97 protein-coding genes (2 of these 97 cut by a window edge) are annotated in these 115,343 nt (G+C 37.2%); 47 read left to right on the top strand and 50 right to left on the bottom strand.

Annotated elements, in window-relative coordinates; genetic code table 11:
* Both CZ809_RS09985 and CZ809_RS09980 read right to left on the bottom strand, forming a co-directional pair.
* On the bottom strand, positions 1 to 926 hold the beginning of the coding sequence (locus tag CZ809_RS09985) for an ATP-binding protein (protein WP_080157442.1). Its footprint begins 1,171 nt before the window's first position; 926 of the gene's 2,097 nt are visible here — the first part of the coding sequence; its start codon is at positions 924 to 926; the stop codon falls past the left edge of the window.
* Positions 927 to 931: 5 nt separating this feature from the next.
* The gene (locus CZ809_RS09980; RefSeq protein ID WP_080157441.1) at positions 932 to 2,095 is read right to left on the bottom strand and encodes an FIST signal transduction protein; all 1,164 of its coding nucleotides are present in this window, start codon (positions 2,093 to 2,095) and stop codon (positions 932 to 934) included.
* A gap of 150 nt (positions 2,096 to 2,245) precedes the next feature.
* On the opposite strand from CZ809_RS09980, the gene CZ809_RS09975 reads away from it, so the two are divergent.
* A complete protein-coding gene (locus CZ809_RS09975; protein ID WP_080157439.1) occupies positions 2,246 to 2,983 on the top strand; it encodes an SDR family oxidoreductase in 738 nt (245 codons plus the stop codon).
* Positions 2,984 to 3,046: 63 nt separating this feature from the next.
* On the opposite strand, the gene CZ809_RS09970 is transcribed toward CZ809_RS09975, so the two are convergent.
* Entirely contained in the window at positions 3,047 to 3,490 is a 444-nt protein-coding gene (locus CZ809_RS09970; RefSeq protein ID WP_080157438.1) for a hypothetical protein, read from the bottom strand.
* 153 nt (positions 3,491 to 3,643) lie between these two features.
* Here CZ809_RS09970 and CZ809_RS09965 point away from each other — a divergent pair, with 153 nt between their 5' ends.
* The 5 genes from CZ809_RS09965 (at position 3,644) to uspE (ending at position 8,968) form a co-directional block, all read left to right on the top strand.
* Entirely contained in the window at positions 3,644 to 6,034 is a 2,391-nt protein-coding gene (locus CZ809_RS09965) for a heavy metal translocating P-type ATPase (RefSeq protein WP_080157770.1), read from the top strand.
* A complete protein-coding gene (ccoS, locus tag CZ809_RS09960; RefSeq protein WP_080157437.1) occupies positions 6,035 to 6,253 on the top strand; it encodes a cbb3-type cytochrome oxidase assembly protein CcoS in 219 nt (72 codons plus the stop codon).
* The gene (locus CZ809_RS09955) at positions 6,240 to 6,917 is read left to right on the top strand and encodes a sulfite exporter TauE/SafE family protein (RefSeq protein ID WP_080157435.1); all 678 of its coding nucleotides are present in this window, start codon (positions 6,240 to 6,242) and stop codon (positions 6,915 to 6,917) included. The genes ccoS and CZ809_RS09955 overlap by 14 nt, the downstream gene beginning before the upstream one ends.
* 74 nt (positions 6,918 to 6,991) lie before the next feature.
* A complete protein-coding gene (gene fnr / locus CZ809_RS09950) occupies positions 6,992 to 7,747 on the top strand; it encodes a fumarate/nitrate reduction transcriptional regulator Fnr (RefSeq protein WP_080157434.1) in 756 nt (251 codons plus the stop codon).
* A gap of 273 nt (positions 7,748 to 8,020) precedes the next feature.
* Complete coding sequence (uspE, locus tag CZ809_RS09945) at positions 8,021 to 8,968, top strand: universal stress protein UspE (RefSeq protein WP_080157432.1); 948 nt, start codon at positions 8,021 to 8,023, stop codon at positions 8,966 to 8,968.
* A gap of 53 nt (positions 8,969 to 9,021) precedes the next feature.
* Here the strand turns inward: uspE and CZ809_RS09940 are convergent, their stop codons facing one another.
* The 3 genes from CZ809_RS09940 to CZ809_RS09930 all read right to left on the bottom strand — a co-directional run bounded on the left by CZ809_RS09940 (position 9,022) and on the right by CZ809_RS09930 (position 11,643).
* The gene (locus tag CZ809_RS09940; protein WP_080157431.1) at positions 9,022 to 9,330 is read right to left on the bottom strand and encodes a hypothetical protein; all 309 of its coding nucleotides are present in this window, start codon (positions 9,328 to 9,330) and stop codon (positions 9,022 to 9,024) included.
* Between the two features lie 78 nt (positions 9,331 to 9,408).
* Positions 9,409 to 10,302 (bottom strand): tRNA 2-thiocytidine(32) synthetase TtcA, encoded by an 894-nt coding sequence (ttcA, locus tag CZ809_RS09935; protein WP_080157429.1) that lies wholly within the window; start codon positions 10,300 to 10,302, stop codon positions 9,409 to 9,411.
* Between the two features lie 162 nt (positions 10,303 to 10,464).
* The gene (locus CZ809_RS09930) at positions 10,465 to 11,643 is read right to left on the bottom strand and encodes a D-alanyl-D-alanine carboxypeptidase family protein (protein WP_080157427.1); all 1,179 of its coding nucleotides are present in this window, start codon (positions 11,641 to 11,643) and stop codon (positions 10,465 to 10,467) included.
* A gap of 344 nt (positions 11,644 to 11,987) precedes the next feature.
* Here CZ809_RS09930 and CZ809_RS09925 point away from each other — a divergent pair, with 344 nt between their 5' ends.
* Positions 11,988 to 13,472, top strand: coding sequence for a carboxypeptidase M32 (locus tag CZ809_RS09925; protein WP_080157425.1), 1,485 nt, complete (start codon positions 11,988 to 11,990; stop codon positions 13,470 to 13,472).
* 157 nt (positions 13,473 to 13,629) lie between these two features.
* Entirely contained in the window at positions 13,630 to 13,872 is a 243-nt protein-coding gene (locus CZ809_RS09920) for a hypothetical protein (protein ID WP_080157423.1), read from the top strand.
* A gap of 90 nt (positions 13,873 to 13,962) precedes the next feature.
* Here the strand turns inward: CZ809_RS09920 and pepT are convergent, their stop codons facing one another.
* The gene (pepT, locus tag CZ809_RS09915; protein WP_080157421.1) at positions 13,963 to 15,192 is read right to left on the bottom strand and encodes a peptidase T; all 1,230 of its coding nucleotides are present in this window, start codon (positions 15,190 to 15,192) and stop codon (positions 13,963 to 13,965) included.
* Between the two features lie 309 nt (positions 15,193 to 15,501).
* Complete coding sequence (locus CZ809_RS09910; protein WP_080157769.1) at positions 15,502 to 16,329, bottom strand: DUF2189 domain-containing protein; 828 nt, start codon at positions 16,327 to 16,329, stop codon at positions 15,502 to 15,504.
* Positions 16,330 to 16,773: 444 nt separating this feature from the next.
* On the opposite strand from CZ809_RS09910, the gene potA reads away from it, so the two are divergent.
* The 4 genes from potA to potD all read left to right on the top strand — a co-directional run bounded on the left by potA (position 16,774) and on the right by potD (position 20,998).
* Entirely contained in the window at positions 16,774 to 17,892 is a 1,119-nt protein-coding gene (gene potA / locus CZ809_RS09905; protein WP_080157419.1) for a spermidine/putrescine ABC transporter ATP-binding protein PotA, read from the top strand.
* Positions 17,876 to 18,733 carry a spermidine/putrescine ABC transporter permease PotB gene (potB, locus tag CZ809_RS09900; RefSeq protein ID WP_080157417.1) on the top strand — a complete coding sequence of 286 codons (858 nt, stop codon included), beginning with the start codon at positions 17,876 to 17,878 and terminating at the stop codon, positions 18,731 to 18,733. The genes potA and potB overlap by 17 nt, the downstream gene beginning before the upstream one ends.
* Positions 18,733 to 19,500, top strand: coding sequence for a spermidine/putrescine ABC transporter permease PotC (potC, locus tag CZ809_RS09895; RefSeq protein WP_080157415.1), 768 nt, complete (start codon positions 18,733 to 18,735; stop codon positions 19,498 to 19,500). Before potB ends, potC begins: the two co-directional genes overlap by 1 nt.
* 445 nt (positions 19,501 to 19,945) lie before the next feature.
* On the top strand, positions 19,946 to 20,998 hold the full coding sequence (potD, locus tag CZ809_RS09890; protein ID WP_080157413.1) for a spermidine/putrescine ABC transporter substrate-binding protein PotD: 1,053 nt from the start codon (positions 19,946 to 19,948) through the stop codon (positions 20,996 to 20,998).
* A gap of 88 nt (positions 20,999 to 21,086) precedes the next feature.
* Here the strand turns inward: potD and CZ809_RS09885 are convergent, their stop codons facing one another.
* The 10 genes from CZ809_RS09885 to CZ809_RS09840 form a co-directional block, all read right to left on the bottom strand.
* Positions 21,087 to 21,329: a hypothetical protein gene (locus CZ809_RS09885; RefSeq protein WP_080157411.1), complete on the bottom strand. Its 243-nt coding sequence runs from the start codon at positions 21,327 to 21,329 to the stop codon at positions 21,087 to 21,089.
* A gap of 174 nt (positions 21,330 to 21,503) precedes the next feature.
* Positions 21,504 to 22,256, bottom strand: coding sequence for a Sir2 family NAD+-dependent deacetylase (gene cobB / locus CZ809_RS09880; RefSeq protein WP_255418359.1), 753 nt, complete (start codon positions 22,254 to 22,256; stop codon positions 21,504 to 21,506).
* A 158-nt stretch (positions 22,257 to 22,414) separates the two neighbouring features.
* Positions 22,415 to 23,425, bottom strand: a complete 1,011-nt coding sequence (locus CZ809_RS09875) for a formate dehydrogenase subunit gamma (RefSeq protein ID WP_369925084.1) — start codon at positions 23,423 to 23,425, stop codon at positions 22,415 to 22,417.
* Between the two features lie 169 nt (positions 23,426 to 23,594).
* Complete coding sequence (gene fdh3B / locus CZ809_RS09870) at positions 23,595 to 24,212, bottom strand: formate dehydrogenase FDH3 subunit beta (RefSeq protein WP_045030423.1); 618 nt, start codon at positions 24,210 to 24,212, stop codon at positions 23,595 to 23,597.
* Between the two features lie 11 nt (positions 24,213 to 24,223).
* Positions 24,224 to 27,082: a formate dehydrogenase subunit alpha gene (locus tag CZ809_RS09865; RefSeq protein WP_080157408.1), complete on the bottom strand. Its 2,859-nt coding sequence runs from the start codon at positions 27,080 to 27,082 to the stop codon at positions 24,224 to 24,226.
* Between the two features lie 12 nt (positions 27,083 to 27,094).
* Positions 27,095 to 27,292 (bottom strand): twin-arginine translocation signal domain-containing protein, encoded by a 198-nt coding sequence (locus CZ809_RS09860; RefSeq protein ID WP_080157406.1) that lies wholly within the window; start codon positions 27,290 to 27,292, stop codon positions 27,095 to 27,097.
* 67 nt (positions 27,293 to 27,359) lie between these two features.
* The gene (locus tag CZ809_RS09855) at positions 27,360 to 27,977 is read right to left on the bottom strand and encodes a TorD/DmsD family molecular chaperone (protein ID WP_080157404.1); all 618 of its coding nucleotides are present in this window, start codon (positions 27,975 to 27,977) and stop codon (positions 27,360 to 27,362) included.
* Between the two features lie 9 nt (positions 27,978 to 27,986).
* Positions 27,987 to 29,696: a 4Fe-4S binding protein gene (locus CZ809_RS09850; RefSeq protein ID WP_080157402.1), complete on the bottom strand. Its 1,710-nt coding sequence runs from the start codon at positions 29,694 to 29,696 to the stop codon at positions 27,987 to 27,989.
* Positions 29,697 to 29,990: 294 nt separating this feature from the next.
* Positions 29,991 to 30,716: a DUF3306 domain-containing protein gene (locus CZ809_RS09845; protein WP_159447946.1), complete on the bottom strand. Its 726-nt coding sequence runs from the start codon at positions 30,714 to 30,716 to the stop codon at positions 29,991 to 29,993.
* Positions 30,706 to 31,197, bottom strand: a complete 492-nt coding sequence (locus tag CZ809_RS09840; RefSeq protein WP_080157398.1) for a DUF3305 domain-containing protein — start codon at positions 31,195 to 31,197, stop codon at positions 30,706 to 30,708. The genes CZ809_RS09845 and CZ809_RS09840 overlap by 11 nt, the downstream gene beginning before the upstream one ends.
* Positions 31,198 to 31,460: 263 nt before the next feature.
* On the opposite strand from CZ809_RS09840, the gene fdhD reads away from it, so the two are divergent.
* From fdhD to CZ809_RS21025, 4 genes are all read left to right on the top strand, one after another.
* On the top strand, positions 31,461 to 32,306 hold the full coding sequence (gene fdhD, locus CZ809_RS09835; RefSeq protein ID WP_080157397.1) for a formate dehydrogenase accessory sulfurtransferase FdhD: 846 nt from the start codon (positions 31,461 to 31,463) through the stop codon (positions 32,304 to 32,306).
* Positions 32,306 to 33,217 (top strand): substrate-binding domain-containing protein, encoded by a 912-nt coding sequence (locus CZ809_RS09830; RefSeq protein WP_080157396.1) that lies wholly within the window; start codon positions 32,306 to 32,308, stop codon positions 33,215 to 33,217. The genes fdhD and CZ809_RS09830 overlap by 1 nt, the downstream gene beginning before the upstream one ends.
* A gap of 424 nt (positions 33,218 to 33,641) precedes the next feature.
* Complete coding sequence (gene pbpG / locus CZ809_RS09825; RefSeq protein WP_080157395.1) at positions 33,642 to 34,541, top strand: D-alanyl-D-alanine endopeptidase; 900 nt, start codon at positions 33,642 to 33,644, stop codon at positions 34,539 to 34,541.
* A gap of 290 nt (positions 34,542 to 34,831) precedes the next feature.
* The gene (locus CZ809_RS21025; protein ID WP_158258918.1) at positions 34,832 to 36,466 is read left to right on the top strand and encodes a C45 family autoproteolytic acyltransferase/hydrolase; all 1,635 of its coding nucleotides are present in this window, start codon (positions 34,832 to 34,834) and stop codon (positions 36,464 to 36,466) included.
* A 377-nt stretch (positions 36,467 to 36,843) separates the two neighbouring features.
* On the opposite strand, the gene CZ809_RS09815 is transcribed toward CZ809_RS21025, so the two are convergent.
* Both CZ809_RS09815 and CZ809_RS09810 read right to left on the bottom strand, forming a co-directional pair.
* Complete coding sequence (locus tag CZ809_RS09815) at positions 36,844 to 38,886, bottom strand: sensor histidine kinase (RefSeq protein WP_080157393.1); 2,043 nt, start codon at positions 38,884 to 38,886, stop codon at positions 36,844 to 36,846.
* Between the two features lie 10 nt (positions 38,887 to 38,896).
* Positions 38,897 to 40,357, bottom strand: a complete 1,461-nt coding sequence (locus CZ809_RS09810; protein WP_080157392.1) for a sigma-54-dependent transcriptional regulator — start codon at positions 40,355 to 40,357, stop codon at positions 38,897 to 38,899.
* A 362-nt stretch (positions 40,358 to 40,719) separates the two neighbouring features.
* Between CZ809_RS09810 and CZ809_RS09805 the strand changes: the two genes are divergently transcribed.
* The 6 genes from CZ809_RS09805 to CZ809_RS09780 all read left to right on the top strand — a co-directional run bounded on the left by CZ809_RS09805 (position 40,720) and on the right by CZ809_RS09780 (position 46,321).
* Positions 40,720 to 41,493 carry an ABC transporter substrate-binding protein gene (locus CZ809_RS09805; protein WP_235865915.1) on the top strand — a complete coding sequence of 258 codons (774 nt, stop codon included), beginning with the start codon at positions 40,720 to 40,722 and terminating at the stop codon, positions 41,491 to 41,493.
* A gap of 162 nt (positions 41,494 to 41,655) precedes the next feature.
* Positions 41,656 to 42,357: an ABC transporter permease gene (locus CZ809_RS09800; protein ID WP_080157390.1), complete on the top strand. Its 702-nt coding sequence runs from the start codon at positions 41,656 to 41,658 to the stop codon at positions 42,355 to 42,357.
* 13 nt (positions 42,358 to 42,370) lie between these two features.
* Positions 42,371 to 43,084 (top strand): energy-coupling factor ABC transporter ATP-binding protein, encoded by a 714-nt coding sequence (locus tag CZ809_RS09795; RefSeq protein ID WP_080157389.1) that lies wholly within the window; start codon positions 42,371 to 42,373, stop codon positions 43,082 to 43,084.
* The gene (gene mobA / locus CZ809_RS09790; RefSeq protein ID WP_045039561.1) at positions 43,071 to 43,664 is read left to right on the top strand and encodes a molybdenum cofactor guanylyltransferase MobA; all 594 of its coding nucleotides are present in this window, start codon (positions 43,071 to 43,073) and stop codon (positions 43,662 to 43,664) included. The genes CZ809_RS09795 and mobA overlap by 14 nt, the downstream gene beginning before the upstream one ends.
* Entirely contained in the window at positions 43,651 to 45,429 is a 1,779-nt protein-coding gene (locus CZ809_RS09785; RefSeq protein ID WP_080157387.1) for a bifunctional molybdopterin-guanine dinucleotide biosynthesis adaptor protein MobB/molybdopterin molybdotransferase MoeA, read from the top strand. Before mobA ends, CZ809_RS09785 begins: the two co-directional genes overlap by 14 nt.
* A 175-nt stretch (positions 45,430 to 45,604) precedes the next feature.
* Entirely contained in the window at positions 45,605 to 46,321 is a 717-nt protein-coding gene (locus tag CZ809_RS09780) for a DUF3581 domain-containing protein (RefSeq protein ID WP_080157385.1), read from the top strand.
* A gap of 95 nt (positions 46,322 to 46,416) precedes the next feature.
* Here the strand turns inward: CZ809_RS09780 and CZ809_RS09775 are convergent, their stop codons facing one another.
* From CZ809_RS09775 to nagE, 3 genes are all read right to left on the bottom strand, one after another.
* On the bottom strand, positions 46,417 to 47,760 hold the full coding sequence (locus CZ809_RS09775; RefSeq protein ID WP_080157383.1) for a sensor histidine kinase: 1,344 nt from the start codon (positions 47,758 to 47,760) through the stop codon (positions 46,417 to 46,419).
* On the bottom strand, positions 47,741 to 48,421 hold the full coding sequence (locus tag CZ809_RS09770) for a winged helix-turn-helix domain-containing protein (RefSeq protein ID WP_080157382.1): 681 nt from the start codon (positions 48,419 to 48,421) through the stop codon (positions 47,741 to 47,743). The genes CZ809_RS09775 and CZ809_RS09770 overlap by 20 nt, the downstream gene beginning before the upstream one ends.
* A gap of 184 nt (positions 48,422 to 48,605) precedes the next feature.
* A complete protein-coding gene (nagE, locus tag CZ809_RS09765) occupies positions 48,606 to 49,988 on the bottom strand; it encodes an N-acetylglucosamine-specific PTS transporter subunit IIBC (RefSeq protein ID WP_080157380.1) in 1,383 nt (460 codons plus the stop codon).
* 452 nt (positions 49,989 to 50,440) lie between these two features.
* Between nagE and CZ809_RS09760 the strand changes: the two genes are divergently transcribed.
* On the top strand, positions 50,441 to 51,163 hold the full coding sequence (locus tag CZ809_RS09760; RefSeq protein WP_080157379.1) for a phosphatase PAP2 family protein: 723 nt from the start codon (positions 50,441 to 50,443) through the stop codon (positions 51,161 to 51,163).
* 77 nt (positions 51,164 to 51,240) lie between these two features.
* Here CZ809_RS09760 and CZ809_RS09755 read toward each other — a convergent pair whose 3' ends face one another.
* Positions 51,241 to 51,603 carry a transcriptional regulator gene (locus CZ809_RS09755; protein WP_080157378.1) on the bottom strand — a complete coding sequence of 121 codons (363 nt, stop codon included), beginning with the start codon at positions 51,601 to 51,603 and terminating at the stop codon, positions 51,241 to 51,243.
* Positions 51,604 to 52,278: 675 nt separating this feature from the next.
* Between CZ809_RS09755 and CZ809_RS09750 the strand changes: the two genes are divergently transcribed.
* Positions 52,279 to 52,740 (top strand): DUF411 domain-containing protein, encoded by a 462-nt coding sequence (locus tag CZ809_RS09750; RefSeq protein WP_080157377.1) that lies wholly within the window; start codon positions 52,279 to 52,281, stop codon positions 52,738 to 52,740.
* A gap of 116 nt (positions 52,741 to 52,856) precedes the next feature.
* Here the strand turns inward: CZ809_RS09750 and CZ809_RS09745 are convergent, their stop codons facing one another.
* The gene (locus tag CZ809_RS09745; protein ID WP_080157376.1) at positions 52,857 to 53,816 is read right to left on the bottom strand and encodes a hypothetical protein; all 960 of its coding nucleotides are present in this window, start codon (positions 53,814 to 53,816) and stop codon (positions 52,857 to 52,859) included.
* 65 nt (positions 53,817 to 53,881) lie between these two features.
* A complete protein-coding gene (locus CZ809_RS09740) occupies positions 53,882 to 54,310 on the bottom strand; it encodes a MarR family winged helix-turn-helix transcriptional regulator (protein WP_080157375.1) in 429 nt (142 codons plus the stop codon).
* A gap of 107 nt (positions 54,311 to 54,417) precedes the next feature.
* Here CZ809_RS09740 and CZ809_RS09735 point away from each other — a divergent pair, with 107 nt between their 5' ends.
* Together CZ809_RS09735 and CZ809_RS09730 are read left to right on the top strand one after the other, a co-directional pair.
* On the top strand, positions 54,418 to 54,720 hold the full coding sequence (locus CZ809_RS09735; protein WP_080157373.1) for a DUF3861 domain-containing protein: 303 nt from the start codon (positions 54,418 to 54,420) through the stop codon (positions 54,718 to 54,720).
* Between the two features lie 182 nt (positions 54,721 to 54,902).
* A complete protein-coding gene (locus tag CZ809_RS09730; RefSeq protein WP_080157371.1) occupies positions 54,903 to 55,283 on the top strand; it encodes a DUF4156 domain-containing protein in 381 nt (126 codons plus the stop codon).
* Positions 55,284 to 55,369: 86 nt separating this feature from the next.
* On the opposite strand, the gene yghU is transcribed toward CZ809_RS09730, so the two are convergent.
* The 11 genes from yghU to CZ809_RS09675 form a co-directional block, all read right to left on the bottom strand.
* Positions 55,370 to 56,227, bottom strand: coding sequence for a glutathione-dependent disulfide-bond oxidoreductase (yghU, locus tag CZ809_RS09725; RefSeq protein WP_080157370.1), 858 nt, complete (start codon positions 56,225 to 56,227; stop codon positions 55,370 to 55,372).
* Between the two features lie 50 nt (positions 56,228 to 56,277).
* Positions 56,278 to 56,952, bottom strand: a complete 675-nt coding sequence (locus CZ809_RS09720; protein WP_080157368.1) for a haloacid dehalogenase type II — start codon at positions 56,950 to 56,952, stop codon at positions 56,278 to 56,280.
* Between the two features lie 727 nt (positions 56,953 to 57,679).
* A complete protein-coding gene (locus tag CZ809_RS09715; RefSeq protein ID WP_080157366.1) occupies positions 57,680 to 60,301 on the bottom strand; it encodes a phage tail-collar fiber domain-containing protein in 2,622 nt (873 codons plus the stop codon).
* A 490-nt stretch (positions 60,302 to 60,791) separates the two neighbouring features.
* A complete protein-coding gene (locus tag CZ809_RS09710; RefSeq protein WP_080157364.1) occupies positions 60,792 to 61,862 on the bottom strand; it encodes a glycosyltransferase in 1,071 nt (356 codons plus the stop codon).
* A 1-nt stretch (position 61,863) separates the two neighbouring features.
* Positions 61,864 to 62,973 (bottom strand): glycosyltransferase, encoded by a 1,110-nt coding sequence (locus CZ809_RS09705; protein ID WP_080157362.1) that lies wholly within the window; start codon positions 62,971 to 62,973, stop codon positions 61,864 to 61,866.
* The gene (locus CZ809_RS09700) at positions 62,963 to 64,051 is read right to left on the bottom strand and encodes a glycosyltransferase family 4 protein (RefSeq protein WP_080157361.1); all 1,089 of its coding nucleotides are present in this window, start codon (positions 64,049 to 64,051) and stop codon (positions 62,963 to 62,965) included. Before CZ809_RS09700 ends, CZ809_RS09705 begins: the two co-directional genes overlap by 11 nt.
* Positions 64,051 to 64,854, bottom strand: a complete 804-nt coding sequence (locus tag CZ809_RS09695; protein WP_080157359.1) for a glycosyltransferase family 2 protein — start codon at positions 64,852 to 64,854, stop codon at positions 64,051 to 64,053. The genes CZ809_RS09700 and CZ809_RS09695 overlap by 1 nt, the downstream gene beginning before the upstream one ends.
* A 1-nt stretch (position 64,855) precedes the next feature.
* Positions 64,856 to 65,959: an EpsG family protein gene (locus tag CZ809_RS09690; RefSeq protein WP_159447945.1), complete on the bottom strand. Its 1,104-nt coding sequence runs from the start codon at positions 65,957 to 65,959 to the stop codon at positions 64,856 to 64,858.
* Positions 65,960 to 65,989: 30 nt separating this feature from the next.
* On the bottom strand, positions 65,990 to 68,116 hold the full coding sequence (locus tag CZ809_RS09685) for a polysaccharide biosynthesis tyrosine autokinase (RefSeq protein ID WP_159447944.1): 2,127 nt from the start codon (positions 68,114 to 68,116) through the stop codon (positions 65,990 to 65,992).
* Between the two features lie 284 nt (positions 68,117 to 68,400).
* On the bottom strand, positions 68,401 to 69,333 hold the full coding sequence (locus CZ809_RS09680) for a glycosyltransferase family 2 protein (RefSeq protein WP_159447943.1): 933 nt from the start codon (positions 69,331 to 69,333) through the stop codon (positions 68,401 to 68,403).
* Positions 69,326 to 70,573 carry an oligosaccharide flippase family protein gene (locus CZ809_RS09675; protein ID WP_080157351.1) on the bottom strand — a complete coding sequence of 416 codons (1,248 nt, stop codon included), beginning with the start codon at positions 70,571 to 70,573 and terminating at the stop codon, positions 69,326 to 69,328. The genes CZ809_RS09680 and CZ809_RS09675 overlap by 8 nt, the downstream gene beginning before the upstream one ends.
* A gap of 622 nt (positions 70,574 to 71,195) precedes the next feature.
* Between CZ809_RS09675 and CZ809_RS09670 the strand changes: the two genes are divergently transcribed.
* The 3 genes from CZ809_RS09670 to CZ809_RS09660 all read left to right on the top strand — a co-directional run bounded on the left by CZ809_RS09670 (position 71,196) and on the right by CZ809_RS09660 (position 75,353).
* Positions 71,196 to 71,894, top strand: coding sequence for a DUF2786 domain-containing protein (locus CZ809_RS09670; protein ID WP_080157350.1), 699 nt, complete (start codon positions 71,196 to 71,198; stop codon positions 71,892 to 71,894).
* A 296-nt stretch (positions 71,895 to 72,190) separates the two neighbouring features.
* Positions 72,191 to 73,495: an inosine/guanosine kinase gene (locus CZ809_RS09665; protein ID WP_080157348.1), complete on the top strand. Its 1,305-nt coding sequence runs from the start codon at positions 72,191 to 72,193 to the stop codon at positions 73,493 to 73,495.
* 424 nt (positions 73,496 to 73,919) lie between these two features.
* Positions 73,920 to 75,353, top strand: a complete 1,434-nt coding sequence (locus tag CZ809_RS09660) for an amino acid permease (RefSeq protein WP_080157346.1) — start codon at positions 73,920 to 73,922, stop codon at positions 75,351 to 75,353.
* 93 nt (positions 75,354 to 75,446) lie between these two features.
* Here CZ809_RS09660 and hrpA read toward each other — a convergent pair whose 3' ends face one another.
* Positions 75,447 to 79,361, bottom strand: coding sequence for an ATP-dependent RNA helicase HrpA (hrpA, locus tag CZ809_RS09655; protein ID WP_080157344.1), 3,915 nt, complete (start codon positions 79,359 to 79,361; stop codon positions 75,447 to 75,449).
* Positions 79,362 to 79,589: 228 nt separating this feature from the next.
* Positions 79,590 to 80,981: an MATE family efflux transporter gene (locus tag CZ809_RS09650; protein ID WP_080157342.1), complete on the bottom strand. Its 1,392-nt coding sequence runs from the start codon at positions 80,979 to 80,981 to the stop codon at positions 79,590 to 79,592.
* A 125-nt stretch (positions 80,982 to 81,106) separates the two neighbouring features.
* On the opposite strand from CZ809_RS09650, the gene CZ809_RS09645 reads away from it, so the two are divergent.
* The 3 genes from CZ809_RS09645 to CZ809_RS09635 all read left to right on the top strand — a co-directional run bounded on the left by CZ809_RS09645 (position 81,107) and on the right by CZ809_RS09635 (position 83,625).
* On the top strand, positions 81,107 to 81,967 hold the full coding sequence (locus CZ809_RS09645; RefSeq protein WP_080157340.1) for an AraC family transcriptional regulator: 861 nt from the start codon (positions 81,107 to 81,109) through the stop codon (positions 81,965 to 81,967).
* Positions 81,968 to 82,090: 123 nt separating this feature from the next.
* On the top strand, positions 82,091 to 83,065 hold the full coding sequence (locus tag CZ809_RS09640) for a zinc transporter ZntB (protein WP_080157338.1): 975 nt from the start codon (positions 82,091 to 82,093) through the stop codon (positions 83,063 to 83,065).
* A 104-nt stretch (positions 83,066 to 83,169) separates the two neighbouring features.
* The gene (locus CZ809_RS09635; RefSeq protein WP_080157335.1) at positions 83,170 to 83,625 is read left to right on the top strand and encodes a tellurite resistance TerB family protein; all 456 of its coding nucleotides are present in this window, start codon (positions 83,170 to 83,172) and stop codon (positions 83,623 to 83,625) included.
* A gap of 110 nt (positions 83,626 to 83,735) precedes the next feature.
* On the opposite strand, the gene CZ809_RS09630 is transcribed toward CZ809_RS09635, so the two are convergent.
* Positions 83,736 to 86,135 (bottom strand): helicase-related protein, encoded by a 2,400-nt coding sequence (locus CZ809_RS09630; RefSeq protein WP_080157333.1) that lies wholly within the window; start codon positions 86,133 to 86,135, stop codon positions 83,736 to 83,738.
* Positions 86,136 to 86,333: 198 nt separating this feature from the next.
* On the opposite strand from CZ809_RS09630, the gene CZ809_RS09625 reads away from it, so the two are divergent.
* From CZ809_RS09625 to CZ809_RS09610, 4 genes are all read left to right on the top strand, one after another.
* Positions 86,334 to 87,230, top strand: a complete 897-nt coding sequence (locus CZ809_RS09625) for a 1,4-dihydroxy-2-naphthoyl-CoA synthase (RefSeq protein ID WP_060998009.1) — start codon at positions 86,334 to 86,336, stop codon at positions 87,228 to 87,230.
* Between the two features lie 291 nt (positions 87,231 to 87,521).
* Complete coding sequence (locus CZ809_RS09620; protein ID WP_080157331.1) at positions 87,522 to 89,210, top strand: NAD-dependent malic enzyme; 1,689 nt, start codon at positions 87,522 to 87,524, stop codon at positions 89,208 to 89,210.
* Between the two features lie 199 nt (positions 89,211 to 89,409).
* The gene (locus CZ809_RS09615) at positions 89,410 to 90,180 is read left to right on the top strand and encodes a SanA/YdcF family protein (protein WP_080157329.1); all 771 of its coding nucleotides are present in this window, start codon (positions 89,410 to 89,412) and stop codon (positions 90,178 to 90,180) included.
* A gap of 496 nt (positions 90,181 to 90,676) precedes the next feature.
* Complete coding sequence (locus CZ809_RS09610; RefSeq protein WP_080157327.1) at positions 90,677 to 92,047, top strand: SLC13 family permease; 1,371 nt, start codon at positions 90,677 to 90,679, stop codon at positions 92,045 to 92,047.
* A gap of 75 nt (positions 92,048 to 92,122) precedes the next feature.
* Here the strand turns inward: CZ809_RS09610 and CZ809_RS09605 are convergent, their stop codons facing one another.
* The gene (locus CZ809_RS09605; protein WP_080157325.1) at positions 92,123 to 92,521 is read right to left on the bottom strand and encodes a hypothetical protein; all 399 of its coding nucleotides are present in this window, start codon (positions 92,519 to 92,521) and stop codon (positions 92,123 to 92,125) included.
* Positions 92,522 to 93,525: 1,004 nt separating this feature from the next.
* Between CZ809_RS09605 and CZ809_RS09600 the strand changes: the two genes are divergently transcribed.
* Complete coding sequence (locus CZ809_RS09600) at positions 93,526 to 94,479, top strand: TerC family protein (protein WP_080157323.1); 954 nt, start codon at positions 93,526 to 93,528, stop codon at positions 94,477 to 94,479.
* 98 nt (positions 94,480 to 94,577) lie between these two features.
* On the opposite strand, the gene CZ809_RS09595 is transcribed toward CZ809_RS09600, so the two are convergent.
* Together CZ809_RS09595 and CZ809_RS09590 are read right to left on the bottom strand one after the other, a co-directional pair.
* Entirely contained in the window at positions 94,578 to 95,309 is a 732-nt protein-coding gene (locus CZ809_RS09595; RefSeq protein ID WP_080157322.1) for an HAD family hydrolase, read from the bottom strand.
* 148 nt (positions 95,310 to 95,457) lie between these two features.
* Positions 95,458 to 97,239 carry a L,D-transpeptidase family protein gene (locus tag CZ809_RS09590; protein WP_080157320.1) on the bottom strand — a complete coding sequence of 594 codons (1,782 nt, stop codon included), beginning with the start codon at positions 97,237 to 97,239 and terminating at the stop codon, positions 95,458 to 95,460.
* A 645-nt stretch (positions 97,240 to 97,884) separates the two neighbouring features.
* Between CZ809_RS09590 and CZ809_RS09585 the strand changes: the two genes are divergently transcribed.
* Complete coding sequence (locus CZ809_RS09585; RefSeq protein WP_080157318.1) at positions 97,885 to 99,417, top strand: YjjI family glycine radical enzyme; 1,533 nt, start codon at positions 97,885 to 97,887, stop codon at positions 99,415 to 99,417.
* 16 nt (positions 99,418 to 99,433) lie between these two features.
* Positions 99,434 to 100,306, top strand: coding sequence for a YjjW family glycine radical enzyme activase (locus CZ809_RS09580; protein WP_080157317.1), 873 nt, complete (start codon positions 99,434 to 99,436; stop codon positions 100,304 to 100,306).
* On the opposite strand, the gene CZ809_RS09575 is transcribed toward CZ809_RS09580, so the two are convergent.
* Positions 100,297 to 101,232: a LysR family transcriptional regulator gene (locus CZ809_RS09575; protein WP_080157316.1), complete on the bottom strand. Its 936-nt coding sequence runs from the start codon at positions 101,230 to 101,232 to the stop codon at positions 100,297 to 100,299. The genes CZ809_RS09580 and CZ809_RS09575 overlap by 10 nt on opposite strands.
* An 88-nt stretch (positions 101,233 to 101,320) precedes the next feature.
* On the bottom strand, positions 101,321 to 101,974 hold the full coding sequence (gene folE, locus CZ809_RS09570; protein ID WP_080157315.1) for a GTP cyclohydrolase I FolE: 654 nt from the start codon (positions 101,972 to 101,974) through the stop codon (positions 101,321 to 101,323).
* 310 nt (positions 101,975 to 102,284) lie between these two features.
* Here folE and moeA point away from each other — a divergent pair, with 310 nt between their 5' ends.
* The 3 genes from moeA to CZ809_RS09555 are packed head-to-tail and all read left to right on the top strand — an operon-like array spanning position 102,285 to position 104,597.
* Positions 102,285 to 103,517 carry a molybdopterin molybdotransferase MoeA gene (gene moeA, locus CZ809_RS09565; RefSeq protein WP_080157314.1) on the top strand — a complete coding sequence of 411 codons (1,233 nt, stop codon included), beginning with the start codon at positions 102,285 to 102,287 and terminating at the stop codon, positions 103,515 to 103,517.
* Positions 103,518 to 103,564: 47 nt separating this feature from the next.
* The gene (gene moeB / locus CZ809_RS09560) at positions 103,565 to 104,332 is read left to right on the top strand and encodes a molybdopterin-synthase adenylyltransferase MoeB (protein WP_080157313.1); all 768 of its coding nucleotides are present in this window, start codon (positions 103,565 to 103,567) and stop codon (positions 104,330 to 104,332) included.
* Positions 104,333 to 104,357: 25 nt separating this feature from the next.
* Positions 104,358 to 104,597 (top strand): glutaredoxin family protein, encoded by a 240-nt coding sequence (locus CZ809_RS09555; RefSeq protein WP_369925039.1) that lies wholly within the window; start codon positions 104,358 to 104,360, stop codon positions 104,595 to 104,597.
* Between the two features lie 99 nt (positions 104,598 to 104,696).
* Here the strand turns inward: CZ809_RS09555 and CZ809_RS09550 are convergent, their stop codons facing one another.
* Complete coding sequence (locus CZ809_RS09550; RefSeq protein WP_080157312.1) at positions 104,697 to 105,539, bottom strand: CvfB family protein; 843 nt, start codon at positions 105,537 to 105,539, stop codon at positions 104,697 to 104,699.
* 326 nt (positions 105,540 to 105,865) lie between these two features.
* Between CZ809_RS09550 and CZ809_RS09545 the strand changes: the two genes are divergently transcribed.
* On the top strand, positions 105,866 to 107,260 hold the full coding sequence (locus CZ809_RS09545; RefSeq protein ID WP_080157311.1) for a hypothetical protein: 1,395 nt from the start codon (positions 105,866 to 105,868) through the stop codon (positions 107,258 to 107,260).
* A gap of 59 nt (positions 107,261 to 107,319) precedes the next feature.
* On the opposite strand, the gene cfa is transcribed toward CZ809_RS09545, so the two are convergent.
* Entirely contained in the window at positions 107,320 to 108,462 is a 1,143-nt protein-coding gene (gene cfa, locus CZ809_RS09540; protein ID WP_080157309.1) for a cyclopropane fatty acyl phospholipid synthase, read from the bottom strand.
* A 380-nt stretch (positions 108,463 to 108,842) separates the two neighbouring features.
* On the opposite strand from cfa, the gene CZ809_RS09535 reads away from it, so the two are divergent.
* Positions 108,843 to 110,309 carry a protein adenylyltransferase SelO gene (locus CZ809_RS09535; protein ID WP_080157308.1) on the top strand — a complete coding sequence of 489 codons (1,467 nt, stop codon included), beginning with the start codon at positions 108,843 to 108,845 and terminating at the stop codon, positions 110,307 to 110,309.
* Between the two features lie 110 nt (positions 110,310 to 110,419).
* Here CZ809_RS09535 and gpmA read toward each other — a convergent pair whose 3' ends face one another.
* Both gpmA and metC read right to left on the bottom strand, forming a co-directional pair.
* Entirely contained in the window at positions 110,420 to 111,112 is a 693-nt protein-coding gene (gene gpmA, locus CZ809_RS09530) for a 2,3-diphosphoglycerate-dependent phosphoglycerate mutase (RefSeq protein WP_080157306.1), read from the bottom strand.
* 511 nt (positions 111,113 to 111,623) lie between these two features.
* Positions 111,624 to 112,811: a cystathionine beta-lyase gene (gene metC / locus CZ809_RS09525; RefSeq protein ID WP_080157305.1), complete on the bottom strand. Its 1,188-nt coding sequence runs from the start codon at positions 112,809 to 112,811 to the stop codon at positions 111,624 to 111,626.
* A 166-nt stretch (positions 112,812 to 112,977) separates the two neighbouring features.
* Here metC and CZ809_RS09520 point away from each other — a divergent pair, with 166 nt between their 5' ends.
* The 3 genes from CZ809_RS09520 (at position 112,978) to CZ809_RS09510 (ending at position 115,193) form a co-directional block, all read left to right on the top strand.
* A complete protein-coding gene (locus CZ809_RS09520) occupies positions 112,978 to 113,463 on the top strand; it encodes a hypothetical protein (protein WP_080157303.1) in 486 nt (161 codons plus the stop codon).
* A gap of 68 nt (positions 113,464 to 113,531) precedes the next feature.
* Positions 113,532 to 113,780, top strand: coding sequence for a hypothetical protein (locus tag CZ809_RS09515; RefSeq protein ID WP_080157766.1), 249 nt, complete (start codon positions 113,532 to 113,534; stop codon positions 113,778 to 113,780).
* 249 nt (positions 113,781 to 114,029) lie between these two features.
* Positions 114,030 to 115,193, top strand: a complete 1,164-nt coding sequence (locus CZ809_RS09510) for a lysozyme inhibitor LprI family protein (RefSeq protein WP_080157302.1) — start codon at positions 114,030 to 114,032, stop codon at positions 115,191 to 115,193.
* 90 nt (positions 115,194 to 115,283) lie between these two features.
* Here CZ809_RS09510 and CZ809_RS09505 read toward each other — a convergent pair whose 3' ends face one another.
* Positions 115,284 to 115,343: the end of a DUF3332 domain-containing protein gene (locus CZ809_RS09505; protein WP_080157300.1), read on the bottom strand. Its footprint extends 483 nt past the window's final position; only the last 60 of its 543 coding nucleotides appear in the window; its start codon lies off the right edge, out of view; the stop codon is at positions 115,284 to 115,286.

The raw sequence follows: 115,343 nt of genomic DNA, 5'->3' as shown, positions 1-115,343 counted from the left end.
TTCCTTACAGTAATATTCTTTACCGTACCACGATAGCCCAGTAATACACCATGCTTACTATAGTAAGGTGTTCCACTAAAACTTAGCCATTGTTCTTTTTCATCAATAAATAATTGCCATTCAAGATCTTCAAACGATTTATTTTGCTGTAATTGTGTACGAAATTTTTGCTTGAAATCTTCATGGTCACCAAAAAAATCTAATATATTATCTTTATCTATTAAATGGTTAGCAATTTGAGGGGCCGAAATATAGCTAAATTTATAGTCTGTATCAATTTCCCAGAACCAATCACCAACAGTACGTGCAAAATCTTTAAATCGTTGCTGACTATGAATTAATTCTTGAGTCCTGGCGGTCACTAATGACTGTAATCGTTCACGGTAATCAATATCTATAATCGCTCGTTCAAGTAATGGTCTGAATCTATTAAGAACCCGACGACAACTTGATGTGAAATGCCCTTTTTCACAGCTCATAAGAATGATCATCGCATCGCCTGAGCTGATTTTTACGCCAGTGATTAAACTAGAATGACAAATATTTAATAAATCAGGACTTTTATTTTTAAATTCTTCAATGTCTTTAGGTGAATATAAAGCAATACATTCTCCGTTTATGCAGCGATTAAAGGTGCTGCTTACTTGCCAATGACTTAAATCAAGGGCCGTTACTGTACTCATTAATACTTGTAAATCAGATGCTTCGTCGTCACGCGTTAAAACTATTGCATTATCAAAGGCAATGAACTTTCTTAATACTTCTAATAAGCTATTAAATACTTGTCGTTTATTATTGGCGCCAGCCATTGCAGAAACACCTTCTAGAATAGCCGCATTCTCTATTCGTAATTGTGTTTCTCGTTCTTGGGTACGCTGAAGATCTAATAATGTTTCTTGTAGTTTTTCTGAATCACTACTAATCATAATTATTAGTCCCTATGAAAAACAACAGCTGAAATCATTAAATTGCCATGAGCATTCTCACCCGTAACAAATTGTCCTTGCTCTCCAAAAGTAAATGGACAAACAAAAGGTTTATTATGCATGGCTATATTTACATAAACAGCAACTTCTTTCATACGTTGTTGAACTTTAAGCATACACCCAGCACAATATATCGTTAGACCGCCAATAGGATTTAATTTAATACCATTAGTTGCCGTAATTACTCGTCCAGCTCGCGTTATTAAGCGCGCATCTGTACCCGTCATAAAATATAAACGCTCGCCTTCAATAATTGAGGCAAACATTTTCAATCCATTCGTTTGTGTGACCATCAAAGGATGCGCTAATTTAAAATACGGTAAATCATGAATAGTTCCGACTAAACGACCAAGAGGGTTTAAACTGCTTTCGTTTATAATACTGCTGTTCGCTTCAAATTTTTGTTGGATCCATTTTTGGTAAACATCAGCTGCAGGTTGATGATCTAATTCAATAACGTCACGACCACGTACTTTTGTTGCAATCGCAGAATACTCTGTTGCGGCATAACCGGAGTGGAAAGAAAAACTTATTTCACAATTAGGATAAAATACTGCAATACCTATACCTTGTTGTGTTTGTTGTTCTTGATTAAATATCTGCCACTTACCTTCTACATTATTATCTGCCGCACTACCACCTATGATTGCAATGTTTTTTCCGACAACATCTTCTATGCCTCGAATAACCTCTTCTTCATTACCCGGTGTTGCATGAAGTAATATTAATGCCGGAGCTTCACCAATACGTCCACTATTATTAATTGCTTTGAGTATTGCCTGTCGCGCTATATTAAATATAGAACTATTAGAGGAAACAATAGATGTTCCATAAGTACCAACGATGTCATTAATAGCCCAAAGTGCGATACCTTGTCCTTTTATATATCCCTCTTCTGTCATAAAACCCTGACAAGATGAACATGCAAGAAAAGGAGTATTTGGGTAATGTTCAGTCAACGTTGCTTGTAAAATATTGCAATCGTAATCTTCTGAAAAATACAGCAATAATAATGATGGTGGTGCTATTTTCTCATCTAATTTATTGATAGCTTCAACAATTGCGTCGTGAGAATTATTTAGCAAAGAAAAACTTGTTGCAATATCCATAGCCATATCTTTTTAATTTTCCCCTATCATAATCATTTTTCTGAATACGATCAGTAAGCAAATCATTTTTAATTGTTATTTTTTATCTTATTATTAAGAATTAACCCGTTATCTCCTATCATAGTACAGTTAATCGACGCATGGAGTGTTATGTCACATTCAATTACTCAAAATGTTATCTTGGTTACAGGTGGTGCAAAAGGTATTGGTAAAGGTATTTGCCAATATTTATCCAATAAAAATAATATCGTCATTGCTATCGATATTGATATTGATGCTGGTCATCAACTTGTTGCCGATAATCCTAAAATACGTTTTTGGCCTGCGGATGTAACTAATAAAAATGACCTCACAACAATTATTAATGAGATCACATTACAATTTGGTCAACTCAATGGCCTTGTTAATAATGCCGCGATTGCCAATCCTTATAACACACCATTAGATTTATTACCCATTGATGAATGGCAGCGTATTATTGATGTTAACTTAACAGCGCCGTTAATGGTCACGCAACAATGTTTATCTTTATTAAAGGCCTCACATGGAAGTGTTGTTAATATTGCTTCAACACGGGCATTACAATCAGAGGCGAATACCGAGGCTTATAGTGCAACTAAAGGAGGCATTGTTTCTTTAACGCATGCATTAGCGGTAAGTTTAGGTCCAGAAATAAAAGTAAATTGTGTTTCACCTGGTTGGATAAATGCTACAAACGACATCCTAAGCCAATCAGATCATCAACAACATATTAGTGGGCGTGTTGGAAATACTGATGATATTGCTGAGGTAATAGAGCTTTTAATTTGTACTCAATCGGGATTTATTACAGGGCAAAATTTCGTTATTGATGGCGGAATGACAAAGAAAATGATTTATACAGAGTAAAAAATTGTGACAATACTTTTACTCTGTATAAGGTATTCGGCGCAAAATAGCGTCGAATTGCATTTATTTAATGACAGTAAATTGTGATGAATAAATATCGTTATTAACTTTAAGATCAATAGCCCATGTCATCTTATCGTGGGTACAATTAGGAACAGTAAACTTACCAAGCCAACCATCCTTTTGTTGCGTAAATTCAATCGGCAATATACCCATATTCATAGTAATACCGCTAACAGTTGCGCTTGGAGCTACATCAATATTACTAATATGCAGTTCAAGTGGTGTATCTGCTTGTGGTTCTTTTGATAATAATGTGACCGTAGCCTGCTTATTATTAATAGTAAATACACAGTTTCCAGCATTCAAATTACAGGTGGTTATCTGCGCTTGATTCGGTGTTTTTGGTTGGTATGTTACTGTTCTCCAAACAAAAGCAGAGATTAAAATAATCATTAAAACAATAATTTGAATTAATCGTCCTCGTGTTAATTTTTGTGCTGCCATGTCTATTTATTCCTTAGTTACTATTCTGATATGTTCTGAAACTAAAATACTTTATACGTGATATTAAGTGCTAACCTTATAAGGAGCTAATTTTTTTCCTATTTAATTACATGGGTATAGCAATAAATGACCTCAACAAGTATAACACCACCCATGATTCAAGGTTGTTATCATTGTGGTGAACCAATACCTGATAAATGTGAATTTAGCGTTGAAGTTCTCGGCGAATCTCGCCATTTATGCTGTGCTGGGTGTAAAGCGGTTGCAACAATGATCGTTGAAAATGATTTAACTAATTATTATGAATATCGAACCCAACCCGCTCAAAAAACTGACTTAATTCCTAATCATTTAAAGACATTATTACTTTATGATCATCAAGATATTCAAGATGATTTTGTGAGTGAAAATGCACAACACCATAAAGAAATTTTGCTTTCTGTCGATGGTGTTTCCTGTGCTGCATGTGCATGGTTAATCGAAAAACAACTATATAAACAAAGCGGTGTTATTACGGTTGAAGTTAATATTACAACTCATCGTGCTTTATTAGTGTGGGACGACTCATTGATAAAGTTAAGCCAATTACTCACGATTATGCATCAACTCGGTTATAAAGCAGCACCGTTTGAAGTTGATAAGCAAGAACAACAATACCAACAAACGATGCGTCATTATCTTTATAAATTAGGCGTAGCAGGCATTGCAACGATGCAAGTAATGATGTTGGCCATTGCACTCTACTTTGACGTTTTCGATAAGCATGAGAATAGTTTTAGGCACTATTTACGTTGGATAAGTCTGTTTATTACAACACCGGTATTATTATATTCAGCATTACCTTTCTACCTTAATGCATGGCGTAATATTAAAGGGTTCACATTAGGGATGGATGTCCCCGTTTCCATTGCCTTACTCTGTGCTTATAGTGCGAGTATATATGCCACAATTACCGATCAAGGTGAAGTGTATTTTGAATCAATTTCGATGTTCACTTTTTTCCTACTTCTTGGTCGCTTTTTAGAAATGCGAGCACGGCGTCATGCAACAGCCATCAGTGCTAACCTATTAAAGCTTATTCCAACAATGGCCACTCTCGCATCTGGTGAACAAGTAGCTGCTAAAACATTAAAAGAAAGTGACGTTGTCACAGTGCTGCCTGGGGAATATTTACCAGCTGATGGCGTTATCATTCAAGGCTCAACGACTATCGATGAATCAATGCTGACGGGAGAATCAATCGCGGTTAAACGATCTAAAAATGCCCATGTTTTTGCAGGAACGCTAAATGGCAATGGCAATATAACCATAAAAGTAACACATAACCGTAAAGATACCTTTATCTCTAGTATCATACGATTACAAGATCATGCTTTATATTCTAAGCCCAAAATTGCAGTAATGGCTGACAATGTTGCTCGTTATTTTGTGGCCGTTATTCTCGTTGTTGCTTTAATGACATGGCTATACTGGCAAGTTTATCGCCCACAAGATGCATTATGGATAACATTGGCAGTGTTAGTTGCAACTTGTCCTTGCGCACTGTCACTTGCAACACCAACGGCTTTAACTTGTTCAACATCAAGTCTTGGTCGATTAGGGTTATTGGTTCGACGTGGTCACGTTCTTGAAACTCTGTGCAAAGTGAACCATGTCATTGTCGATAAGACAGGCACTCTAACCGAGGGCAATATTCAATTAGTTACAACAACCGTTTTTGGTCAATATTCCACATCTGATGTGCTTACTTATGCTGCTGAATTAGAACGTTATGCTAATCACCCATTAACTAAACCTTTTCTTCCTTATCAAGCACAAATGCCTCTTTTTAACAGTGTTGAAAATATTGTCGGTTATGGTTTGAGCGGCATAATTAATAACCAACAATGGCGCATTGGTAAGTATGAATTTGTACGACATCATCAACCCTATTTAGGTCATCCTACTGATATTGAATACTCTGATGCCTATTCAATATGGCTTTCGTGCGAAAACCATATCGTTGCGGCATTTAAGCTTGAAGATCCACTTCGACAAGATAGTAAGCAACTGATTGATAGCTTCAAGCAACAAGGAATAAAAGTGACAATGTTAACAGGAGATAATTCTATTCATGCCCAACGTGTTGCTAAACAAGTAAATATTGATAATTTACATGCCAATATGACCCCGATGAGTAAATTGAATTTTTTAAAGAAAATACCCGCAACGGATGTTTCATTGATGATTGGTGATGGTATTAATGACGCCCCTATTTTAGCAGGATCTCACCTGTCTATCGCCCTTAGTAGTGGGACTGATATTGCTAAATCATCAGCAGATATGGTGCTATTGGGCAATAATTTATTATCTATTATAACTGCGCGTCAATTAGCTTTACGTACTCGTAATATTATTCGAGAAAATTTAGCGTGGGCATTAGGCTATAATTTAATTATTCTTCCATTGGCTGTCGCTGGGCTTGTTGCACCTTATATTGCTGTTATAGGTATGTCCGCAAGTTCGATTATTGTTGTATCAAATTCTTTAAGGTTATTAAGATAAATGGCAATTCTTTACATATTAATACCTATAGTGCTCATTTTTATTTGCCTTACAATCATGGTTTTTTTATGGGCTGTACACAATAATCAATTTGAGGATTTAGAGCGCCAAGGGCACAATATTTTGTTTGATGACGATGTCGAAAAGCCTCAACATTGTCCTAAAACATCAATAAAAAACACTACTACAATATCTGATTCTAGTAATGACCGAACTTAACTTTGTTGCTGCATTACTCATAGGTTTAACTGGAGCTGGTCATTGTATTAGTATGTGTGGCGGTATTGCTGCGGCGGTAACCATCGGGATGCCAAACAAGCCCCAGCACCATTGGATATATTTACTTTATTACAACCTTGGTCGTATCAGTTCTTACATGATCGCTGGCTTGATTGTTAGTCAGGTCGTGGTTGAAGTTACTGCCTTAAGTGGGTTAACTAATATATTGATTTCACTGCGAATATTAGCTTCTATCATGATGATTATATTGGGGTTGTATATTGGTAAATGGTGGTCAGGTTTGACGCATATTGAGCGTATAGGACATGTTATTTGGCGTTTCATTTTACCGCTAACAAAACACTTTCTACCATTAACATCACCGCTAAAAGCGATCCCTTTTGGTTTCCTTTGGGGATGGTTGCCTTGCGGATTAGTGTACTCAACATTAACGTGGGCGGCAGTCTCTGGTAGTGCTATTGATGGTATGATTATTATGCTTGCTTTTGGCTTAGGTACTTTACCTGCAATGCTTGCTCTTGGATCTATTGCTGACAAATTCAAATCATTATTGAACAACAGTTATTTCAAACGTATAAATGGATTATTTATCATCATTTACGGTATTCATACTGGTTACATTGCAATCAATCAAATATGGTAAGGTTTTTAACACTCGTAATATTGCTTCATAATATGTTAAAATATTGACCTACATCAAATTGGTTAGATAGGCATATGATTTCAGACAAATTTACCACAAAACGTATCCAATCAGGTGGATGTGCTATTCACTGTCAAGATTGCAGTATTAGCCAGCTATGTATTCCATTCACGTTGAATGAATCAGAGTTAGATCAACTGGATCAAATAATCGAACGTAAAAAGCCAATCCAGAAAGGTCAAGAGCTCTTTAAAGCGGGTGATGAGCTGAAATCATTATATGCCATTCGTTCTGGTACTATCAAAAGTTATACTATTACAGAGCAAGGTGATGAGCAGATCACAGCATTCCATTTAGCGGGTGACTTGGTTGGATTTGATGCCATTAATGAAATGCAGCACCCTAGCTTTGCGCAATCACTTGAAACATCAATGGTCTGTGAAATACCGTTTGAAATTCTTGATGATTTGGCCGGTAAAATGCCAAAACTTCGCCAACAAATCATGCGCTTGATGAGCAGTGAAATTAAAGGCGATCAAGAAATGATTTTATTGCTGTCTAAGAAAAATGCGGAAGAGCGTTTAGCTGCATTTCTTTACAACTTATCACTGCGTTTTTCTCAACGAGGCTTCTCTCCTCGTGAATTTCGTTTAACAATGACACGTGGTGACATTGGTAATTACCTTGGCTTAACGGTTGAAACAATTAGTCGTTTATTGGGACGTTTCCAAAAGTCTGAAATGTTAAGTGTTAAAGGTAAATACATTACAATCTTAGATCATGATGAACTAGCCAAGCTTGCTGGTGTGAGTAAGAATAACAATTTATAACCTTATAATACCCTATCTAATCTATTTATAAGCAGGTGCTATTTTAGTGCCTGTTTTTATATCTATCACTACTACATATAACTGTTCATTTATCCCATTTTTGCATTTTATTGCTCAAACTACTCCCCATTTTGGTGAGTTTAGAGTACAGTAAATATTATGTTAATTTTTTAATCACTTGATTTGAAAGTGTATCTGATAAATATAACGGTAAATGTGTTTCTTTGTTCTTGCTTATTCAGAAAAAAGATTCTGCCGTAGGGAGACATTATTATGCAAAAATATAAAAACATACTTGTTGTCGCTGATCCTGAACGTGAGCAACAACCAGCAATATCTCGTGCTATTCATTTAGCGAAGACTTGTGATGATGTGAAAATTATTGTTTTCCTTGCTATTTATGATTTTTCGTATGAAATGACATCAATGCTTTCTTCTGACGAACGTGACGCAATGCGTCGTGGTGTCGTTATGCAGCGCGAAGAATGGCTAAAAGAAATCATACAGCCACACGCTGAGCTTGGTCTTAACATTGAGATTAAAGTCGTATGGCATAACCGTCCTTACGAGTCCATTATTGCCGATGTGTTCAGTCAAGATATTGATTTATTAATAAAAGCCACACACGAACATGCAAAATTAGGATCAGTTATCTTTACACCAACAGACTGGCATCTATTACGTAAATGCCCTGTTCCTGTTTTATTAGTAAAAGGTGAAAACTGGCCAGCAAATGGTAACGTTCTTGCTTGTGTTAATTTATCTGCTGAAGATGAAACTCATGACGATCTTAACGATAAGATTGTAAAAGAAGCTATCGCCTTCTCATCAATCACACATGCAAACGTGAACTTGGTTAACGCCTACCCTGCAACGCCTGTCAATATCACGATTGAACTACCAGAGTTTGATCCAGCATCATACACAGATGCAGTACGTGGTCACCACTTAATGACAATGAAAGCATTACGTCAAAAGTATGCCATAGATGAAGAACAAACCTATGTAGTTGAAGGTTTAGCTGAGGATGTTATTCCACAAATTGCCGATGAGATTAAAGCAGAGCTTGTTATTCTTGGTACGACTGGACGCACTGGTTTATCTGCGGTCTTTATTGGTAATACGGCAGAAAATACAATTGATAGTCTAAATTGTGATTTATTGGCTTTAAAACCGGATGGTTATATTAGTCCATTAGCACCTAATTCTATCGACGAATAAATGTTTCGTTTGATATACATATACCAATAAACGCCTCAACAGAGGCGTTTATATTATTTAGGTTCGGCTTCTTTTTCATTGGCAAGCCATTTAGCAAACTTCGTTAAATACCATTCATTTTCTTGTTTCGAACAGTAAGCTCGACTCAATTTACGGTGTTTCCACTCCGCAGCGATTGACACACGCGTTTGATTTGTCGCTCGTTTACCTAGATATGTTTCACAAAGCTGACTGTTAGACATTTGTCGTGCATAGCTATTAACACTGCTTCCCTGTATACCCATCTGCTGCGCTTGATGTGAACTACATCCCACAATTACACAACACAGACCAGTAAGCATAATTAGTCGTGGTTTTATCATTCTTCATATCCTATAAAGCAAAACAGCATCGGCTCAATAAAGAACCCGATGCTGTTTTGTGACTAATTGTGATTATATTTAAACGTTAGTAACATCAATAAACATACTTTCATCGATGTTAGTTGATGATACTTTTGCTTCAGTGAAAGCATACTCAGCCCTCTCACCTTCACGATCTAATGGTAAATTAACAAAATCAAACAAGTTCTTATCTGCTAATTGGCTTGGGCTGATATTTTGAATTGATTTAAAAATCGCATCGACACGACCTGGGGTCTTTTTATCCCAATCAATCAACATTGCTTTAATGCTTTGACGTTGTAGGTTCTCTTGTGAGCCACAAAGGTTACAAGGAATGATCGGGAACTGCTTATATTCAGCGTATTTGATCAGGTCTTTTTCACGGCAGTATGTCAATGGACGAATAACAACATTTCGGCCATCATCAGAGCGTAATTTAGGTGGCATCGCTTTTAGACGTGAACCATGGAACATATTTAAGAATAATGTTTCTACGATATCATCTAAATGGTGACCTAGTGCAATTTTAGTCGCACCAATTGTTTCAGCAAAAGAATACAGCGTACCACGGCGTAAACGAGAGCATAAGCCACAGGTCGTCTTACCTTCTTCAACTTTTTCCTTAACAACAGAATAAGTATCTTTATCAACAATGTAGTAAGGAATATTTAGGCTTTGGAAATACTCTGGCAAAATGTGCTCAGGAAAGCCTGGTTGCTTTTGATCAAGGTTAACCGCGACAACGTCAAACTTAATTGGCGCTGCTTTTTGTAAATTAAGCAGAATATCCAGCATCGCAAATGAATCTTTGCCACCACTAATACATGCCATTACCACATCACCTTCTTCGATCATGTTGTAATCAATAATGGCGTTACCCATATTGCGGCGAAGACGTTTTTGCAGTTTATTATATTCAAGTGTTTCTTTACGGTTATCTGTCTGATTCATTACTACTTCTCGAACTACCGACAACATCGATAGTAGAATTGCGGGATAAGAATTTATAGGGCATGAATTATACGTATTTTATTGTTGACTGGAAATAGCTATCCACAATAAAAAAGCCCAGCACATAATGGCTGAGCTTGTTTAATCAAAATGATTGAAGGATTACTTAAAAAATCCCATTACAAACTTTTTCACTTGGTCAATTAAACGACTAAAGAAACTGCCTTCATCAACCGCTTCTAAAGCCACAAGTGGTTGTGTGCCGACTTGTTTATCATTTACAGAGTAAATAATCTCACCCACTTGTTGCCCTTTCGCAATTGGAGCCTCAAGTTCACTGTTTAACTCAACACTAGCAGTTAACTTTTTTGTATCGTTACGTGACAATGTCACATAACTTGTTTTATCAACACCTAGCTTCACTTGATCTTTATTACCAAACCATACATGTTCAGTAATGATCTCATCACCCGCTTTATGAGGCGTTACTGTTTCAAAAAAGCGGAAGCCATAGTTCAAGAGTTGTTTACTTTCAATCTCACGCGTTTTAGTACTTTTAGTTCCCATAACAACCGCAATTAAACGCATGTCACCTTCAGTGGCTGAACTGGTTAAACTATAACCTGCACCACTGGTGTAACCGGTCTTCATACCATCAACGTTCATACTTGGATCATAAAGCAAGCCATTACGGTTACGTTGGGTAATATTGTTATAGGTGAATGATTTCTCACTATACAGTGGGTAAATACTTGGTAAATCACGGATAAGCGCCTGGCCTAACAAGGCAATATCATAAGGTGTGGTATATAAATCGTCATTGTCTAAACCATGTGGGTTAGCAAAATTAGAGTTATTCATTCCTAATTTTTTTGCCCATGAGTTCATTAAACTTACAAATGATTGCTCAGATCCCGCTACGTGTTCTGCAATTGCCACACTTGCATCATTACCTGATTGAATAATCAAGCCACGAAAGAGATCCATTAGTGGAACTTCGCTACCCACTTCAATAAACATTTTGGATGAATCAGGAAAATTTTTCGCCCAAGCATTACGGCTAATAACAACAAGATCTTTCTCATTGATATTACCTTGCTTCATTTCTTGACCGGCAACATAGCTTGTCATTAATTTCGTCAAGCTCGCTGGGTTTAACTTTTCGTTTGCATCCTTCTCTACTAAGACCTTACCTGTATTGTAATCCATCAATACATAGCCTTTGGCACTTAATGTTGGTGCATCAGGTACGACTGTTGGCATTGCAGCAAACGCTGAAGATGATAAAGAGTAAAGCGCAGTAGCACCGACAAGAGACAAAAAACGAGTAGTCTTTTCCATGTTAGGCAAAATTCCTTTAAAAAACGATAAAATCAATCTACATAGCTATTAAGGACTTGCAGAAACCTAATAGGTATTGAGATTGGCTGCCAGTATATCGAAAAAATATAATAAAACAGGTCTTGGTAACATTGTCTTACGAATTCCTATCACTGATTACATTTATAACGTTAATTGCTTTAAATATAAATCATTACGAGCAATTAACTACTGCTTATTTGATTTTAAATTAATAAATACTGCTGTGTTCGCATTTTTATTACTGCACTAACAGAGAATCTCTATTAAATAGTTATAGGTTAGGTTAAATTTATTCTATTGCTGTTTATCAATTAGGAACAAGTATGAATAATTACAATAAATTAGAACGTCATGCTAAAAAGCTATCTCGACTTGGGCATCTTAGTGCTATTTGTGGTTGGGATCAGGCTGCAATGATGCCTAATGGTGGTGCACAAGCGCGTTCAGAAGCAATGGCTGAGCTTGCTGTTATGTCACATGAATTGGCCACCGCTCCTTATTTAGAAAATTGGTTTGCAGAAGCAGAAAAAGAACATCTTACCGCAGAACAACGTGTCAGCCTTGCTGCCCTTAAACGTCATTGGATGATGCATAATATTTTACCCGCCGATCTTGTCGAACAGCAATCACTTGCCGGTTCTCAATGCGAACATGCTTGGCGTTCACAACGTACAGAAAACGATTGGGATGGCTTTAAAGCTAACTTAAAGCCTGTGGTTGAATTAGCTCGCCAAGAAGCCGCTATTCGCTCACAAGCAACAGGCTTAAGCCGTTATGATGCTTTACTGGATATTTATGAGCCAGGAATGACATCTGCAGTACTCGACGGTATTTTTGCTGAAGTAAAATCATGGTTACCTCAACTAATTCAACAAGTCGAAGCTAAACAGGTAACAGAAGAAATATTACCGCTAACGACTCCATTTGCTATCGATAAACAACAAGCACTAAGCCTTGATGCAATGGCTTTACTGGAATTTGATTTTGACCACGGACGACTAGATATCAGTACTCACCCATTTTGTGGTGGCGTACCAACGGATGTTCGTATTACAACCCGCTATGATGAAAATGATTTCACTTCTGCATTGATGGGGGTCATTCATGAAACCGGCCATGCACGTTATGAGCAAGGCTTACCACAACAATGGCGTGATCTTCCTGTCGGTGAAGCACGTTCAATGGGCATTCATGAATCACAAAGTTTATTTTGTGAAATGCAATTAGCGCGTAGTCCTGCATTTAGCAGTTTATTAGCGCCAATGGTGCAAAAATCATTTAATTCAACAACAGCATCATTATCGGCTGAGAACCTTCGTTTGATTAATACACGCGTTAAACCAGGATTTATTCGCGTTGATGCAGATGAAGTGACTTACCCTGCACATGTTATCTTACGTTATGAAATTGAACGTGACTTAATTGAAGGTAAAATTGAAGTGGATGATATTCCAACGATTTGGGACCAAAAAATGACCCAATATCTTGGTATTTCAACGCAAGGTAACTTCACTAATGGTTGTATGCAAGATATTCATTGGACTGACGGTAGTTTTGGCTATTTTCCAAGTTATACCCTAGGTGCAATGTACGCAGCACAATTTATGGCGACCATTAATAAAGAAATGGATGTTGAACAGCTTGTCACTCAACGCAATCTAACGCCAATATTTGAGTGGTTGCATGACAATATTTGGAGCAAAGGATCAACATTATCAACCGATGAACTGGTGGAACAAGCAACTGGCGAAACACTTAACCCAGAGCATTTTAGAAAACATTTAGTGCAACGTTACTTAAATAATTAGTGATTGTTTTTTATGAACGACAAACAATGAAAACAGTAATTATTTTATTTAGTTGTAGTATTTATCAAAATAATCTCGATTAGATCACGGTTTAATCAGTATTGTTTTTTATACTCATTAACAATAAAAATAACAATTACCCTTTAAGGATTTAAGAATGACTTATAAAGCAGCAGATCTCAATTACCATGGCGAAAATTGTGGTGTGCATAACTGGATCACAGATGGCGGCCAATCATTCTACTGGCATCCTGATTGGTTACACATTGCGGAAGATGAAACAGGCCTTCACAGTCGACATGAAATTGAAGTTGAAAAAGGTGGAGAAATCACTAAAGGTCATGCTATTCATGCGATTTTGAAGCGTTTAAATGAAATGTTAAGCAACGATCACGCTTAAATTACACACTAGAAATTATTAATGTTTCATAAAAAAGCCACTATAAGTATTGATGATAGTGGCTTTTCTTTTATCTGTTAATTAGCAGAATTAAGCGTATCGATTCGCTGTATTCTCAGCAACTTTCACAATAACTTTAACTGCAAGTTCCATACCTTCAACAGTGATAAATTCATGAATACCGTGGAAATTATAACCGCCAGTAAAGATATTAGGACAAGGTAAACCCATAAATGATAGTCGAGCACCATCAGTGCCACCACGAATAGGTTTTATTTCCGGCTTAACATCACAATCAAGCATCGCTTGCTGAGCAATATCAATGATATGTGGGAAAGGTTCCACCATTTCACGCATATTATAGTAAGAGTCCGTTAAGATCAGTTCTACTCGGCCCTGTGTCAACTTGCTGTTCAGCTCGTCTACTTTTTGTTGTATGAAGGCTTTACGCTTCTCTTGACCATCACGATCAAAATCACGAATGATATAACCCAATTCAGTACGAGCAACAGATGCTTCCATTGATTTAAGGTGGTAAAAACCTTGATAGCCATCAGTGCATTCTGGCGTTTCATCAGCAGGCATCATTAATTGAAATTGTGCTGCAATGTTCATGGAATTAACCATTTTATTTTTTGCAGTGCCTGGATGAACGTTGACACCATGACAAATAACATCTGCAGAAGTTGCATTGAAATTTTCATATTCCAACTCACCAATTGGGCCACCATCGATAGTATAAGCCCACTGTGCACCAAACTTTTCAACATCAAATAAGTTTGCGCCACGACCGATTTCTTCATCCGGTGTAAAACCAATACAAATATCGCCATGCTTAATTTTAGGATTGGCAATAAGATAAGCGATAGCTGTCATGATCTCAGCAACCCCCGCCTTATTATCAGCACCAAGCAGCGTTGTACCATCTGTCGTAATTATATTGTGACCGTGTAACTTATTAAGATCTGGGTATTGAAATGGAGAAAGGATTTCATCCCCTATTCCTAATGCAATATCGCCACCACGGTAGCTCTCAACAAGCTGTGGGCGAACATTTTTACCTGAAGCATCAGGTGCGGTATCCATATGAGCAATAAAACCAATTGCAGGAATATCACCTTCCATATTTGCAGGTAATCGTGCGGTAAGGTAGCCATTGTTATCTAGAGCAACGTCACTAAGCCCTAACTCAACCATTTCTGATTGAAGAGCCTCAGCAAATACACGTTGCCCAGCTGTACTAGGGCAAGAGGAAACTGCATCGTTAGATTGAGTGTCAAAACTTACATATCGTAAAAAACGTTCTATTAACTTATCCATAAAGTCGCCTTTCTTGCTTGAGCTGACAGCTTATACTGCCCTTATCTATTATTGGCTACATTATGATTATATAGAAAACAAATGACATTGAGATACATCATCATTAAGGCTTTTTTTTTGTAAAATGAGTCTCCATTTTTAAATGAATATTTAATTAAACAGCATGATTTATTTGAAATTAAGTATTATTGATGAATTTAAAAGGTGCGTTAGTTTTAATAACAAACATATAAAGTTATAGTGCGTTAGGTTGTAGATCTAAAAAAAAGCTCCTATATAAAGGAGCTCTTTGTACCTATCTTAATAGTATTACGCATTAAATGTGTCATTGTTAAGCGGCTCACTGACATTATCATCAGATTTTGGCTTATTACTATCATTTGGATTAGATACAGAAGTGACCTGTAGAGTAATACCAAACATATTACGATAGATAATTGCTTTTACATTAAAGAAAAATGGTAATGTCCAAATTAATCCAATACCTGCCGTCGCAATAGACATGAAAAAGAAGATCATTACGATTAAGTAAATTGCAGTCATTGGCATTACTTTACGCACTGTCGCCATGAAGGAATATTGAATGGCTTTAATCGGTGTAATGCGCTTCTCACACACAAGCAAGATAGCCATGCTTAGCGCCATTGTTAAAAACAACCCAACTAAAGGGAAAATGCTGCTACCAATCCCCTGAATAGAAGAAATTAATAACATTGTAATAATCGATACGAGTGTAAACGAAAATCCTTTAACGATTTGACTTGGTTTTGTTGGCAGCCCTACTGAATGATTAAGCGCCATTAAGCTAACCCCAGCATATAATGGAGCAATCAAAACATCAGACCAAAAGTTGGCCATAAAGCCTGCTTTTAGAATATCTGCGGTAAACCCCTTCCCAGTTATAAAAGCGTCAAAAAACACATTAGGATTACCTAACTGAACTTTTAAACTTAATAGCAATAATGCGATTTGTGCAATAAATAAACAAATAACAGCAGGCAAAAACTTAGTGAAATTCTTTGCTGTAATTTTGAACGCTTCTTGAAGAACGGCAATCGGTTGTAGATCAACATCACCCTTCATTGCTTTTTCAATTGAACCGCCAACGTGAAAACTTTTTTTAGTTGTCTCTTTCATACTCATATCATCATTATTTGGGTACTTGTATTGTACGTCACTCATCATGGTACAAAAACACTATTCACGTAAAAATTTATTTCAAAACCATGTTACCGCCTGAAAAACAGACAATAAATTACTTGCAAGGCGATATCTACCGCTTTTTTATACTTTGTTACACATGTCACCAACGATAATTGAACGTAAGTAAAAGAATTTTGAGCTTAAAAATAAAACATTTTGATTATCACTTTAATCGTAATTTATTTTTTCAGTATTATTTATAATAGCGACCATATTGCAACGGATCGACGTGCTATCATTAAAGTAAGCAGCGTCTAATCTATAAATTTAGTGAGAAAATGCTTTAAATTGAAAGACTACAGGTCTATTATGCGCCCCTAATTTTAGCCAAAATATTGGGGCTTAACCAATCAGTCCCAAGGTGGAGATAACGTAGAATTGAACGTTGCAAAAACATCTAAGAAACCTGTAATTCAGCTGAAGGGTCTTAGCAAAAGCTTTGACGGTAAGCAAATCATTACAGGTTTGGACCTAGACGTAAACGATGGTGAATTTTTAACCATTTTAGGTCCATCAGGCTGTGGCAAAACCACAGTGCTTCGTCTTATTGCTGGCTTTGAAACTGCCGATAACGGTCAGATTACTATTGCCAATAAAGATGTTACTGACATTCCAGCTGAACAGCGTCTCGTTAATACGGTGTTTCAGAGTTATGCACTGTTTCCACATATGACAGTGTTTGAGAACGTCGCGTTTGGTTTACGCATGCAAAAAGTGCCATCGAGTGAAATTGAACCTCGAGTTATGGAAGCATTGCGTATGGTGCAACTTGATAAGTTTGCCCCTCGTAAACCACATCAATTGTCCGGTGGCCAGCAACAACGTGTTGCTATTGCCCGTGCAGTTGTTAATAAACCAAAAGTTCTTTTGCTTGATGAATCACTTTCTGCACTTGATTACAAATTACGTAAACAGATGCAGCTTGAACTGAAGCAGCTTCAGCGGAAACTTGGTATTACTTTTATTTTCGTTACTCACGATCAAGAAGAAGCACTATCAATGTCTGACCGAATTATCGTTATGCGCGATGGTTGTGTTGAACAAGATGGTAGCCCTCGTGAAATTTACGAAGAACCGACGAACCTCTTTGTTGCTCACTTTATCGGCGAGATCAATGTATTTGATGCCATCGTTAAAGAACGTTTAGACAGTAAACGTATCATGGCAGATGTTGAAGGTCGTCACTCTTTAATCCACTGTGAGCTTGATGTTGCTGTTGGCGACAAAGTGAAAGTGCTATTACGCCCAGAAGATATCCGTATTGAAGAGATTCATAACGGTGAACAAGCGACGGGTATTTTAGGTAAGGTTAAAGAGCGTACTTATAAAGGTATGACGCTTGATTCTGTGGTACAGCTAGATTCAGGAAAATCGGTAATGGTTAGTGAATTCTTCAACGAAGATGATCCTGACGTAGACCACTCTCTTGATCAAAAAGTTGCCATTACTTGGGTTGAAAGTTGGGAAGTGGTGCTAGCAGATGAGCAAGAAGTTTAATCTCCAAAACATCATCATAACGATTGTTGTAAGTTGGTTACTGCTATTTGTATTTGTACCAAACCTTATGATTATCGGCACGAGTTTTTTAACCCGTGATGATGCAAACTTGATCAAAATGGTGTTCACGCTAGATAACTATGAACGTCTTTTCGATCCAATGTATGCAAAAGTACTTCTGCATTCATTTAATATGGCAATTACAGCAACGCTATTGTGTTTGTTGATTGGCTACCCTTTTGCGTATGCTATAGCTAAAATGCCTGAAAGATGGCGACCATTTATGTTATTTATGGTCATTGTTCCCTTTTGGACTAACTCGTTAATCCGTACATATGGCTTAAAGCTGATGCTCGGTACGCGTGGTATTCTGAATAATGCGTTAATGTACTTAGATATTATTGATAAGCCCATTCGTATTATGTACACCGAGTACGCAGTAATGATCGGCTTAGTTTATATACTATTGCCGTTTATGGTATTGCCTTTGTACTCCGCGATTGAAAAGCTTGATAATAACTATATTGAAGCGGCTCGTGATTTAGGTGCGAATAAAGTTCAAACATTTATTAAAGTCATTTTTCCATTAACAATGCCTGGTATTATCGCCGGTTGTTTATTGGTACTACTTCCAGCATTAGGCATGTTCTATGTGTCTGATTTACTTGGTGGTGCTAAAAACTTGTTAATTGGTAACGTGATTAAGAGTCAGGTACTCAACGCTCGTGACTGGCCATTTGGCTCTGCAACCAGTATTGCACTGACGTTAGCAATGGCAATTATGTTATATGCCTACTATCGAGCAGGAAAATTACTGAATAAAAAAGTGGAGCTTGAATAATGGGTCGTTTTTTTAAATTCAGCTTTATGTCGGTGGTATACACTTTTTTGTATGCTCCGATTGTCATTCTGATTATTAACTCATTTAATGCTAGTAAGTTTGGTATGAAATGGGGCGGATTTACCACTAAATGGTATGAAGATCTGCTTAATAACGATAGCTTAATGCAAGCTGCCGGACACTCAATTACGATTGCAGTTATTTCAGCAACGGCTGCATCGTTAATTGGTAGCTTAACAGCTGTTGCCCTATTTCGTTATAACTTCAAAGGTAAGAAATTTGTATCAGGTATGCTATTTTTAGTCATGATGTCACCTGATATTGTAATGGCAATTTCGTTACTAGCTTTGTTCCTCTTAATTGGCGCAAATCTTGGTTTCTTAACGTTATTACTATCACATATTACTTTTTGTCTACCGTTTGTTGTAGTGACTGTTTACAGTCGTTTAAAAGGCTTTGATGTAAAAATGCTTGAAGCAGCACGTGACTTAGGTGCGAGTGAGTGGGTAATCCTAAAACAAATTATCCTACCGCTAGCTAAGCCTGCTGTCGCTGCTGGTTGGTTATTAAGCTTTACATTGTCACTTGATGACGTAATTGTGAGCTCTTTTGTTACAGGACCTAGTTATGAAATTTTACCTTTAAAGATTTACTCGATGGTTAAAGTCGGTATTTCACCAGAGGTTAATGCATTAGCAACTATCATGCTGATCATTTCATTGTTCCTTGTAATTTGTTCACAATTACTTGCAAGAGAAAAGAAATAACATCACCGCTTTTAGCGATATTAAATGGCTAACTTATTTAAGTTAGCCATTTTTTTATCCCCGCTTTTATCGCATTATATAAACTTTTAATGTTCGTCAGCACCTCAGCCCCCTTCAATCGCACTTATTACACAACTAACCTCACATAACTATTCGAGTTCTGTTTTTAGTTTTAATTGGTCATAACATTAATTTGTATAACAATATTATCTAAACGTTAACTACCTGTTATTAATCAATACTCTGTAAATAAATATCTTATCAATGTGTTCATATTTGTGATGGCGGTATGATTTTATCTGCTATACTAGCTACGTTTACCAATTCATATTTGTTTTAAAAGCACACTCTTTTTAAGTGCTTATAAACGACATAAAATTAGGAGAGGCGGTTAAAGCCGCTAGAGAACACTCTCGATATCCTGTTTAGTTAGGAGCTAACAACGATGAAAAAATGGTCTTTAATGATGGCCGGTACAGTTTGTGCGATGTCAATGTATTCAAACATTGCCACTGCTGCAGATTCAGATAGTAATGAATTATACTTTTACAACTGGTCTGAATACATTCCAAATGATGTATTAGAACAGTTCACAAAAGAAACCGGTATTAAAGTAATTTATTCGACTTATGAGTCGAATGAGACCATGTACGCTAAATTAAAAACTTATGATAAAGGCTACGATTTAATCGTTCCTTCAACTTACTACGTTTCTAAAATGAGTAAGGAAGGCATGCTTAAGAAGATCGATAAATCAAAAATTCCTAATTTTGCAGGTATCGATAAAAACTATTTAGATAAGCCTTTTGATCCTAACAATGATTACTCTATCCCTTACATTTGGGGTGCGACAGGTATCGGTGTAAATACTGATGTCATCGATAAATCAAAAATCACTAGCTGGGCTGATTTATGGGATCCTAAATGGCAGGGTCAGCTAATGATGATGGATGATGCACGTGAAGTGTTCCACATTGCATTACGTAAACTAGGCTACTCTGCTAATACTCAAGATCCTAAGCAAATTAAAGCTGCTTATGAAGAGCTTAAAAAACTGATGCCTAACGTATTAGTATTTAACTCTGACTTCCCTGCTAACCCTTATATGGCGGGTGAAACATCACTAGGTATGTTGTGGAATGGTTCTGCATACATGGCGCGTAAAGAAGGCGCTCCTATTGATATCGTATGGCCAAAAGAAGGTGCAATCTTCTGGATGGACAGCCTAGCAATTCCTGTTAATGCAAAGCACGTTGATAATGCATACAAGATGATCAACTTCTTACTTCGCCCTGATATTGCAGCTAAAATTGCACTACAAATTGGTTACCCAACACCCGTTGCAGCAGCGAAGAAATTATTGCCTGCTGATTTCGTTAACGATCCAAGCATCTACCCACCACAATCAGTGATGGATGCGGGTGAATGGCAGAACAGCGTTGGCCCTGCAAGTGAACTATACGAAGAGTATTACCAAAAGCTAAAAGCTGGTGAGTAATAATTATCGTTAGAAAATAAAAAAACCGAGCTTTAAAGCTCGGTTTTTTTATACACAAGATAAGTGCTCTATTTAATGATAATAAATATTACAATTTAACCATCAGAATACTCACCTCTTTACTAATAGGATTAACTTCAAACTGATCACTTATTTTAAGCGACTCAACTTGAGGAAATCCCCATGCTTCATAATTCACAACGTTCCCATCAGTGCTAATATTAATAGGATCACCGCTTAATACACGACCACTCCATGAAATTGATGTAGCAAATGTCATTGAACTAAAAATTGATAATATTACCAACAATAAATATTGTTTCTGTTTCATATGCAAGCAATGCTATGGTTATTGAATCATTACGTTAACTATAGTATTAGCATTTTACATATTGAATATTTAAATATGCCAATAGGTATTTTATTGCTTCTTATCAAAAACACCTTATATCCCATATAGAATTATTCTCTTTTTATATAGAATAAATAGCATACCATTTAAGCTCTACTTAACCGCCTTGATAATATCGTCTACGAATTTAGGTACTAGCTCAGATGCTTTACCATAATGTTTTTCTTCAAATTCATTGCCAACATTACTCGGCTCTAAATTAAGCTCTACTGTATGAGCGCCTTGCAATGCAGCCTCATGGACAAAACCAGCTGCCGGATAAACATTCCCGGAGGTGCCGATAGCAATGAACAAATCAGCCTTCACAATCGCGTCATGGATTTTATCCATACCAATTGGCATTTCTCCAAACCATACAATATCAGGTCGTAGAGCGGCTGGAATTTGGCAACAATGACAATGATCACTTGTATGCAGATCGCCTTGCCATTCCACTGTTTGACCTGACTCACAACAACGTGCTTTTAATAGCTCACCATGCATATGGATCACATTATGACTACCTGCCCGCTCATGAAGATTATCGATATTTTGTGTCACAATCATTACTGTGCCGTCTAATTCAGCTTCTAGCTTTGCTAATGCATAATGAGCAGCATTAGGAGCAACAGATCCATTCTCTATCTGCGCTCGACGAGCATTATAAAACGCTTGTACTAACTCTGGATCGCGCTGATAGCCTTCAGGAGTCGCAACATCTTCAACTCGATGTTCTTCCCACAATCCATCTGCTGCACGAAAGGTACGTATCCCTGATTCAGCAGAGATACCCGCCCCCGTTAATACGACAATATTTTTGTAAGGAAATAACATAGCAACATCCCTATGGTGATAATAATGGTTAATCTTTATATTATATTTATACCACTGATTTTATATGGATTAACGGTGTTTTTTATTAGACGTTAGTCTGAGAGTTCATGTATTGCCACGAATCTTAAATTATGCTCATAAAAAAAGCCGATACAGTTGACTGTATCGGCCTTCATTTTGATGCTTAATCGTTAACTATCTAGCGATGGTTTTGATTTTCCTGCATCCTGTTTTTCTGGTTCATAACCCGGTTGGTTTTCAGGTAAATCTTTTACTTCATCAAACCACAAATTATGGTGCTCACGTGCCCATGTTTCATCAACATCGCCAGTCACCATGCCATCTAAACCCGCTTCCATGCCAAATAAACCAATATAAATATGGAATATAAAACCACAGATCAAAATCAGTGCCGATAACATATGCAGTAAATTTGATAGCTCCATATCACGACGGGTTTGATCAAAAATAGGGAAATCTAACACAAAACCACTGGCCGCAATCGAGAAACCAAATACGATCAATAGCCAAAAGATAACTTTCTCACCACCGTTAGAGAAACCCGCTGATGGATGTGATCCTTTATGTTTACCCACCATGCCGCCCATCTTTTTAAACCACTCAAGATCGACTTTGTTAAAGGTACTTTTACGCCACCATTTAACCAAGACAGCAAGTAATAGGATCGCAAAAATAGGTCCCATGTAGTTATGGTATTGCTTAGCAGCAAGAATAACCCATCCCCAAATTTCAGTAGGCACAATAGGCTTAATAAAATGTTTACCATAAACTAACGTTAAGCCACTGAATCCTAATGTAAGGAAAGTGAATGCCATGCTCCAGTGCAATGCACGATCAATACGGCTCCAGCGTTTGATTTTACGGCCCGTTTTAGGCTTACTTAGCTTTAGTGGTCCAATAACCACATAAGCTAGCGTTACCATCACCAGACTACCAAAAATCGCTAAAGCACCTAATGGTGACATCCACTTTTCTTTAAGGATATACCACGTTTGTCCTGGCACACTGATTAAAACATCATGCTCAGGCCAACCAGATGTGGTGTAACCTTTCTCGCCATCTTTTACCATGCGCCAGTAATCAGCCCCAGCAAAGCCGATCACTTCTTTTTTAACTACGGCTTCACCAGCGGTTGTTGTATCACTATCACTTGCCATCGTGGATACTGAAAACACCATCATTAAAGCGGTAACTATGATAGTTAACCAGCGTTGAATTCGCTTAGTCATTAAAGCTCCTATCCACTTTAAAAAGTAGATTAATTGGCACACCTATCACAACGGTGTGCCTAACTATTACACGCGTCGATAAATGGACTTAACATTCCTCATTAAATCCATTTAAATATGATTAAGCTTTACGTACTTTACTTGCGTCGTAAGCTAAATCATCAGTGCTTGCCCAACCCGCATCTTTTGCACCACGAGCCACAACACGCTTACTGAAAATTTCAGAGATTTTTTCAGCATCACCAGCAAGTAATGATTTAGTCGAACACATTGAAGCACACATTGGTAACTTACCTTCTGCAATGCGGTTTGCACCATAAAGCAAACGTTCTTTTTCAGAACCAGGTTCAGTATTTGGACCACCAGAACAATAAGTGCACTTATCCATTTTGCCACGCTCAGCAAAAGCATCTTGCTTAGGAAATTGTGGCGCACCAAATGGACAAGCAAATAAGCAATAACCACAGCCGATACATAAATCTTTATCGTGCTGCACAATGCCGTCTTCTGTTTGGCTAAAGCAATCAGCAGGACATACCGCCATACAAGGCGCATCACTACAGTGCATACAAGCAACAGAGATTGATGTCTCTCCCGGAAGACCGTCGTTTAAGGTTACAACACGACGACGTTGAATACCCCAACCAACCGCTTCTGAGTTGGCATTTTTACAAGCTGTTACACAACCATTGCACTCAATACAACGCTTAGAGTCACAAAGAAATTTCATACGTGCCATCAGGTGACTCCTTACGCTTTAGTGATTTTACACAAAGTAACTTTGGTTTCTTGCATTTGGGTAACAGGATCATAACCATACGTTGTTGCCGTATTAGCCGCTTCACCTGAAACATAAGGCGCACAACCTTCAGGGTAATGCTCACGTAGACTCACACCCTCAAATTCACCACCAAAGTGGAACGGTAAGAAAGCCAGACCTTCACGAACACGTGGTGTTACCATCGCCTTCACTTTAATTCGGCCTTTTTCTGCACCTTCAACCCACACCATCTCACCATCTTTAATACCACTATCGTTGGCATCTTTGAGGTTGATTTCAACAAACATTTCTTTTTGAAGCTCAGCAAGCCACGGGTTTGAACGTGTTTCTTCACCACCACCTTCATATTCAACAAGGCGGCCAGACGTTAGAATAATTGGGTATTCTTTAGATACATCTTTCTCTTGAATAGACTTATAAAGTGTTGGCAAACGGAACATCGCTTTGCTGTCGTCCCATGTTTGGTACTCAGGTAATAAGTCACGACGCGGTGTATACAATGGCTCACGGTGAATAGGTACTGCATCAGGGAAGGTCCATACAACAGTACGGGCTTTCGCGTTACCAAATGGAATACAACCGTGTTTAATCGCAACACGCTGAATACCACCAGACAGGTCTGTCTTCCAGTTTTTACCTTCAACTGCCACTTTTTCAGTAGCAGTTAGATCATCCCACCATCCCAGTTGCTTTAGCATCTTCGCGGTAAATTCTGGATAACCATCTTCAAGCTCACAGCCTAATGAATAACTATCATCCGCCAACAAGCTCACACCATTACGCTCAACACCGAAACGGGCACGGAAATTACCACCACCTTCTGCGACTGTTTTCGAGGTATCATAAAGAATGTGTGTGCCTGGGTGCTTCATTTCTGGCGTCCCCCAACATGGCCACGGTAAACCATAGGTTTCACCATTAGCTGGTCCGCCAACCGCTTCAAGCGTCGTAAAATCAAACGTACCCCAGTTTTTCTGATGCTCTTTCAAACGCTCAGGGCTTTGACCTGTATAACCAATTGTCCACATACCCTTGTTGTATTCACGAGTAATGTCTTCAATGTTTGGCTTATTATTCTCAACCTTAATGTGTTTGAATAATTGATCAGAGAAACCCAAACGCTTAGTCAATAAGTACATGATTTCATGATCGGGTTTAGCATCAAACAACGGTTCAATTACCTGATCACGCCACTGAATCGAACGGTTAGTTGCCGTTACTGAACCGTAAGTTTCAAACTGCGTAGTTGCAGGGAAAAGATAAACGTTATCTGTACGGCCATTCATTACTGCAGCAACGCCCGGGTATGGATCGACGATCACCATCATATCCAGCTTGCCCATCGCAGTTTTCATTTCAGGACCACGCGTCTGTGAGTTAACAGCATGACCCCAATAGAACATCGCACGAATATTATCGCGTTGTTCAATATTATCTTTGTTTTCTAAAACACCATCGATCCAACGAGAAACAGGAATACCTGCGCTGTTCATTGGCTTTTTACCGTTATAGGTATTTTGATCAAAACGGCCTTGTAGCCATGAGTAATCAATGTCCCATACTTCAGCCCAATGCTTCCAAGCACCTTCAGATAAACCGTAATAGCCCGGTAAGTTATCAGATAACACGCCAAAGTCAGTTGCACCCTGAACGTTATCATGGCCACGGAAAATGTTTGCGCCACCACCTGATTTACCCATGTTGCCAAGGGCTAATTCAAGAATACAGTAAGCACGAGTGTTGTTATTACCTGTTGTATGTTGAGTACCACCCATACACCAAACAACACAGCCAGGACGGTTTTCAGACAGCATTTTTGCCGTTTGATAAACTTGATCTTCAGGCACACCCGTTACGCGTTCAACTTCTTTCGGGTTCCACTTCGCCACTTGTTCACGCACTTCTTCCATGCCATAAACACGTTGACGAATAAATTCTTTATCTTCCCAGCCATTATTGAAGATGTGATATAGCACACCCCAAACAAAAGCAACGTCAGTACCAGGGCGTAAAGAAACATAGTGATCAGCTTTTGCCGCTGTACGTGTACGACGTGGATCAACCACCACAATCTTACAACTGTTAGTTTCTTTAGCGATCAGAATATGCTGCATTGCTACTGGATGAGCTTCGGCTGGGTTAGAACCAATAAACAGAATCGACTTACAGTTATGCATGTCGTTCAGTGAGTTGGTCATTGCGCCGTAGCCCCATGTATTTGCAACACCTGCAACCGTGGTTGAGTGACAAATACGTGCTTGGTGATCGACGTTATTTGATCCCCATAACGACACCATTTTACGGAACAAATACGCTTGTTCGTTGTTGTGTTTCGCTGAACCTAAAAAGTAAACTGAATCAGGGCCAGATTCTTGACGAATTTTAAGTACCTGCTGGCTAACTTCATCTAATGCTTGCTCCCAGCTTAGTTTTTTCCATTTACCATTAACCAGCTTCATTGGGTATTTTACGCGTTTAGCACCATGGCCATGTTCACGTAATGCCGCCCCTTTTGCACAATGTCCACCAGCGTTAAAAGGATGATCGAAAGCGGGTTCCTGATGGGTCCAGACACCATCTTGCGTTTCAGCATAAATGCCACAACCTACAGAACAGTGAGAACAAATGGTACGTTTAACCACTTTAGGTGCGTTGTAATCGGCTTCTGGGAAAGCTTCCGCCTTGCGCATAAAACCAGGCGCAAAAAGGCTTGCCCCAGCAACACCACCAGCGGCAGCAAGAGAAGAATTACGAATAAAAGAACGACGAGAAATACCTAGTTGGTTTTCATCTTTGCTCACTTTATCGGAACGTTTAGTCAGTTTCATTTCAGGCTCCGCTTATAGGGTATTGTAGTAATCACGAATATGTTGGGTTTCGTGATACCCTTTTTTTGTTTTAGGATCTTTCTTTTCAGTGTCGGTTGTTGAAGCGTGAACGGCAGTTGTCGTTCCTGCTACTACAGCACCAGCCGCTACAGTTAAACCAATGTTTTTTAACAATTGGCGACGGCTATCATTTGTTTTTTGCTCACTCATTGCGTTTGCTCCTCTATCGACATTTTTATGAACAAATGTCGATTTTTTATTATCGCGAGTATCTTTTTTACTGGGACTCTAAAAAACGGGTCTTTTCTATTGTCAAAAATTGCCAAGCTAATTCACCGACAGCGGTATAAAACACAGCACTCTTAGCCGCTTTTAAATCGGTACAAAACTTTTCACACCATTGTGCAAGATGACGATTAAAAAACGTCTGTTGAAGGTGTTCATCGCCACCTTCCACCAGCATAGCCATAACCTCTAGCAATGCAGATATATGATCTTCTGGTTCAATCACAGATTGAGCACGTTCAAAACCCATTTGTTTTAAGTCTTGACGTAAATAAGCCAGAGGCATTTCCATTAAAGAACCGGTTAAATACCATGAACCAAATGGAACAACTTCCCCACGGCCAATACCAATAAATACATCTTGATATTCTTCTTCAGCACTCAATAATGTTGTTTTCTGAGCCGCTAGTTTTAGTAAAGGCCAAGCTGAAGCCATGGTCTGACGTTGAAATGTTTGTGCCGTATCAACATCAAGATTTGCAAGAAATTCAAGCACAGATTGTTCAGGGGCTTGACGACATAGATGTGCCAACATGTTATAAATTTCAATACGTAGCAAATCATCTTGATCAGTAAGATTTGTGTGAGCATTCATAGCTGCGTTTTCCATATAATGACCTTATACCCTTGTCTGACTTTGTGGATCTTGTTCCATCTTTTCAAAAATATCGCGAACACGGCAATCTTCACACATAGATAAACGACGAATCGCTTCTCCTTGAAAATGTGAATGACGTTGAAGTTTTTCGGTCAACATTTTCACCATAGATGCTGGGGCAAAAGGCTTTCCACAACTAATACAACATGCAGCAGGTTCTTCATGAATCAGAGCATCGGCTTTACGCGCTTGCCAATCCCAATTAAAACCGGCTTCAAGTGTTATAACTTTCTCAGGACATGCGGTTTCACACATTCCACATTGAATACAATCTTGTTCTACAAATAATAATCCAGGGCGATCACCAATGGCATGTAAGGCACGGGTTGGACAAACAGCAACACAACTCATACATAACGTACAATCATCTGTCTTACATGTTACAGAACCATAAGGGGCATTAGCCGCTACAGCCGAATGGGTAGGTTGCGCTGGACTTGTCTGATTAAGTGCTTCCAAAACAGTAAATAGCTTTTCACGCTTAGTGCCTGTTAGTGCAGTTTCAATCGGAGTAATAAGTGCAGCTTCATAAGCTTCAAAATTCGCACTATCAGCAAAATCAAATAAACAAATACGATCAGCGTCATAACCCAATTCAGTTAAGAAATTTTGAGCAATCGCTAATTCATTAGTCAGAACAGCATCAATCGTTGCAGGGATATATTGTGTATTTGTTGCCAATAGAACTTGATGCGCACCATAAGCTAAGGCACTAAACCAAGTATCAATACCAACCGTCGCCAGTTCTTCTAATGCAATCGTAATAACAGAACTAGGTAATGTCGCCAGTGCCTTTGTTACAGCAGCGGTATCACGATCACCATAAAGAAGCAGTGTTGGAGATTGACCACCTTCTTGCTTATAACGTGCTAAAACACTATGAACAAAATTTTGAGTGATTTGAGGATCTGGCAATGCATAACTGATAGCTTCCGTTGGACATGCCGTGGCACATGTTCCTACCCCCTGACAAAGGTAAGGATCAATCGCAATAGCGATACCATCAGAACTTAATGCTCCCGCAGGACATGCATCAATACAACGATCACAGCCTTTTACACTTCGTGATGAATGTGCACAAAGATCATGATTTAGACGAAAGTATTTAGGCTTATCAAAAGTACCAATCATGGCTGGCAGTTCATCCACCAGCGTCGCTAGTTTTTCAGCAACACGTTTTTCCGATGCTTGAGATGCAGAAGCTTGACCAACGGCATAATAACCCGCAGCTGGAATTTCAACATTCATAACCCCAGTTGCTGTCATATCAAGCACAATATCAAAGCATTGACGTCCAATAGCTATTTTGGCTAAGTTCGTTTCAAGTGCATTAATATCAAGAGCTGTCGCGTCATGTCCTATACGACAATGAACATCAAATGCGCCAAGGTATCCTTTTACCGTAATAGCTTGACTGTAATACAAGGTATGTGATGTTTTGGTATCGCATGTATTTGCATCTGTCGCCAATAACGTCACACTGTTTAGTGCTACAAATTGATCGGCAACCTGAAGTAATTGTTCAGCGTCACCAATAATCAATAAATTACCACGACTTTCATACGTCACTGTTGGCGGAATAAGATTGGCAAGTTCTACTGTTCCTGTAATGGCCGTTGCACGAGCGACGCCATTAATATCAGTAAATGCATTTAATGTACTTTTTAACATTGTTATTCCTGTTTGCTCACTACCGCTAATCAGTATCGTTAGAAAATAATGACTTTTCTTCTACTCTCTATAGAGCAATAACCGATCCAACTTTTCACGGAATAAAATGACTTAAAAGGAACTAAAATCATAACGACGATATTGCGTAATTAACTAATGAGACATTTTGTCTTACTTGTAGCGAACTAACGCGCCAAATTGTCTCTCTTTACGATTTTATTGATCTTCCCTTTTTGTCCCAGTCTGTTTTTATGATTAGTATTAATAATTCTCAAACGTTTTTATTTTTTTACGTTAGGATTTCTGTTCATTACTTTCATTGTCACAATTAAGAATCGGTGTTAACGATAAATCAGCCGTAGGGAAAGCCTCTTCATCGGTATGTGTTGTATCTAGGTGATTAACTAATCCATCCTCCTCGTCATCCTTACTGGCTATGGCTATATGATTAACTGACAAATCAGCTGTTGTTACATCAACAGTCGTAGAATCAACCGTATTAAGATCAGACGTTGATGTTAATGCTGTTATTCCCTCATCTTTGAGAGCTTCCGTTGCCGTCTCCGTAACCGTATTTATCCACCCCCGCATTTGTGATGCAATTTCTGGTGCTAAACCTTGCATATTGCTGAAGTCTTCAGTGCTATCATCCATATCACTGATATAGTTAAATTCTTCAGAATGAAATAATTTTCGTAATGCCGCCTTTTTCACTGACTTAGTCACTTGTTGCTGCATAAATGACGCAACACCTGAGTCATAAGTTACTTTATCAGCGTCATCAATCGTCAATGTAATGACAGGCTCTTCAGCTATAACATTTGGTGACGTTGCTGAGGGAACAATTGATGTTTGTTCATGATCACTGGTCTTTGTTACTTCTTCTTCGGTTGTATCTATAGCATTAAGAGTCAGTGACTCATCAACCGTTTCAGTTATCGTTTCCGAAATAGCACGTTCCGTATTATCAACAGGAGTTAACTTACGGCTTGACCAACGCTGAAAGAAATTAGTTGCCACTTGAACGTCCTTTTTTCTTATCGCCGCCACGTTTACGTTTAAATTCAAACAATTCCCCATGACGACCTAAAAAGGCTTCCATCCATGCTTGAATTGCTAATGGAACATCAATATGTAAAACCACATAATCACCATCCATATAACGAGCCGCTACACCTTGCGCTGCGGTAACTAAAACAGGTTTTAATTGCTCATTCTCTTCAGCACAAATAAAGAATAAATGCGGACTCTGTGAATTTAAGTTAAATCGATATTCCATCCGTTCATCACGAAAAAGTTCTAGAGGCATCATGTAGTTACCAGCCCCTATATCAGCAATTGTCATATCAACGGCGAGATCTTCTTCATACAAACAAATGTCTTCAATCGTCCATGCATAAGTTGTCCAACGACCCACTTGGCGTTCTTCTGCTTGTAAGCGAAAATTAATTGGCCAAACATGTTCATTTTTCTTTAATTCAAGTTCTGCTTGTTTTGGCACATTCACTCCTACTGGCGGGTTCTATTTCGCCTTTATCTTGTTATTTAATCACTTTTTACGTTAAGCGATATTTCACTTAATAAGCAGACATAAGCAAATATTAGACCAATAACAAGAAACCACATTAAAAGTGCGCATTTTTATCGATCTCAGCCTATTAACGATAGATTGATGAATGTTAGTAATATTGGAACAATCTTTGCTTAATTTAGGTTTCAGTATCCATAATTAAATACACCACAATTATTATGCAGGGATCTCAAATGGCGACATTGCCTAAAATTATAAAAACCAAAGCGACAGTGCAGCAGACGATGTCGGTAGAAATTATTGATGAATATGGTGATCCACAAACAAAAGAGATCGCCTGCGAGCATCCATTAACGGTGTACCTTAATTGGGTTGAAGTAGTAACACTGATGACCTTAGGTGAGCGCCCATCCGCATTAGTATTAGGCTATTTAAAAAACCAAGGCTTTATTAATGACCTTAGCGCTATTGAATCAGTAATGATCGATTGGGAAACCAATGCCGCGGTTGTTATAACTCATGAAAATACTGAAAACTTAGCGCAGCAATTAGAAAAGAAAACCGTCACCTCTGGCTGTGGGCAAGGCACGATGTATGGCAATGTAATGAAAAAGCTTGAAGGTATAACCCTGCCACAACCGCAAATTAAACAATCGCTGCTATATGGTTTACTTGAAGCATTGACTCATCATAATGAAACCTACAAAGCCGCAGGTGCTGTTCATGGTTGTGCCGTCTGTAAAGGCACTGATATTTTATCGTTTGTAGAAGATGTTGGCCGACATAACGCAGTAGATACCCTTGCCGGTGAAATGTGGCTGCAACAACAAACAGGTGAAGATAAGATTTTCTACACCACAGGTCGCTTAACCTCTGAAATGGTCATTAAAGTCGCGCAAATGGGCATTCCTGTACTGTTGTCTCGTTCTGGAGCGACACAAATGGGTTACGATCTTGCTAAGAAACTTGGTATTACTATGATTGCTCGCGCTAAAGGGCTGCGTTTTCAAATCTATAACGGTAGCGACAATATAGAACTTGATGTTAAAGGCCACGAGAGTAAAGGTACCCAAGCATAATGGCTGATTTCCCTGAATTTATGAATGCCAAATTAGTAGCCGAATATCTCGACCTTAATGAAAAGAAGGTTTATGCCTTAGCCAATGACGGCCTATTGCCTGCAACAAAAGTAACGGGTAAATGGCTTTTTCCTAAGGCAATGCTGGATAAATGGTTATTAGAATCTTGCCATAATGGCGTATTAACCGACCGATTATTGATTGCTGGCTCTGATGATCCATTACTGCAATGTGTGGTCGGTAAAATGGCGAACCAGTTAGGCAGCACGGCCCTTGTCGGTTATACCTCAACAGGCACACGTCAAGGATTGGCGATGTTAAGCAAAGGTCATGTTGATATCTGTGCTATCCATTGGGGTAATGTAGAAGAAGCCAGTTTGCGACATCCGGCCTTATTACAACAATATCCAGGGCATAAAAACTGGGTCTTAGTCCATGCCTTTGAGCGTAAACAAGGCTTAGTCGTAAGCCCAGATCTAGCGGATGCCGTTAATAGCCGTTCAATTCAACTGCATGAATTACTATCACCTCGTTGGCGTTGGGCTTTACGTCAGCAAGGCGCTGGAAGTATGCGAGCATTAGAGGAATGGATCCATGGTCATGGGTATAACATGACCATGCTTAATCAAGTTGATTGTTGTAATAGTGAACGAGAGTTAGCTTCAGCCATTGCTAGAGAGCAAGCAGATATTGGTTGTGCAAGCCAAAGTACCGCTGGTGAATTTGGGTTAGGCTTTATTCCACTATGCACCGAAGCATTTGAGCTGGTGATCCCTAAAAATATTTACTTCCGTACCCTACAACAACAATTATTACAGTCATTAACCAAGAGTGACATTCAGGCTCATGGCGATCAACTAGGCGGTTATAATTTTATTCGCACGGGCCAACAAGTGTGGAGTGCTAACTAATCTAAGCATTACCAAGTAAGGTCATCAACGGGTGACCTTGCCTTTATCTTAATGATTGCATTAATAACAGCATATCAAGAGGCGTCACGCACAAAAAGTCATCTAATTATCATGTAAACCAATAACCATCAGTAAAAATGCACTCATAACCAACACGTTCGTTCATCACACGTGTTCTTGAAAGAATCCTTGCCACCCACAATTATCATTAAAAGTAATTAAATGCGATAAAACCACCTTCACAATGAATATATCGAACAATTATTTTATTGAATGTTGTTTCATTAGCAACTTATGTTTAACTGCTGCTTTTATAATCTATTATAAATAGGATTTACACAAACATGACTTGCTTAACCACAATTGAAAAGATGACAATATCAGGATAATTATTCCCCTCTTAAATGGGATCCAAGGAGCCATTGTGCGCAACGCTTTAATTTTATTTTTTACACTTGCAAGTGTCAGCTTTTCTTCTTTCGCAAGTATCAACACCAGTAAACTCAAACCAAGTAATCTTCAGACTGCTTCTGTGAGTAATTATGTTATCGATCTAAGCTCAGGGAAAACGCTTTATCGCAAAAATTCCAATGTCGTGATGCCTATCGCGTCATTAACAAAGCTAATGACCGCGATGGTGACATTAGACGCTAAGTTACCGCTTAACCAAAAAATTACGTTCACTAAAACGGATAAAGAGCATATGTACAATACATATTCTCGCGTTCGTATTGGTTCACAATTAAGCCGTGGCGAGACAATGCACATTGCATTAATGTCATCTGAAAACTTAGCTGCTGCTGCACTTGCGGCTAACTACCCAGGTGGTTACAACGCGTTTATTCGTGCTATGAATGCTAAAGCTAAAGCACTCGGTATGACGAATACTCACTTTGTTGATAGTTCAGGTCTTAACCCTAAAAACCGTTCAACAGCATCAGACGTTGCTAAGATGGTACGGGCTGCTTACAAGTATTCTGCCATTCGTAACTACAGCACTAATGGTGCAGTTCACACCGCTTACTTTACTAACCCTCGTTATAAATTAGGTTACACCAATACCAATGCGCTTGTACGTGGTAAAAAGTGGACCGTTAACCTAAGCAAAACAGGCTTTCTTGATGAAGCTGGTCGTTGTTTAGCGATGGTAACAACGATTGATGGTAAGAAGATCCTAATGGTGATGCTTGATTCACAAGGCAAAATGACACCAATTGGTGATGCTGGCCGTATAAAGCAATGGCTACAAACAGGTAAGAGCACATCAATTACTGCTGATGCTAAATACTACCAGCAGCAAAAATTGAAACAATTAACCAAATAATTATTGTTAGTTGATAACGTAAGAAGCCAGCATTTGAGATGCTGGCTTTTTTTATACACCACATTTAGCAATTTAACATCTCACTTTAGTCACTATTAGTAACCAAATCATTTGGTTATCATTAAAAATTAACCTCCTATTTTTGTATTTTTAACCGATAAGAATCACCTAAAAAATGGCAGCTTACGTTTACATTTTATAAAACATTGACTATCGTTTACTCTCTTGTTGAACAATAAAAAAGGCGGATGATAGCTCTGTTCATTCAATATTCATCAAAGCCGTTAATTATGAAAATGCATTCGAAACACTCTCTCGGAAAAAAGACAATTCTTGCATGTATTATCTCACTTGCATCTGTTAGCTATGCCAACGCATCAGCTTCTGAAACACAACATTTAACTCAATACCCACCCAAACTATTACTTGAACAAATTACAGCACCTGTGACTGGGGCGTTATACCAAACTAAATTAACAGAGCAACAACAGAAAATTGTTGATCAAGCTAAATTAGTGAAAAAAAATGGCTGGTGGCATGTTGGTATTAAAGGCAACGCTTTTGATCGTGGTTTCCAATATGGTTATCTTATCGCGCCTGATTTTAAATTAGCGTGGAAAGACAGTTGGAGCATGACCTACCTAACAACAGGTGTGCCTTATAGTGCATGGCAAAAAGCCGCATTAGAACAAACTAAAGGGAAGATTCCCGTAGAACTTCGTCAAGAAATGGAAGGTATTGCTAAAGGCTTAAATGCTGCAGGTTTGCATGTCACTCTTGCTGACATTATTACATGGAACGACATGATTGAGCTTACAGGTTACTGGTGGCCTTCAGTGGGGATGCATAATTATACCAAGTGGGTTGATCCTGGTTTAATTAATACATCCGCATTCCCTGCCCCGTATACTAAAGCTGAAATGAACACCAATAATGTTGAACTAAGTAAAAACAGTGCCAACATTGAAGGTGCTAAAGGTAATTGCAGTGCCTTTATCGCAACAGGCACTGCGACAAATAATAAAGGTATTGTCATTGGTCACGAAACCTTTAATGATTTCTGGTCTGGTCAATTTTCTAACGTCATTTTAGATATTACACCAGATAAAGGTTACAAAATGGCCTTCCAAACAACACCTGGTATGATTGAATCTGGTACCGACTTCTGGGAAACAGGCGCAGGTCTTGCCGTTGTAGAAACCACATTAGCCAACGTGATGGATTGGAAAGCCGGTGGCACTCCTGAATTTATTCGAGTTCGTGAAGCAAGTCAGTATGCTAATAACATTGATAGTTGGATCAAGCTTGAAGAAAAAGGCAACAATGGTGGTTATGCTAATACATGGCTCATCGGTGATATTAATAACAACCATATTGCTAAGTTTGGTCAAGGTCGTGTTTATCAATACTTCAATGAATTAAAATCAGGCTACTTCACTGGCGAAAACGTCTCTGTTGATCCACGTTTACGCTATATTGAAGGTTCTGATGTTGACTACAACGATATTCGTCAACAAGAAGGTGCTCGTCGTTTACGTTGGATCCAACTGATGCATAAATACAACGGTAAAATTAATGTGGCAACAGGTCAGAAAATGCTCGGTGATACTTATGATGTCTACCTAAATAAAATGGATGCATCATCACGTAATATTTGTGCTGAGTATGATAAAGATTCACAACCGTATGTCTCTGATCCAGCAGCAGTATGGAACGTACCCTTTACACCAGCAGGCTCTGTTGATGGTAAAGTTGCCAACAGCAATGATATTAAAAACTTAACCATCAATGCGCGTTTTGGTCGTGCGAATGGCGCACCCTTTGATGCAAAAGCCTTTATTAAAGCCCACCAGCAATGGGGATGGCAATCAGGTTATTTATTAAGTCGCCCATCTGAACCATGGACAGAGATGAAATTTATCTAATTAATAGAACCTCATATCGCGGTCATTAGTCACCTTTTTGATTCAATATGACCGCGATTATTGTTTTAATTCTCATTTTATCGAAAAAATTAAACATTAAAACAATATGATACAAACATATAAGCTATGCTTTAAAGGGTCTTCAAGCAAAAGGAGCATCTATGCCGCATACCGAAATGATTATCCCTTCCTCATTCGGACTTATTAGCCGAATATCTCTTACCGCATCACTGTTTCTTGTCGTTGGTTTATCCATTATGTAACGATGGCTTATATTACAATCAGCTAAAAACACAACGCGACAAAAAAGCCCCTTGGAACTGCAATGAACAAGCAGTTACCAAGGGGCTTTTTGTTATTCATAAATCTGGTTTTTGTTACGCTGTCACATGAAGATCCAGTTCACTGGGCGATTCTTTCTTATGTTTAAGATATACAGTAAATGTGGAACCTTGACCTTCTACAGAATCAACCGTTATTTCTCCACCGACATTAGCCACAATACTCTGACTGACCGATAAACCTAATCCCGTCCCCGAACGACGAGTAGTGAAAAAAGGATCAAAAATACGTTTCATATTTAGTGCTGAAATACCGCAGCCATGATCGGTAATAATCACCATCGCTCCACGCACCTCACCTTGTTCATCAATCCAATCATCGGTAGCTATCTTTAATAATCCTTTATCATCCATCGCATGGATACCATTCATCTGTAAATTAACTAACACTTGCAATAATTGATGACGATTGACTTCAACACTGCATTTAGCTTCAAGGTTAACCTCAAATTGAACATCCATCTTTTTAGTACCTGAGCGTACAAGTGTTAAGCTTTCTTCTACAATCAAATTTAAGTGATGCCATGTCACTTCATCTTGCACACCACCTTGACGGCTGTATTGCAATAAACTGCGAGTGATATTACGAATACGATCAATTTGAAGGTGAATGGCAGCCAGCTCTTCTTGAACATCTGCCGTATTATCACCAAGTTCTAGCTGAATTAATTCAATATTACCCAAAATAACTGCCGTCGGATTATTAATTTCATGCGCAATACCTGCGGTTAACTCACCCAATGCGGCTAATTTTTCTGTTGCCACCAGTTTAGATCGTGCTTGATGCAATAATTGAATGTGGCGCTCTAGCTCTTCTGTTTTCTGATGTAAACTCTGAGTACGCTGTTCGACTTTATCTTCGAGTTCTATCGCGGTCAGTTTAATGAGTCCGTTACGTTGCTCTAATTGATCTAACATAGAATCAAATTGTTTACCTAATATTTGTAATTCATGCCCTTCTGATAGATCTAACTTTCCCACCCGCCGCTTTAATCCCATTTGTACCGCTTTAGCAACCTGATAGATTTTTTCAATCGGTAAAAACAAATCACGCGAACCACGATACACAATGACACTGGTAAATATCAGTACCAATAAGATACTCACACTCATTTCAATAATGTTGGTTAAATGACGATAGATGAGAGGCCATTGTAAATAACCCGTATAGAGCATGCCAACGACTTTACCGTCATTTGCATGTAACGGCTCATAAGCAGAAACATACCAACTATCATATACAAAGGCACGATCAACAAACGTTTGTCCTTGTTGTAAGACATGTTGTTTAACGTCTTCAGAAACACGCGTTCCCACGGCTCGACCAATAAGGTTGGCACTGTCTAATGGTACATTAGTACTAATCCGCACATCCCCCATGAATAAGGTAACAGTGCCAAGGCTACCATTTGGCAAAGTGCCTTCGGCATAAACCAAATCACGAATACGATCCACCAGCGAGGTGCTATTGTTTAATAAGATACCGCCATCTAAAATCCACTTAAGATCGCCTTGTTGATTAAAAATAGGCACCAAGCTACGGCTAATCAGACCTTTTTGCTCAATCGTGCCTTCTGTAAGTAAGGGTAATTGCGCTTTGGCTGGCAAATTGGGATTTAAATCATAAAGTTCAGCACTGTCTAATACTTGAAAAAACGTTTGTTCTTTACCTGATAGTAACAACGTCTGCTCTTGGCTTGAAAAGCGATTCAATTTACTCACAGGATGCAACACCACAAAATCTAATTGATAATGTTTATTTTGCTGACGAACCCAATCGAGTAGTGTTACTTCATTAAAACGTAATCGACGTTGAAAGTCGTAAGAGTTAGCAAAGGCTTGTAGTTCCATTCGCTGCTCTTTTTTAAGCAATACCATACTATGGTGCGCAACGGCTAAATCGGCTCTTACATTCATTAATGCATTTTGCCAAGTGTAGGTTATCGTCCAGTAAAAAGTAATGGCAATTAAGGTCAATAATGTCAGAAAAATAGGCACAGAAGTCAGCACTAATAACCGATAGCGCACCATGGTCTGAAATCGTCGTAACCACATCAAAACAAATGCTTTTGCTTTCATAGTATTAATTTCATTGTAATTCTTCTGTCCATTCTTTGTATTTGCGCTCTAATGTTTTTCTTGCCACACCGAGTTGGCGAGCTGCTGCTGATTTATTACCGTCACTGGCATCAACAACTTGCATAATATGTGCTTTTTCAACTTCTTTTAATGTCCATGTAACGGGATAACAATATTGATCTTCTCCGTCCTCATGGCATTGACAGGGTCGTTGAGGATGAGCGCTATTAAGTTCAAGCTCTTCTCCCGTCACCCCTTGCTCATTTGTAATAGCAACAGGTAATGCATCACCTTGTAATTCACGCCAATAATCAGCTGGCGGCTTACCCAATAAAATACACCGTTCCATCATATTTCGAAGTTCACGAATATTGCCGGGCCATGAATAGGCTTGCATTGCTAAAATATCTTCATGAGTCCAACTGATGGCTTTCATACCCAAGTCTTTTGATAGCTGTAGCGTAAAATGATGGGTTAATGACGGAATATCTTCCACGCGTTCACGTAATGATGGCAAATCAATAGTTAAAACATTTAATCGATAATATAAATCTCGACGAAAACGGCCTTCTTCTACCTCAAGTTTCAAATTACGGTTTGTTGCAGCAACGATACGAACATCAATTTGAATTTCTCGCTCAGATCCAACAGGACGAATGGCTTTTTGCTCTAGTGCGCGTAGCAATGATGACTGCATTGCTAATGGCATTTCACCGATTTCATCTAGAAACAATGTGCCATTATTAGCGACACGAAACAGACCTTCGCGGCTTTTCTTTGCGCCAGTAAATGCACCGGAGACATGACCAAACAGCTCACTCTCTAAAAGTTCAGGCGCAATAGCGCCACAGTTAATAGGTACAAAAGGTCCAGTACGCTTACTTAACTGGTGTAATGCGCGAGCGACCAATTCTTTACCCGTCCCCGACTCACCTTCGACTAAAACCGCAGCAATCGATGGTGCAACTTGGGCAATCAGTTTTTTCATTTGTTGTGTAGCAGGCGCATCACCAATGATATTGACGGGATAACTACGCTCAACGTCACGTTGCAATGCGAAATTTTGGCGTTCCACTAATCGACGTTCAATACAACGATTAACCGACTGCATCATTTGATCAAGATTGAAGGGTTTTAGAATAAAGTCAGACGCACCAGCACGTAGGGCTTGAATTGCCATTTCTAAATCAGCATAACCGGTCATAAAAATCACATCACTACGACGGGTTGTCGGATCAAACGCTTCATGCCATTCAATACCAGAACGGCCGGGTAAGTTAATATCAACAATTAACAAATCAAAATGGCAGCGTTTACGAATTTCTTCAGCTTCTTCAATACTTCCTGCGGTATCTACTTGAGCAAATTTTTTACTTAACGCTTTCTTTAAAATCGTGCGCATTCCTGGTTCATCATCAACCACTAATACAGAAACTGCGGTCCAAGATGAAGACAAACTAAAATCAGACATAGATACCGAGACATTTTAACCAAACCAAAATTTGCGACATTTTGTCTCACTATGAATCATTAAGTCAAAATTGTTTTATCATTCGGTATAATTTCGGTTACCTTTAACCTATTTTAAGTAATATATGATACCAAAATCACATAACCAGTCCTTTTTATCAACATTAAAAAGATGGCACTTTATTTGCTTATAGCTGACCTACGCAATTTATTTCGATGATCTGGGTCATTTTGGCGCATATCTCGTTAGCAAAGTTTCGTGACTTACTATCTCAACATTTTTTAATGCAACCCAATCGATCAGGAACGTTGATGAACTTATTAAAAACAACTTTAGTTATTCTTGGCTGCGCATCGGCAACGATGGCTTATGCGACCACAGAAACAGCAATGAATAAGACTGTGCGCCTAGCAACGACCACCAGCACTTATCATTCTGGGTTGCTAGATTATTTACTGCCTGTATTTACTAAAGACACTGGTTATACCGTCGAAGTGTTAGCTGCTGGCACAGGAAAAGCATTACGCATGGGTGAACACGGTGATGTTGATTTAGTCATGACGCATGCACCACAATCAGAAGCACAGTTTGTTGAAAAAGGCTTTGGTGTATTACCACGTAAATTAATGTACAACGATTTTGTTTTAGTTGGGCCCAAAAGTGATCCAGCTGAAATTAAAGGTGATAAAAATGTTGCTGATGCACTAAAAGCGATTGCCACTGATAACGCCACCTTTATTTCTCGTGGTGATGATTCAGGTACAAACAAAAAAGAGCTGAACATTTGGGCTCAAACAAAAATGGAGCCTAACTTTGGTGGCTATAAAGCAGTCGGTCAAGGTATGGGGCCAACGCTAAACATGGCATCAGAATTACAAGCCTACACCTTAACAGATCGTGGCACATGGCTAGCGTATGAAACCAAACTTGATCTTGAAATCATGGTTGAAGGTGATAAACGCCTCTTTAACCCTTACCAAGTGATTTTAATCAACCCTAGCCGCTACCCTGATCTTAACTACCAAGGTGCGAAAACATTCAGTGATTGGCTAGTTAATCCTAAAGCACAAAAACTGATCAATAACTACCAGCGTCATGGTAAGCAATTATTCGTTGCAGATGCACAAACGCAATAAAAGATAACATTCTAATTTAATGTGACATTTCGCTGATGGTTGTTTATTTAGCTCATTAACTATAATGAGCTCACAGTTATAACATAACGTTTTAGACTTACTGTTAATAACGTGAATGATAGCTCCATCGGCGTATTTTTTTAGGTTAAAAGAAACACTACCATGAATATTTGGCAGACAACGCAACAAGCGACCCAACTTCTTTTTAGCGGCGATAGCGCACTTTGGGGCATTGTGGGCGTGTCATTTTCTGTGTCTCTTTTTGCCATTGCCTTAGTGATTATTCCCTCACTATTGATTGCATTTGCTTTAGCTTACGGTAAATTCCCTGGCCGCTGGTTAACCCTTTCGTTAATGAACACACTACAATCAGTGCCAACGGTAGTGATTGGTTTACTGCTTTACATGTTGCTCTCTCGTGCTGGCCCTTTAGGTGACTGGCAAATGCTGTTTACTCAAAAAGCGATGATTTTAGGTCAAGTGCTGATTTGTTTTCCATTACTTATTTCGATGATGCATGCCGCATTTCAAAACAGTGATCGACGTGCATGGGAAACAGCACTCACTTTGGGCGCTAGCTATCCTCGTGCTTTACTCAGCTTAATGTGGGAAAGTCGATTTCCATTACTTGCCGCTATTATTGCTTCTTTTAGCCGCGTTATCACTGAAGTTGGTTGTTCGATGATGGTGGGTGGCAATATTTTAAATTCCACTCGAAATATTCCAACTGCCATTGCACTTGAAAGCTCAAAAGGTGCATTTGCTCAAGGGGTCGCACTAGGAATGGTGTTACTTATTTTAGCCTTAGGTCTAAACTTTATTTTATCTATCGCGCGTGGCAAAGCCCATTTGCGAACTAACTAAGCGAGGTCTTCTTATGATTCATGCTTCTATTCAGGCACTCGACCTCTCTGTTCGTTTTAAAAGCCGATTGCTGTTTCACATTCCTCAACTAAATTTAGCCCCCAAAGATGCCATTTATTTAACCGGCGATAATGGTGTCGGTAAAACAACCTTATTGAAAGTTTTAGCTGGCCTACAAAAACCTACAACAGGCAGCGTTAATATTCATCAGCATACTTTTTTTAAACGTCTCTTTAGCGGATGCTATGAAGGGAGTATTATCTACTTACACCAAACACCGTATATGTTTGATGCAACAGTATTTAACAATGTATGCTATGGACTAAGGTTTGCGATTAAAGATCGCCAAAAACGTAGAAATGAAGCCATTAATGCACTACGCATGGTCGGCCTTGAAACCTTAGCTGATGAACATGTCTCTGTATTGTCTGGTGGTGAACGTCAACGCGTCGCAATGGCACGCGCATGGGTACTTAAACCTAGCGTATTATTAATGGATGAATCCAGTGCCAGCATGGATCAAGAATCCATCAATCGCCAAGTTATTTTAGCGGAAGATTTATTGTCACGTGGCACCAGTTTAGTGATCACTAGCCACCAACAAAATGCACTTACCGCACTTTGTCGCCGTCAATGGACAATCAATGACACCCAATTAATTGAACGAGCCGATCTCCAACTCGTTACAGATATCAAAAACAATAAGGATAATTATGCCTACGCCTGAACAAACCCATTGGGTCATTTTAGCGGGTGGCCAAGCCAGCCGTATGGGAGGCAACGATAAAGGCCTGATTGAACTTGCAGGTCAACCCTTTATTCAACATGTTATTGATACACTGACCCCCCAAACATCTCATATCAGCATTAATGCTAACCGTAATCAGAATATCTACAGCCAATATGGTGATGTGTTTGGTGATAGCATTGAAAACTATCCCGGCCCGCTCGGTGGCATGCATGCAGCTTTACACCACATTGATAACGATTGGATTGGTTTTGTACCTTGCGATTGCCCGCAACTACCCCATGATTTAGTTTCTCGAATGGCAGCAGCATGTCAGCCTGATACTGATATAGCCGTTGCACATAATGGTGATTACATTCAGCCTGTTGTTACTCTACTGCATCGCCGTATTTTACCTAAGCTAGAAGCTTTTTTAGCTAATGGCGATCGCAAGATCATTTTACTATATCGTCAATGTAATATGATCACCGTTGATTTTAGTGATCAAACAGATGCTTTTATTAATCTCAACACCCCTGATGAATTATCACAATTTGGAGCACGCCATGACTCAAATTAACGCATCAGTGCCATTATTAGGCTTTGCTGCATTCAGTGGTACTGGAAAAACGACCCTTATTGAAGCGATGTTACCTAACTTAGTTGAACAAGGTCTGCGCATCGCTGTAATCAAGCATGCTCACCATGATTTTGATCTTGATGAACCAGGCAAAGATAGCTACCGATTACGCAAAGCAGGTGCAAGCCAAATGCTTATCTCCTCGCGTTACCGCCGCGCATTGATCACTGAAACACCAACAACGGAAGCAACCTTAGCGTATTTAATTCGCCAATTAGATCAAACCCAACTCGATCTTATTTTAGTGGAAGGTTTTAAAAACCTTGATTTCCCTAAAATTGAATTACACCGTCAAGCGATCAATAAACCGTGGTTATTTCAAAATGATAATAATATTATTGCCGTTGCGAGTGATATCAAAACCGATACAAGCTTGCCGCAAATAAGTATTGATGATATCGAACAATTAACCAATTTTGTGGTTAAATACAGTTCAAAATCACAACAACAATCAATAAAAACAGCCAGTTGTGATGAAGTTCAACCACAAGGTATGTTATCGGTTGAGCAAGGTCGTCAGCGTATTCTTGCGCAAATAAAGACCATTGATAACCCACTGACCGTTGAGCTTAAACACGCACTGGGTCATATCGTACATACTGATATTCTCTCACCCGTGAATGTGCCACAACATACTAATTCCGCGATGGATGGTTACGCTATTCGTGGCGCAGATATTGATCTCAATAGCTATACCGTTGTCGGTCAAGTGCTTGCTGGGCATCATTATCCACACCCGCTACAAGCAGGTGAAGCAGTACGTATCATGACAGGTGCCCCCGTACCTCAAGCTGCTGATACCGTGATTATGCGTGAACAAGCACACCAAGATGGTGACACTGTCACGTTTAATCTTGCTATGGGTGCCATTAAAGCGGGTCAAAATGTCCGTCTAGCGGGTGAAGATCTTGCCATTGATCAAGTTGCGGTCGCAAAAGGACAAACCATCACAGCACCAGAGCTTGGCATGATCGCATCACTTGGGCTCAATGAAATAACCATTAATACTCCTCTTCGTGTCGCTATTTTCTCAACCGGTGATGAAGTACAAGCTCCCGGTGAAGCACAACGACAAAACTGTATTTATGATTCCAACCGCTATAGCCTATTTGCCCTGTTAACTCATCTAGGTTGTGAGGTGGTTGATTTAGGTATTATTGAAGACAGTGAAGCCACACTTGAAGCAACATTAAATCAAGCCAGCCAACAAGCAGATATGATTCTATCCTCTGGTGGTGTTTCTGTTGGTGATGCTGATTACATCAAAACGGTATTGGATAAACTTGGGCAAATTAACTTCTGGCGTATTAATATGCGCCCAGGACGTCCACTCGCCTTTGGTCATATTAATGACATTCCATTCTTTGGGTTACCGGGAAATCCTGTCGCTGTTATGGTGACATTCTTACAATTTGTTGAGCCAGCAATTCGCAAACAACAAGGCTATCAAGATTGGCAGCCACAAACATATACCGCTATTGCAGCAGAACCTCTGCGATCTCGTATTGGCCGTACTGAATATTTGCGTGGTTATTATAACTGGGATGCCAATGGTCGCCTTTCAGTGAAAACAATAGGATCACAAGGCTCTGGTATTTTACGTTCAATGAGTGAGGCTAATTGCCTAATAGAAATTCCGCCACAACAAGAATATGCCCATATTGGTGATAAAGTCACCGTAATACCACTTGATATACGTCTATAGCACATTCAACCTTATGAAGCCCTCGCTCGTTTGCAAGGGCTTTTTTATTTCCGCTATTATTAGTATGTATTTTATCAATATATGTATTTACATTAATATCATCTGGCTAGACCATTAAAGTGATATTTATGTTGTAGAATAGCGACAGTCTTATTTTTAGGTATTATAAGTAAACATGTTTTTAGATTCATATTATTCAGATAACAGCGGTGAATTATCTTTTACTCGTGCACAAGCAAGTCATTTTGCAAAACGCGTAGCCGGTGACTTTAACCCTATTCACGATGAAGATAACAAGCGTTTTTGTGTACCTGGCGATCTGCTATTTTCGGTTCTGCTAGCAAATGTTGGCCTTAGCCAAAAAATGCGCTTCGAATTTGCAGGCATGATCAATGAATCAAGCTGCCTACTTATAGATATAAAATCCCCTACAGAGCTCTCAGTTATCGACTGTAAGGGCAAAGTATACATGGATGTCACACGCAGTGGCGAAACCACAAAAGATGAGGTGTTAATTTCACAAGTCACTAAAAACTATGTGCAATTTTCAGGAATGAACTTTCCTCACATCATGGTTCCGTTGATGAAATCTAAAGACATCATGATCAACCCAACACGCCCATTGGTGATCTATGAATGTATGGAACTTGATTTCACTCGCTTAGACCTTACTGCGCCCACTGTTGAGCTAACCAACTCTATTATTGAAGTAGAAGGCAAGCGTGGCAATGTTACTCTTCATTTCTGTTTTAAAGAAAATGGTGAAATTGTAGGTACAGGCAGTAAACGTATGGTAATGAGTGGCTTAAAACCTTATTGCCAAGACGGTATTGATGATTTAGTGTCACGCTTTAATGAACGCAAAGACAAATTTAACGCGATTAACAGTTAATAAGTAATCAGTCTCATTGATTATTCAAGAATGTATTGCTAAGAAAAAGCCCAATCGACTATTGATTGGGCTTTTTTGATGTTAACGATCTTTAATTATACTTCATCAATCTTTGCTGCTAATTCAGACGCGAGAGGTAAATACAGTCGTGATCGCAATCCTGGATTATTATCACTGAAAACTAACTCACCATTATGACGAATAACCACAGCTTCAACTAACGACAGTCCCAATCCAAATCCTTGATGAGTTCGACTACGATCAGCACGGAACATGGGTTCACGAATACGTTGTTTGTCTTCATCAGATACTCCCATGCCATTATCAATCACAACCACACCAAAATGGTCAACAATCACATCAATCTCACCCTGTTCTGGCGTGTATTTAATTGAATTTTCAACTAAATTATAAACTGCTCTAAATAATAAACTTGGTTCACCTTGTAAACGGTATGGTTGATCTTCTCTAAAGCTCAGTCGTTGTTGCTTTTCATCTGAAATGGGTAATAAAAACTCAACCACATCTCGACAAACTTGAGACAAATCAACCCATTCTTTATCAATATGCTGTTTACCACTGTTTAAATTAGCAATTTCAAGCATACCATTAAACATACTTAACAAGACTTCCAAATCATCATGACATGCTTCTAATTCTTTGGTATGTGGCGCCGTATTTTGTGTCAGTAATCGTTCTAAGCGCAGCTTCATTCGAGCAATAGGGGTACGTAAATCATGCGCCATACCGACCGACAATGCCTTTAACGATGTTTCTTTTTTCTCTACTTGCTCAATCATAAAATTAAGGTGCATTGCTAGCACATCAAATTCATCATCATTAGAACTAACCGGTAACTTAACCCCTTTTTCACCCAATATAACGCGGTTCATTCCCTGATTAACTCGTGCTAATTTTTTTAAAATAACCACCGCAAATAATGAAGCTCCAGCCAACATAAGAATCACAGGCACCGCTATACCAGAAAGTAACATCGGAATAACAGTTTGTCGGTACGATTGCATAAATTGAGGATTAATCTTTATGACTAATTCCATTCCTAAAGGCAACGGTATCACCTGAGATAATTGCGATGTTTTACTACCATGACCAAAGATAAAAGACGCTGTTGGATAAATTAATAATTCTTTGTTAATACGCTTTGTTGGCTGTATGACGTAGCTAAATGTCGTATTACTTAGTTTACGTTGCGCTATCGTTCGATATAGTGCACCACTGTCACCTTTATTAACTATCATCGAAAACAAATTAGCTTCATTAACTAAATCACGTTTTAATTGCTGGTGGTAAAACGTTTCAGAACTAACCACTACCTGATTGATAAATAGAATAAATATAAAAGCGACACAGGTAATAAAATACATCAACACTTTAAAAATAGTTGATCGCGACAGGTTTTCAGACCCGGCGTAAGACATAACCAGCCCCTCGAACAGTATGGATGAGACTCGGCTCTCCTTCTTGTTCTAACTTTTTACGCAAATTAGCAATATGCACATCAATAACATTTGTTTTTGGATCAAAATGGTAGCTCCAAACTGATTCAAATAGACTCATACGAGAGACAACACTTTCGACATGCTCCATTAAATATTGCAGTAACAAGAACTCTTTTTGCTGTAAATTAATCAGCCGAGAACCACGCCATACACGATGTGATTTAATATCTAATCGTAAATCATCATAGCTATATTCAGACGACACCGTCGCAGCAACGAGTTGATTACGTTTAACAAGAATATTGGCACGAGCAACAAGCTCAGCTAAAGCAAAAGGCTTCGTCAGATAATCATCACTTCCCGACGTTAAACCGACAACACGATCTTCAACGCTATCCATTGCACTTAATATCATCACAGGCGTATGGTTTTCCGTTGCTCTTAACGCTCCTAACACTTTCAAGCCATCTAATTGCGGTAACATACGGTCTAAAATAATCAGCTGGTATTCACAACTTGTTGCCATCATTAAACCTTGATGACCATCCTCAGCTTCGTCTACTACAAATCCATGCTCGCGTAATCCTCTCGCAACAAATTCTCGAGTAGTAAGATCATCTTCAATTATTAATATTTTCATTTCATGCCTAAACCTAGATCTAATCACTTATTCATGCTTTGTTCGTAACGCGCCAGTATTATACACAGTCCACTTCTATTTTTTAGCTATAAAAAAACGGCCTACCAGAGGTAGACCGTTTAACGCGACCATAGGGGGAAGTTATGAAATCGCGAAGACTGTATTTTACTTAACTAATGATGACTTAAAGTGCTTTCATTTGGTTAGCAATAATTTCAGCTTGTGGACCTAAGATAACTTGAAGGTTATTTGAACCTACGTTAACCACGCCCTTAGCGCCTAACTGTTTAAGTTTTGCATCATTGATGATTGAGCGGTCAACGATACCTAGACGAAGACGAGTGATACAAGCAGAGATATCGGTTAGGTTATCTTTACCACCTAGCGCTTCTAGGTATTGTTCTGCTAAATCAGCCTTGCTATCTGAAGTTGGGTTTGAATCTTCTTCTGGTGCATCTTCACGACCTGGTGTTTTAAGATTGAACATCTTAATCGCACCAACAAAGATCACGAAGTAAAGCGCACCAACCACTAGACCCATTGGGATAATTTCCCATGAATTATGCGCTGCTGGAGCGTTAAAGTTCAGGATGTAGTCAATCAAGCCAGATGAGAAGCTAAACGCCATATGGATATTAAGCATTGATGCAACAACAATACTAAGACCCATTAAGATAGCGTGAACAACATATAAGCCAGGTGCTAGGAACATGAACATGAATTCGATTGGTTCAGTGATACCAGTTAAGAATGCAGTTAATGCCACACTCAATAACATACCACCAACAACTTTCTTGTTCTCTTTCTTAGCCGTTACATAGAAAGCCAATGCCGCACTTGGAAGGCCGAACATTACTACTGGGAAGAAACCACTTAGAATACGTCCCGCAGATGGATCACCCGCAAAGAAGCGTGAGATTTCACCCGTAACCACTTGACCCGTTGCAGGATCAGTGTAATTACCGAATACAAACCAAACCATACTGTTAAGAATGTGGTGTAGACCAAGTGGAATCAATAGACGGTTAGCAACACCGTATACGAACTCGCCAGGTACGCCACTGGTTAGGATCCATTGACCTAAGTGGTTAATACCACCTTGGATTGGAGGCCATACTACACTGAATGCAAAAGCAAGAATCAATGCAACTAAACCAGTAATGATAGGAACAAAACGTTTACCACCAAAGAAACCTAAGAACTCTGGCAATTTGATTGCATGGAAACGGTTGTATAGCAGGCCTGCACACACACCAATAATGATACCACCCGCAACACCTGGGTCGACATCAGCATTAAGTGTCTTAATCGCAGCCATCATAATGAAATAACCAACCGCTGCCGCAATTGCTGCTGCCGCTGAGTTATCTTTTGAGAAACCACCCGCAACACCCATTGCAAATAGAAGTGCTAAGTTGGTGAAAACCGCCTGACCACCTGCTGCAATAAAAGGTATATTTAATAGATCGGGTTGTCCAATACGCAATAAAATACCAGCAATAGGCAATACTGCGATTGGAAACATTATCGCGTTTCCGAGCTTTTGGAAATGTCCAAGAATACTCATTCCCTTCTCCATATCATTACATCAAAATTAATAAACAACATATGTCGTTTAAGCATGTGCTAACCATACAGTAGTTAGCTAAACTTAGTTTAAGATAAACATTAAGTTTTCTTAATGTTGGCGCATTTTCACGTGACAACCTTCACAGATTAAGAAAGAACACTAAAACACACTCAGTAAATTTACAAAATTAACATTACAACAACAGCTATAATTGTAAAATTTATGAGGGTGATTTATTATATTATTGTGTAAAAGACAAGAAACATGAACCTTACCTGACAAATAAGTATAGAAGTTGTTATTCAACGATTTTCTTAATGACATTTTGTACAATTTGTGCGAAAAAGACAGCCGTTTTAAATCATGAAAAAATGTCAATTTTATGACACTCGACCGCTTTTTTTATGGCTTACTTAATTATTATTAAATGACAAGATTGAATTCTCTCCATGATGACTTTTATATCTAAAAAATTACCTAATTTTTTTGCATTAGGTTTATTTGCTATATTACTCTTTATCGCCATTCATATTTTCCCGATACCGGCATTCACTACACCTGTCAGCAATCCAGCAGGCATCTCATTTGCATTACTTACTGATAGTGCAGGCAGTCCATTCTTCCTTATTACTGCAGCATTACTGTGCTTATCACCTGTTTTTATGCGGTTACCAAAGAAAACAATCACTAAAGTATGGATTCAATTTGGTATTTTATTAGTATTAAGTTTTGTCACTAAAACAGTATTAAAACACGAAACGGCGATTCCTCGCCCTTACAGCTATGAATTACAACGCCTACATTTAGTGGAATCTCCTGAAGCTTTCTACGCATTAGATACAACCGCTAAAGATAATGTTGTAAAAGAAGCCTCTGCTTATGTAAGTTCTTGGCGTTTACGTAGCTGGGAAGGTGAAACAAACTACTCTTTCCCTTCAGGCCATACTATTTTTGCTGCTATCTGTGTTTTATTCTGGGGTGGTTTCTTTATTCGCCGAGGTAAATATCTTTTAGCAGGAGGGTTAATTGTCTGGGCAACAGGTGTGGGTATTAGCCGTTTATGGTTAGGAATGCACTTCCCTTCTGATGTCATGGGCTCAATACTTGCCGCGACGGTACTTTATTTCTTTGTTCCTGAGTGGGATGAAAACGCGAAGAAAAGTAAAAAATAATAGTCAAGTAACTACCATTTAAAAAGGCTCATCGCATTATGCTATGAGCCTTTTTTTATAGAATAAATAACGCTATATCATGCATCACTAATGCTAGGCTTATGTTCATACTCAACAACAAGTTGATTACCAACATACGTTACCTTCTTTATTTCACCATCAAATATAAAAGTATTCTTAACAATAGAGTTTGCTAACGATCCTTTTTGTACCGCTTCACGTAACGAAGGAAGTATTAAAACAGGATCAATATTTAAAATGCCACAAAAATCATTAACAAACTGATGTTGAATAACAGCATCCCCTCGCAGAATGTCTGAAAATTCAAGTTGCGTTAACTCTAGCTTTTTAGCCATTTCAATTTGAGTTATACGCATTTTTGCTTTATAGCTCATCCATGTATCGTGCAAAACTCGACGATCTTTTTCAGTATATTGCATTTTCTTTCCTAAAAGCGCTTTCAATACATTAAATAAACCCAACGTTATTCATCACACTGCGCAAGGGTGAATTTAAACGAATTGATTTTTTTCATCCATAAATTAGCTGTAAGAATATGTGTCAGCCATTCATACAAGCAATATAATATAGATATATTTAATACTTTATTACAAGTTATTCGTTGTCGAATTGCGTATTAAACCTATAATGCACAAAAATCATAGAAGGATAATAAAACTAAAAATGCTACGTTCTTGGTTATATTTTATTGTACATAGTGTGCTAATCATCACTGTATTCACCAATACAGCGTATGCACACATGACACCAATAACACCAATGACGCATTGTAGTGAGATAGAAATAGCTAGCTGTTGTGATAATACAAAGGTTGTAACCCTCTCACTTATCGCTAATTGCAGCGATGACTGTAATGATAGTGATTGTTCATCACAGCATCAGCCAGCATTGCTCTCTAACTTTAGTTTTCAATCTCTCCATAGTACCGAAATACTCATAAGTGCTTTGTGTCACTCTCCTCGTTATTATCATGAGCCCTTGCTAAAACCGCCAATGGCGTAAGTATTTTCTCCACGAACACCACGTTACTTACCTTATTATATGTCACCATCTCGTACTGACTGGTGTGCATCGCGTTATTTAGGAATATCATTATGATCATCAAACATACTTTACTAGCTTGTGCTCTTTTTGTTTCAGCAACAACGGTTGCGGCAACTACACCAACAACATCACCAATAATCAAAGGCACGAATTACTTATCTCCCTACTGTGGCTGTTGTAAAGAATGGGTCGCACATATGAAAGATAATGGCTTTGAGTTAGAAAACATTTATCAAGAAAACCTCACGCCAACCAAAATAAAACTGGGTGTATTGCCTGGATATGCGTCTTGTCATACCGCCCAAATTGAAGGTTATACTTTTGAAGGTCATATTCCAGCTGCGGATATCAAACGCTTTTTAGCAAGTAAGCCTACACGTATGAAAGGATTGGCTGTTGGTGGAATGCCAGTAGGATCACCGGGTATGGAATATGGCGATCAGAAAGACAGTTATAATGTGGTCGCTTTTGATGATAAAGGTCGAACAATGGTATGGGCTCAACATAATTAATCATACGCATCTATTGCCTTGTCATTAAACAGTAATAATGAAATAAAAAAAGCCCGTTGACCTTGTTTACACTCAAAAGAGATAAACACATCAACGGGCTTATTTATTGAATTCTGTTACTGAAATAAAACTCGATTAGGATCATCATTTTCTGCCCATAATGGATCTAATTCGCGTTTTTCAAAGTAAATTTGTAAGCCATTAAAATAAGTAAAAGCTGTCAACTCTGAATCTTTACCAAAATGTTCAAAAAATACGTCTTCGTGATCCGCTAACTCGACTAGCGTTTGAATACCCCGCTCTAATGCCCATTGAATCGCAGGAGGTGCAATAATAGTTCGATATAGCATCAATTGTTTAATATCAGCCAATGCGATTTTACGTCGTTCTTGCACTGCACGGTGTGACACCTGCGCATTCGCCTGCTCTTCTGCCAATAACGCTCGTAGGCTAGCTAAACTTGATTCTCGTTCTGCTGTCGAATAGCCATAAGTCGTTTTACAAAAACGTAAGGCATAAGTCATTTTTTCACGCCCCACCAACTCAATTACTTGCTCAAGGTAAGGCTGTGGAATCGCATACAACGCAGCTAACTGAGTTACAGCATGGTTTAAGCTAGTATAGATAATGCCATCATATTCAAATTGAAATGTTGTCGTCACATCATAGCAAGGCAAGCCATCAATATTAATTGCCCATCCCGCGTAATTGACCCGATCTTTAGCAATTTCAAACATTTTCCAGCCACTAAGACGGAAACCTTCTAGAGCTTTACCATCCATTTCTGATGATTCAAGTTCTTCTTTGGTCCAATTAACACCAATTTGAAGATGCTTATGGTATTTCTTATGCAGTTGTTGTTTCACTTTGTCGCGCAATAAATCTAAGCTACTGACCTTTACCGCGTTAGCAAAAGCAAAACACTCTTGGCAACACGGCAACATAATCGGTAAGGATTGATTATCATAATTTGGAACAGCCATAAAAGCATGGCTATCGAAATACGGTTCACCGCAAAACCAGCAGGTATGACGGTAATCAAAAGGCACATCAATATTATGGTATGAAGAAGTCATTTATCTGCTATTTGTAAGTTAAAGTACGTTGAGTATTATGCAAAGACTGATCCCCAACAACAAGGTTATTTATGACGAAGATTATCCGTCATTTTATCGGCTAACTGTTGAAAGACAGCTATCTCATCAGAGCTAATATGCTCTGTTATTTTTTCTTGCATTGCATTATCAATCACAGCCAACTTTTCAACAATTTCCATACCACGCTCGGTAACACATAAATACGAACTGCGCTTGTCTGTTGGATTCGCTATTTTAGTAATAAATTCTTTTTCTATTAATGTGTTAACTAAACGAGTGATTTGTGCTTTATCGCGTTCTAACATTGTTGCTATATCAATAGCAGTACAGGGTGTCATTTTGTTAATGATCTTAATCACTCGAACATGCATCGGCGTCACACCGAGATCAAGTTGTTCAATCTGTTCATGCAATTGACGTTTTAACGCATGTACCAATTGAAATAAGTTATCTAGCATTTTGTTATTAACCATTACATTTCCTGCGCGCCCATAAATATATAGTTGACAATATCAATCAAAATACAATATAGTTGACATTATCAATCATATTTCGTTTTATTTCAAATAAGAATCCAATTATGTCTAATAAAAAAAACTATCGAATTACCATTGAAGAAGTAGAATCTCAATCAACTATCGCCCAAACCATGCAGTTTGAATTTCAAGATAGAGAAGATCTGTTTAAGATAGTTAAAAACTTAGAGAAAGGCAGTAAATTAGATGCAATACAAGCAACAAGAGTTGGTGTTGCTCTGCGATTATTAGGTCCTGTTATGATGATGAATCGTAAACACCCGCTTTTTGCTGACTTTATGCCTCATTTTAAAACATTTATGCAGTCACTTAAAAATACCGTTAAACAATCATTAATTGATAAGTAATTTCATCGGGTTAAACCCCCTTCTGTACAAGCTAAAAATATCAATACCGAGACTAAGTTGCGCATAATATTAAACGACTCATTAATTAATGTTGTCGCGATCTGAATATTGGTTTTATTTACTTGCTAATGATCTTTTTTTAAATACACTCGCGCGACATTTATTTTGTCCGTGATCCTTACATGAAAAAACTAATGGTTAGCTCAATGTTAGCCTCAACACTGTTATTAAGTGGCTGTGTCACTTTTCCTACGACAGAATCAGCCAAAGTTGGTGTCATTTGGGATGATACAAAAGCAATTGAAAACTGTGAGCGTTTAGGTATTGTATATGGCTCAGAAGGCCATTTTTATGACTATTGGTTCCATGCTGACAAAGACATGGTATGGGGAGCAATAAACCAAATGCGCATTAAGGCGGCAGCATTAGGTGCAAATACCGTGTATCTCTATCAACCACTAGATTTTTCTAGTTCTGTGACTATGTTTGCTAATGCCTATCTATGCCAGCAACCAAAAACCGCCTCTGCCACCAAACTTGAAGTAATGCCTGACTCTAAATAACACCATAACGGTTTTTGGTTTCGCATTCTTGTGCCAAATTGTGAATTTAGGACAGCCATTATTTTTAATGACTGCCCTAATATTAACTAAGGCTTCTGTGATAACACTTCTGTAATATCTTGAGCGTCATGACGCTCAGGCAATTGTTCCCACACTTCACCCCAGGTACGATTTACAATCCGCCCTCTTTGTACCGCAGGACGATTAAGTATCATTGTTGCCCAGCGTTGAACATGGACATAACTTGCCACATCAAGAAACTCACTCGCACTGTAAAGATGGCCTAAAACTAAATTGCCATACCATGGCCACATTGCAATATCCGCAATAGTGTACTTATCACCGGCAATATACTGATGAGACGCAAGTTGCTTATCTAACACATCTAATTGGCGCTTCACTTCCATCGTAAAACGATTAATTGGGTATTCTAGCTTTTCTGGTGCATAAGCATAAAAATGACCAAAGCCACCACCTAGATAAGGCGCAGAACCTTGTAACCAAAATAGCCAATTCATTACTTGTGTACGATCATTTATTGATTTAGGCAATAATAGATCAAATTTTTCAGCTAAATAAAATAAGATTGAACCCGATTCAAAAACATTAACCGCTTGGCCTTGTGAATGATCCACTAATGCTGGAATTTTAGAGTTCGGGTTAATAGCAACAAAGCCAGAAGAGAATTGATCACCTTCAGAAATATTAATCAAATGCGCATCATAATCAGCATCATATTTACCCGCCGCTAACAACTCTTCAAGCATGATCGTTATTTTTTGTCCGTTGGGTGTCCCCATAGAATAAAGCTGCAATGGATGCTTACCTATCGGTAATGCCTTATCATGTGTAGCACCTGACACGGGACGATTGATCTGTGCCCATTGACCACCATTATTATTATCAAATTGCCATTGTTTAGGTGGAATGTATTGATTGGTCATGTTAACTCCTAACAATTGTTATTTGTTTACTAATAGTCGAGTTGATTACGTTATTGTTTATCTGCAATGATCATATCAATAAGATCCATCATTGAATTTGAATACATTTTTGGTTTTAAATACAACGGATTATACGGTATACCAGTTCTATCAATATAAGCTGCATTCAAGCCTGCTGATAAAGCGCCATGTGTATCCCAGTCATGAGTTGCGACTAAACATAGCTGATCTATCGGTTGTTGTAATTTTTGAGCGGCAAATGCATAAACACGAGGATCCGGCTTAAAACTTCCGGTCTCTTCTACTGAAAGAATGTCATCGAAATAGTCAGTTAATTGTGCGTATTTCATTTGTGTCGCAATGAGCGTTGATGATGAGTTAGATAAAGCGACAACTTTAAACCCATGTTGACGTAACCGACTAAGCGCAGGTTTTATATCAGAATAAGCTGATAAATTTGAAAAAGCACCAAGTAATTCGGTTCGCTGACCTTCTGTTAATTGAATCTTATAATTAGCAGCAACCGTATCAAGAGTAATACGGGCTAGCTCTGCAAAATTGCTTTTAACTGTTGTCGTAATACAGACCGTAGAAAGATGCAGTAACTTTGAAAACCAGAGAGACAACGCATCTTCGCTACCAAAAACGGCCTTAAATATTGACTTTAAAGCTCCTAAATTTAAAACCGTTTCATTTATATCAAAAAGTATCACTTTCTTGTTCATATAATTACTCTTTACAATAAGTTAAAACGCATAAACGATATCCTTATCGTAGAGTAACTATACTTAACATTGATAATTCAACTTGTCCAATATTCTATATACCGATTAATCAGATGATATATTCTATTTATAATAGACCATTGTATTGGCGCGTTAGATGTTAGCCTTACATTTTTTGATTGCTCGATACTTAGGAAAGGATACTTCTAACATATTCATAATCAATCCTTATTAAATACATCTCTATAACTACACTAATATCCTTAAATATCAGACTATAAAACAAAAAAACTCGACATAATAATGCCGAGTGTTGTTTGAAAGCGCATAAGTACTTTTTGCAACCATCACCCCTTTTTATATTTGATATGAGCACATTTACCCGGTTTTTCTCCTGTTGTTGCCATTATATCTTCTCCATATTAAATCAAGGGTATCTATCAAACCCACTGAATATAATTTCATTATACACTTAAAAATGACGGCGTTTTACGAAGTTACTCCAAATAATCTTCATAAGAACACTCTGGACAGCCACATCTTTTACCATTGAATAGTGCCCCATTTCACCAACGACAAGTGCTTTAGCTATTAGAATGACAGCTTAATATCTATATTATCCACTAAACCTGTCTTATTCCTATATTTCAGGATCGACAATGCCCACAATCAAAATGATGATCGCGGTATTTCTGCCTAAGAATAAAAAGTGTGGTTAGTTTCTTCTTTATCTATCTGATAATAATTTTTCGCTTAACAGTTCGATTTTTTTCTGTTGTTCTTGAACAACCTTTACAAGCATATATATTAATGGTGTTGATTTATCAGCTAAACAATCTTGAATTTTATTGCCATCAGCTAAAGTTAAATCTCCAATATTATCCACTAAGGAAGGAAATACTTTCTGTAAATCTGATGCTAATAAACCAATTTGTTTATTACCAGTAACCTTAGAATGATAAGTACCTATACGCAGTTTCATAAAATCTGCGGTGTAATCTCTCGCATCGATAAAATTTGTTTTGGTTCTCGGATCTGATATCACACCATAAGATCCAGTTGCATTTAATACCGAACCATCAGCCTCAACTGTATATTTAGTTGTATGGTTACGGTCTTTAACATAAAAAGGTTTATAGTCAGGAAGATCTTCCACCATCCAAACACCATAACCATAACCACCATTAGCTAACTCTGTACTACTAGGTAAAACAATATAACCATATTCAGTACCATTTTGACGATATTCACCGCCTCCCGCCAAATCACCACCAATGAGGATCTCTTTATGACGAAAAGATGCTGAAAAATTAAACTTATAATCAGTAATATCAATGGTTACCGGGCAATTACGCGAATATTGAGTATACCCATTATTATCCATAATATGAGATAACTTTTTCTCATCGTCTTCTTTTCCTACCACATGCTCAATAACATGAGTCTTTACATTCACTACGCCATAAGAACCAAAAACTTGTTTCCCATATTGAACATTTGGTGATCGAGCCTCATCTATTGCAACATCACCACCAACAAATTTGACATTATTACCTAAAACAATTCCCCAGCGAGATATATGCGTAGCTGCTTGAAAAACTTCAAAATCTGTATTTGATATTTTTAATGAGTTATGAAGAATATTTTCATATGAACCAGAAGTAACAAAGTCAATAACCTCGCCACTCATCCCCTCAAAAGCACAGTTTTGCATGTGCACATCACAGGCTTCAAATTTACCAGCACTTATGCATAGATGACCTCTAATCCCTTCCAAAAAAGTCGTTGTAGTAAGATTATCATCTGAATATAACGGCTGTTTAAACCACACAGGATAATTCACATCGTAAAAATTAAACCCAATAGAATGATAATAACTACCTGAACTACGTCCATCTACAGATGCTGCAGGTTGAAAAACAACACAAGAGTATCCTCCTGAAAATGATATGTTTGTAGATACATAACAAAATTGTTGAGATCCTAATTGTGATTGATTCATATCATTCGGAATAAAACCAATATGTAATACATTTCGAAAACCAGATGAAAAAGCACCAGTACCACAAATTCGAGTAAAATTATTAGACGCACGTAAAATAATCATATTATTTGATAACGCTCTAATTTTAGTGCCCGAACTTAAAATAAAACAAACTCCTTGTGTTTGTGATTGTCCTTGTGCTGGCGTAAACGGCACATGCCAACCAGTTTGATAACCATCATCTTGTCTTAATACAGCATCAACACCATAGTCATAATCACCTAAAATAATATCACCACCACCTTGTGATTGTATTTTTCGAATAAGTTCATTCATTTCTTTTGATGAACATTGGCGATTTTTTATATAATCAGGTGCATAATATTGACGTGTATTAACATTTGTCACCTTCCCTAACTGTCGTAAATCCTGAAAACTACCATCTGAATTTATATGACAAAGGTTATATATTTTATGTTTATAACCATTACTATCTACATAATCATCCACTCGTTGCTTACTTGATCTAAAGTTCAATATTGCTTTTTTTTCACCAAAATCTAACTCTTCATAATAAACATCCATATAAACATATTTATCATTAAAAAAATCAAGCACTTTATCTGCATTTAATTTAATTCTCATGCCATCTAAATATACTGAACCTGATTTTATTTTTACACTCTCTTCATTTTTTGTAACTAAAAAACTATCGTCAACAAACCAATCTTTACCATTTTGGTCAATGACCATTTGAGATAAATTATAATCAATTTGATCAATACGCTTTGCTGTATTAAATTGCCAACTTTTAGGGTCATTTGTAATATTAGTAATTTTAGCTAATCCTTTATAATCTAAAATAATAGATTGTATTAAAACCCCAGCATTTATCGTTTTCACAGTAACATCGGGATAATTAACTGCAACAATTACATCATATTTAGTAGAATATAAACCAACCCAATTAAATACAAAACCACCAATATTATTAGAAAGTATTGCCGTAAATATTACAGAATTATCATTAATACGGGCTTGTTCAGTAACATCGGCACGATAAACTATTTCATCATCATTAATATTTTCATTTTCATTAGGGAAATCACTTCGATATGGTTTATAACCAAATATGATTTTATCACATATTATTATATTACCATTGTCTCTTAGTTTAGAAAAAATAAGCCTACCACTATCTGTTATAATAACATTAGCTGGATCTTTTTTATTATTCTCTTTTTTCGCAACTACAGTATAAACTTCCCCCGCAGAAGCAGAGCTACCGACAACTACCCCGCCAACCAACATTGATGAATTTTTAATAAATGAACGTCGAGAAAGACTAGAGTTATTTTGTTTCAAGATGATATACCTATTTAGAATAAATAATAATTATATATAAATTACTTTAATCTATATATCAAGAATTAAATATAATTTAATGTTATCCAGAGATTTAATGAAATATAAAATGTAAAAATTCACAACCGAAAATATAAAAAAAGCACATATATTATAAAAATATATGTGCTATGATTTGTCACTGTTTTTTAAAAATATTCATAAATTAACAATTACAATGTTAGAGATCCCATATTTATTCTCACCATTAACATAAGCGCAACAAATACATCAAAATTAATAAGCTACGTATTTTTAATTATCATTACATGCTTAGTTTACACAAACTTCCAATACAAACTTAATATAACAATAATATTTATACTTATATTGGGTATGCTTGAATTAACATCTTAGTTTATAAAGTAAAAAACAACACTTAATAATCAGTGCTTACCTTATATGTAAGATCTCTTTCATAAATGAATTTATAATATAAAATATGTATAAATTAGTTACCCAGAATATATTGTATAAATATAGCGCTCTTATCATTGGCGTCAAAATTATCTTTAGATAACTTCACACATGACTGCGATAACTCTTCAAAACTGTTTTTATCAAATGATGATAGCTGGATGATTTTTTTACTCATAGAAAGATAATCACCATATTCAAAAATAAAACCGTTGATACCATCAGTAACACTATCAATACATCCTGGTACGTTATAACATAAAACAGGTATACCTAGAGCATTTGCTTCCATGACAACAACAGGAAAACCTTCTCTTCGCGATGGTAATACGAGAACATTCATTTTATCAATATACTGCATGATTGGTTGTTTAAAACCATGAAAAAAAACCTGTTCTTTAAATTTATTTTTAAATTTTAAAATATCTTCCCCATTTAATGATGATGGATTAGATGGATATATATCACCAAAGAAATGAAATTCAAACTCAAATCCTTCTTGATTTAAATCACCTATAATCTTAAATAAATCATCAACACCTTTCTGTCTTATCAATCTACCAACATAACAAATTTTAATTTTATTGTTTAATATCTCATTATTATTTTTTTTATATTTATCTAATTCAATACCAATACCATTTAAAACCAAATCATCTTTTTTACCAAGCTTAGAATATTCATCTGCATTCATGAACACTCTTTTTACTGATATTAATGATAGAATTTTTTTTATTAAAAAAAGAAACCGACGATTTAACTCACCTAATGTACCTAACCCTTCAACAACTACAGTTACTTTCTTTCTAAAAATAAAAAGTATCGGAGATAATAAAATTGAACAAGCTAAGAAATGTGATATTATCACATCAGCCCATTGACCTAATTTCAACAATTCTTTATATAAAAAAAACGTACTCAGTCTGCTTTTTTTTATCAAAACTAACTCAACGCCAATTTTTTTCAATTTTTCCTCAGATAGATAATCATCAGATACTGATAGTAATTTAACTTTATGTCCTTTACTAATTAATGATTTTATATAGTTAAATCTGAATAAATAAGCTGTTTTTGTTGAATTATGTAGAATCAATATTTTTTTCATTTTATTTGCTCTGATATATTTTCAACCATGTTTTTGTAATCGCCGAAATAGAGTAATGATTAATAATTCTATCTCTTCCTTTTTTTATTAATTTATCTTTTTCTTCTTTCGGTATAGTTAATGCAGTTATCATAGCTTCTGCTAAAGCTTTAGAATTTTGTGGTGGGACAACAAAACCGCCATCACCAACACCTTCTTTTACTCCGCCACAGTCAGTAGCAACAACTAAACACTGCGTTAATAATGCTTCAGCAGTAACCAAACAAAAACCTTCATATTCAGAAGACAAGACAAAGCAATCCGCACCTGATAACCAACATTCAACATCACGTTGTAATCCAAGAAATACAACAAAATCATCTAGACCAAGCGTTTTAGTTAACTGTTTCAATTCTTGTTCAAGATAACTTTGCCCAATAATTGCAAGCTTAACTTTTTTTCCTTGAGCGATGGCATTATTTACAACAATAGACATTGCATTTAGCATATTTGGATAATCTTTTTGTTCTTCTAATCGTCCAACAGCTAAATACAAAAAAGTATCATCATCAATATTTAATGCTTGTCGTTTCAATATTCTTGCTTGCTGTGAAAATGTAAATTTCTTATCATCAAAACCATTGCCTACAGCTATCATCTGATTTTCTTTAACGGCACCAGATTTAACAAAAGCTTCTACTGCTTCATCACTAACATTCGTATTAATATCAGCTAAAAAATTAGTATATTTATATGCTAATACACGCCCTTTACCACCCTCATTTGTATTATGTGCAGTACAAACTAATCTTGGCATTTTAGTAAACGTTCTTAATAAACGAGCAAACATATTGCCGTGAATCATATGGCTATGAACAACACTTGGATCAAACTTCTTTAAAATATGATGAGCAGAATAAAGAGCCTTAATTAGCCCCAATAATGTTTTTTTCATTCCAAGTTCAATAATTTCAATATCAGAATTTTTAGGTTTAACGTCTAATTTGCCTGTTAATGAAATAATCATAATTTTATTGCCAAGATTATATAATTCATCCGCTAAATCACATATCTGCCGTTCTGCGCCACCCATTCCTAAATCTGTTGTGATAAAGCAAATTTTATTTTTCATAATTTAATAATTTCATCCATTGATTCATAATCGGTTCAATAGCAAATTCTGAACGGCATTTAGTAATTGCAGCCTGGCTATATTTTGCATATTCAGAATCATTCTCAAAGGTCGTAAATGCAGTTAACATTTTATCCGCTAATGCAGTAATATCACCATCTTTCGCTAACCACCCACACGTTGAATCAATAATTTCTTTTGGTCCAGTTTCACAATCAAAAGAAACTAAAGGTAAGCCAGAAGATATAGCTTCTAATAACACCATCGGCAATCCCTCAAAACGAGAGCTCATTACATACAAATCTGCCTGTTGATATTGCTCACTCATATTACTTACATGAGAGACCCATTCGATATAATTATTTATACCTAACTTTTCTGCCTGTGTTTGTAGTGCTCTCTGTTCTTCTCCACTACCGACAATACGTAATTTCCAATCTTGTCGCTGCTTAATGACTAAAGACCAAGCATCTAATAAATAATCAAAACCTTTTTGATAAGTTAAACGTCCTGCTGAAATGGCAATTTTTGAATTTACGCCTTGTCGAGGAAGGCTTAAATCAAAAGATGCTGGATTTGAGATAGCAGTAATATTAGCTCTGCATCTTGCATTTTTTAACCAAAGCTTTTTGTCCGTTTCAGTCAATGTAATGACATCATCACAAAAAAATGCAGCAAGTTGTCGAGATACTTTTCTAAGTTTCAACCCAAGGTCGACATTAAAATTAAAGTGTTCCCAACAAATATTTCTTATATTCACACCAAAGCAAGCAGGGACTGAATATAATGCCAACATTGACTCAATATTAATTAACACATCAATATTATTATCTTTAATATATTTTCTTAATTTAATAATAACTTTGTGATAATGTTTTTTAAAATTTAAATTATGTTCAAATAGTGTATCTTTTTTAATGTTATCATTTAATGGAAATACAGATTGTTCTCCATCATACAAACTTAAAAATTGAACAGAAAATCCATTATCAGCTAGTTTATTAGCGATAATAGCTGAAACTCTTTCTGTACCACCAGAACGATTTAATGAACCTGTAAAAAAAACAATTTTTTTCATTACTTATTCTTAATAACAAAATATGAAGATTGGACCCATCGAATAATCGTTTTAGCTAATGCTACTGGATTACGTAAAAAATAACGAATTGGTATATTTTTTAACATCGCAGTACGAGAAATTAAATGGCCTTTAGCATGTTTTTCTAAGCTAGAACGACTCAGTCTATTATCCCCATGCTCATCAAAGAAAACTCTTAAAAATTTATTTACGTACATAAACTTATACTTTTTTGAGATCATTGAATAAAACCATATTTCTGGTATAAATTTGATATCATCAGTAACAGGATATAAATAATCTTTTAAAATATTTGTTTTTAAAATATCTATCCTCTCACCATAAATTCGACTACCAAACTCATCAAACCACGAATTAATAGAATATTCATTATCAATAGAGTAAGTGCTATCTGCTTGTTGTGATGATTCTTTTTTAGATAATGCACGTATTCCAATTACTTCTTTATTATTTTCAATTATTGAAATATATTTGTCAAAGAACAACCCTAAAGCATCTTCCATTAAAGCATCATCAGAATCAACACCGATAAAATACTCTCCATTAGCATTTAATACCGCACGATTCCATGCAGCTTGCTTACCCGCATTTTTTTGATAAATATATCTAATAGTGATTTTTTTTTCATTTTGAAATGCTTTAACTATTTGTTTAGTATTATCCGTTGAACCATCATCAATAATGAGCCACTCAAAATCACTATAAGTTTGATTTAATAAACTGTCGTAACATTTAATTAAATGATCACCACGATTAAAGGTAGGAGTAAATATTGTTAACATTTTATTTTATCCAATATGGTATATAGTCATAAACAATCCCAGATGATAAATTCCTATAAAAATTAAGAATAAATACAACTGCAATTGCAATTTGAAATATATAATTACCTAACAATGATTTTTTCATGAAAATATCATATAAAATTGCAGGAAAAAAAATAAATCCAGTAAAACATAATAGCTGCATTCTCATTAATATCGGAACTCCATTAAACACTAATGCAATACAGGTTGAGCCTAACATAGAAATATAAAGATACTTATAACCAACACTTCTCTTTTCTTTCTTCTTATAGTAAAAAGCCAATAAAATAGCCAAACTAATAGAAAAAATAAAATTAATTCCTAATGTTGCACCATTTAAATCATTTGTGCCTTGATAGCGTGTTAATTGAGATGGCATAAATGGCAATGTTATTAAATAATTTGCCGGTTTTAATATTGATAAAAAACCGCAAATAGATATAATTAATAATGCAAACTTAATATTGTATAACTTATTCTCACTCATAAATTTAATGGCTAATAAAACACCAAATACAATTAAAGATGTATTATGAAACATCACAGCAAACAAAAAGAAAATAACACTTTTGTAGGGTTTGTTATCTATCATCTTCAATATTGATATTGCAGATAACAAGCAAGCAAAACACAATCTAATTTGAGTAAAATCTCTAAATAATAGAAACATAGAAACATAGATAAAATATGATATGATTCTAAACTTGCCTGGAATATATTCAAACAATATATAAAGCAAAGCTATTACACATAAGAAATTAAATACAAACCTAAACTCAAAAAAATTCAAACCACATACATTTGCTATTTTTTCAAATAACAAAAAACCTACCTCTTGCCCCATTTCTGATGAATATTGTGAGACTTCTCCAAATGATATATTCTGAAGATGATTAAAAACAGAATAATAAACTAATGCATCACGATCTACTGTTAGCCCTCGAGAAGATACAATAAGATAAACAATTAGAGCAACAATAAGCAAACAAAATCCATTTGCTTTTTTATTAACACAAGAAATACCTAATAATGTAACAATTACAAATGGTATAACATCGTAAATATAATCAAAATGATACATATTAAAAATCATTAATATTAATAAACTTAATTATTTCGTATAATGTGAGAATTCACAATTAATACTAGACTTTTGATCAATACCATTAACAATAAAGCCTGTAATATCTATATCATTTTTTAAAAATATTTTTTTCAAAGTCATGATCTCTTTTTGAGATGTTTTACTAAAATAACCAACAACCAAACGTAATTTACAAAATTCACTAATGAGTACACTATCTGACGTAGCTAGACTTGCGGGAGTATCAATAATAACTATATCGTAATCAGATGATACTTTTGTCATTAAAGATTCAAGTTTAGGTGTCATTAATAATTCAGAAGAATTATCAACAAAACCACCACAACAAATAACATCAAGATTATTAACCAATTGACTTGATGTGATAATTGTGTCTAATGTGATATCCCCTTTTAAATAATCACTTAATCCTAGTGTAGCTTTTATTGAAAAAATACTGGCTATAGATCCATTTTTCATATTAGCATCAATAACTAATACTTTTTTTCCTGACTTTGCAAATAAAATAGCTAAATTCGTAGTTATAAATGATTTACCAGCACCTACATCAGGACTACATAACATTACAACTTTCGCATCCATTTTTTTTTGTAAAAAATAAATATTAGTTCGTAATAATCGTAAAGCTTCAATAGCAATATCATCATGATACTTAATTGCTAATAAATTAGTATCTTCATCATTTTTATTTTTAACTATCTTTTTTTGATTTTTTGAATATGGGATATTACCATATATTTCAAAACCAAGATCATTGATTTCATTAGTAGATATAATACCCTTTATCATCATGTATCTTAAAAGCACAATAACGGTTGATATAATAAATCCCAAAAATGTAAACATAATAACAATAAGAGTTTTTTTAGGCTTTATTGGCTGAGAAAAACTATGCGCACTATCTAATATAGTTACTGTACCTATTGCTGTTTGCTTAACAACACTTAATTCTTGTTCTTTTTGTTTTAATTGGTTATAAATTTGAGAATCAGATTTAACAACTCGAGTTAACCGTAATATTTCACGTTGAGTTGTTGGAAATTTATCAATCTTCTTACTAAGCCTTGCTTTTTCAGTTAACAGTATTTTACGTTTATTAATCAAAGCAATATAAATTGGATGCTTTTTAGTGTATTTTGTTGCAACATTACTCTCTTCATACACTAATTCATTTAACTGAGTTTCAATATTTGTTAATGAACCTAAAGCTAATTTTGACTCTATACTAAGATCAACTGAACCATTACTTTCACGGTATTTTTCAAGCTTATTTTCAGATAAAACTAAACGCTTTTTTACTATTGGTATTTCCGCATGAAGAAAAGCCAAACTACGTTCTGCTTCCAATGCATAGCGTTTTTTATTAAATAATAAATAGTTATCACTAATATTAGCTAAAATATGTTGAATTTTATTTTTATTCGTTCCTGTTAATGATATTTCAAGTATACCAGTACCACTAAGACTACTCTTACCTATTTCTTTCACCTGTAATCTGTTTTGTAAATTAATGGCTGCTTGATAGCTATCAATTTTACTGATATTAAAAACATCACCTTTCTTAGCATTAATTGATGAAACAAAAATAGTAGAATCGGAATTTGTTGCTAACTTCCCAACTTCACCATTTAATTTCCTCTTAGTTGTCATATTAGTTAATGTATAACGACCTAATTTTTCATTAGTAACAACTAGTTTAAATTTCTCATTATCATTTTTTATTGTCACTAATTTATCAATAGTAATAACTTTAGGATCTCGAGACAATCCAGCCATAATTGAATTTAAAAATGATGTTTTTTGTGGTGTCACAACTGTTGTTAAATTCAATTCATTGATAGTTTTACGCAAAAAACCACGTGATTGAATAATCTCACGCTCAATAGTAGTGCTTGATGATAATGAAAATAAATTAGCAATATTTTGGCCAAAATTACTTATTCTAGATTTATCACTATCAATTTTAAATATAACATTTGCTTGATAAACAGGTGTGGACAATTTTACATAACAAACACCTACAACAATAAAGATAGCCATACACAATATAATAAACCAACGATTATCTTTGATTACTTTAATATACTCAAAAATATCTATTTCATCTTTATCAATCATTGCAGTGTTTTTCATACCAGGCATAACCATAAAAACCTAAATATCCATTATATTAATAATGGATATATTTTCATTATAAAATAAAAGCTATTAATTACATTTAAAAATATAGCTAAAACAAATTAAGTACGATATTATTTATGTATAATAACGATAAAGTATCATGATTACAATCCTTATAGTACATTTCAATATACTTTAATGTCATAAAAACCATACATACAAAATAATAATAATTAACTACGGATTCATAATAATACAAATTATATAGCCATACTTATAATACTATTTATTCAAAATTAACAATAATCTTTTCTTGTCACTATTCGCAACCGATAAAAAACCATTTTATTTAACACTCTAAATATTATCGCTTTTATATTTTTTGAATTTATCATCATATTTATAGTAATTAATTTATTAGCTTTGTCTATTGTCTTTGTTACATTTAAATGATCTAAATGATCTGCTCTAGCACATTTTGATAAAAACGATATGTATTGTTCTGCCAAAATCTTAGAAAAATAAGGTTTATCCTCACTATATTTTTCAGCATAACGATGCAAGCCAAATAATGCATCATCAATATAAGATAAAGTAACCAGATTTGTTATACTTAACTTTCTAACTCGATAATAAACAATTATATAATCAATTAATTTACATGTTGCTGCTTGATATATAACTAAAGGTATAACTAATTGGTCCTCAAAACATCGACCGCAATCAAATTCAATACCATTAAATAACTCTCGTTTAAACACATATTGCCAACAATAAAAATCATTATCTTCAATGATTTTATTCTTACTTACTAACAAATCATGCCCAAAAGATAAACAAGGTTCATGATCTCTTTCCCCATCAATAAATTTCTTATATTTAAATTTATATAAATCAATTTTAGATATGGTTAGTTCTGTTATTATTTTGTTAATAACCCCTTCTGCTAATATATCATCAGAGTCTAAAAAGGAAATATAGTCTGCTGATGATTGCTTTAAACCAACATTTCGAGTAAATGATATTCCTTGATTAGCTTGATTAATATATTTAAATTGATATTTACATTTATATTTTTCAATTATTTCATTTGACCTATCTTTAGATCCATCATTAATAATAATAACTTCAACATCGTCGGTTACTTGATTAAAGACAGATTCTAAACATTCATCTAAATATAATTCAACATTATATACTGGAATAATTATCGACAATAACTTAGACACATTCACCTCTAATAAATATTTTACGTAAAAGGTTTTTTCTTATAACCACAAATAATAATATTATAAAAGTCAAGGATTCGACAAAAACAATTGAAATAGCGCCGCCAATTGCACCATATTTAGAAGATAAGAAAAAACACAATGGAATATGAATAACAGCAACAATCATAGGTAAAATTGTATATTCTTTCTTATACCCATGAGGTAATAATACATAATTCCCTAATACAGTTGACTCAACAGCTAAAAATATTGTAAATGATAGTACCATTAATACTATGCCTGAACTTTTATATTCTGCACTATAAAATATAGAAACAATTTCTTTATTAAGTATAAAAATAAACATAATTATTGCTATAGATAATAGTCCCTGAACAATAAAAGTTGCTCTTATTATTCGATAAGCTTCATTTTTATTGGTTGCCAGTAATTTATTAACTCTAGGATAGATTACATTTCCCATAATAAAAAACACACCCAATACTGCACCTTTTAATCGATCAGCGGCAGAAAATAAGCCAACTTCAGTAATATTAGAAGATAAGCTAATAATGATCGTTGTACTCATCGTATACAAACTTATAGCAAAAGAGGCTAAAAATATTGGAGAAGCTTCATGAATTGATTTATAGATACTAAGATCTTTATATTTAACATTTACCAATAGTTTATTTTTAATAATATAAAAAATCGCAAACAAGCCAACAATAAAGTTTGTTGATGATTGAATAAATATTGCGATGCCAATATCTGAACTATCTTTAACAAAAATAAAAAAGAACGGTAGTGAAGCTAATTTAGTCATTACCATAAAAAAAGAAAGCACGGGTATTTTTTCAATTCCTTGAAAAAACCACATAGGTAATAAAACAGTACCAACTAACATTATTATTGAATAATATAACGTTGAAGAAAAAACATTATCGAGGTTGATCGATACTAATACAACAATCGTTAATATAGAAGCTAAACAGATTGCTATTTTAGCTATCATCGTTTCATAGAAAACAATTGATACTTTTACTTTATCATTTTGAACATCAGCTATCTTTTTTGTCGCTGATAAATTAAAACCAAAATCAATTATCATTACAAAATATTGAATTGTTGATAAGGTTAAACCATATTTACCAAACCCTTCCACACCTAAAACTCGGCTTAAATATGGTAATGTTAACAATGGTATTAAATAATTACTCCCTTGAACAAATAACAAAGAAATCATACTTTTTAACATAAAATAACTACTTTAATAAGATAAAACCCAGAAATAATCATTAAATACATAACTGCATAACTAATTTTTTACTAACTCTATTACTGATACTTAGTATTAAAAAATATATACTTTATATAAAACGTTAATATGTTAAATATATTATTATTTAGATAACAAACTGAATCATAAAAATAGCTATTCTATCAGCTAGATAGCTTCCCTACAAGTTATTGATACTTGTTTTAAATTTAAAAATACGTATTAGTTATAAAATTTTACTTACTAATTATAATTAATAATTATATTTAAAGCACCTATTATAATTACAGTCAATTACACACCCAAATAGAGCATATAATATAGAACATCTATATAGCAATTAATTCCAACAGTTTTATTTCATAAATGTTTAAATAATATAATAACAATCAAAATTTTTGTTTTAAATATAAAATCACGATAAGTAAAAAATAATATCAAATAACCTATTTTTACACTTCAAGCAGGATCTTTACTGACTAACATATCAACCTCCTATTGAATTTAGTCCCCATTCGCACCATTATCACAATTACGTACTTGTAGTATGAGGCCATAAAGCGGTAAAATATGTGCCCTCTTTTAGTCATGAGAATGTTTAATGTCAGAACAGAAGCGAAAGGCCCTCAAGAAAATTGCAAAATGCCTTGAGTTGGGTAATTCAGCAAATGTAAACGAAGCAGCCCAAGCCATTCGTATGGCTCACCGCCTCATGCTCAAATATGGTCTAGAAAAAGACGATATTGAATTCATTAAGATGGGCAAAACTAAGTCAAAAACATTATTGCCATCAGATATTAGTCCACAAATTCTAAAAATTATTCGTGGTATTAATCGTCGTTTTGGAGTTGAGTGCGTTCTAACTAATTACAAAGGTTTAAAACAAGCAGAGTTTATTGGTACAGCTGAGCGTGCTATTTTTGCAGCTTTTGCCTTTGATATTGTTTATCGTGAAATGAACCAGCAAACAGGCCAATTCCGTAATAGCTTTGCAGGAACAGGCACGAGTACATCTGAAGTTACTCGTCGCGTATCATCATTTTTAGCAGGTTGGCTTGAAGGGGCATTAGAAAAACTGCCTGTATTAAATACCGATGATGATCACGATCAGCGTATGGCAAACTATATTGATAAACAGTTTGAAAATTTAGATCGTGAAACCTTTAAAAAACAACTTCAAGAAGCGATGAAGGCACTAACTGATGATTATGAAAAAGGCATGAAAAAAGGCCGTTCTATCTCAGTTAGCCGCCCAGTAGGTGGTACAAGTGCACAACAAGAGCTTAAACGCTTGAACTAGATTTATCGTTTCTAAACAAAAAAGCCGCTTTTGCGGCTTTTTTTATACATCGTTCTTACTATAGCCAGTTATAGCAAGAAAAACTGCATGCTTTATTTATAGTTTAAAATCCCAATTGAACAATAAAAGCACCATTAAACTTACCTTATTAGCATCTAACCGTAGCTTTTTGAACAAGTCGTTTAAAAAAACGGCAAAAGAACCAATTTCAACGTAAGAACATCAAAGAAGTGAGATTTATCTCTCATTTTTATGATAGAATGAATCAAAATCCCTTATTTCTATAGCCTTTAGACATGAAATTTCCTGGTCAACGTAAGTCAAAGCATTACTTCCCTGTCAATGCTCGCGATCCATTGGTTGTTCAAATTCAACAAGAAAACCCACTAGCTAAATCACATCTTGTTGGCGTAGGTCAAACAATTGTGGATATTGAAGCGCGCGTCGACGATGACTTCTTAGCCAGACATGCTCTAAGTAAAGGCCATTCTTTAGTCCTTGATGAAGATAAAGCAGAACTTCTATACCAAGAGTTAAAAGAACGTAAACTGATCAGCCATGAATATCCTGGCGATACCATTGGTAATACGTTACATAACTACTCTGTTCTTGCTGATGATAAATCCATCTTACTGGGCGTAATGAGTAAAGATCTAAAAATTGGATCTTACGCTTACCGCTACCTTTGCAATACATCTAGCCGTATTGATCTTGATTATCTACAACCTGTTTGTGGTCCTATTGGTCGTTGCTACACGTTGATCACTAAAGATGGTGAACGTACATTTGCAATTAATGAAGGACAGATGAACCAATTGCGTCCTGAAAGTATTCCTGAATGTGCATTTAAGCAAGCTTCTGCATTAGTCCTTTCTTCTTACTTGGTTCGCGGTAAACCAACCGACCCAATGAAAGATGCAGCACTTAAAGCGATTGAGTTTGCGAAAAAGAATAATGTACCGGTAGTACTGACGCTTGGCACTAAATACGTGATTGAAGATAAACGTGAATGGTGGATTGAATTCATCAAAGAACACGTAACTTGTATCGCTATGAACGAAGAAGAAGCTGAAGCCCTTACTGGCGAAAAAGATCCATTAATGGCTGCTGATAAAGCACTAGAATGGGTTGATATGGTGTTGTGTACTGCGGGACCTGCAGGTCTTTACATGGCGGGTTACACTGATAACGAGCTAAAACGCGAATCAACATTGCCATTATTACCAGGTCGTATTCCTGAATTTAATAAATATGAATTCAGTCGTCCAATGGCGAAAGCTGATTGTATCAACCCTGTTCGTGTTTACTCTCACATCTCCCCTTACCTTGGTGGCCCGATGGAGATAAAAAACACTAATGGTGCTGGTGATGCCGCTTTATCTGCCCTACTGCATGATATGTCAGCTAACCGTTTCCATAAAATCAATGTTCCAAATTCAGCTAAACACACTGCACAATTCTTGTCTTACTCTTCGTTCTCACAAATTTGCCAATACTCAAACCGTGTAAGCTATGAAGTGCTCATTCAACATGCTCCTCGTCTTTCTCATGGTTTACCTGAACGTGAAGACTGTTTAGAAGAAGCTTACTGGGAACGTTAACCAACACTGATTATCTTTTCCTAAAAAAGAGCGAATTGTCGCTCTTTTTTTATATCTCTATTTTGCTATAAATAACCCGTAGCTAATTATTCACCCCTCCTTCTGTAATATATTGAAATAAATAATAAAGATAAAGAAACACGCCTAATAATAGTCATTTTTAGTGACTTTTCTGTCATATATACGATCAAATAACAAATTTTAACTACATCACATCGTCGACATTCAATGAACAACAAACTGTGATCAAGTTAAAGGAAAACGTTTTCATCGCTACATTTTAGTAAAAGTTTTACTAAAATCCATTCCATGTTAACTGAGTTCATTGCTTTAGTGCTTTGAGTCGGTAATTTATTTCTCGCATCCTTTGATAACCAGCTTATTTCTATCTACGTTATCATCGATCTGATTCATGGAGGATATTATGTCTGAATCTATGCGCGGTACAATTGGAAAGTTTGCTCTACTGTCGATGACATTTGCAGCTGTATTCAATGTCCGTAATATCGTTAACAACAACATTGAATTAGGATTAAGCTCAGCACCTATTTTTCTTTTTGCTACATTGGTTTATTTCATTCCTTTTGTTTTCATTATTGCTGAATTTGTCTCTGCCAATAAAAACTCTGAATCAGGTATGTATGACTGGATCAAAAAACCGCTGGGTACAAAAGCGGCTTACATGGGCTCATTCTTATATTGGTTTGTAAATCTATTTTGGTTTATCTCATTGTTGCCGAACGTTATTGCTTATGCTTCATACGCCATGCTTGGTTATGAATATGCGTTCTCACCAATGGTAACGTCAATGATTTCAATTGTTTTATTTGCCGCAGCGACGCATATATCAACCAAAGGTGCATCGTGGTTAGGTAAAATTTCAGAAATCGTTGCTTATGGTGTCTTTGCCCTATTTGCGGTTTATGTTATCGGTGCCTTAATGGCATTAAATGGTGACGCGCCGCCAGCTGAACCCATTACACTTGAAGCCATGACGCCAACCATTAATTGGGCAACATTGGGTATTATGTGTTGGATTTTCCAAGCAGCTGGCGGTGCAGAAACCGCAGCTGCTTATCTGAACGATGTTAAAGGCGGTCAGAAATCATTCATTAAAGTGATCATTGTTGCTGGAGTGCTGATTGGTAGCATGTATGCCATTGGTTCATTATTAGTTAACGTATTTGTGGCTCGTGGTGACTTAACCTATTCAGGTGGTATGGTTGAGATCTTCACCGGTATGGCCCATTACTTTGATATCTCAGCACCATTAGTCGGTCGTTTTGTTGGTGTCGTACTCTTTATTGCTATGTTTGGTGCAATGATGATGTGGACAGCTGCACCGGTTAAAATTCACTTCTCTGAAATTCCGGAAGGTGTTTACGGTGAGAAAACAACTCAGCTAAATGAACATGGTGTACCTGTTCGTGCTGCATGGTGGCAGTTTGGGTTTGTATTAGTGATGCTAATTGCTAACGGTTTTGGCTCTGAGTCTGTTCAAGAAATGATGAGTACAGCAATTAACTTAACCGCAGGTACTGCAATGTTACCGCCAATCTTTATCATGGTGGCGTATTTTGTGTTCCGTCTTAAGCATGATGATACCCCACGTGAGTTCCGTATGGGCTCGCGCCTATTTGGTATGGGGATGGTGTCATTATTGATTGTTATCTTTATGGTAAGTATGACAGCTTCTGCTTTCCCTCCTGGTGTCGATCTTGTTAAGGCATTCTTTATCAACGTGTTTATGACCGCTGTATTTGCAGGATTAGCTTACTTGTGGATCTCTCGCTTTGAGAAAAAAGCAACTAAAGCATCAACATCAGTAAAGACTAAAATTACCACACAAACGCACTAATTTGACATGTTCCCCCAAAAACAAAAGGCCGATGCGGTTATCGCATCGGCCTTTTCATTTATAAGGTTTATATTGCGGCTAAACTATAAGTGACTAGCACTCATTAATCGCATTACGAACCCGCTTATCAGAAATCGGATAAGGCGTACCCAGCTGTTGAGCAAAGAAACTTACACGTAGCTCTTCTATCATCCAGCGAATTTCTTTGACTTTATCAGGTACAGGTTGACCTTTAGGGATCTTGTTTAACAACTCGTTGTAGTCATTAACCACTGATTCAATTTTTAGAATATGAACCCGATCTTTATTAGGATCAATAGGCAGTTTTTCCATACGACGTTCAATGGCACGCATGTAACGTAAAATATCAGGTAAACGCTTCCAACCACATTCAGTCGCAAAGCCTTTAAATATTAAACTTTCAATTTGTGCTTTAATATCTGACATTGCAAACGCCATACGTAAATCAATACGGCCTTTTAAACGCTTAGAAATATTAAATGCCGTTGTTAGAATGGCTTCCACTTGCTTAGCAATCTCAACTACAGTATCACCAAGCTCTGCACGAACATATTCTTTCAATGCTTCAAAGGTTTCAGGCTGCCACGCTAAACCACCTTTTTGTTCGATAAGCTTATCAATACCACACGCAATGCAGTCATCAATCAAATCAAGCACACGACCGTATGGGTTAAAATACAAACCTAACTTCGATTTATTCGGTAGGTTTGCATGCAAGTATTTAATTGGTGATGGTACGTTTAATAAAATCAAACGACGTTGACCTGCTTGCATAGCGTTGTGCTGTTCTTCTTCGGTTTCAAACAGTTTAATACCAACAGAGTCTTTGTTATCGGTTAACGCAGGGAACGCTTTAACTTCAAACCCACCACGTTTTTGTTGGTAACGCTCAGGTAATGCACCAAAGCTCCATGTTTTTAAACCTTCTTGCTCAATATCATCATCAGCCACTTGTGATAAGGTCTCTTGTACCTTTTCTTTCAAGTTTTCTTTTAAGCCATAGATATCTTTGCTTTCACGCAGTTTACGATTGCGATGATCAACGGCACGATAGGTAATTTTAAGGTGATCAGGGATCTGATCTAAATTCCAATCTTCGCGCACTAAGGTTACGCCACTCATTCGCTTTAACTCTTTCTCAAGAGCATCAAGTAATGGCATTTCCATTGGCTTAACACGCGCAAGAAATGCATCTGCATAATTAGGTGCAGGCACAAAGTTACGGCGTAACGGTTTAGGTAATGATTTAATTAATGCAATCACTAATTCCTGACGTAAACCCGGAATTTGCCAATCAAAACCATCTGGTTTCACTTGGTTTAAAATTGCTAACGGCACATGAACCGTCACACCATCGTTATCTTCACCCGGCTCAAATTGATAACTTAATTTAAGCTTCAAGTTTCCTTGATGCCAGAAATTAGGATAATCAAGATCCGTTACATGGCTTGCATCACCACGGAAAAGCATTTCACGTTCAAAGTTAAGTAGCTCTGGGTTTTCTTTTGAGGCTTTTTTCCACCAGCTATCAAAGTGACGCCCAGAAGTTACTTGTAAATCAATACGTTGATCGTAGAAGTTAAACAGCTCATCATCATCAATCAAAATATCGCGACGACGAGACTTATGCTCAAGCTCTTCAACTTCACGCAATAACTTACGGTTTTGTTGGTAGAACTTATGCTTGGTTTCCCAATCCCCTTCAACTAATGCGGAACGAATAAATATTTCACGTGATAACGCGGGATCAATATTGCCATAGTTAACTTTACGCTTACCAACAACAGGAATACCGTAAAGAGTGACTTTCTCAAACGCATGCACTGCGGCTGATTTTTTCTCCCAATGCGGTTCACTGTAACTACGCTTGATCAAATGCTCAGCTAATGGCTCTACCCATTCAGGCTGGATTTTGGCACCAATTCGGCCCCATAAACGCGAGGTTTCAACCAGTTCAGCCACCATTACCCACTTTGGCTGTTTCTTGAAAATGCCCGATCCAGGGAAGATATTAAAGCGAGCATTACGCGCACCTTGATATTCGTTCTTCTCTTGATCTTTCATACCAATATGAGACAGCAAGCCACTCAACAGTGCGATATGAATGCCGTCATAGCTAGCTTCATTACCATTCATTTTTAACTCAAGCTCTTTGACTACTTGATTAACTTGGTAATAGATATCTTGCCATTCACGAATACGTAAATAGTTTAAGTATTCTTTCTTACACAAACGACGGAAATGGTTATTAGATAATTCTTTCTGCTGTTCTTGAATGTAATCCCATAAATTCACAAACGTGACAAAGTCAGAATCTTTATCGTAAAACCGACGATGCTTTTCATCTGACTGTTGTTTTTTATCTGATGGACGCTCACGTGGATCTTGAATGGATAGCGCACAAGCAATGATCATCACTTCACGTAATGAACCTGTTTTAGGTGCTTCTAGTACCATACGAGCTAAACGCGGATCGATAGGCAAACGTGCTAACTGACGACCAAGATTTGATAAACGCTTACGTGGATCGGTTGCAGTAGGGTTAATTGCCCCTAATTCTTCAAGCAGACGAATACCATCTTGAATATTGCGATTATCAGGCGCTTCAACAAATGGGAAGGCTTGAATATCACCCAAACCAATCGCAGTCATTTGCAAAATAACTGACGCTAAGTTAGTACGAAGAATTTCTGGATCAGTAAATTCTGGGCGTGATAAGAAATCATCCTCAGAATATAAACGAATACAGATACCTTCTTGCACACGACCACAACGCCCCATACGCTGATTAGCACTGGCTTGTGAAATTGCCTCAATCGGTAGACGTTGAACTTTGGTACGGTAGCTATAACGGCTAATACGCGCAGTACCGGGATCGATAACGTATTTTATACCAGGTACAGTTAGCGAGGTTTCCGCTACGTTAGTCGAAAGCACAATTCGACGACCGTTGTGAGACTGGAATACTCTATTTTGTTCATTAGCTGATAATCGTGCATACAGCGGCAGAATTTCAGTATGACGTAAATTACGCTTTTCTAATGCATCAGCAGTATCACGAATTTCACGCTCACCGTTCATGAAGATCAGAATATCGCCCATGCCTTCATCGCACAGTTCATCAACCGCATCAAAAATAGCATCGAGTTGATCGCGATCTGTATCATCGCCATCTTCAACTACTGGGCGGTAACGCACTTCCACAGGGAAGGTACGGCCTGATACTTCAATAATAGGTGCATTATTAAAGTGCTTTGAAAAACGCTCAGGATCGATAGTGGCCGATGTAATAATAACTTTTAAATCTGGGCGCTTAGGCAATAATTCGCGTAAGTAACCCATGATAAAGTCGATATTAAGACTACGTTCGTGCGCTTCATCGATAATAATGGTGTCATATTGACTTAAAAAACGGTCGTGCTGAATTTCAGCCAGCAAAATACCGTCAGTCATTAACTTAACGTGGCTGCGCTCAGAAACTTGATCATTAAATCGTACTTTATAACCGACATGTGAACCCAGTTCACACTCCATTTCCTCGGCAATACGTGTTGCAACAGAACGTGCAGCTAAACGACGAGGCTGGGTATGACCAATCATACCGTGAGTACCACGACCAAGCTCTAAACATATTTTAGGTAACTGGGTCGTTTTACCTGAACCAGTTTCACCTGCAACGATAACCACTTGGTTATGTTTAATCGCTTCTGCAATGTCATCTTTTTTCTGACTAACAGGCAGTTGAGCAGGATAAATAATTTTGGGACGATGATTTCGACGTAATTCTACCGTCTGCATTGATTTAGCAATATCTAACGCAATTTCATCAAATACTGCATGCTTAGATTTTTCATTTTTAATTCTTGATGCGCCTTGTACACGTTTGTGTAGACGAAAACGATCGCGCATCATGCAATCTTTAATCGCAGACTTTAATGTTTTTTCATTATTTAACACGTCTGCTTGAGTTTGATTCGACTGACTCAATGTAATTCCTGTCTTTTCAATGACTAATGATACCGACCATTCAAATACAATAATACTATCGGTATAACTTGGCGATTCGAAATTTTGTTAATTCTATCACAAATGAAACGGTGTGAGATCTGCTTAAAAGACAATTACTCATAACGACCTAATCAGCCATAAAAAAAGCCCATTTGTTGGCATTCAAATGGGCAAAATTTTATTTATAAACAGTATGTTTACAAACAATCACACCGATACTAATACTTGGTCAGTATCATTAATCAAATTAGCTAGCCACTTACGACCTCGAATACGATAAGTCGTCAGTGCAACTTTCACTACTTCCTCAGCTAAAATAGCGGTTAACACCCAATGTAAAGGCCACCCCAGAAAAATGCCGGTAAAGATAGCCAAAGGAATACCCACACCCCACTGACCGAACAAATCAATGAAAATGCTGAATTTGATATCGCCACCGCTGCGCAATACCCCTCCAATACCCACCATATTAAACACTTTTAAAAATAGCCCCAACGCAAGCACCATGGTGACATTTAATGACATAGCTAAGTTCGGCGTATCTGCCCGTTGAAGCCACAGACTTACCGTATCACTCGCCAGCCAAATTGAAATACCCAACACAAAAGCCATCGACACACTCAACCCAATAAAGAACCATGACTGATGCCAAGCCCGTTGGTAATTCTCAGCGCCTAATTCATGCCCTAAAATAGTCGAAGCGGCCACGGCAAAACCGATAAAAGCAGAAATCAATACGCCCTCAATCGGTGCAAGTAGGCTAATGATTGCTAATTCAGTGACACCTAACTGAGCAAAAATAATACTGTAAACCAAAACGCCCATCGCCCAACCTGCATCATGAATGATCATTGGTAATGCAATGGTTAAATAACGTTTACGCGCTTGAGGTGTTTTTGCTGTTTCGATATCAATCGCTAACGGCAGAATTTCACGATGTCGGTAATAAGTCACAGCTAATAAAATTACTGTTTGAATACCGCGTGAAATCGTTGTTCCTAATGCGGCTCCAGCAACCCCCATTTCAGGGAAACCATATAGGCCAAAAATAAATAGCGCATTTAACGTCGCGTTTAATAGCACAGCCACTAAACCGACATAGGTTGGCATTTTTGCTTCACCAACAGCACGTAAAGCCGCCTCTAAAGGCACGACAATCGCAGTAAAAATGATGCTCCAACCACAAACGTACAAATAGTCTTTAGCATGTACAACAAAATCAGCCTGATCGCTAATAACGCTAACAATTTGTTGTGGAAATAAACGATAGATAATCGCAAAAGGTAACGTAAAAACAATCGCACACACCCAGGATTGCAATAAGGTGCGACGCACACCGTCCATTCTACCAGCGCCAAAATATTGAGCGGCTAATACTCCAACGGCACCACTGACACCAACCACCAGCAATAAGTTAAAAAAGAAGATACGGTTACCTATACCCACGGCAGCGACTGGCGATTCACCCAGTTTTGACACCATTAGTACATCGACTAACCCCAGTAATGCGAACAACATTGACTGCATCGAAACCGGTAATGCCAACCGCCACGTTTTTTGCCAAAAAATTCTATCTGCTGATGTGCGCCATGTCGTCATAGTTAAATACTCAATTAACGGTTACCTTGTGATAATGATCATACCTAGTGTTGTTAATTTACGGTTATTCTAAGCAATCAAAAACGTTTGCCAAACTATCAACTTTAATCAAAAAGGATTTTATAATGGCATGGTTTGAACATTTAAATATTTCACCACAATGCCACTCCATCATTATTGACCAAGTGCAATCATTAGCCTTGGAACAAAAGCACATCATTCAGTGTGGCATTAATTATGGTAAAGAAGCATTTACTCTTTACCGTCGTAACCCTGACATGCACATGTTGCTATTTACCCTCAAAGGCCGCGGAATACTTAACACTCCAGCCAAGCAATGGGATTTGCAACCCGATCATGTGATTTATGTGCCACCAGGGTATGAGAATGGATTTGATATCAATCCCAACGAGAATCATGATCTTATTTGGGATATGGCGTGGGTTATGCTTGAACAACAAAGTTATTGGGATAATAAGTTACCTCATGAGATAACTTATTATCCAACCCAATCAGGCTCATTATTATTTCAAACTATCGGTTGTCTTCAACAAGCACTGTGTTTGGGCTATCCCCTTGCGGATCAACTTTCGGCAAATATCACTGAACAACTATGCCTATTGGTTGCTAACCGCACTTCGCCTCATTCACCATTAGCATTACAACGTTTAGAGCGTGTATTTCAGCATGCAAAACAGCAATTACACCACCCATGGCAAGTAAAAGATCTAGCTGCACTGTATCCATGTTCTGAACCACATTTACACCGTTTATGTCAGCAATATTATAGCCAAGCCCCTATGGCACGTTTAACGCACTTACGCATGGAACATGCCGCCGGTTTATTAACCACCACTTCCTGGCCAATTCAACATATTAGTGACTTTTGTGGTTATCCAAACCCAACTAATTTTAGTACCCGTTTTAAAAGCTGGAGTTCTTTTAGCCCACGTCAATTCAGATCACGGTTTCAGAGTGAATCTTAAGCATCAACAGCTCAATCAATAACCATCAAATATTTTATTTTCTATCGATGACTTATATCGGTTAAGCTTATAGTCATAAAATAAATAAGACTTAAGTACTTAGTGCTCTAAAAGGGACCCTCCATGCCAAATTGTTTTGCTTACTGTTATCAACTTAATGGCGATCATTCCAAACCCGCACTGACCCTTGATAAAATTAATAACTGGCAATCCACTGATGGTCTACTTTGGCTGCATCTCGACTATACCCAACCACAAGCACAGCAATGGATTCAACAAAGTCAGCTACCTGATATCGAAAAGGACTCCCTAACCAATGATCGTGAACGGCCACGATTAAACCAAACCAAAGATGGGTTCTTCTTAGCATTACGTGGTATCGATATTGATAAAAATACCCAAAATAAACCGTCAGACAGTATGGTTTCTATTCGTGGCTATTTTACTAAAAACTTGATTGTTACCACGTCAAACCAGCCTATTGTCGCTATTTCACGTATAGCCGATCATATTGAAGGTGGCTTTGGTCCCACAACTATTGGTAACTTTATTTTAAGCTTATGTGATCATTTGGTAAGTCATAAAATGACGGTGATTGATACCATTGATGAACAATTGACCGAGCTTGAAGAGCAAGTCATGACGGATAGCGATATGAACTTACGTAATAATATCGCTGTATTACGTCGTGAAACAGTAAAGTTACGTCATTCAATGACACCTCAACGTGATGCATTAGCTAAATTAATAACCATAGAGACACCACTACTATCTCTGGCGGAACGTCAAAAAATTCATGAAGTAGATGAAAAAATCAGTCATGCGCTTGATGATCTTAATGCTATTCGCGAACGTGCTAATGTAACCCAAGAAGAGTTAATGAGTCTGCAATCAGAAGCATTAAATCAACGACTATACTTCCTCTCACTTATTACCACGGTATTCTTACCGCTAGGATTTTTAACAGGTTTATTTGGGGTTAACCTTGACGGTATTCCCGGCGCAGAAGATCATTTGTCATTTTCAATCTTCTGTGGATTATTAGTTGGCGTATTGATTCTGCAACTCGCATTATTTTATCGTCGAAAATGGATATAACAGATAAAACTGCAAACGTATTTTTAGTGGCTTTTATTTTTATCGTATATCGATATAAACTTAGGTATTAGTTATACGTAATTATCATCAGAATAAGGGCTACAATGTTTTCAACATTACGAACTTTGTTTAGACAAGTTATGAATGAAAGTGCCAGCGCTGGCGCAGTAGATACACCCACACTTAATTTAGCGATGGCGTCATTGTTATGTGAAGTGGCAAATGCCGATCATGATCGTGACCCGCGTGAAGAACAAGCAAAAGTGCAGCTACTGATTAAATTACTTGATACCACAGAAGAACAAGCAACGGTATTACTGAGCCAAGCACAACAACAAAGCCAGCAATCTATTTCTTTATATGAATTTACTAATAAACTACGCGAATTATCACAACCACAACGTTATCAATTAATTGAAGCAATGTGGCAAGTTGCCTATGCTGATGGCGTAATAGATCCTTTAGAAGAAGCGGTGATCAGACAGGTGTCTGATTTGATCTATTTAGATCACTCTGAGTATATTCGCGCCAAGCTCAATGCGGGTAAATTAGCCTCATAATCTCTGTATGCTTTCCATATAACGCCTTACTTCTCTTATGATCAATCAAAACACTACCACGGTAGAAATTTGCTACCGTGGTTGTTTTTATGCTGATTTATCTCGTCCTATCAATGAATATCAATAGTTCGACTCGCTTTCTTATATTTAATTCGCCATCCTTGCCAACGTGGTAACTCCCATCGCTTAGGATCTTGTTTACGATTTCCATGAAGATAATGCGCAATCACGGTTTTTCGGCTGATCTGATACTCAATACGGAGCTCAAAATCATTTAAATTCACACTGTGTGGATATTGATTGTCAAACTCTTCGCGTTCCCATTCAGGAATACCATTAAATACAAAATCGTCGGCACTGAACAAAGCAATATCATCAATTGTTTCAATTCCAATATCTACAATCTGTTGTGATAACCATTCTGTCACCTCAACAATTTCAGGTTTTCGCTGACAAATATCAGCTTGATAACGTCCTAATCCAAGGTACAAATTCCATTGGTGTATATCTGTCGTTAAGCGTGCCGCTAATCCTGCTAAAACTTCGTTAGCTAAAATCAAATCGACAATAGCAGTACTGGCTGCTGCACCGCTAACATCTTGCCATTGGGTATCAATCACCCGCCCAGCATAAATTCGTTCAATTGCCGTTTGAAAATGACCTGCACTGGTTTCAATGGTTTGTCCGTATTGATTGTCACCGAGATCAAGCGCTACTATTTGTGACAACGTCACAGGTGCGATACATGTGGCTAAGACTAGGTTTTGTTTAACACCCTTACCCGGTAAAGCAAATTGGTCAAATACCACCGCAGCCTCTGCCATTTGATCATGTTCTATTGCAAATAAAGTATCACGACTAAGTGTCACTTCATTAAAACCATTACCTAAAGCTTGTCGACGCCGTTCCCGACGTACATAAACCAGCTCTGGCACTGCCGTCATAACAGCATCAATCCACGGCTGACGACGAAAGGCACTAGCAGCTTCAAGTTGCGGTAATTGCAGTACTTCTCGCATTTTAGATGCCAATAGTCGTGCTTCTGTGCGCATATTGTCATCAACGGTTAGCCATTTGGGTACAACATCTGCCCTTACAATTTTAATTAACGCTGTCGCATCACAATATTGTTGCCCTAACCATAAAAATAACGCCTGTTGATCTTGTTCTGACTTAGGAGGCTGCCACAGTTTTTGCGGAATCGATAATGCAGCAGCTAAGTCAACCATAGCTTCTTGATGACGGCGCTCAGGCATTGCAGTAATCAAATGGGCAAATAAACTATCAATCGGTAATTGATACAAACGTCGCCCATAATCGGTCACCACTTCATCATCCGTTACCGCTTTCATCGTTTGTAATGTTTGAAAGGCACTCATTAACGTTTTTTCTGGCAAAGGATCAATAAACGCTAATTGTGAAAATTTAGCCTCGCAGCACAACGCGGCTAAATAGGGTTCAACTAACTCTTCACGTTGTAATTCTGCGGGCGTTAATCGCTCAAGTGGTGCAGCTTTGCCATATAAACGCAGACAAACACCATCTTTCACGCGACCTGCGCGACCTTTACGTTGCTCAGCACTTGCTTTTGAAATGGCATGTAATGCTAATACAGTACGACCATTACGCTGGTGGGTTCGACGCTCTAACCCTGAGTCAATAATGAGTGTAACACCCGGAATAGTCAGTGATGTTTCAGCAACATTGGTCGCCAAAATAATACGTTGTTTCTTACTTGCGGTTAGCGCCCGTTGGCGTTCATCATCGGTAACAGAGGCATGCAATGGAATTACATCTACCGCACCTGCGGCAACCGCATCAGCAAAATAACGTCGAAGCGCTTGAGTTGCTGCGGTAATTTCCTTTCTGCCGGGTAAAAATACTAAGATATCTTGATGATCACGATAATACTGACTGGTTAACTTAACGATCCGTTGTTCCAAATGTTCATTGCTGGGCATGGTTTGAGTATCAGCCGCATGATGACAAACATTCACCATAAAATTACGCCCTGTCGCATGCAAATGCGTGGCACCTAAATACGTCACTAAACGTTGGCTATCCATTGTCGCCGAGGTGGCAACTAAACGATGACTTTGGCGCTGTTTTAAAAGAGCGAGCAGTAAATCGGTATCCCAACGACGTTCATGAAATTCATCAATGATCACCGTATCAAACAAAGCTAACTGATTATCACTTAACCAACGTAATGCAACCCCCGGTGTCGCAAAGATCACTTGAGTATCTGCATCAAAATGTTGTTCAAAACGAATCGCATAGCCAACGGATATCTGCTGGGGATTAGCAACATCAGTGGTTAAATATTCAGCTAATGATGTACAAGCCACTCGTCGCGGTTCAACCACTAATACTCGGCCTAATTCGGCAGCCCACAAGGGTAAACGGGTTGATTTTCCTGATCCGGTTTCAGCCTCTACGACAATGTGTTGTTGAGATAATGCGACTAAAAAATCGGACTTAATACTATCAATAGGCAATGAAGCGTACATAATTCAATCTATTACTGATTCTGACGTGGTTATTGTGACAATATTCAACGATGTTGTCATTGACTAGCCTTGATAGTTGTTGATTCCATAAACAATCAACACTAATTTTCAGTAAATATGTCAGTTTACCGCTACAATAATTGACTTTTTGCTGTAACTCCCTAGCCTTACAGCATCAACTTATGGAGGCTGTGCCGTATGACTAGCAAAACCATTTTTAACCCTGAATTATGGGAAGCCGTTCCAGGCTTTAACTTTGAAGACATCACTTACCATCGTGCTAAAGCGCATGGAACAGTACGTATTGCCATTGATCGTCCTGATTGCTTAAATGCCTTTCGCCCAAAAACTGTCGATGAACTTTACACAGCGCTTGATCATGCTCGTCAATGGTCAGATGTGGGTTGCGTATTAATTACCGGTAACGGCCCATCTCATAAAGGACAGTGGTCTTTCTCATCGGGTGGCGATCAACGTATTCGTGGTAAAGATGGCTACAAATATGAAGGTGCTGAAGAAGGTACTGCTGATGTTGCTCGTATGGGTCGTTTGCATATCCTTGAAGTGCAACGTCTTATTCGCTTTATGCCAAAAGTCGTGATTGCAGTTGTTCCTGGCTGGGCTGTTGGTGGCGGTCATAGTCTGCATGTTGTTTGTGACTTAACTCTTGCCTCTAAAGAGCACGCGGTATTTAAACAAACCGATCCTGATGTGGCATCATTTGATTCTGGTTATGGCTCTGCATACTTAGCGAAAATGATCGGCCAAAAACGTGCGCGTGAAATCTTCTTCTGTGGCTTTAACTACAGCGCTCAAGAAGCTTATGACATGGGTATGGTTAACAAAGTGGTTGATCACTTTGAACTTGAAGAAGAAGCACTACGTTGGGCGAAAGAAATTAACAGTAAATCACCAACTGCAATGCGTATGCTTAAATATGGCTTTAACTTACCAGACGATGGTTTAGTCGGTCAGCAATTATTTGCAGGTGAAGCAACCCGTTTAGCTTATGGCACCGCAGAAGCGCAAGAAGGTCGTGATGCTTTCTTAGAAAAACGCGATCAAGATTTCAGCAAATTCCCTTGGCATTATTGATACGCATTACAAAAAATAGTAACAAGATGATCTTATTGCGTTAGTAACACAGATACATATCTCATCTTATAAGCAAAAGCTCTTATTCAAGGGCTTTTATTTTGTCCAAATTATTAGTTGCCATAAAAAACAGGCCTATTTTTGCTTATTAATAAAATAAACATCAGAAACATGACCGCTTTCTCGAAATAAATCACTCTACCCTTTGAATTATCAACGATGAAGTTCTAGCATTAGCAGCATAGAAATTCTCAGTCCAGTTTCTGGCTTAATCGCAACAGAGTTTATCGTATGAACAATAATAAAAGACCTCTATATATTCCTTACGCCGGCCCAATACTCCTTGAGACGCCATTACTAAATAAAGGCAGTGCTTTCTCTATTGAAGAGCGCATGTTTTTCAACCTAGAAGGTCTTCTTCCTGAAGCTATCGAGTCAATAGAAGAACAAACTGAACGTGCTTACCAGCAATATCAGAAATTTGATAACGACATGGATAAGCATATTTACTTACGCAATATCCAAGACACCAATGAAACGCTTTTCTACCGTCTTGTAGAAAACCATATCACAGAAATGATGCCGATTATTTATACACCAACGGTTGGTTCTGCCTGTGAAGATTTCTCAAATATCTACCGCCGCGGCCGTGGTTTATTTATTTCTTACCCAAACCGCGATCGCATTGAAGACATGCTAAACAACGCTTCTCGCCAAAACGTGAAAGTAATTGTTGTTACTGATGGCGAACGTATTCTTGGTTTAGGCGATCAGGGCATCGGTGGTATGGGTATTCCTATCGGTAAACTTTCTCTTTACACCGCTTGTGGTGGCATTAGCCCTGCTTACACATTACCTGTTGTACTAGATGTTGGTACCAATAACCCACAACGCCTTTCAGATCCAATGTACATGGGTTGGCGACACGCACGTATCACAGGCACTGAATATGACAACTTTGTTGATGATTTCATTCAAGCAGTTAAACACCGTTGGCCTGAAGCATTAATCCAGTTTGAAGATTTCGCTCAAAAAAATGCGATGCCATTACTTGAACGCTATAAAGATAAAGTATGTTGCTTTAACGATGATATTCAAGGTACTGCTGCTGTGACTGTTGGTTCATTATTAGCAGCATGTAAAGCAGCTGGCACCAAATTATCTGATCAACGTGTGACATTCTTAGGTGCAGGCTCTGCTGGTTGTGGTATTGCTGAAGCTATTATTGCTCAAATGGTCGCTGGTGGTATTACTGATGCACAAGCGCGTAGCCAAGTATTTATGGTGGATCGTTGGGGCTTATTAGTTGAGAACATGCCTAACTTACTCAACTTCCAACAAGCCTTAGTGCAAAAGAATACTAATATTGAAGATTGGGAACTATCTGATACCAATATTTCATTATTGGATGTTATGCGTAATGCTAAACCAACAGTACTAATTGGTGTGTCAGGCGTTCCAGGGCTATTTAGCGAAGAAGTTATTCGTGAAATGTACGCTCATTGCCCTCGCCCAATTATTTTCCCATTATCAAACCCAACTAGCCGTGTTGAGGCAACACCGTTTGATCTCATTCATTGGACTGAAGGTAATGCATTAGTCGCAACAGGCTCACCGTTTGATCCTGTCGTTTACGAAGGCAAAACTTACCCAATCGTTCAATGTAATAATAGCTACATTTTCCCAGGTATTGGTTTAGGCGTTCTGGCTGTTAATGCGCGTCGTGTTACCAGTGAAATGCTAATGGAAAGTAGCCGCGCGCTTGCGGAGTGTTCACCATTAGCGATTCACGGTGAAGGTCCACTGCTTCCAGGGCTTGAGGATATTCAAAAAGTATCCCGTAAAATTGCTTTTGCGGTTGCCAAAAAAGCGGTTGAACAACACAAAGCACCTAAAAATTCTGATGAACGTATTCGTGAGAAAATTGATGCTAACTTCTGGCAATCAGAATACCGCCGTTACAAGCGTACCTCATTTTAACTAACCGTTAATTTGTCACTAACATTCGAAGTATTGAATAATGCTTCGAATGTTTATTTCAAGCAGTTTAATGCATGATATCGCGCACAAAACATACAAACCGTCATGATTGAAGCTTACGTTTGGGCTTTTTTAAACAAAAACATCATTTATTAAGGTAAGATATTAATAAAGCATTATATTTTTTTATTGGATAATTATGAAACTGCTCAACATAATTCGCATTACTGCAGTTCTCTTTATCATCTTTGTTGCCACGTTATTATTACTTGATCGTTGGGTTTCAGCACAAACAGCAAACCAAATTTACCACGATCCAGCAAAACTGCCTGATTATAATGTTGGATTGGTTTTAGGCACCAGTAAATACATAGCTAAAACACTCAATCCTTATTATACCTACCGCATGTCTGCTGCCGTCGATTTATATAACAAGCATAAAGTTGATGTTTTCTTAGTCAGTGGTGATAACGCACATCGTTCGTACAATGAGCCTCGTACAATGAAGCGCGACTTATTAAAGGCTGGTGTAGCTAAAAATGAAATAGTGCTAGATTATGCTGGCTTTCGTACCCTTGACTCTGTTGTTCGAGCAAAAGAAGTCTTTGATACTAATCGTTTTGTTATTATTACTCAGCAGTTTCATTGTGAACGTGCATTATTTATTGCCAATCACTATAATATCAACGCAAGCTGTTTAGCTGTTAAAGAGCCTCGCCGTGGTATGGCAAGTTTTAAAATTCGTGTACGTGAAGTGTTTGCTCGCATAAAAGCAATGATTGATTTGTTTATATTACATGTGCAACCTAAATTCTTAGGCCCCAAAGAACCCATCATTGATCCATTAATTACCGCGCCTGTGGAACATATTCTTGCACCAATAACTGATCAGGCTCCAATTAAAATAATCGTCCCCTCTGCCGCGATAAAAACAATTTCACCACCACCAGCATTAAAAACTGAACATTAAAAAAGCCAGACCCGTACTCATGAGGTATCTGGCTTTTAATCAGTCTTTTATTAAACTATTTGACTGACTTTATTTCTATTATTCATATTATCAAAAACCCGCTGTCGAACACATTTCATATGCTCTTGCGCTTCTCTATGAATTTTTTTAGTTAAGCTGATCTTTTTTTCTTTCATTATCCACTAGTCTTTATACTAATAAGCACTCCATTGCAGTACTTATGATAGCATAACCTAGATCGCGCAGCACTAGTTATCTTAAGCCAAATTATATAACGCTAAAAAGCATTATTTCAGCAATATATAGCCTCCAGAAAATACAACCTAGCACATTAAAAGCCACATAAAGATCACAATACACACAAATAATCAACAAACACACCTTATTAATATACTTTCATCACATTCATACTACCGTAACCCATCGTATGATCACTTCCGCTTACTAAAAGCTAACTATAAAAATAATGTAGTCTCAACATATGGAAGATTCACCTATGACAACACTTGCTCTTACACTCAAACATTGGCTATTCAATAGGAATAGTTTAATTCTGATTGGCAATAGTTTAATGATGTTTATACTCATCAATACATTACCTTTTGAACGTAATGTTGTGATTGGTTTAAGCATATTATTCTTCGTTGCTGTAATGTGGTTGACTGAAGCCATCCATGTCAGTATTACAGCCCTACTCATTCCACTGCTCGCTGTAGGGTTCGGTGTTTTTGATACATCTAAAGCATTAACGAGCTTTTCAAATCCAATCATATTCCTATTCTTAGGTGGATTTGCACTTGCAGCAGCATTACATAAACAGCAACTCGACCAAGTAATTGCAGATAAAGTGCTGATTGCAGCCAAAGGGCGTATGTCTGTGGCTGTATTTATGTTGTTTGGTGTAACTGCTGGATTATCAATGTGGATCAGTAATACCGCCACCACAGCGATGATGCTGCCACTCGTATTAGGTGTCTTAAGCAAGGTCAATACAAAAAGTGGCCATAAGACCTATGTTTTTGTGTTATTAGGTACAGCTTATTGTGCCAGTATTGGCGGTATCGCAACCATTGTTGGTAGTCCACCGAACGCTATTGCTGCCGCTGAAGTGGGTTTAAGTTTTACTGAGTGGATGGCCTTTGGCGTTCCCGTTACTATTATTCTATTACCACTCACTGTCACACTGCTATACATCATCTTAAAGCCAGATCTAAACCATCAGTTTGAACTTGACCATACTCCCATTCAATGGAGTAATGGTAAGCTAATCACAATGGCTATTTTCATGGTGACCGTGGCCTTATGGATCTTCAGTAAACCCATAAATACCTTTTTAGGCGGCTATGCTAAATTTGACACCTTGGTTGCTTTAAGTGCCATCATCATGCTTGCGGTATCTAGAGTTGTTGAATGGAAAGACATCAAGAATTCAACCGATTGGGGCGTATTATTACTGTTCGGAGGTGGCATTTGTTTAAGTAACATACTTAAAGTAACGGGAACAAGTGTCTTCCTTGCCACAGCACTCAGTGACATGCTACATCAAGCAGGGCTTCTACTCACTATTCTTGGAGTGGCTATTTTTGTAGTTTTTCTTACTGAGTTTGCGAGTAATACGGCAAGTGCCGCATTATTGGTCCCAGTTTTTGCAACCGTAGCTGAAGCGCTAGGTGTATCACCCATTGTATTATCAGCATTAATTGCTATCAGTGCGTCTTGTGCGTTTATGCTACCAGTTGCCACACCACCCAATGCGATTGTGTTTAGTACCGGTTATATAAAGCAAAGTGAAATGATGCGAGTTGGACTTTATTTAAATATTGTTTGTATTATATTTTTAACTGTATTTACATGGCTATTTTGGTAAATCGACCAATAACTGCATAATATACTGAAAAATAAGAAAGGTGACATAAACCGTCACCTTTTTTTATGCGTTATTTTAATCGAGAATAAATAATAGTTGTTCCGTATTGTCTTTGACGAAGTCAACTGTTCCTTTTATTTCACTTTTTAATTCAATTAATTGTTGTTCTTCAAGCGAGTATGGAAGATAAACGACAAGCCGCATAATACCTTCTTGTTTTGCTAAAGAGGACAATCGAATTAAATTATTAATATCACTTGTATGGCTTGATAATATTTTTAATGCTTTTTTTTCTAGTCGCTCAGCACAAGATAAATTATTTTTACCCATTGTTTTTACTGTCGCTTCAAATAAAGGAATTAAATATTTTAAAGCGTCCATAAATGATAAACGTTGCTGGCATGATTTAGATAGAAACTCCGTGTAATCAAAAATCACATCCTTTTCTATGGCTTTATCAACGATTGTTTCCATAGCTATCCTTAGTCAGAAACATAATATTCATTTAAATATCATTAGTGGAACTACCTAATGTAATCACTATACGTTGATATCAATTCTAATTGTATATTTCACAATTAAAGTCTGTGATGAATATCTCATTCTATTTACACTTAAATTCACAAAAACACAATAAAAACAAATATTTAACAAAACGATCACAGTTAATACTTTATAAATAACTCTATATCTATAAAATCATTCTATACTTACAATAAATCGTTACTAGCAATAATTCCTCTTATCTCTGCCAAACAATTTATAGCAACATCACCACTAATAAATAAGCAATCATTCAATAATCTAACATCATATGATTATTCTTAACCTACTCCCTGCTGTAAGTAAAACATCCTTTATTGGCACCAATAATTTTATAATTGATTACATTTAATAAACTCACCACCTTACGAGTGTGAAACATCACCAATTATTATTAACAACCTAAAATAATGATTTTCACCACCCCAATAAAACGGTAATTTATTCACCATATTGATAATTAATTGCTTCAAATTAACGCTTTTTTAAATCTTATGTAAAATTAACCATAAAAACGACTGGAAACTTATGGGCTACAAGTCTAAAATTGCCTCGTTTGGGGAGTAGTCACAATTGTTCGCCTGTCGTCATCTCGAAGTCACAAACTTCCGGCAGCCGTGAATGGATTTGCTCGCAGTAACTTTTTGTCTGCAATAGACACCACTGCCAGCACCATTTTGACGAGACCAATGCCATTATCGTTTACATATAAATGTATTCGAACCTATGCAACATAATTGCATGGGTTTTTTTAATGTGCGGAAGGTTTTGTTTAGGCTCGCCTATGGCATACCTTTCGTATTTTATTCTATGCAATAACATATTGTTATGATTACTGTTTCATTTAATTCGATTTTTATAAATATCATTAAATAAACAATAAAACTAATAGCAATAAATTATCGCACTAGATATTTATATAAAGAGAGAACTCTATGAGTATTTTTAGTTATGAAGGGTTTGCTGTATTAACAGTATTAATGTTTGCACTCGATCTGTATCAAACACGTGGTGGTAAAATATCGATTAAAACAGCCGCACTTTGGAGTGTTTTTTGGGTATGTTTAGCTCTTATTTTTATGGGCTTTATTTACCTATACTGGCCTCAAATGGCACCAGAGAGTACATATACAAATAAACAAGCAGCAACATCATTTATTACTGGCTACTTATTAGAGAAATCGTTAAGTGTTGATAACTTATTTGTTTTTGCATTAATCTTTGGCCAATTTGCCGTACCTGAACGTCTACGTCCTCGTATTCTTATGCTGGGTATTGTCGGTGCACTCTTCCTACGTGCTGGTATGATTGGTGTTGGCGCAAAACTATTGGCTGATTATCATTGGATCCTATACATCTTTGCTGTTTTCTTACTTTATACTGGTTTTAAACTATGGCGCGAAGGTGAAGAAGAACAGGAAGATTTCTCAGATTCAGCACCAGTGCGTATTGTGAAGCGCTTCTTTAGAGTCTCTGATGATTATCATGATCATAAAATGTTTATTAAAGACAGTAAAGGTTGGCTTGCAACACCACTATTAGTTGTCGTCGCAGTTATCTCACTAACCGATGTGATGTTTGCACTGGACTCAATTCCTGCAATTTTCGCCGTTACCCAAGAAGCATTCTTAGTCTTTACAGCTAATGTGTTTGCCCTACTGGGTTTACGTTCACTGTATTTCGTATTGGAAGGCATGTTGACTCGTTTCTGCTATTTACGCGTCGCTTTAGCATTTATACTGAGTTTTATTGGTATCAAAATGCTACTTGTTGGTTCACCATATGCGATTCCAACAGTGATTTCACTTTGTGTGATCATTCTTTCTATTACGATTGCTATCAGTGCATCGCTATGGAAAACACGTAATATTGAAACAACTGAACAATAATCACTGCTGATTACTGATTAAATAAAAAATGCCACTGCTAACTAAAAATGATAACCAGTGGCATTTTTATTCTTTACTTTATCACTACTAACTATTCACTAAGCAAGATGTTGTGTTATCACATTCAAGAGCTGTTGTGGCTGAGTCACAATATATGACGGTATGATTTGCGAAAGCTTGTCATGATCGCTCTTCTTGCCTGTATCAACCCACACACTAGCAATACCAGCCCCATTTGCACCTGCAATATCAGCCGCTAATGAATCTCCCATATGAAGGGTTTCACTTGGCTCACACTTCACCAGATCTAATGCTTTTTTAAAAATACTTAATGCAGGCTTCTCTTCTGGCTCTTCCCCACCAACAATAATATAGTCTACATGTTGATCCATAGCGGTAGCTGCAAGTTTAGGATACTGAGAAAAAACAGGCCCGTTAGTGATCACCACCAGCTTATAATGTTGACGAAGCGTCGCAAGCATCGCTTTAACTTCAGGAAAGAAATCAAACCCAGCCATACGACCATCATCAAACGCTGCTTGAATAGCTTTTGCTTGCTCAAAAGAAAGAGAGATCTGTTGCTGAGCAAATAGTGTTTGTACTAATGTTTGACGAAACAGTAATTCATTATCTAATAACGCCACTAATTGTGGAAATTCACTATTTAACTGTTTATAAATTCCGGCAATGTAACGTTGGCAAAAAACATCAGCATTCAATGTCGGAAATTGTGATTGAACATAGTGTGTTAATGTCGCTAAAGCTTGTTTATCTGCAACTGATGTTGCACATAACGTTTCATCCATATCTAAAAAAATAGCTTTTAACATTACGTCCCCATTGTGCCGTACATCATGACACTCTAACTATGTAGTTTTAAAAATAATAATTAAATTCTACCCTGAGTTACCAAATTGCGCACATAAAAAAGCCAGCATTCAAGTGCTGGCTTTAACAGATTACGCAATCAATAATAATTTAGTGATTCACAAAATCTTTCATTGTAATAAATTTAGCTTTAATTGGCTTAGCTTGTGGTGAGTCATAGCCATAAATATCACTACGCATTTGTAGGTGACCATCTTGATCAACCCATGCAGTTAAGTACACAAAATCAACATCAATACGCTTAGATAGGCTTACCACTTTATGTTGCTTGGTATCTAACATTGTCTTAAACGGTGCAATACTACTACGATTTTGATAATTAATTACATAATTAGCTAAATCATCAGCACGCTCAACACGTACACAACCAGAGCTTAAATCACGCTTATTACGGCTAAATAAACCATGAGCAGGCGTATCATGTAAGAAAATAGCATAATCATTTGGCATTAAGAATTTCACATTACCCAATGAGTTATGAGGACCAGGACCTTGCTGGAATTCATGAGGGAATGTTTTTGGATTTACTGTTGCCCAATCAATGCTACTTGGTGGAATAACAGTACGATCACGCCAGCTATTTAGAATTTGCATGTTATGTGCTTTCAAATAATCACGCGATATCTTCACTTTTGGAATAACATCGTTCTGTTTAATGGTGATTGGCACATTCCAATATGGATTCACAACCATGGTTGTAATCGCAGATGAGAACAAGTTTGTTGGGCGAGTATCACGACCGACGATAACTTTAGACTCAAATACTTTTTTACCGTTGTCGAACACTTCTAACTTGTAGTTCGGAATATTTACCCAGATATGTGCACGGGTATCATTATGACGGTTTAAAGCCGATAAACGTAACGTATTCAATGCAAGAACACGTGCGATATCACTATAAGGCATTACTAACTGTTTAACAGTACCAGCACCAATAACACCATCAACACTTAAGCCATGACGCTTTTGGAAAGTCTTAAGACTCTTAAACATTATACCTGTGTTTGTGACTGTTGGCTGAGCCAATAAGGTATCACGATCTGCAGCTGACATATCGCCAAGGTTATATAGAACCTGAACAATTTCATGTCCTTTTGGCAATACAGCGCCTTGACGATATACGCCTTTAAAATTTGATGCAACTAAATGATGCGGCGCTAAATTTTCAAACTTCTGAATAACCTTTATCGTTGGCTCAAAATCAACATATGTAGGGCGGTACATTGTTAATTTAGCCATCGTCATTGGATATGCGTCATCCCCCTTCGCATATTCCAACATGCTATGGGTCATATTAACGGGTTTAGATAAGAATAAAACATTACGGTGTTGAGCAATGTAATTCTGAAATGCACGATAAACATAGTAAGTATCTGTCGCTAATAAATCATAGCCACGCAGATTACCGTCTTGTTCAAGTTGCTTCATTTCAGTTAAACGCTGTGCAATACCAGGGAGCATTTTACTATCAGCAAGTACTTGAAGTTGTAATGCTAACTCATTACGCAGTGCGACTGTATTCCAAAGTGGATAAAATTTATTTTGCGCATAAGCTTGTTCAATTTGCGGAGCGAAACACACATTACTGGTTGTATCACCACATAGCATTTTCGTGCTTTGCAAATGCAGGTTATTCAATGAAGACCAATCAACACTGCCAGCAGTTAACGGTGCTTTTCGTGTATCAGTAGGCATTTTAGGCAATACTGCACTAGAACCGACAATGGGCACATTATTATTTTGTGATACAGCTGCGACATTGTGTGGAACAGCAGAGCTTACCTCAGCAGCAAAAGCACTACCGGGTACCATCAGTGACAACACTAAAAGTTTGCTAACACGCTTAGCAACAACACGTTGAGGATTAAACATCGTCAAAGCGATCCTTACCTATAAAATAGAACGAAAAATACCATACCTAGCATTACAGCTTATCTTATTGATATGCAATGACGGCAATCCATAGTTCATAAAAAAAACTAACTAGGTATATTTAGACAAATTTTGACAAATGATACAATTCAAAAAATGAAACTTTAAAAATTAATTATGCCGCATCATAATTTTTTATTTAGAAATTGCACAAAAAACATAAATAACACACTGATTAAAAAGAACTTAAAATTTATTTTTTCATTTCAACACTAAAAAAACAGTTTTTTATTAAAAGTTTTATATAACGTAAAAAAATGGATTTTTCGCTTTTCTGCTTAATATTTGTTCGATAATTAAGCTGAATTGTTATTGTGTCGATACAACATTGCCCCTTCCATCGCCTTCTATTACCCAAAAAAGCAATTACCTTTCGTTATGGTTGTTATAATTGCATAACCTCACCTTCACTTTGAACTCAATTCAATATTGGCATCTATATTTAACCACACAAACATTGATTCACTATCATCACCACGGATTTCCTTTTTAGAAAAACACCATTCCTTCTTTTTCACTTCTGGAAAAAATAAACATACGCTAGATTAGCCACATAAAACCTATGGATATAAGAAGAACATAGCAATGACATCACAAAGCAAGATCAAAAACATCATTACTGATGCAACACTTAGTGCAAAACAAAAAACATTGTTCCTGTCATTAGAAGCTGAAGCTCTTGTAGATTACATGCCTATCTCTGATTCGGTGTTAGCTGCAAAAGAAGCTGGTATTATTTGTGATATGTTTGAAGGTAATGCCCCCTTTAAGCCACGTTATGTTCTTCCTGATTACGCCAAATTTTTACAACAAGGTTCAGAATACTTAGAGCTTGAACCGGCAACGAATTTAGATGAAGCCATCAACCTGCTGACTATTATTTATCATCATGTGCCTTCTGTTACCAATATTCCCGTTTACCTTGGCCAACTTGATCAAATCTTACTGCCTTTTGTTAGTGACATCAGCGAAGACGCTCTTTACCGTAAACTGAAAAACTTTTGGATAATGTTAGATCGCACCCTTCCAGATGCGTTTATGCACGTTAATATTGGCCCAACAGACAACATTGTTTGTCGTATGATTTTGAAGATTGATGCTGAGCTTAAGCAAGTCGCACCAAATTTAACCTTTATGTACGACCCCACAACCACGCCAGATAGCCTGCTACAACAAGCATGTAATAATATCTGTGAGTGCAGTAAGCCACATATCGCTAACTATCCAATGTTCTCAGATGCTTTTGGCAAACAAGGATTCGGTATTGTAAGTTGCTATAACTCTCTTCCGCTTGCGGGTGGTGCAAATACACTTGTCCGGCTTAATTTAAAAGAAGTGGCATTGCAAAGTAATAGCATTGAAGATTTTTTAGCATCGACCTTGCCTCATTATTGTGTACTAATGTTTGAACTTATTGATGCGCGTTCAACATTCTTACATCAAGAATCAAACTTCTTTACTGGCTTCTTAACCACAGAAGGTTTGATTAATGAAGATCGTTTTGCCCCTATGTTTGGTATTTATGGTATGGCAGAAGCCGTTAATATTCTGATGGAGAAATCAGGCTCAACGGCACAATATGGTCATAATGAAGATGCTAATGCCATTGGGTTAAAAATCAGTGCAACATTAAGTGACATTGTAACAACAACCCCAGTAAAATACGGTTTTAATGGTCGAGCATTATTACACTCTCAAGGTGGTATTAGTTGTGATCACGAAGTCACACCCGGCATTCGTATTCCTTACGGTACTGAACCCGATCCTGTAATGCACATTAAGGCATTAGCCGCTCATCATAAATACTATACATCGGGTATCAGTGAAATTTTAACTCTTGAAGAAACCATTAAGAACAACCCACTCGCATTAATGCAACTATGTAAAGGTGCATTAGCGTTAGGTTTCCGTGAGTTTACAGCTAACGTTGCTAGCAATGATCTTGTCCGTGTCACGGGTTACATGGTTAAGTTGTCTGATATTGCAAAATTCAAACAACAAGGCTCACGCACAAATACAACCTGGTTAGGTACAGAAGCATCAGAAAATACACATATTCTGGAGCGTCAACCACGTGTCGTTAGTCGTGAAATGTCACCTGTTTACCCATCAAAATAAATAAAGAATACTTACTATGATTTCTGCTACCGTCAGCAAAATATTGAACTACTCATGTGTTGATGGGCCGGGTAATCGAATGGTGCTGTTTTTGCAGGGGTGTAACTACCGCTGCAAAAACTGCCATAATCCACAAACTATAGATATGTGTAATCAATGTGGTGATTGTGTACCAAATTGCCCAACACAATCATTACAGCTCACCACACAAAACAATAAACCGTTTGTAATATGGAATATGACAACTTGTACTGAGTGTGATGCATGCCTAACCACGTGTAATAAACAATCAACACCAAAAACACAGCAGTTAACTGTCACTGATACCTTGGCATTAATTAGAGATAATTTATTCTTTATTAATGGCATTACGGTAACAGGCGGTGAAGCAACATTACAATTACCGTATATAATTGCCCTTTTTAAAGCGATAAAATCCGATCCTAGCTTGCAACATCTTAGCTGTATGATCGACAGTAACGGTAGTTTAAGTATTACAGGGTGGCAATCAGTCTCCCCTTACCTTGATGGGGCGATGATTGATTTAAAAGCATGGAATAACACCACTCATCGGTGGTTAACTGGCCGTGATAATGACCGAGTATTGGCGAGTATTTGTTGGTTAAGTCAACATCAAAAATTATATGAGATACGCTTATTGCAGATTCCAAACGTCACCGATTACGAGCAATACATCGATGATATTGCAGGATATTTAGCAACATTAAATAATGACGTTCGTATCAAGCTTAATGCGTTTCAACATCATGGTGTCACAGGCGAATCATTAAATTGGACACCGTGTAGCCAAACCGATATTGAAACATTAGCAATGCAGCTAACCGAACGTAATATCACTAATCTAATACTGCCAACGGTTTATGTATAGCGACCAATTTTATGTCCAACGGTTGTAATTTGCTGGTACAGCCACCGTAACGCAGGATCGTTCATACTTGGCTGATACCACACTAAACTATAACCAACTTGGCCATAATTAAATGGCAATTCTTTCATGGTCAACGATTGTGCTTGCGCTGCCACTTCTGCCCACCTCTTTGAACACGTAAACAATAATTTAGTATTTTTACACAATGTCGCTGCTGCACCAAAATCAGCAACGTTGACCATAACTTTACGTTTTCTATGTTGCTGAATAAGCTGCATTTCAAAAAATGGTACACTGAGATCATTATCAACAATTCCAATATGATCATAATGTAAATAATCATCAATGGTCAGTGGTTGAGTCGCTAATGGGTGTTCATTAGACATTAAACACACCATTTCATCAGTAAATAAGGTTTCCCAAACTAAGTTATTATCGATATTTGGTGGCTGACTAAGATCATGAGGCAGAATAATAAAATCCAATACCCCTTTTGCTAGCCCACTAACACCAATATTATCTTTAGACCAAATATCTAATCGAATATTGGGTGCTAACTTTAATACTTGCTCACATAACGGTGCTGCAATTAACTCAAAAGTGCTTTCACGCATCGACAATAAAAAACTCCCCGCATAATGCGCAACATCAAATTGTTCTTGAGTCATGATTTGATTCATGTCATTGATCATTTGATGCACTGTCGGCCCTAAACGACGCGCTAATGGCGTTGAAACCAACCGATTACCATTACGATAAAATAGCTCATCATTTAATGTATCTCGAAGCTGAGTGAGCGTTTTACTAACGGAAGATGGACTAACACATAATCGATGAGCACACGCTGTCACACTGAGGGTATCTAACATAACGTGCAAGGTAATAAGGTGCTTCATGCTAATGCGTGATAGCTTAATTAAATCCATTTACTATCTCTTGAATATAAATAAAAAATGCCAGCCAACATTCATTGACTAGCATTTAAATAACAATCAGTTACAGCAAACACTGCGCTTAACGAATACCACTTAAAAATTCAGCACGGGTAGCAGGATTACGTTTAAAAATCCCGCCAAGTGCCGTCGTTGTCGTTACACTGGTTGCATCCATTACGCCGCGAGATTTAACACAGTAATGAGTTGCATCAATAGTCACGGCGACATCTTCACTTTCAAGTAGTGTTTGTAGTGCTACTAAAATTTGTTGCGTTAAACGCTCTTGCACTTGTGGGCGCTGAGAAAAGAAACGCACAATACGGTTAATCTTTGATAAACCAATAATTTTTCCACGTGGAATATAAGCAACTGTCGCTTTACCATCGATGGTAATTAAATGGTGCTCACAAGTACTGGTTAATGTAATGTCTTTTACTCGCACCATTTCATCACAGTTCATTTTATTTTCAATCACTGTGATTTTAGGGAAATTGGTGTAATCCAAACCTGAAAAAATTTCATCGACATACATTTTTGCAATACGGTGCGGTGTTTCAACCAAGCTATCATCCGTAAGATCTAACGCTAGTAGTGAAAGGATCTCACGCATATGGTATTCAATTTTTTCTTTCTTTTCTTCTCGACTTACAACATCAGCCGTCATCGGGGTTTCTAGATCACGGGCGGCTAAGGCGTCACGTACTTGTACTGCAGATACACTTAATGCTGTCATTCTTTTCCTCCAGCTGACCTAGGTAGAATAAAAAAGACATACCCTTCTGACCTTGCCAGCGCTAAAATCCTTAGCAGAATACCTCCAAATGAGAATAATTTCACCACCAAATTACCTCCTAATACCGTCTTCCAGCGTATTTTAGTATATTCAATCCCTTACAGCGGTAGTCAATAAAGGGTAAACTACCCAATAACGAGCAATCTGAACAATACTTAGTAAGAAACTGAGTAAAACATGCAACCTCAAACTGAGAATTTTTCAGACCTGCTCACTTTCATTATCACGAATAAATAAAATGGATACGATTATGGGATGCTGCGACGTACCAGGTTTAATGACTGTTGAAACTGCGTTAAATAATATTCTAACTCAAGTTTCACCACTAACGACAATCACCACGATAGCATTAACTGATGCTATGGGTATGGTGCTTGCTGAAGATATTCTATCACCTATCAATGTACCGCCTTTTGCTAACTCAGCAATGGATGGCTATGCTCTTCGCGCCGCAGATCTTGAGCATACCGATACTTTAACCATGATAGGTAAATCATTTGCTGGGATCCCTTTTACTGGCACTTGTGAAGCAGGTCAATGTGTTCGTATTATGACAGGCGCTGAAATTCCAGCAGGCACTGATGTTGTTATCATGCAAGAAGAAACACATGTTGATGGCAATAGCATTCAGTTTACGATCAAGCCAAAAGCAAACGACAACATTCGCCCAGTTGGTGATGATGTTCATTTAGGTGAAACAGTATTAGTAAAAGGCACTCGCTTAACTGCACGTGAAATGCCACTGCTCGCATCATTAGGTATTGCTTCTTTTGCTGTATACCGTCGTCCTAAAGTGGCCTTTTTCTCAACTGGTGATGAATTACGCCCTGTCGGTGAAGCATTAGCAGCGGGTCAGATTTACGATAGCAACCGTTATGGTATGAAGGCTTTATTAGAGAAGTTTGGTTGTGATGTATTAGATCTTGGTATTATTCCTGACTGCCCAGAGAAACTACGTCAAGCCTTTGTAACCGCGTCAACAGACGCCGATGTGGTAATTACCTCTGGCGGTGTAAGTGTCGGTGAAGCCGATTACACCAAAGACATTTTAGACCAAGAAGGCAAAATTGGTTTTTGGAAAATTGCCATGAAACCGGGCAAACCATTTGCATTTGGTACGATTAACAATGCATGGTTCTGTGGCCTTCCTGGCAACCCAGTATCTGCAATGCTGACCTTATATCAATTAGTACAACCAATGCTGGCAAAACTAGCGGGTCATAGCCAATATCAACCCCCTGTTCGTTTACAAGCTAAAGCAACTTCAATGTTTAAGAAGCGCCCAGGCCGTACTGACTTCCAACGTGGTATCTATAGCATTAATAATGGTCAATTTGAAGTAACAACAACTGGCAACCAAGGCTCTGGCGCGTTCAGTTCAATGCACCACGCTAACTGCTTTGTGGTATTAGAACAAGATCGTGGCCGAGTTGAGGCGGGCGAACTCGTTACTATTGAAATGTTTAACCACACCATGTACTAATTTGTCGTTAATATACGAATAAACAGCTAATAACGGTAATTTCACTTATGACAACAGAACAACACACCAGTGCTGAATTATCAGATGCAGAAATGCTACGCTATAACCGCCAAATTATTCTGCGCCAATTTGACTTTGAAGGCCAAGAAGCATTAAAAGCCGCTTCAATGTTAATCTTAGGTGCCGGCGGTTTAGGTTGTGCCTCATCACAATACCTTGCGGCTGCTGGCGTGGGTAAGATCACCCTTATTGATGACGATAAAGTTGAAGTTTCTAATTTACAGCGCCAAGTTTTGCATACAGATGCGACGGTCGGTATGCTTAAAGTTGAATCAGCAAAACAAGCATTAACGGCAATAAACCCTTATTTAACCGTTAAGACAATTGCAAAACGTTTAACTGATGACGAATTATTACCACTCATAAAACAACATGATTTAGTGTTGGATTGCTGTGATAACGTTAATACACGTAATCAATTAAATCGCTTATGCTTTGAGACTAAAACACCCTTAGTTTCAGGGGCTGCTATTCGCATGGAAGGCCAAATAAGTGTTTATAACTACCATGATGGTGAACCTTGCTACCAGTGCTTAAGCGCCCTCTTTGGTCAACAAACATTAACCTGTGTTGAAGCTGGCATTATGTCACCCGTTGTTGGTATTGTTGGCGCGGTACAAGCCATGGAAGCAATTAAGGTTGCCACCAATATTGGCACGCCATTAACGGGCAAGATCTTGATGCTCGATGCTATGAGCATGAGTTGGCGTGAAATGAAATTGATGAAGCAACCAAACTGTTCTGTGTGTAGCTAATCAAATAGCGTCAAATAGCGAAGTAATGATGATGAAACGTATTACCCTGTTTACTCAGAAAAACTGTGCGCATTGTAAAGATGCTCAGCAGTATATGAAAACAAAAGGTTATCCTTTTCGTTTAGTCGATGTAGCAAGTCCACAAGGCAGAAAAGAATTAAGCCGAACAGGCGCTCGCTCTGTCCCTGTCATTAAAGTTGGGGATAGCGTGCTTATGGGCTGGAATATGACTAAGTTCGAAAAGCTATTGCACGACAACGATTAATATAGCTACAACAAAATGCATAAAAAAACCGACATTATTTACTATTTCTAGTTAAACGTCGGTTTTTTTTATGTTCACTAATCGTGAAACTAGTAGTGATTAATCGTTATCATTCAGACGAATACCGTCTTTTTCGATCACAATTAAGCCTTTTTTGTATAAACCACCAATCGTTTTCTTAAACGTTGCTTTACTGGTACGGAATACACGGAAAATATCTTCAGGGCTTGATTTATCACTTACTGGAATAAAGCCACCTTTGATCTCTAAAGACGTAAGGATCTTATCCGCTAAATCGTCAACTTTGCCTAAGCCTACTTTTTGTAGTGATAAGTTAATTTTGCCATCTGGACGAATTTCTTGAATATACGCTTTTAGTTGCTTACCAATAAATAGTTTACCAAAGGCTTCTGTTTTAAAGAACAAACCCCAATGCTCACCATTAATTACCGCTTTGTAGCCAAGTTCTGTCGTTTCAGCGATAACAACTTGTACTTCTTGGCCTACTTTGTAGTTTGCAGGTGTTTTATCAAGAAAACGGTTGAACTTAGTAGAGCCAACAATACGACCTGATGCACGATCCGTGTAAACACGAACCATCACTTCTTCGCCTTCTTCTAAGCGACGACGTTGCTCACTAAATGGAATCAGTAGGTCTTTACGTAAACCCCAATCAGCAAATGCGCCAATTGTCGTTGCACCTACAATACGTAATTTAGCAAAACCACCCACTTCAACTAATGGTTCATCAGTCGTTGCAATGACTTCATCTTCAGAGTCAAAGTAAATGAAAACTTTAAGCTTGTCGCCGAGCTTAGTACCTGCTGGCACTGTGTTCTTTGGTAACAAGATATTACCGAAATCATCACCACCATTTAGGAACACACCAAAATCTACCAATTTGATAACTTCTAGAGTGTTGTATTGTCCAATTTTAATCATGTATCAGGTACTCTCTTTATAGGCAACAACACGCTTACAGTGCAGTTGGTTCAATATCTTTATCAATCAATTTTTTTGCCGCAATAATTAATTCACTATCGCTGACTAGGCAATACGTTATAATGAACGGGTTGCGCTTATGATATCGGCATTATACGTGATGTTGCGACCCTTCGCCCAACCTATCTGCAATTATTTGATGTTTTTTCATTCTATTAGCATCAATAATTGCGATTTATAAATAATGGACAAAAAAATATTCTCATATACTCTCAATGACAACCAATTTATGCCATTTAGCATTTGCCTAGGAGGGCTAATTAAAAGTGATTACTGTCGATAAAAAAGATGGGCATAAACTCAAAATATCTCATGTGATTCAAGAAACAACTAATCGACAGCTTGATATGTACATCTTTATCCCAGGAGAGCTGGGTTTAAATGCCAATATCATCTCTGAAGAAGAGTTTTATCACAATGCCATTCATGGCAAACGGACTTATTTCAGTGATATAAACCATCTGCCTTTAGTGCATAGTCGCCTTGCAAGTCGAGGCAAGTTATCTATTGAACAATATCGTTTAAGTTTAAGCCTCTATGCCTACCAATATGCATTAGCCTTGGAAAAAACAACCCAGCAATTATTAGGCGATAGTAGTGAGTCTAAACAAGAAGAAATTGAAGAAGCGGCACAATTGGCTGTTCGAATTTTAAAGCGATTACGTCGCAACATTCCAACAGATAAAAAGCTGCTCAAATATTACGAGAATATTGATAATTATTTATCTTGGTTTACAGAACAACGGCTTCTACAAATCATCGCCCATCTACCCCGTGGAGCTGAGTACAATGAAATTAAGCCACAGCTATTAGAAATCTGTCAAAAGGAATCCCAGCACCGAACTGATAACAATTATAACTCAGTCAGGGCGATGCAAGATCCAACACGTATGTCGAATAAAATGCGTTTATTACGCCGTTTAATTGAATACCCTGTCACCATGAATGAAAAAACCATCGAGCTCGGTAAAAATACCCGTAAGATTGTAACGGGTGCTGCCGCGGGTATTGTGATGATTTTTGTTACTTTAATATTAATAAAAGCACGTGGTATGTTGGGTGATATTACCGCTTCTTTCATTGTTGTACTGTCATTCATTTATGCCGCACGTGAAGTGTTTAAAGATGACTTAAAAACCATGTTATGGCGATGGATGAGAAAAGGTAAAGCACGGTGGAAGAAGCAATTTTTTGATGCTAATACAGGTAATGTTATTGGACAACAACTTGAATGGTTAGAGTTTATAAACTACGACAGTTTACCCGAAATTATTCGAAAAACCCGTAAGCATAATGTCTCTCACCGTGAAGAAACCATTTTGCATTACAAAAGTACCACCAGAATGTCACCCACAAAGTTTTTAAGTGGTTACGAGCAAACGCGTGAATCTATTATTCTTGATATGCGAGCGGTGGCGACATTAATGGAAAAAGGTTCACAACGTCTTTACCAACTCAAAGATGGCCAAGTAACCAAAGAATCGGTAGAGAAAAGACATCTAATTAACTTGATCACCAAAGAAACCGACGAAGATAAAACAGTACGTATTCAACGGTGGAAGATCATTATGAGTCGTTCAAAAATTGTTGATATTGAGGCCATCATTACGCCAGAGCCTAAAAAATCAAAACCTAAACAAACACTCAATATAAAGAACTAACCTACAAAAATGCCCTCATCTTGAGGGCATTTTTATCAGTTATGCATTCTATTCAAATCTTAGTTAGAACGTACACATAACGGTAATTCAGCACCTTTTTTCGTTAAACCAAATTGCCAAACATTAAGATCTCGGCAACGAAATGCTCCTGCGCATGACAATAAATAATAACGCCACATACGATAGAATTTCTCACCGTATTGCTCTGATATTTTAGGCCAATTCTGTTCAAACTTATCGTTCCATGCGACTAATGTTTTATCATAATCAGGGCCGATATTTTGCACATCTTCAATATTAAAATAATCTTCTGCAGCAGAGCCAATCTGCGTCATTGATGGCACAACACCGTTTGGAAAAATATATTTGTTTATCCACGCGTCTGTTTCTGTTTTAGAGTTTGGGCTACCAATGGTATGTAATAAAAAGATTCCATCATCAGCAAGATAACGGTAAGCAGCGTTGAAATAATCAGGATAATTATCAGGACCTACATGTTCCATCATTCCAATAGAAACCACCCGATCATAAGGCTGCTCTGGTTCATGTAAACGATAATCTTTAAGGATGAATTTCACAGGAAGGTTTAAATCATCAGCACGTTGTTGACCTAATGCGGCTTGTTCTTTGGACAGCGTTAAACCATCACAAATAACCCCGTAATGTTCTGCAGCATAATTCATAAAACTGCCCCAACCACAACCAATATCCAATAAGCGCATACCTGATTTAAGCCCCATTTTACGGCATACCAAGTCAAGTTTAGCCTCTTGAGCACTATCAAGATCGATTGCATCTTTCCAATACCCACAGGTATATGTCATTCGCTTATCAAGCATTGACTCAAATAAGTCATTACCTAAATCATAATGGAAAGGTACATCCTTAGTAACTCGATCAATACTTTGATGATTAAAAAGGTGTTTTACTTTTGATGCGCCAATTTTTAAACCAACAGCAAGTTTAGTTGATAAATCCAGCTTTTCATCAATACGAGCATGTAAAACGCGATTAATCATTTCATCAATCGCATTACAGCTCCACCAGCCATCCATATAGCTTTCACCAAAGCCTAATGAACCATCCGTTAATACTCGATCATATAATCGTTCATCATGAACTTGCAGATCCCAAGGGCGAGATCCATTAATAATAATATCAGCATGGGATAATAGATTTTGGAAAAACTTTTCATTTGTCATCGCGAATATTCCTTATATAACAATTTGTATGACAAATTGCCTTTAAATAAGGTTAGCGACAAGATGAATTCTTGAAAAATAAGATTTAATAAATTATTAGATGCATTATTTAAATCTAAAATTACAAAAAATATTAGCAGTCAAATCCTATAAAATAATTCCACATATAGAGAAGTGCGTTATTTATAATATATTTTCAATGAACATCATATGAATGGTTAATAAATACATGCTTATTTTGTTTTTTATTAAAAGAGCTGTCAATTTTATAAAAAATAAACTCTGACATGATTATAACTAATACCCCTACTTTTCATCCCTTGTTTATTTATCATAACTCGATAAGCTTAAATAACGCCCTTTTAGCTTTAGGTATGCCCATGAAAACATTATCGACACTGACATTTGCTAATAGCTATTGTGATCTTCCTGATAATTTAGGGACACGGGTTACTCCACAGCCTTTAGATAACCCTTTTCTAGTGCATTTTAATCCACTTGTAGCAGAAAAACTTGAGCTAGCTTCCATTACCGCACTTGAGCCAACCTTTGTTGATGTATTTAGCGGTAAAGCAACATTGGCAGGATTATCACCTTTAGCAATGAAATATTGTGGGCACCAATTTGGGCAATATAATCCCGATCTTGGTGATGGACGTGGACTTCTACTTGGTGAAGTCATTACCAGTGCTGGCGCTAAGTGGGATTTACATCTAAAAGGCTCAGGCAAAACACCTTATTCTAGAATGGGAGATGGACGTGCGGTTTTACGCTCATCTATTCGTGAATACCTTGCCAGTGCCGCAATGGAAGGTCTAGGTATTGCAACAACACATGCTTTAGCCATTATAGGTAGCGAAACATCGGTTGTACGAGAAAAAATAGAAACAGCCGCCACACTGATTCGAGTTGCAGAAAGTCATCTTCGTTTTGGGCATTTTGAATACTTATTTTATAGTAACCAACATACCGAACTACAACACTTAGCGGATTATGTAATTGAACACCATTTTTCTGAATTAACCACTGCAAGCTCCCCTTATGCCGAAATGTTTAAACAGATCTGTCATCGCACTGCAACAATGATAGCAGCTTGGCAAGCAGTAGGATTTGCACATGGCGTCATGAATACTGACAATATGTCGATACTCGGACTAACATTTGATTATGGTCCATTTGGTTTTCTTGACGATTATGACCCTCATTATATTTGTAATCATTCAGATTATTCTGGCCGTTATGCTTTTGATCAACAACCTGCCATAGCCTTATGGAACTTATCGGCTTTAGGTTACGCCCTAACGCCACTTTTAGAAAAAAACGCTATAGATCATGGTTTAGAGCATTACCAACACCAGTTACAGCAGCTATATAGCCATAACATGCGTCAAAAATTAGGATTAACATTAACTGACGATGTCGACAGCGTCTTATTTTCAGATCTATTTCAATTGTTACAGCACCATCATGTTGATTACACTTTATTCTTTCGAACATTGTCATATATTACGGTGACAGACTTACCTCATAGCAATCCTTTGTTCAGTGAATTATTCCAATGCACTTCAGATCTTAAAAAGTGGCTAGATCGTTATCAGCAACGGGTGCGACTTGAACCTAATGATAGCCAACGTTTAGCTATTATGCAGCAACACAATCCTAAGTATATTTTACGTAATTACCTTGCCCAACAAGCCATTGAAAAAGCACAACAAGGTGATTATAAACTCATAGATCAATTAATGACGGTATTAGCCCGCCCCTTTGATGAGCATGAAGACGCAGAAATATTAGCTCAACTGCCGCCACATTGGGGTAAGCATCTTGAAATCAGTTGTTCATCATAATAACGCCAACAGTTAAATTTATGCATAAAAAAACCTCACTTCAACAATAACATGAAGTGAGGTTTTATTTTTGACATTAACTCATTAAGTACTTAGGTACTTAGGTACTCTTATAAATAATAATATTTTATTGCTTTCAAATTGCTGTCTAATTCATAGACTAGCGGTACTCCAGTAGGAATTTCTATCTGTGTTATTTCATCATCAGCAATATCACTAAGATGTTTCATTAACGCCCGTAAACTGTTGCCATGAGCAGCAATAAGAATATCAGCTCCGCTGTTTATTTTAGGAACAATTTCCTCGCTCCAAAATGGTATAACACGTTCATAAGTGTCTTTCAGTGATTCGCCAACAGGTAATTCGTCAATAGTAAGATTTGCATATCGCTTATCGTTACCTGGGTAATAGTAACTGGTTTTATCAACGGCTGGTGGTCGTGTATCATAGCTTCTACGCCACGTAAACACTTGTTCATCACCAAATTTTTCTGCTGTTTCAGCCTTATTTAAGCCTTGCAAATTACCATAATGGCGTTCATTTAATTGCCAACAATGATCAACAGGCAACCATAATAAATCAAGCTCTTCTAAAACAATTGATAACGTTTTTATCGCACGGTTCAGCATTGAAGTATAACAAAAATCAAATTTAAAATTATTTTCTATTAATTTTTTACCTGCTATATGTGCCTCTGCTTCACCTTGTTCTGTTAATGGTATATTAGCCCAACCTGTAAAACGGTTCTCTTTATTCCACTGACTTTGACCATGACGGATTAAAACAATTCGAGTGTTTTTCATAGCAACCTCTATATTTTTATTTTTGATATTAAGATCGGCGCTAATTACTGTTATTGGGATATATGTGTTAATTAATAATCTTATTAATAGTAATTAAAAATAAAAAAACCTAGTATGAAACAACAATAAATAGTAAACAATTATTACCTTATCACGCTTTCATATGCTTCATTAGGTCATGATATTTATTAATAACGGGTTCTTAAATGCTAAATCTTATTGATAATCATTCTTATCTATACCAAAAAAGATACCACTCTCGTTTCATCATGGCAATAGCGCCAATACTGGTAAATTCCGTAGCAAGAGCTAAAAACAGAATAAATAAGAATAGCTACCCATTGATCAATATCAAAAGTAACAATAAGAATATGATTTTAAATGAATAATAATATTTTTGAGGTAAATAAAAAATAGATAATGCAATACAAAATTTATAGCTATTGTTGCAATAGCTAAAACCAATTAAACGTCTTAACATACTGATGCTAAGACGTTTAATTTATAAAAGTTAAGCAATACGCATTAACCCTTGCGCAAGATCATCAAGCAAATCGTCACAATCTTCTAATCCTATATGAACGCGTACCAATGTACCCTCGAAATCAACCTTACCCGCAGGGCGAATACGATTAAGTTCTTCAGGTTGATTGGCTAAAATAAGAGATTCATAGCCCCCCCATGAATACGCCATACTGAAATGTTTAAAATTATCTAAAAAATCCGCAATCTGATGACTATCAAGACGTTTTTTTAACACAAAAGAGAATAAACCACAGCTACCATTAAAATCACGTAGGAAAAATTCGTGCCCCTTACAGCTAGGTAACGCGGGATGGTTAACTCGTTCAACTTGAGGGTGTTGTGCTAACCACTCTGCAATTTTAATACTACTTTCATGGTGTTGCTTTAAACGCACTCCCATCGTACGTAAGCCACGGGCTGCGACATAAGCAGTGTCAGCGTCCACCATTTGCCCCATCAGATATGATCGTTCTTGCAATTGATCCCAGCAACGGCTATTTGCAACAGCAGTACCTAACATCGCATCAGAATGGCCCACAATATATTTGGTGCCCGCTTGAACAGATATGTCTACATCATGATCAAGTGCTTTAAATAACACTCCAGCAGCCCATGTATTATCAACAATGATCACCGCTTCAGGGTTAATCGCCCTAACCGCTTTAACAATAGCCGGAATATCTTGCACTTCCATGGTAATAGAACTTGGTGACTCTAAAAATACCACTTTAGTATTGGGCTGTACTTTGTCCGCAATACCAGCGCCAATGAGAGGATCATAATATGTAGTATCAACATTAAGCCCTTTTAATACCACATTGCAGAAATCTTGAGTTGGTTCATAAGCCGCGCCCGTCATTAACAAATGATCGCCCGCTTTTACAAATGCTAAAATTGAATTCGCTACAGCTGCCGCGCCACAAGGATAAAGATAACACCCAGCACCACCTTCTATTTCAACCATCGCTTGTTGTAATGAGAAATGAGTTAATGTGCCTCGACGACCATAAAACAATTCACCATTAGCACGATTGATCGTGGCTTGCTTTTTATCTGCGACAGAATCAAACACTAATGAAGATGCTCGTTGAATAACACTATTCACCGCTCCTAAACCAAATTTCTTCGATCTTCCTGCCGTAATCAGTTGAGTATTTATTTTATGACTAGACATGTTACTCCCTCAATGTGTCGTCAGTATGTTATTGAATATTCATTGTATAGCATGAATAACCGTATCTAACTAGAAACTAAAAGTTATTAATTACTACTCTTCGATCATCACAACAGAACTTTAATAATGTATATTGTTCATATTCTATATTGATGGTCATAATCCAATGAAAAAAATATATCATCTAATCCTGCTCACCATACTATTTTCTAGCCATGCTTTCGCTGAAAGTAATATCTGGTTAAATAGCAACAGTAAAAGCATTACGCCAAATGCAATAATAAAAAACAATCAAGTTTGGTTACCGACTAATGAAACTCAAACACCAAACTTTATTATTTTTCATCAAATGGATCAAAATAAGATCATTCAAGCATTAACGAATAACCAAGGTGTTGTGATCCTTAAAAACAACCATCTTTGGATTAATGAAACGAGCACTCAACCTCCATTTGCAATCTTGCGTAGTGGTAATCAAATTTGGTTACAAGATAATCATGGCACCGTTGCCAATGCAGTAATTAAACCTGATGGAACCTTATGGTTATCAACCAATAACAGTACAATTGCGAATGCTTATATTGAAGGCAATAATCAACGTCAAGATGGTTTCATTGTCGCTGCACTATTGTTATCTCAACAATTAGGCTAGTGTAATTGGTCGTTTTTCCTTAAAATACGCTATCGCAACATGTAATCACGTAAAAGAGAACAAAAATGATTAATAATGAACTAAGTGTTATCGATAGTCTTGAAGAACTAGAAGCTTTTTTGCTTTCAGTTGAAAACGGCGGTCTAGGTTTACAGGGTGTCGAAGGTATCGGTATGGCAACTAACAATACTGATGGTCGTCACTTTGTTGCTGTTTTTAATAACCAACATCAGCTTATTTATGGGCGTTGGGTGAGCGATGCTGTATTTGAAAACGGTAAAGAATTAGTGAGCAAAGGCCCCCGCCGCACACATTAATTGATACGATTATCTCTCTTTGATATACAAAAACGCTTGCTCAATAATGGCAGGCGTTTTTATCAATAAAAAAAACCAATATACAATGGTTTGCAATTTTATAAGTTAATAGACTATTATCAGACAATAATATAGAAATATATTCATCTTATAAATATCGTTATCCGTTTTAATATTAAATACATTATTTTTTACCTCTACGGCAAGATAACGCCAAACATCACTTATAGAAATATTAAGGACATTATCATGCCATTATCCTCTTACAAACCATTATTACCTTTGGTGATGATGGGTAATGCTCTTATCATTAGTTTTAACGTTAATGCTCAAGGTCTGCAATGCAATAGCCCAGCTTCTGCAATAGAAAAAACGATCTGCGCTTCCTCAGCATTAACCAAAATGAATAACCAACTTGAACAAGCGTATACACAATTAAAAAAAACACAGTCCCCTGTTGATCAAGTGGTAACAACAAATACGCAAAATCAATGGCATGAACATATAAAAAAACAATGCAACCAACAAAAATATATGGAAGGTTGTATTCAACTTAATATTCAACGCCAATTATATGATATAAAGCATAATGCAACAGCATTAATGACAGTAAGTAAAAAGTGGCAACGTTTAAATGGGTCATTACGAGAATATGCAAATAGCGTAAAAAATAATACTCAACAATGCTCAGGTATTACCCGTCGCCCTCCTAAAAATGTGACTCAATTAATTCCAAGTCAATACGTTTACGCTAAATCTTTGGTTAATGCTCAATGTGATACTGTAGTGAGAACATTCGTTGGATGCAGTGCACTTAAAAATAACCGTTGCAGTAACTGGCAGCTCAAGCTCGTTGCTTCTGATGCAAAAAATCAACATCCATATATTATTGGTACATTAGCCACCACTAGTAGAACAGGTAATAGTAGTGCTATCTTTATTCCTTATAAATTTAGTCCTAATGGTAAAAACATCATTCTAAAAGCGATGATGAGACCATCTGGTGCCGGTGGTGGTAATATTAATTATGGCTATGACGTACTTATTCATAATGATAAACAACAACTATCAACAACTACACAACATTATTTAGCACCGGCTAATGCACATTTCTATGCTAATGGTACCCGCGTTGCCTATTTAGAGAACTCCCCCTTATTACCTAACTACCCCCAACCAGGCGGTGGTTCTAATAACGGAAAACTAGTCATTAAAAATGTAAACACAGATCAAGTGTTAATGACGAAAGAGCACTCTGATACCAGCTATGCGATTAAAAATATCAACATAGCAAGTCACACAATGACAATCACTACAACCCAACATAGTTTTGGTAGTCAGTGCCCAAGAACAGAAGATTCTCTTAACTGTAGTACTCGCACTACGACCCAAGAAAAAATAACATTACCTTAATTGCCATAACTGTATTAGACATAAAAAAAACCGCATATTTGAAATAAATATGCGGTTTAAATTTAATAACTTAATTAGATAATGAATTTATTACGACGCTTGTAAATCAGCGTACTGATCAAGATCGGCAATAGTAACAGCCGTAATAAA

The sequence above is a fragment of the Photobacterium piscicola genome (genome assembly GCF_900166965.1).
Taxonomy (GTDB): domain Bacteria; phylum Pseudomonadota; class Gammaproteobacteria; order Enterobacterales; family Vibrionaceae; genus Photobacterium; species Photobacterium piscicola.
The sequence above is the reverse complement of the archived record's forward strand: the minus strand, read 5'-3'. Positions and strand labels throughout refer to the sequence as shown.

What these genes read in the sequence shown, in the direction of transcription:
- CZ809_RS09580 (WP_080157317.1), top strand. Translation starts at nt 99,434, where the DNA reads ATGATTTCTGCTACCGTCAGCAAAATATTGAACTACTCATGTGTTGAT.
- CZ809_RS09605 (WP_080157325.1), bottom strand. Translation starts at nt 92,521, where the DNA reads ATGGAAACAATCGTTGATAAAGCCATAGAAAAGGATGTGATTTTTGAT.
- ccoS (WP_080157437.1), top strand. Translation starts at nt 6,035, where the DNA reads ATGGCAATTCTTTACATATTAATACCTATAGTGCTCATTTTTATTTGC.
- CZ809_RS09645 (WP_080157340.1), top strand. Translation starts at nt 81,107, where the DNA reads ATGGCATGGTTTGAACATTTAAATATTTCACCACAATGCCACTCCATC.
- nagE (WP_080157380.1), bottom strand. Translation starts at nt 49,988, where the DNA reads ATGAGTATTCTTGGACATTTCCAAAAGCTCGGAAACGCGATAATGTTT.
- fnr (WP_080157434.1), top strand. Translation starts at nt 6,992, where the DNA reads ATGATTTCAGACAAATTTACCACAAAACGTATCCAATCAGGTGGATGT.
- CZ809_RS09510 (WP_080157302.1), top strand. Translation starts at nt 114,030, where the DNA reads ATGCCATTATCCTCTTACAAACCATTATTACCTTTGGTGATGATGGGT.
- CZ809_RS09910 (WP_080157769.1), bottom strand. Translation starts at nt 16,329, where the DNA reads ATGAAAGAGACAACTAAAAAAAGTTTTCACGTTGGCGGTTCAATTGAA.
- CZ809_RS09970 (WP_080157438.1), bottom strand. Translation starts at nt 3,490, where the DNA reads ATGGCAGCACAAAAATTAACACGAGGACGATTAATTCAAATTATTGTT.
- CZ809_RS09980 (WP_080157441.1), bottom strand. Translation starts at nt 2,095, where the DNA reads ATGGATATTGCAACAAGTTTTTCTTTGCTAAATAATTCTCACGACGCA.
- CZ809_RS09875 (WP_369925084.1), bottom strand. Translation starts at nt 23,425, where the DNA reads ATGATGGTGTTTTCAGTATCCACGATGGCAAGTGATAGTGATACAACA.
- folE (WP_080157315.1), bottom strand. Translation starts at nt 101,974, where the DNA reads ATGACAGCATTAAGTGTATCTGCAGTACAAGTACGTGACGCCTTAGCC.
- CZ809_RS09550 (WP_080157312.1), bottom strand. Translation starts at nt 105,539, where the DNA reads ATGATTAAAATTGGACAATACAACACTCTAGAAGTTATCAAATTGGTA.
- CZ809_RS09865 (WP_080157408.1), bottom strand. Translation starts at nt 27,082, where the DNA reads ATGAAACTGACTAAACGTTCCGATAAAGTGAGCAAAGATGAAAACCAA.
- CZ809_RS09635 (WP_080157335.1), top strand. Translation starts at nt 83,170, where the DNA reads ATGTTTTCAACATTACGAACTTTGTTTAGACAAGTTATGAATGAAAGT.
- CZ809_RS09785 (WP_080157387.1), top strand. Translation starts at nt 43,651, where the DNA reads ATGACTCAAATTAACGCATCAGTGCCATTATTAGGCTTTGCTGCATTC.
- CZ809_RS09595 (WP_080157322.1), bottom strand. Translation starts at nt 95,309, where the DNA reads ATGTTAAAAGCTATTTTTTTAGATATGGATGAAACGTTATGTGCAACA.
- CZ809_RS09675 (WP_080157351.1), bottom strand. Translation starts at nt 70,573, where the DNA reads ATGTTAAAAAGTATGATTTCTTTGTTATTTGTTCAAGGGAGTAATTAT.
- CZ809_RS09520 (WP_080157303.1), top strand. Translation starts at nt 112,978, where the DNA reads ATGAAAAAAATATATCATCTAATCCTGCTCACCATACTATTTTCTAGC.
- CZ809_RS09575 (WP_080157316.1), bottom strand. Translation starts at nt 101,232, where the DNA reads ATGGATTTAATTAAGCTATCACGCATTAGCATGAAGCACCTTATTACC.
- CZ809_RS09850 (WP_080157402.1), bottom strand. Translation starts at nt 29,696, where the DNA reads ATGTTAAAAAGTACATTAAATGCATTTACTGATATTAATGGCGTCGCT.
- CZ809_RS09795 (WP_080157389.1), top strand. Translation starts at nt 42,371, where the DNA reads ATGATTCATGCTTCTATTCAGGCACTCGACCTCTCTGTTCGTTTTAAA.
- CZ809_RS09590 (WP_080157320.1), bottom strand. Translation starts at nt 97,239, where the DNA reads ATGTTTAATCCTCAACGTGTTGTTGCTAAGCGTGTTAGCAAACTTTTA.
- CZ809_RS09800 (WP_080157390.1), top strand. Translation starts at nt 41,656, where the DNA reads ATGAATATTTGGCAGACAACGCAACAAGCGACCCAACTTCTTTTTAGC.
- CZ809_RS09860 (WP_080157406.1), bottom strand. Translation starts at nt 27,292, where the DNA reads ATGAGTGAGCAAAAAACAAATGATAGCCGTCGCCAATTGTTAAAAAAC.
- CZ809_RS09700 (WP_080157361.1), bottom strand. Translation starts at nt 64,051, where the DNA reads ATGAAAAAAATTGTTTTTTTTACAGGTTCATTAAATCGTTCTGGTGGT.
- CZ809_RS09670 (WP_080157350.1), top strand. Translation starts at nt 71,196, where the DNA reads ATGTCAGAACAGAAGCGAAAGGCCCTCAAGAAAATTGCAAAATGCCTT.
- CZ809_RS09955 (WP_080157435.1), top strand. Translation starts at nt 6,240, where the DNA reads ATGACCGAACTTAACTTTGTTGCTGCATTACTCATAGGTTTAACTGGA.
- CZ809_RS09805 (WP_235865915.1), top strand. Translation starts at nt 40,720, where the DNA reads ATGGCTTATGCGACCACAGAAACAGCAATGAATAAGACTGTGCGCCTA.
- CZ809_RS09920 (WP_080157423.1), top strand. Translation starts at nt 13,630, where the DNA reads ATGACTTATAAAGCAGCAGATCTCAATTACCATGGCGAAAATTGTGGT.
- CZ809_RS09855 (WP_080157404.1), bottom strand. Translation starts at nt 27,977, where the DNA reads ATGGAAAACGCAGCTATGAATGCTCACACAAATCTTACTGATCAAGAT.
- CZ809_RS09630 (WP_080157333.1), bottom strand. Translation starts at nt 86,135, where the DNA reads ATGTACGCTTCATTGCCTATTGATAGTATTAAGTCCGATTTTTTAGTC.
- CZ809_RS09735 (WP_080157373.1), top strand. Translation starts at nt 54,418, where the DNA reads ATGTCTAATAAAAAAAACTATCGAATTACCATTGAAGAAGTAGAATCT.
- CZ809_RS09730 (WP_080157371.1), top strand. Translation starts at nt 54,903, where the DNA reads ATGAAAAAACTAATGGTTAGCTCAATGTTAGCCTCAACACTGTTATTA.
- CZ809_RS09780 (WP_080157385.1), top strand. Translation starts at nt 45,605, where the DNA reads ATGTTTTTAGATTCATATTATTCAGATAACAGCGGTGAATTATCTTTT.
- CZ809_RS09830 (WP_080157396.1), top strand. Translation starts at nt 32,306, where the DNA reads ATGGCTGATTTCCCTGAATTTATGAATGCCAAATTAGTAGCCGAATAT.
- CZ809_RS09885 (WP_080157411.1), bottom strand. Translation starts at nt 21,329, where the DNA reads ATGAAACAGAAACAATATTTATTGTTGGTAATATTATCAATTTTTAGT.
- cfa (WP_080157309.1), bottom strand. Translation starts at nt 108,462, where the DNA reads ATGACAAATGAAAAGTTTTTCCAAAATCTATTATCCCATGCTGATATT.
- potB (WP_080157417.1), top strand. Translation starts at nt 17,876, where the DNA reads ATGAGCAAGAAGTTTAATCTCCAAAACATCATCATAACGATTGTTGTA.
- CZ809_RS09665 (WP_080157348.1), top strand. Translation starts at nt 72,191, where the DNA reads ATGAAATTTCCTGGTCAACGTAAGTCAAAGCATTACTTCCCTGTCAAT.
- gpmA (WP_080157306.1), bottom strand. Translation starts at nt 111,112, where the DNA reads ATGAAAAACACTCGAATTGTTTTAATCCGTCATGGTCAAAGTCAGTGG.
- CZ809_RS09770 (WP_080157382.1), bottom strand. Translation starts at nt 48,421, where the DNA reads ATGAAAATATTAATAATTGAAGATGATCTTACTACTCGAGAATTTGTT.
- CZ809_RS09710 (WP_080157364.1), bottom strand. Translation starts at nt 61,862, where the DNA reads ATGAAAAAAATATTGATTCTACATAATTCAACAAAAACAGCTTATTTA.
- CZ809_RS09745 (WP_080157376.1), bottom strand. Translation starts at nt 53,816, where the DNA reads ATGACTTCTTCATACCATAATATTGATGTGCCTTTTGATTACCGTCAT.
- CZ809_RS09585 (WP_080157318.1), top strand. Translation starts at nt 97,885, where the DNA reads ATGACATCACAAAGCAAGATCAAAAACATCATTACTGATGCAACACTT.
- CZ809_RS09720 (WP_080157368.1), bottom strand. Translation starts at nt 56,952, where the DNA reads ATGAACAAGAAAGTGATACTTTTTGATATAAATGAAACGGTTTTAAAT.
- yghU (WP_080157370.1), bottom strand. Translation starts at nt 56,227, where the DNA reads ATGACCAATCAATACATTCCACCTAAACAATGGCAATTTGATAATAAT.
- pepT (WP_080157421.1), bottom strand. Translation starts at nt 15,192, where the DNA reads ATGGATAAGTTAATAGAACGTTTTTTACGATATGTAAGTTTTGACACT.
- CZ809_RS09740 (WP_080157375.1), bottom strand. Translation starts at nt 54,310, where the DNA reads ATGGTTAATAACAAAATGCTAGATAACTTATTTCAATTGGTACATGCG.
- moeA (WP_080157314.1), top strand. Translation starts at nt 102,285, where the DNA reads ATGGGATGCTGCGACGTACCAGGTTTAATGACTGTTGAAACTGCGTTA.
- CZ809_RS09810 (WP_080157392.1), bottom strand. Translation starts at nt 40,357, where the DNA reads ATGTCTGATTTTAGTTTGTCTTCATCTTGGACCGCAGTTTCTGTATTA.
- CZ809_RS09965 (WP_080157770.1), top strand. Translation starts at nt 3,644, where the DNA reads ATGATTCAAGGTTGTTATCATTGTGGTGAACCAATACCTGATAAATGT.
- CZ809_RS09925 (WP_080157425.1), top strand. Translation starts at nt 11,988, where the DNA reads ATGAATAATTACAATAAATTAGAACGTCATGCTAAAAAGCTATCTCGA.
- CZ809_RS09660 (WP_080157346.1), top strand. Translation starts at nt 73,920, where the DNA reads ATGTCTGAATCTATGCGCGGTACAATTGGAAAGTTTGCTCTACTGTCG.
- ttcA (WP_080157429.1), bottom strand. Translation starts at nt 10,302, where the DNA reads ATGAATCAGACAGATAACCGTAAAGAAACACTTGAATATAATAAACTG.
- CZ809_RS09610 (WP_080157327.1), top strand. Translation starts at nt 90,677, where the DNA reads ATGACAACACTTGCTCTTACACTCAAACATTGGCTATTCAATAGGAAT.
- CZ809_RS09775 (WP_080157383.1), bottom strand. Translation starts at nt 47,760, where the DNA reads ATGTCTTACGCCGGGTCTGAAAACCTGTCGCGATCAACTATTTTTAAA.
- fdhD (WP_080157397.1), top strand. Translation starts at nt 31,461, where the DNA reads ATGGCGACATTGCCTAAAATTATAAAAACCAAAGCGACAGTGCAGCAG.
- mobA (WP_045039561.1), top strand. Translation starts at nt 43,071, where the DNA reads ATGCCTACGCCTGAACAAACCCATTGGGTCATTTTAGCGGGTGGCCAA.
- CZ809_RS09615 (WP_080157329.1), top strand. Translation starts at nt 89,410, where the DNA reads ATGAAACTGCTCAACATAATTCGCATTACTGCAGTTCTCTTTATCATC.
- CZ809_RS09625 (WP_060998009.1), top strand. Translation starts at nt 86,334, where the DNA reads ATGACTAGCAAAACCATTTTTAACCCTGAATTATGGGAAGCCGTTCCA.
- CZ809_RS09650 (WP_080157342.1), bottom strand. Translation starts at nt 80,981, where the DNA reads ATGACGACATGGCGCACATCAGCAGATAGAATTTTTTGGCAAAAAACG.
- metC (WP_080157305.1), bottom strand. Translation starts at nt 112,811, where the DNA reads ATGTCTAGTCATAAAATAAATACTCAACTGATTACGGCAGGAAGATCG.
- potC (WP_080157415.1), top strand. Translation starts at nt 18,733, where the DNA reads ATGGGTCGTTTTTTTAAATTCAGCTTTATGTCGGTGGTATACACTTTT.
- fdh3B (WP_045030423.1), bottom strand. Translation starts at nt 24,212, where the DNA reads ATGGCACGTATGAAATTTCTTTGTGACTCTAAGCGTTGTATTGAGTGC.
- CZ809_RS09705 (WP_080157362.1), bottom strand. Translation starts at nt 62,973, where the DNA reads ATGAAAAATAAAATTTGCTTTATCACAACAGATTTAGGAATGGGTGGC.
- moeB (WP_080157313.1), top strand. Translation starts at nt 103,565, where the DNA reads ATGACAACAGAACAACACACCAGTGCTGAATTATCAGATGCAGAAATG.
- CZ809_RS09750 (WP_080157377.1), top strand. Translation starts at nt 52,279, where the DNA reads ATGATCATCAAACATACTTTACTAGCTTGTGCTCTTTTTGTTTCAGCA.
- CZ809_RS09535 (WP_080157308.1), top strand. Translation starts at nt 108,843, where the DNA reads ATGAAAACATTATCGACACTGACATTTGCTAATAGCTATTGTGATCTT.
- CZ809_RS09760 (WP_080157379.1), top strand. Translation starts at nt 50,441, where the DNA reads ATGATGACTTTTATATCTAAAAAATTACCTAATTTTTTTGCATTAGGT.
- CZ809_RS09755 (WP_080157378.1), bottom strand. Translation starts at nt 51,603, where the DNA reads ATGCAATATACTGAAAAAGATCGTCGAGTTTTGCACGATACATGGATG.
- CZ809_RS09555 (WP_369925039.1), top strand. Translation starts at nt 104,358, where the DNA reads ATGATGATGAAACGTATTACCCTGTTTACTCAGAAAAACTGTGCGCAT.
- CZ809_RS21025 (WP_158258918.1), top strand. Translation starts at nt 34,832, where the DNA reads ATGAAAATGCATTCGAAACACTCTCTCGGAAAAAAGACAATTCTTGCA.
- CZ809_RS09690 (WP_159447945.1), bottom strand. Translation starts at nt 65,959, where the DNA reads ATGTATCATTTTGATTATATTTACGATGTTATACCATTTGTAATTGTT.
- CZ809_RS09620 (WP_080157331.1), top strand. Translation starts at nt 87,522, where the DNA reads ATGAACAATAATAAAAGACCTCTATATATTCCTTACGCCGGCCCAATA.
- CZ809_RS09600 (WP_080157323.1), top strand. Translation starts at nt 93,526, where the DNA reads ATGAGTATTTTTAGTTATGAAGGGTTTGCTGTATTAACAGTATTAATG.
- CZ809_RS09940 (WP_080157431.1), bottom strand. Translation starts at nt 9,330, where the DNA reads ATGATAAAACCACGACTAATTATGCTTACTGGTCTGTGTTGTGTAATT.
- CZ809_RS09695 (WP_080157359.1), bottom strand. Translation starts at nt 64,854, where the DNA reads ATGTTAACAATATTTACTCCTACCTTTAATCGTGGTGATCATTTAATT.
- uspE (WP_080157432.1), top strand. Translation starts at nt 8,021, where the DNA reads ATGCAAAAATATAAAAACATACTTGTTGTCGCTGATCCTGAACGTGAG.
- CZ809_RS09815 (WP_080157393.1), bottom strand. Translation starts at nt 38,886, where the DNA reads ATGAAAGCAAAAGCATTTGTTTTGATGTGGTTACGACGATTTCAGACC.
- potD (WP_080157413.1), top strand. Translation starts at nt 19,946, where the DNA reads ATGAAAAAATGGTCTTTAATGATGGCCGGTACAGTTTGTGCGATGTCA.
- CZ809_RS09640 (WP_080157338.1), top strand. Translation starts at nt 82,091, where the DNA reads ATGCCAAATTGTTTTGCTTACTGTTATCAACTTAATGGCGATCATTCC.
- CZ809_RS09685 (WP_159447944.1), bottom strand. Translation starts at nt 68,116, where the DNA reads ATGAAAAACACTGCAATGATTGATAAAGATGAAATAGATATTTTTGAG.
- CZ809_RS09975 (WP_080157439.1), top strand. Translation starts at nt 2,246, where the DNA reads ATGTCACATTCAATTACTCAAAATGTTATCTTGGTTACAGGTGGTGCA.
- CZ809_RS09930 (WP_080157427.1), bottom strand. Translation starts at nt 11,643, where the DNA reads ATGGAAAAGACTACTCGTTTTTTGTCTCTTGTCGGTGCTACTGCGCTT.